This is a genomic window from Actinoplanes sp. NBRC 103695, assembly GCF_030269485.1.
Classification (GTDB): Bacteria; Actinomycetota; Actinomycetes; order Mycobacteriales; family Micromonosporaceae; genus Actinoplanes.
In genome coordinates, this window is record NZ_BSTL01000008.1 from 1 (window position 1) to 114,325 (window position 114,325).

At 71.2% G+C, this 114,325-nt stretch carries 103 protein-coding genes and 1 pseudogene (1 of these 104 cut by a window edge); 50 read left to right on the forward strand and 54 right to left on the reverse strand.

The features are described from left to right. Nucleotides 1-124: 124 nt before the first annotated feature. Nucleotides 125-631 carry a beta/alpha barrel domain-containing protein gene (locus QSK31_RS15185; RefSeq protein ID WP_285684492.1) on the reverse strand — a complete coding sequence of 169 codons (507 nt, stop codon included), beginning with the start codon at nt 629-631 and terminating at the stop codon, nt 125-127. 145 nt (nt 632-776) lie between these two features. Here QSK31_RS15185 and QSK31_RS15190 point away from each other — a divergent pair, with 145 nt between their 5' ends. Continuing rightward, nucleotides 777-959: a hypothetical protein gene (locus QSK31_RS15190; RefSeq protein ID WP_285684494.1), complete on the forward strand. Its 183-nt coding sequence runs from the start codon at nt 777-779 to the stop codon at nt 957-959. 6 nt (nt 960-965) lie between these two features. On the opposite strand, the gene QSK31_RS15195 is transcribed toward QSK31_RS15190, so the two are convergent. The 3 genes from QSK31_RS15195 to QSK31_RS15205 all read right to left on the reverse strand — a co-directional run bounded on the left by QSK31_RS15195 (nt 966) and on the right by QSK31_RS15205 (nt 3,562). Next, the gene (locus QSK31_RS15195; RefSeq protein ID WP_285684496.1) at nt 966-1,478 is read right to left on the reverse strand and encodes a pyridoxamine 5'-phosphate oxidase family protein; all 513 of its coding nucleotides are present in this window, start codon (nt 1,476-1,478) and stop codon (nt 966-968) included. A gap of 57 nt (nt 1,479-1,535) precedes the next feature. After that, nucleotides 1,536-2,420, reverse strand: coding sequence for a DUF4231 domain-containing protein (locus QSK31_RS15200; protein WP_285684498.1), 885 nt, complete (start codon nt 2,418-2,420; stop codon nt 1,536-1,538). A gap of 83 nt (nt 2,421-2,503) precedes the next feature. After that, nucleotides 2,504-3,562, reverse strand: a complete 1,059-nt coding sequence (locus QSK31_RS15205) for a LacI family DNA-binding transcriptional regulator (RefSeq protein ID WP_285684500.1) — start codon at nt 3,560-3,562, stop codon at nt 2,504-2,506. Nucleotides 3,563-3,715: 153 nt separating this feature from the next. Here QSK31_RS15205 and QSK31_RS15210 point away from each other — a divergent pair, with 153 nt between their 5' ends. Continuing rightward, nucleotides 3,716-5,104 (forward strand): DUF1996 domain-containing protein, encoded by a 1,389-nt coding sequence (locus QSK31_RS15210; RefSeq protein ID WP_285684502.1) that lies wholly within the window; start codon nt 3,716-3,718, stop codon nt 5,102-5,104. Between the two features lie 35 nt (nt 5,105-5,139). Here the strand turns inward: QSK31_RS15210 and QSK31_RS15215 are convergent, their stop codons facing one another. Beyond that, nucleotides 5,140-5,709: a DUF305 domain-containing protein gene (locus tag QSK31_RS15215; RefSeq protein WP_285684504.1), complete on the reverse strand. Its 570-nt coding sequence runs from the start codon at nt 5,707-5,709 to the stop codon at nt 5,140-5,142. A 211-nt stretch (nt 5,710-5,920) separates the two neighbouring features. Between QSK31_RS15215 and QSK31_RS15220 the strand changes: the two genes are divergently transcribed. Further along, entirely contained in the window at nt 5,921-8,119 is a 2,199-nt protein-coding gene (locus tag QSK31_RS15220) for a discoidin domain-containing protein (RefSeq protein ID WP_285684505.1), read from the forward strand. A gap of 116 nt (nt 8,120-8,235) precedes the next feature. On the opposite strand, the gene QSK31_RS15225 is transcribed toward QSK31_RS15220, so the two are convergent. The 4 genes from QSK31_RS15225 to QSK31_RS15240 form a co-directional block, all read right to left on the reverse strand. Continuing rightward, a complete protein-coding gene (locus tag QSK31_RS15225; protein WP_285684507.1) occupies nt 8,236-8,478 on the reverse strand; it encodes a hypothetical protein in 243 nt (80 codons plus the stop codon). 91 nt (nt 8,479-8,569) lie between these two features. Next, entirely contained in the window at nt 8,570-9,025 is a 456-nt protein-coding gene (locus QSK31_RS15230) for a GNAT family N-acetyltransferase (protein ID WP_285684509.1), read from the reverse strand. 111 nt (nt 9,026-9,136) lie between these two features. After that, nucleotides 9,137-9,910: a DUF3800 domain-containing protein gene (locus QSK31_RS15235; RefSeq protein WP_285684511.1), complete on the reverse strand. Its 774-nt coding sequence runs from the start codon at nt 9,908-9,910 to the stop codon at nt 9,137-9,139. A gap of 20 nt (nt 9,911-9,930) precedes the next feature. Next, nucleotides 9,931-12,930 carry a discoidin domain-containing protein gene (locus QSK31_RS15240; protein ID WP_285684512.1) on the reverse strand — a complete coding sequence of 1,000 codons (3,000 nt, stop codon included), beginning with the start codon at nt 12,928-12,930 and terminating at the stop codon, nt 9,931-9,933. Between the two features lie 313 nt (nt 12,931-13,243). On the opposite strand from QSK31_RS15240, the gene QSK31_RS15245 reads away from it, so the two are divergent. The 5 genes from QSK31_RS15245 to QSK31_RS15265 all read left to right on the forward strand — a co-directional run bounded on the left by QSK31_RS15245 (nt 13,244) and on the right by QSK31_RS15265 (nt 17,504). Then, complete coding sequence (locus tag QSK31_RS15245; protein WP_285684513.1) at nt 13,244-13,609, forward strand: YciI family protein; 366 nt, start codon at nt 13,244-13,246, stop codon at nt 13,607-13,609. After that, on the forward strand, nt 13,606-14,823 hold the full coding sequence (locus QSK31_RS15250; protein WP_285684948.1) for an RNA polymerase sigma factor: 1,218 nt from the start codon (nt 13,606-13,608) through the stop codon (nt 14,821-14,823). Before QSK31_RS15245 ends, QSK31_RS15250 begins: the two co-directional genes overlap by 4 nt. Nucleotides 14,824-14,841: 18 nt before the next feature. Then, nucleotides 14,842-15,522, forward strand: coding sequence for a response regulator transcription factor (locus QSK31_RS15255; protein ID WP_285684514.1), 681 nt, complete (start codon nt 14,842-14,844; stop codon nt 15,520-15,522). Beyond that, nucleotides 15,515-16,864 (forward strand): HAMP domain-containing sensor histidine kinase, encoded by a 1,350-nt coding sequence (locus tag QSK31_RS15260; RefSeq protein ID WP_285684515.1) that lies wholly within the window; start codon nt 15,515-15,517, stop codon nt 16,862-16,864. The genes QSK31_RS15255 and QSK31_RS15260 overlap by 8 nt, the downstream gene beginning before the upstream one ends. Nucleotides 16,865-16,955: 91 nt before the next feature. Continuing rightward, the gene (locus tag QSK31_RS15265) at nt 16,956-17,504 is read left to right on the forward strand and encodes a hypothetical protein (protein ID WP_285684517.1); all 549 of its coding nucleotides are present in this window, start codon (nt 16,956-16,958) and stop codon (nt 17,502-17,504) included. A 117-nt stretch (nt 17,505-17,621) separates the two neighbouring features. On the opposite strand, the gene QSK31_RS15270 is transcribed toward QSK31_RS15265, so the two are convergent. Both QSK31_RS15270 and QSK31_RS15275 read right to left on the reverse strand, forming a co-directional pair. Beyond that, nucleotides 17,622-18,392 carry a DUF5995 family protein gene (locus tag QSK31_RS15270; protein ID WP_285684518.1) on the reverse strand — a complete coding sequence of 257 codons (771 nt, stop codon included), beginning with the start codon at nt 18,390-18,392 and terminating at the stop codon, nt 17,622-17,624. A 154-nt stretch (nt 18,393-18,546) separates the two neighbouring features. Beyond that, complete coding sequence (locus QSK31_RS15275) at nt 18,547-21,351, reverse strand: helix-turn-helix transcriptional regulator (protein ID WP_285684519.1); 2,805 nt, start codon at nt 21,349-21,351, stop codon at nt 18,547-18,549. A gap of 178 nt (nt 21,352-21,529) precedes the next feature. On the opposite strand from QSK31_RS15275, the gene QSK31_RS15280 reads away from it, so the two are divergent. From QSK31_RS15280 to QSK31_RS15300, 5 genes are all read left to right on the forward strand, one after another. After that, complete coding sequence (locus QSK31_RS15280; protein WP_285684520.1) at nt 21,530-21,877, forward strand: adenylate/guanylate cyclase domain-containing protein; 348 nt, start codon at nt 21,530-21,532, stop codon at nt 21,875-21,877. Continuing rightward, nucleotides 21,823-22,134, forward strand: a complete 312-nt coding sequence (locus QSK31_RS15285; RefSeq protein ID WP_285684950.1) for an adenylate/guanylate cyclase domain-containing protein — start codon at nt 21,823-21,825, stop codon at nt 22,132-22,134. Before QSK31_RS15280 ends, QSK31_RS15285 begins: the two co-directional genes overlap by 55 nt. A gap of 124 nt (nt 22,135-22,258) precedes the next feature. Next, complete coding sequence (locus tag QSK31_RS15290) at nt 22,259-24,316, forward strand: DNA gyrase/topoisomerase IV subunit B (protein ID WP_285684521.1); 2,058 nt, start codon at nt 22,259-22,261, stop codon at nt 24,314-24,316. Between the two features lie 13 nt (nt 24,317-24,329). After that, nucleotides 24,330-26,852 (forward strand): DNA gyrase/topoisomerase IV subunit A, encoded by a 2,523-nt coding sequence (locus QSK31_RS15295; protein WP_285684522.1) that lies wholly within the window; start codon nt 24,330-24,332, stop codon nt 26,850-26,852. A 50-nt stretch (nt 26,853-26,902) separates the two neighbouring features. Next, nucleotides 26,903-27,781: a phosphatidylinositol-specific phospholipase C/glycerophosphodiester phosphodiesterase family protein gene (locus QSK31_RS15300; protein WP_285684524.1), complete on the forward strand. Its 879-nt coding sequence runs from the start codon at nt 26,903-26,905 to the stop codon at nt 27,779-27,781. On the opposite strand, the gene QSK31_RS15305 is transcribed toward QSK31_RS15300, so the two are convergent. Both QSK31_RS15305 and QSK31_RS15310 read right to left on the reverse strand, forming a co-directional pair. Next, nucleotides 27,743-28,393, reverse strand: a complete 651-nt coding sequence (locus QSK31_RS15305) for a TetR/AcrR family transcriptional regulator (RefSeq protein WP_285684526.1) — start codon at nt 28,391-28,393, stop codon at nt 27,743-27,745. The two genes, QSK31_RS15300 and QSK31_RS15305, sit on opposite strands and share 39 nt — an antisense overlap. Before the next feature lie 47 nt (nt 28,394-28,440). After that, complete coding sequence (locus QSK31_RS15310; protein ID WP_285684527.1) at nt 28,441-28,878, reverse strand: MarR family winged helix-turn-helix transcriptional regulator; 438 nt, start codon at nt 28,876-28,878, stop codon at nt 28,441-28,443. Nucleotides 28,879-28,949: 71 nt separating this feature from the next. On the opposite strand from QSK31_RS15310, the gene QSK31_RS15315 reads away from it, so the two are divergent. Further along, a complete protein-coding gene (locus QSK31_RS15315; protein ID WP_285684528.1) occupies nt 28,950-29,324 on the forward strand; it encodes a cupin domain-containing protein in 375 nt (124 codons plus the stop codon). 541 nt (nt 29,325-29,865) lie between these two features. Here the strand turns inward: QSK31_RS15315 and QSK31_RS15320 are convergent. Both QSK31_RS15320 and QSK31_RS15325 read right to left on the reverse strand, forming a co-directional pair. After that, nucleotides 29,866-30,075 (reverse strand): hypothetical protein, encoded by a 210-nt coding sequence (locus tag QSK31_RS15320; RefSeq protein ID WP_285684529.1) that lies wholly within the window; start codon nt 30,073-30,075, stop codon nt 29,866-29,868. Between the two features lie 56 nt (nt 30,076-30,131). After that, nucleotides 30,132-30,965 (reverse strand): class I SAM-dependent methyltransferase, encoded by an 834-nt coding sequence (locus QSK31_RS15325; RefSeq protein ID WP_285684530.1) that lies wholly within the window; start codon nt 30,963-30,965, stop codon nt 30,132-30,134. A gap of 101 nt (nt 30,966-31,066) precedes the next feature. Between QSK31_RS15325 and QSK31_RS15330 the strand changes: the two genes are divergently transcribed. Then, nucleotides 31,067-32,284 (forward strand): ROK family transcriptional regulator, encoded by a 1,218-nt coding sequence (locus tag QSK31_RS15330; protein WP_285684531.1) that lies wholly within the window; start codon nt 31,067-31,069, stop codon nt 32,282-32,284. A 39-nt stretch (nt 32,285-32,323) separates the two neighbouring features. Next, nucleotides 32,324-32,551 (forward strand): hypothetical protein, encoded by a 228-nt coding sequence (locus QSK31_RS15335; RefSeq protein ID WP_285684533.1) that lies wholly within the window; start codon nt 32,324-32,326, stop codon nt 32,549-32,551. Between the two features lie 233 nt (nt 32,552-32,784). On the opposite strand, the gene QSK31_RS15340 is transcribed toward QSK31_RS15335, so the two are convergent. The 10 genes from QSK31_RS15340 to QSK31_RS49220 all read right to left on the reverse strand — a co-directional run bounded on the left by QSK31_RS15340 (nt 32,785) and on the right by QSK31_RS49220 (nt 44,008). Continuing rightward, nucleotides 32,785-34,185 carry a GH1 family beta-glucosidase gene (locus tag QSK31_RS15340; RefSeq protein ID WP_285684534.1) on the reverse strand — a complete coding sequence of 467 codons (1,401 nt, stop codon included), beginning with the start codon at nt 34,183-34,185 and terminating at the stop codon, nt 32,785-32,787. After that, a complete protein-coding gene (locus QSK31_RS15345; protein ID WP_285684537.1) occupies nt 34,182-35,210 on the reverse strand; it encodes an ABC transporter ATP-binding protein in 1,029 nt (342 codons plus the stop codon). Before QSK31_RS15345 ends, QSK31_RS15340 begins: the two co-directional genes overlap by 4 nt. After that, nucleotides 35,207-36,298 (reverse strand): ABC transporter permease, encoded by a 1,092-nt coding sequence (locus tag QSK31_RS15350; protein ID WP_285684539.1) that lies wholly within the window; start codon nt 36,296-36,298, stop codon nt 35,207-35,209. Before QSK31_RS15350 ends, QSK31_RS15345 begins: the two co-directional genes overlap by 4 nt. A gap of 3 nt (nt 36,299-36,301) precedes the next feature. Next, entirely contained in the window at nt 36,302-37,282 is a 981-nt protein-coding gene (locus QSK31_RS15355; RefSeq protein WP_285684541.1) for an ABC transporter permease, read from the reverse strand. Further along, entirely contained in the window at nt 37,279-38,337 is a 1,059-nt protein-coding gene (locus tag QSK31_RS15360) for an ABC transporter ATP-binding protein (RefSeq protein ID WP_285684543.1), read from the reverse strand. Before QSK31_RS15360 ends, QSK31_RS15355 begins: the two co-directional genes overlap by 4 nt. Before the next feature lie 67 nt (nt 38,338-38,404). After that, nucleotides 38,405-40,096, reverse strand: coding sequence for an ABC transporter substrate-binding protein (locus QSK31_RS15365; RefSeq protein ID WP_285684545.1), 1,692 nt, complete (start codon nt 40,094-40,096; stop codon nt 38,405-38,407). Between the two features lie 63 nt (nt 40,097-40,159). Further along, entirely contained in the window at nt 40,160-41,176 is a 1,017-nt protein-coding gene (locus QSK31_RS15370; RefSeq protein ID WP_285684547.1) for a LacI family DNA-binding transcriptional regulator, read from the reverse strand. Nucleotides 41,177-41,375: 199 nt separating this feature from the next. Then, on the reverse strand, nt 41,376-41,774 hold the full coding sequence (locus QSK31_RS15375) for a hypothetical protein (protein ID WP_285684549.1): 399 nt from the start codon (nt 41,772-41,774) through the stop codon (nt 41,376-41,378). A 10-nt stretch (nt 41,775-41,784) separates the two neighbouring features. Further along, on the reverse strand, nt 41,785-42,627 hold the full coding sequence (locus QSK31_RS15380; RefSeq protein WP_502872970.1) for an NAD-dependent protein deacetylase: 843 nt from the start codon (nt 42,625-42,627) through the stop codon (nt 41,785-41,787). A 373-nt stretch (nt 42,628-43,000) separates the two neighbouring features. Beyond that, on the reverse strand, nt 43,001-44,008 hold the full coding sequence (locus QSK31_RS49220; protein ID WP_502872964.1) for an alpha/beta hydrolase family protein: 1,008 nt from the start codon (nt 44,006-44,008) through the stop codon (nt 43,001-43,003). Nucleotides 44,009-44,174: 166 nt separating this feature from the next. Here QSK31_RS49220 and QSK31_RS15390 point away from each other — a divergent pair, with 166 nt between their 5' ends. From QSK31_RS15390 to QSK31_RS15405, 4 genes are all read left to right on the forward strand, one after another. Then, nucleotides 44,175-44,534, forward strand: a complete 360-nt coding sequence (locus QSK31_RS15390; RefSeq protein WP_285684554.1) for a winged helix-turn-helix transcriptional regulator — start codon at nt 44,175-44,177, stop codon at nt 44,532-44,534. Nucleotides 44,535-44,591: 57 nt separating this feature from the next. After that, a complete protein-coding gene (locus tag QSK31_RS15395) occupies nt 44,592-45,206 on the forward strand; it encodes a hypothetical protein (protein ID WP_285684556.1) in 615 nt (204 codons plus the stop codon). Nucleotides 45,207-45,376: 170 nt separating this feature from the next. Further along, nucleotides 45,377-46,096 (forward strand): hypothetical protein, encoded by a 720-nt coding sequence (locus tag QSK31_RS15400; RefSeq protein WP_285684558.1) that lies wholly within the window; start codon nt 45,377-45,379, stop codon nt 46,094-46,096. A 214-nt stretch (nt 46,097-46,310) separates the two neighbouring features. Beyond that, the gene (locus QSK31_RS15405) at nt 46,311-47,354 is read left to right on the forward strand and encodes an App1 family protein phosphatidate phosphatase (RefSeq protein WP_285684560.1); all 1,044 of its coding nucleotides are present in this window, start codon (nt 46,311-46,313) and stop codon (nt 47,352-47,354) included. On the opposite strand, the gene QSK31_RS15410 is transcribed toward QSK31_RS15405, so the two are convergent. Next, a complete protein-coding gene (locus QSK31_RS15410; RefSeq protein WP_285684562.1) occupies nt 47,355-47,522 on the reverse strand; it encodes a hypothetical protein in 168 nt (55 codons plus the stop codon). A gap of 17 nt (nt 47,523-47,539) precedes the next feature. On the opposite strand from QSK31_RS15410, the gene QSK31_RS15415 reads away from it, so the two are divergent. Beyond that, complete coding sequence (locus QSK31_RS15415) at nt 47,540-48,217, forward strand: hypothetical protein (protein WP_285684564.1); 678 nt, start codon at nt 47,540-47,542, stop codon at nt 48,215-48,217. On the opposite strand, the gene QSK31_RS15420 is transcribed toward QSK31_RS15415, so the two are convergent. Further along, nucleotides 48,192-48,875 (reverse strand): SprT-like domain-containing protein, encoded by a 684-nt coding sequence (locus QSK31_RS15420; protein ID WP_285684567.1) that lies wholly within the window; start codon nt 48,873-48,875, stop codon nt 48,192-48,194. The genes QSK31_RS15415 and QSK31_RS15420 overlap by 26 nt on opposite strands. A 96-nt stretch (nt 48,876-48,971) precedes the next feature. Here QSK31_RS15420 and QSK31_RS15425 point away from each other — a divergent pair, with 96 nt between their 5' ends. Continuing rightward, complete coding sequence (locus tag QSK31_RS15425) at nt 48,972-49,886, forward strand: DMT family transporter (RefSeq protein WP_285684569.1); 915 nt, start codon at nt 48,972-48,974, stop codon at nt 49,884-49,886. 727 nt (nt 49,887-50,613) lie between these two features. Here the strand turns inward: QSK31_RS15425 and QSK31_RS15430 are convergent. Continuing rightward, on the reverse strand, nt 50,614-52,119 hold the full coding sequence (locus QSK31_RS15430; protein WP_285684570.1) for a DEAD/DEAH box helicase: 1,506 nt from the start codon (nt 52,117-52,119) through the stop codon (nt 50,614-50,616). Nucleotides 52,120-52,369: 250 nt separating this feature from the next. On the opposite strand from QSK31_RS15430, the gene QSK31_RS15435 reads away from it, so the two are divergent. Continuing rightward, nucleotides 52,370-53,200 (forward strand): sigma-70 family RNA polymerase sigma factor, encoded by an 831-nt coding sequence (locus QSK31_RS15435; protein ID WP_285684572.1) that lies wholly within the window; start codon nt 52,370-52,372, stop codon nt 53,198-53,200. A 53-nt stretch (nt 53,201-53,253) separates the two neighbouring features. Here QSK31_RS15435 and QSK31_RS15440 read toward each other — a convergent pair whose 3' ends face one another. After that, a complete protein-coding gene (locus QSK31_RS15440; RefSeq protein ID WP_285684573.1) occupies nt 53,254-53,766 on the reverse strand; it encodes a hypothetical protein in 513 nt (170 codons plus the stop codon). Between the two features lie 159 nt (nt 53,767-53,925). On the opposite strand from QSK31_RS15440, the gene QSK31_RS15445 reads away from it, so the two are divergent. Continuing rightward, a complete protein-coding gene (locus QSK31_RS15445; RefSeq protein WP_502872965.1) occupies nt 53,926-56,238 on the forward strand; it encodes a HelD family protein in 2,313 nt (770 codons plus the stop codon). Between the two features lie 23 nt (nt 56,239-56,261). Here the strand turns inward: QSK31_RS15445 and QSK31_RS15450 are convergent, their stop codons facing one another. After that, complete coding sequence (locus QSK31_RS15450) at nt 56,262-57,173, reverse strand: sigma-70 family RNA polymerase sigma factor (protein ID WP_285684575.1); 912 nt, start codon at nt 57,171-57,173, stop codon at nt 56,262-56,264. A gap of 116 nt (nt 57,174-57,289) precedes the next feature. Next, nucleotides 57,290-57,847, reverse strand: a complete 558-nt coding sequence (locus tag QSK31_RS15455) for a PIG-L deacetylase family protein (protein WP_285684577.1) — start codon at nt 57,845-57,847, stop codon at nt 57,290-57,292. A gap of 110 nt (nt 57,848-57,957) precedes the next feature. Here QSK31_RS15455 and QSK31_RS15460 point away from each other — a divergent pair, with 110 nt between their 5' ends. Further along, a complete protein-coding gene (locus QSK31_RS15460) occupies nt 57,958-58,455 on the forward strand; it encodes a DUF456 domain-containing protein (protein ID WP_285684578.1) in 498 nt (165 codons plus the stop codon). Between the two features lie 625 nt (nt 58,456-59,080). Here the strand turns inward: QSK31_RS15460 and QSK31_RS15465 are convergent. After that, entirely contained in the window at nt 59,081-60,454 is a 1,374-nt protein-coding gene (locus tag QSK31_RS15465; protein ID WP_352244429.1) for a D-alanyl-D-alanine carboxypeptidase family protein, read from the reverse strand. A 50-nt stretch (nt 60,455-60,504) separates the two neighbouring features. After that, complete coding sequence (locus QSK31_RS15470) at nt 60,505-60,963, reverse strand: hypothetical protein (RefSeq protein WP_285684579.1); 459 nt, start codon at nt 60,961-60,963, stop codon at nt 60,505-60,507. 226 nt (nt 60,964-61,189) lie between these two features. Here QSK31_RS15470 and QSK31_RS15475 point away from each other — a divergent pair, with 226 nt between their 5' ends. Continuing rightward, the gene (locus QSK31_RS15475; protein WP_285684580.1) at nt 61,190-61,534 is read left to right on the forward strand and encodes a histone-like nucleoid-structuring protein Lsr2; all 345 of its coding nucleotides are present in this window, start codon (nt 61,190-61,192) and stop codon (nt 61,532-61,534) included. Between the two features lie 171 nt (nt 61,535-61,705). Here the strand turns inward: QSK31_RS15475 and QSK31_RS15480 are convergent, their stop codons facing one another. From QSK31_RS15480 to QSK31_RS15495, 4 genes are all read right to left on the reverse strand, one after another. Beyond that, on the reverse strand, nt 61,706-62,587 hold the full coding sequence (locus tag QSK31_RS15480; RefSeq protein WP_285684582.1) for an LLM class flavin-dependent oxidoreductase: 882 nt from the start codon (nt 62,585-62,587) through the stop codon (nt 61,706-61,708). A gap of 48 nt (nt 62,588-62,635) precedes the next feature. Then, nucleotides 62,636-63,103 (reverse strand): MarR family winged helix-turn-helix transcriptional regulator, encoded by a 468-nt coding sequence (locus QSK31_RS15485; protein WP_285684583.1) that lies wholly within the window; start codon nt 63,101-63,103, stop codon nt 62,636-62,638. Nucleotides 63,104-63,182: 79 nt separating this feature from the next. Continuing rightward, a complete protein-coding gene (locus QSK31_RS15490) occupies nt 63,183-64,325 on the reverse strand; it encodes a PP2C family protein-serine/threonine phosphatase (protein ID WP_285684585.1) in 1,143 nt (380 codons plus the stop codon). A gap of 120 nt (nt 64,326-64,445) precedes the next feature. Then, nucleotides 64,446-64,844 (reverse strand): ATP-binding protein, encoded by a 399-nt coding sequence (locus QSK31_RS15495; RefSeq protein WP_285684586.1) that lies wholly within the window; start codon nt 64,842-64,844, stop codon nt 64,446-64,448. Between the two features lie 140 nt (nt 64,845-64,984). On the opposite strand from QSK31_RS15495, the gene QSK31_RS15500 reads away from it, so the two are divergent. Beyond that, nucleotides 64,985-66,781, forward strand: a complete 1,797-nt coding sequence (locus tag QSK31_RS15500) for a sigma-70 family RNA polymerase sigma factor (RefSeq protein ID WP_285684587.1) — start codon at nt 64,985-64,987, stop codon at nt 66,779-66,781. Nucleotides 66,782-66,849: 68 nt separating this feature from the next. Beyond that, nucleotides 66,850-67,848 (forward strand): glucose-6-phosphate dehydrogenase (coenzyme-F420), encoded by a 999-nt coding sequence (gene fgd, locus QSK31_RS15505; RefSeq protein ID WP_285684588.1) that lies wholly within the window; start codon nt 66,850-66,852, stop codon nt 67,846-67,848. On the opposite strand, the gene QSK31_RS15510 is transcribed toward fgd, so the two are convergent. Further along, nucleotides 67,806-68,471, reverse strand: coding sequence for a hypothetical protein (locus QSK31_RS15510; protein WP_285684589.1), 666 nt, complete (start codon nt 68,469-68,471; stop codon nt 67,806-67,808). The genes fgd and QSK31_RS15510 overlap by 43 nt on opposite strands. A gap of 8 nt (nt 68,472-68,479) precedes the next feature. After that, nucleotides 68,480-69,988 carry a glycosyltransferase family 2 protein gene (locus tag QSK31_RS15515; RefSeq protein ID WP_285684590.1) on the reverse strand — a complete coding sequence of 503 codons (1,509 nt, stop codon included), beginning with the start codon at nt 69,986-69,988 and terminating at the stop codon, nt 68,480-68,482. Between the two features lie 267 nt (nt 69,989-70,255). Here QSK31_RS15515 and QSK31_RS15520 point away from each other — a divergent pair, with 267 nt between their 5' ends. The 5 genes from QSK31_RS15520 (at nt 70,256) to QSK31_RS15540 (ending at nt 74,299) form a co-directional block, all read left to right on the forward strand. After that, entirely contained in the window at nt 70,256-71,128 is an 873-nt protein-coding gene (locus QSK31_RS15520) for an LLM class F420-dependent oxidoreductase (protein ID WP_285684591.1), read from the forward strand. Continuing rightward, nucleotides 71,125-71,778 (forward strand): HAD family hydrolase, encoded by a 654-nt coding sequence (locus QSK31_RS15525; protein ID WP_285684592.1) that lies wholly within the window; start codon nt 71,125-71,127, stop codon nt 71,776-71,778. Before QSK31_RS15520 ends, QSK31_RS15525 begins: the two co-directional genes overlap by 4 nt. A 220-nt stretch (nt 71,779-71,998) precedes the next feature. Then, nucleotides 71,999-73,669 (forward strand): sodium:solute symporter family protein, encoded by a 1,671-nt coding sequence (locus QSK31_RS15530; protein ID WP_285684593.1) that lies wholly within the window; start codon nt 71,999-72,001, stop codon nt 73,667-73,669. Between the two features lie 10 nt (nt 73,670-73,679). After that, entirely contained in the window at nt 73,680-73,952 is a 273-nt protein-coding gene (locus tag QSK31_RS15535) for a hypothetical protein (RefSeq protein WP_285684594.1), read from the forward strand. Between the two features lie 98 nt (nt 73,953-74,050). Beyond that, nucleotides 74,051-74,299: a hypothetical protein gene (locus QSK31_RS15540; protein ID WP_285684595.1), complete on the forward strand. Its 249-nt coding sequence runs from the start codon at nt 74,051-74,053 to the stop codon at nt 74,297-74,299. A 39-nt stretch (nt 74,300-74,338) separates the two neighbouring features. Here the strand turns inward: QSK31_RS15540 and QSK31_RS15545 are convergent, their stop codons facing one another. Then, a complete protein-coding gene (locus QSK31_RS15545) occupies nt 74,339-75,442 on the reverse strand; it encodes a PQQ-dependent sugar dehydrogenase (protein WP_285684596.1) in 1,104 nt (367 codons plus the stop codon). 154 nt (nt 75,443-75,596) lie between these two features. Here QSK31_RS15545 and QSK31_RS15550 point away from each other — a divergent pair, with 154 nt between their 5' ends. From QSK31_RS15550 to ggt, 3 genes are all read left to right on the forward strand, one after another. Then, entirely contained in the window at nt 75,597-78,677 is a 3,081-nt protein-coding gene (locus QSK31_RS15550) for a M14 family metallopeptidase (RefSeq protein WP_285684597.1), read from the forward strand. 49 nt (nt 78,678-78,726) lie between these two features. Next, entirely contained in the window at nt 78,727-80,187 is a 1,461-nt protein-coding gene (locus QSK31_RS15555) for an alpha/beta fold hydrolase (RefSeq protein ID WP_285684598.1), read from the forward strand. Nucleotides 80,188-80,262: 75 nt separating this feature from the next. After that, nucleotides 80,263-82,053, forward strand: coding sequence for a gamma-glutamyltransferase (ggt, locus tag QSK31_RS15560; protein WP_285684599.1), 1,791 nt, complete (start codon nt 80,263-80,265; stop codon nt 82,051-82,053). A 102-nt stretch (nt 82,054-82,155) separates the two neighbouring features. Here the strand turns inward: ggt and QSK31_RS15565 are convergent, their stop codons facing one another. The 5 genes from QSK31_RS15565 to QSK31_RS15585 form a co-directional block, all read right to left on the reverse strand. Beyond that, entirely contained in the window at nt 82,156-82,542 is a 387-nt protein-coding gene (locus QSK31_RS15565) for a YunG family protein (RefSeq protein WP_285684600.1), read from the reverse strand. A gap of 49 nt (nt 82,543-82,591) precedes the next feature. Next, the gene (locus QSK31_RS15570) at nt 82,592-84,886 is read right to left on the reverse strand and encodes an ATP-binding protein (protein WP_285684601.1); all 2,295 of its coding nucleotides are present in this window, start codon (nt 84,884-84,886) and stop codon (nt 82,592-82,594) included. A 64-nt stretch (nt 84,887-84,950) separates the two neighbouring features. Next, nucleotides 84,951-85,691, reverse strand: coding sequence for a tRNA (guanosine(46)-N7)-methyltransferase TrmB (gene trmB / locus QSK31_RS15575; protein ID WP_285684602.1), 741 nt, complete (start codon nt 85,689-85,691; stop codon nt 84,951-84,953). A gap of 529 nt (nt 85,692-86,220) precedes the next feature. Continuing rightward, nucleotides 86,221-87,201, reverse strand: a complete 981-nt coding sequence (locus QSK31_RS15580) for a TolB family protein (RefSeq protein ID WP_285684603.1) — start codon at nt 87,199-87,201, stop codon at nt 86,221-86,223. Between the two features lie 115 nt (nt 87,202-87,316). Beyond that, nucleotides 87,317-87,964, reverse strand: coding sequence for a hypothetical protein (locus tag QSK31_RS15585; RefSeq protein ID WP_285684605.1), 648 nt, complete (start codon nt 87,962-87,964; stop codon nt 87,317-87,319). Nucleotides 87,965-88,080: 116 nt separating this feature from the next. Here QSK31_RS15585 and QSK31_RS15590 point away from each other — a divergent pair, with 116 nt between their 5' ends. Continuing rightward, nucleotides 88,081-88,815 (forward strand): alpha/beta hydrolase, encoded by a 735-nt coding sequence (locus QSK31_RS15590; RefSeq protein ID WP_285684606.1) that lies wholly within the window; start codon nt 88,081-88,083, stop codon nt 88,813-88,815. On the opposite strand, the gene QSK31_RS15595 is transcribed toward QSK31_RS15590, so the two are convergent. From QSK31_RS15595 to QSK31_RS15605, 3 genes are all read right to left on the reverse strand, one after another. After that, complete coding sequence (locus QSK31_RS15595; protein ID WP_285684608.1) at nt 88,798-90,345, reverse strand: GAF domain-containing protein; 1,548 nt, start codon at nt 90,343-90,345, stop codon at nt 88,798-88,800. The genes QSK31_RS15590 and QSK31_RS15595 overlap by 18 nt on opposite strands. Before the next feature lie 87 nt (nt 90,346-90,432). Continuing rightward, the gene (locus tag QSK31_RS15600; protein WP_285684609.1) at nt 90,433-91,341 is read right to left on the reverse strand and encodes a proteasome assembly chaperone family protein; all 909 of its coding nucleotides are present in this window, start codon (nt 91,339-91,341) and stop codon (nt 90,433-90,435) included. A gap of 121 nt (nt 91,342-91,462) precedes the next feature. Beyond that, a complete protein-coding gene (locus QSK31_RS15605; protein WP_285684610.1) occupies nt 91,463-93,775 on the reverse strand; it encodes a putative bifunctional diguanylate cyclase/phosphodiesterase in 2,313 nt (770 codons plus the stop codon). A gap of 130 nt (nt 93,776-93,905) precedes the next feature. Between QSK31_RS15605 and QSK31_RS15610 the strand changes: the two genes are divergently transcribed. Together QSK31_RS15610 and QSK31_RS15615 are read left to right on the forward strand one after the other, a co-directional pair. Then, nucleotides 93,906-94,640, forward strand: a complete 735-nt coding sequence (locus QSK31_RS15610; RefSeq protein WP_285684611.1) for an EcsC family protein — start codon at nt 93,906-93,908, stop codon at nt 94,638-94,640. A 96-nt stretch (nt 94,641-94,736) separates the two neighbouring features. Next, nucleotides 94,737-95,342, forward strand: coding sequence for a hypothetical protein (locus QSK31_RS15615; RefSeq protein ID WP_285684612.1), 606 nt, complete (start codon nt 94,737-94,739; stop codon nt 95,340-95,342). Nucleotides 95,343-95,696: 354 nt separating this feature from the next. Here the strand turns inward: QSK31_RS15615 and QSK31_RS15620 are convergent, their stop codons facing one another. The 6 genes and pseudogenes from QSK31_RS15620 to QSK31_RS15645 all read right to left on the reverse strand — a co-directional run bounded on the left by QSK31_RS15620 (nt 95,697) and on the right by QSK31_RS15645 (nt 101,479). Continuing rightward, nucleotides 95,697-96,572 carry an NAD-dependent epimerase/dehydratase family protein gene (locus QSK31_RS15620; RefSeq protein ID WP_285684613.1) on the reverse strand — a complete coding sequence of 292 codons (876 nt, stop codon included), beginning with the start codon at nt 96,570-96,572 and terminating at the stop codon, nt 95,697-95,699. A 148-nt stretch (nt 96,573-96,720) separates the two neighbouring features. After that, nucleotides 96,721-97,845, reverse strand: a complete 1,125-nt coding sequence (locus QSK31_RS15625) for a cytochrome P450 family protein (protein WP_285684614.1) — start codon at nt 97,843-97,845, stop codon at nt 96,721-96,723. Continuing rightward, entirely contained in the window at nt 97,842-99,533 is a 1,692-nt protein-coding gene (locus QSK31_RS15630; protein WP_285684953.1) for a class I adenylate-forming enzyme family protein, read from the reverse strand. Before QSK31_RS15630 ends, QSK31_RS15625 begins: the two co-directional genes overlap by 4 nt. A 235-nt stretch (nt 99,534-99,768) precedes the next feature. Continuing rightward, the gene (locus QSK31_RS15635; RefSeq protein ID WP_285684968.1) at nt 99,769-99,999 is read right to left on the reverse strand and encodes a hypothetical protein; all 231 of its coding nucleotides are present in this window, start codon (nt 99,997-99,999) and stop codon (nt 99,769-99,771) included. Between the two features lie 161 nt (nt 100,000-100,160). Then, nucleotides 100,161-100,478: pseudogene (locus QSK31_RS15640) on the reverse strand (glycosyltransferase family 2 protein); the annotation flags it as partial. Continuing rightward, on the reverse strand, nt 100,478-101,479 hold the full coding sequence (locus tag QSK31_RS15645; protein WP_285684615.1) for a 3-oxoacyl-ACP synthase III family protein: 1,002 nt from the start codon (nt 101,477-101,479) through the stop codon (nt 100,478-100,480). The gene QSK31_RS15645 and the pseudogene QSK31_RS15640, both read right to left, overlap by 1 nt. Nucleotides 101,480-101,567: 88 nt before the next feature. Between QSK31_RS15645 and QSK31_RS15650 the strand changes: the two genes are divergently transcribed. The 11 genes from QSK31_RS15650 to QSK31_RS15700 all read left to right on the forward strand — a co-directional run. Beyond that, nucleotides 101,568-103,139 carry a Na+/H+ antiporter gene (locus QSK31_RS15650; protein WP_285684616.1) on the forward strand — a complete coding sequence of 524 codons (1,572 nt, stop codon included), beginning with the start codon at nt 101,568-101,570 and terminating at the stop codon, nt 103,137-103,139. Further along, on the forward strand, nt 103,136-103,399 hold the full coding sequence (locus tag QSK31_RS15655; protein ID WP_285684617.1) for a UBP-type zinc finger domain-containing protein: 264 nt from the start codon (nt 103,136-103,138) through the stop codon (nt 103,397-103,399). The genes QSK31_RS15650 and QSK31_RS15655 overlap by 4 nt, the downstream gene beginning before the upstream one ends. A gap of 103 nt (nt 103,400-103,502) precedes the next feature. Next, entirely contained in the window at nt 103,503-105,614 is a 2,112-nt protein-coding gene (gene glgX, locus QSK31_RS15660; protein WP_285684618.1) for a glycogen debranching protein GlgX, read from the forward strand. Further along, a complete protein-coding gene (gene treY / locus QSK31_RS15665) occupies nt 105,614-107,884 on the forward strand; it encodes a malto-oligosyltrehalose synthase (protein ID WP_285684619.1) in 2,271 nt (756 codons plus the stop codon). Before glgX ends, treY begins: the two co-directional genes overlap by 1 nt. Further along, complete coding sequence (gene treZ, locus QSK31_RS15670; RefSeq protein WP_285684620.1) at nt 107,881-109,617, forward strand: malto-oligosyltrehalose trehalohydrolase; 1,737 nt, start codon at nt 107,881-107,883, stop codon at nt 109,615-109,617. Before treY ends, treZ begins: the two co-directional genes overlap by 4 nt. Nucleotides 109,618-109,722: 105 nt before the next feature. Beyond that, on the forward strand, nt 109,723-109,983 hold the full coding sequence (locus tag QSK31_RS15675; RefSeq protein WP_285684621.1) for a hypothetical protein: 261 nt from the start codon (nt 109,723-109,725) through the stop codon (nt 109,981-109,983). A 225-nt stretch (nt 109,984-110,208) separates the two neighbouring features. After that, nucleotides 110,209-110,433, forward strand: a complete 225-nt coding sequence (gene yidD / locus QSK31_RS48805; protein WP_352244440.1) for a membrane protein insertion efficiency factor YidD — start codon at nt 110,209-110,211, stop codon at nt 110,431-110,433. Between the two features lie 11 nt (nt 110,434-110,444). Further along, entirely contained in the window at nt 110,445-111,551 is a 1,107-nt protein-coding gene (locus QSK31_RS15685) for a transporter substrate-binding domain-containing protein (RefSeq protein ID WP_285684623.1), read from the forward strand. Next, nucleotides 111,548-112,573, forward strand: coding sequence for a hypothetical protein (locus QSK31_RS15690; protein WP_285684626.1), 1,026 nt, complete (start codon nt 111,548-111,550; stop codon nt 112,571-112,573). Before QSK31_RS15685 ends, QSK31_RS15690 begins: the two co-directional genes overlap by 4 nt. A gap of 80 nt (nt 112,574-112,653) precedes the next feature. Next, nucleotides 112,654-113,373: a PP2C family protein-serine/threonine phosphatase gene (locus QSK31_RS15695; RefSeq protein ID WP_285684627.1), complete on the forward strand. Its 720-nt coding sequence runs from the start codon at nt 112,654-112,656 to the stop codon at nt 113,371-113,373. A gap of 47 nt (nt 113,374-113,420) precedes the next feature. Beyond that, nucleotides 113,421-114,325, forward strand: the 5' portion of a protein-coding gene (locus QSK31_RS15700) for a putative bifunctional diguanylate cyclase/phosphodiesterase (protein WP_285684630.1). It continues 1,447 nt past the right edge of the window; only the first 905 of its 2,352 coding nucleotides appear in the window; the start codon lies at nt 113,421-113,423; its stop codon lies off the right edge, out of view.

The window sequence follows — 114,325 nt, forward strand, 5'->3', positions numbered from 1 at the left end:
ACGGCACCGACCACCGCACCCACGAAGAACAAGACGCCGCGATCGGCGACTACATACGCTGGCATAACCAGCGCGCCCGACCGAAAACCGGATACGCCACCCACTCCAAAATCCGCCGCCCGGATTATCCCTCCAAGGCCGCATGACGAGGCACTAGTTCGACTCCGATGCGTACGCAGTGCTGGATCAATTCGGTGTAGGCCCCGTTATCGCGTTCTTTCAGGTCCATATAGTTGTCGTCGCGGCCATTGTCTTCCCGCCGGGGATACATGATGGCTAAAAGGGGCATGCCTGCCTGATCGCATTCCTCTCCGACCGCGCCGAGGGCGGCCAGCATGGACGATTCGAATTTCGAAGAGACGTTCACATGTACCGCCACGGCGTCACAACCCGCGCGAAGACCGGATCCGACGGATCCGGCCAGCACCTTATTTGTGTGATCTCGGTGGACGGTGCTGGCACTCAGGTTCAGTACGAACGGAGTCGCGATATCCGCGCGGGCGCAGTCGTCAAAGAGCCTGCGGTAGCCCAGTATCGCGTCGACATGGCCCGACGCCTCGTGGATTCGCCCGATGGGGTCCTTCAGGCCGTCGGAGGGACCGTTGATCAAGTCGTCGTCGAACGGGAGCATGACCACACGACCGCGTCCAAGGATGCGCCGTAGTCTCACTCTCTTGCCTGTTAAGCTCATCCGGCCTCCGGTGGACACAGTGGACCCTCGGCGAAGTCTCAGACTAGAGTAGCGTTTCGCGATAGTACATGATCGAGGTGTGTAGATGGCCGATCCTTCCGACTCACTCCCGGTGGACTGGGTGGCCGAGCTTCGATCGGGGTCACTTCCCATCGATGTCGATCCGCTACGCGAGCTTCAGCGCCTCGCCAAAGATCTTGATCCGGCCGACAGCCTTGCCCTGTTCGCGAATGTCGATGTGCCGGAGATCGACATCGAGAACGATTAGGTTGCGTCAACGGGCTACGGCCGCGCGCACGTAGACGCGGCGCCCGAAGCGAGGCTCATCCAGAACCGTCAGTTCGCTTACCTCGAGTCGGTAGAACGTCGATGGCAGGCTCGCATTCAGGAAGCCTTCCAGGACCTTCGTGTCGGCGGCGAAAGACGGGAATCGCAGGCGAAGTACAGCGACTGCGTGGGCACGTTCGTCCTGCCGAGCCTCCCGAGCCGTGCCCCAGACCTGGATACCGCAGAGTCCTTCTCCGTACGTCGGTGGATCGAGGAAGACGGACGCTGAAACCCGGGGCTCAGCAGCGATATTGAGACTGTGCCTGGTGGTACGTTCACTGACGAACCACATGATGAGATCGTCATCGGCGGCGAAGAACGCTGAGTTCACGTGTGGACCGAGATCCGTCGAGTAGGTCGCCATCGACATGAGGTCACGCCCGGCGAGGATCTGACGTACAGAGATCATGACCGTTTCATCCGACGGTCCGCCGTCTACGACTCGGAGCTGCGCCGTCATGGTTGGATCGCCTTTCCCTAGCCAGTCGTCGACGTTCAACTTACCGGGGACGCAGAATTAGACCGCCTCACGGCGTGCCAGCCACATGGTGTGTTCTCGGGAGATCGCATCCTCCGCACTGGCAGCCCGCTGCGCCCAATCCGGTTCGTCCGTCACATGTTCCAGTTGATGGTCAACCGCCGAGAGTTCCCTGCCGGTCAGCCGGTATGCAGCGGCGAGAGGGCGAAATTGCTTCATCTGCAGCCAAGCTGTCGCTGCGGCGGCGATCGATGAAGCGGCGCCGAGGCCGTCATAGGCCAAGACTCCGGTTGCCTTGAGAACGCCACCGGTCAAACCGGCCACTGTTGCGATGACAGCCAAGGCGCTCCAACGTCGGCTCATCCGGATATAGTTATCGGTCTTCTCGGCATACCAGCGGCGCTCCGCGTCGATGCGGCCCATACGATAGACCGATCTGCGTGTTGGCAGGCTCGCTGCTCGCAAGGCGCTCATCGCTGGAGTCGCTATGGTTTCGTGCTGCGGCCAGGCGATGGTACTCAGATCTAGACGGATCGCCGTCAGATCGTTCTTCAACCGAATTATTGCCGCCTGGTCGCCGCAGTCGAATGGTTCGGCTCGTATGGCGTATTTCCATGCCAGTGTCTTGATCGACTCTGCGGCGGCCCTGCCCTCGTACCATGCCCGCTGAGGATTTCGGGCCGCGAGCCATGCTGCCGGCACCAGGGAGACCAGCAGAGCCGCCGCGGCCGAGGCCGCACCGAGGTCGATGCCACCGGCGTTCACACCGTCGACTGCTCCGAGGACGGCGCCGCCGCTCAGCAGGATCAACTGTGCGGCGAGCCAGCGGATTGCTACTCGTTGCCCACGAGTCGAATGTTCTGATGCTGCCCAGTAGCTAGCAGGTAGGTCATCTCTGGAAAGCGCGACAGCCGATTCCGACACATCCTGAACCGTAATACACGACGGCACGTCCCTCAGTGTCCAACGTGGACCCCGTCATTCGTCAGATATTGGCTCGCCAAGTCTCAGGCGGAGTCACGGACGACCAGGGTGGGCTCGTAGATCACCGAGGACACCCGCATCGTGCGGTCCTCGACGCGGGCCAGCAGCAGGCGCGCACCCTCCGCCGCCATGTCCTCCAGCGGGTGCCGGATCGTGGTCAGCGCCGGGCTCGCGGCGGTGGCGGCGCTGCTGTCGTCGAAGCCGACCACCCGGACGTCGTCCGGTACGCGGCGGCCGGCGTTGCGCAGGGCGGTCTGGGCGCCCAGCGCCATCAGGTCGTTGGCGACGAAGACACCGTCCAGGCCGGGCTGGGCGGCCAGCAGCGTCCGCATGGCGGCCTCGCCGGACTCGCGGGTGAAGTTGCCGTGCTCGATCGGAACCCAGCCGTGGCCGTGGCGGGCCATCGCGCGCCGGAAGCCGGACACCCGGTCGCTGCTGGCGGGCACGTCGGCGGGACCGGAGATCATCGCGATCTGGCGGGCGCCCCGGCCGACGAGGTGGTCGGCGGCCAGCGCGGCGCCGGTGTCGTTGGCCAGGTCGACGTAGTCGATGGGCACCGGCTCGGGCGGGCGGCCGATCAGCACCGCGGGGACGCCGGCGTCGGTGAGCATGCGGGGCAGCGGGTCGTGTGCGGGCAGCGACAGCACCACCGCGCCGTCGGCCTGGCCGTGCCGGAGGTCGCCGACGAGGCGGGTGCGCTGGTCGGGCGTACCCACGATCTGGAGGGCGAGTTGCACCCCGGCCTGCCGGAGCACGCTCATCAAGCCGCCGACGACCCGGCCGAAGTAGGGGTCGGCGAAGAACCGGCCCAGGAACGGGTCGTCGTCGTGCGCCTCCGAGTCGGACACCACCAGCGCGACCGTGCCCGTGCGCCGGGTGACCAGTGACCGGGCGAGCCGGTTGGGCACGTAGCCGGTGGCGCCCACCGCGTTCCACACCTGCTCGTTGAGCTGCGGGTCGACGTTGCGGATGCCGTTGATGACCCGGGACGCGGTGGCCCGGGAGACACCGGCGACGCGGGCAACGTCTTCCAGCGTCGGCAGGCGCTCGCCGACCGGAGTGTGTCCCCTCGTGGCGGTCATGGACGCAGTTATAACACAGCGAATTGGAGAGCGCTCTCCCCCGAGGAGCAGTGAAACGGACAAAGACCCCCATCCCTTGACCTCCAGGCAACCGGGGCGTAACACTTCGGAAAGCGCTCTCCAACCATCCCCCGCAATCCCCTTGGAGAAGTCATGCGAACGAGAAGAAGACGGCTGCTCGCCACCTGCGCGGCGGCCACCATTGCCGGGACGCTGTTCGTGGCGATCCCGCAGGCGCAGGCCGCCGACTCGCTGCTGTCACAGGGCCGGCCCACGCTCGCCTCGTCGACCGAGAACGGTGGCGCCCCGGCCGCCGCGGCGGTGGACGGACGCAACGACACCCGGTGGGGCAGCGTCTGGAGTGACCCGCAGTGGCTGCGCGTCGACCTGGGCGGGACCTCCACGATCTCCCGCGTGGACCTGCGCTGGGAGGCCGCGTACGCCAAGGCCTTCCAGCTCCAGACGAGCCCGGACGGCAACAACTGGACGACGATCTACTCGACGACCACCGCGAGTGGCGGCAACCAGTCGCTGACCGTCAGCGGCAGCGGCCGCTACGTCCGGGTCCACGGCACCCAGCGCGGGACCGGCTACGGCTACTCGCTCTACGAGTTCCAGGTCTACGGCACCGGGCCGACCGCGCCCGGCGGCGACGGCTACGTCCTGGCCAACCCGCCGGTCACCGGTGTCGTCCCGTCGACGCAGGTCCCGCCCGCCACCAACCCGCCGACCACGCACCACGAGTTCCAGATGAACTGCTCGGTCAGCCGGTCCAACCTGCCGGACGACCCGATCGTCTTCCCGGGCCTGCCCGGCGCGTCGCACTCGCACACGTTCATGGGCAACAACAGCACGAACGCGATGTCGACGCTGAACAGCCTGCAGGCCGGTGGGACGTCGTGCATCACGCCCGGCGACAAGACCGGCTACTGGATGCCGACCCTGCTCAACGGCGACACCGCGGTGCAGCCGTCGGGCCGGCAGGTCATCTACTACAAGTCCGGCGTGATCGACTACCGCAGCGTGCGGCCGTCCCCGCCGGGGCTGCGGTACCTGGTCGGCAGCCCGAGCGCCACGCAGGACGAGTTCCGCAACGCGCCCGGCGCGGTCGAGGGCTGGGAGTGCGGTGACAGCACGTTCAACTGGGACTTCCCGGCGAACTGCCCGGCCGGCAGCCAGCTGAACATCCGGATGCAGGCGCCGAGCTGCTGGAACGGCATCCACCTGGACACGCCGGACCACAAGAGCCACATGGCGTACCCGGTGCTCGGGGTCTGCCCGGCGAGCCACCCGGTCGCCGTGCCGATGATCGAGTTCAAGATGGCCTGGCCGGTCAGCGGCAACATGGCAGGCGTGCGGCTGTCCAGCGGACGCGGCTATTCGTTCCACTACGACTTCTACAACGTGTGGGACTCGCCGACGCTGGCCGCGCTGACCACCCATTGCATCAACGGCGGCCTGCAGTGCGACCCGCGTGGGTTCGACCTCTACAAGCCGGACCGCGGGGCGGCGCTGAACGAGAACTACGAACTGCCCCGATGACGTAAAAGTGCTCGGATAACAGAAATTCCGGCTACTTATTTCACGGCCGGGGTGAACTTCGGCAAAAAGGTTTCGCGGTCGGTGATCATACGTTCCGCGAGGGCTTTGGTACGAGGTTCGACCCCGGCCGTGGACTCGCTTCTCGCCAGCTTCACGCCCTGGTCCAGATGCGCCTTCACCTGCCGCCGGAAGATCAGATCGAACGCCGGGCCCTCGGCGGCGGCCGCCTCGCGCACGATGTCCGGCGTCACCATGCCGGGCATCGGCATGCCCTTGTGCGGGTTCTCGGCGGGCAGCCCGGCCGCGTCGTGCAGCCCGCGCAGGTCCTCCAGCTCGCGCAGGCGGACGGTGTCCACCTGCGCCGCGAGCTCCTTGATCGCCTGGTCACGGCTCTGTGCGGGGGCCAGCGCGAGCAGCGGGGCGAGCTCCTCGTTCATCGCGACGTTGATCTCGATCCAGGCTCGGTCGGTACCGCCGAAGGCGGGCGCGGCGGTGGCCGCGGCGGGCGCCGGCGGTGACGGAGCGGGTGGCGCGTCGCGGGCGCACGCGCACAGACCGGCGGCCATCAGCAGGGCCAGGGCGGGGGCGAGGGTGCGGGGGGACACACCCGGAGTCTCGGCCCTTTCGGGCGAAGGTGTCAATGTGCCGGGCAATTTCCGGAACCGGGAACGTATTGACGTCCTGCAACGTGGCGGAAACAATCCAATCAACTAGGAGAGCGCTTTCCAATCCCCACTTTCCCGGGACCGTCCCCACGGCGACCCGGCCCGTTTCCCCGCGGGCCGGGCGCCTCACATCCCCACGACAGGCAGGACCATGACACCGGATACCAGGCGGCGTACCCGCCGTACCCTCATCGCAGCCGCCGCGGCCCTCACCACCGCGCTCGGCCTGACCATCGCCGGGGTTTCGCAGGCCCAAGCCGCCGCCTGCGGCACCACCAACGTCGCCCTCAACAAACCCGCCACGGCGAGCTCGGCCGAAGGCGCCGGCTACGCGGCCGGCCTGGCCGTCGACGGCAACACCGGCACCCGCTGGTCGAGCGCGTTCAGCGACCCGCAGTGGATCCAGGTGGACCTCGGCAGCACCGTCTCGCTCTGCCAGGTCGACCTGCAGTGGGAGGGCGCGTACGGCAAGAACTTCCAGATCCAGACCAGTACGAACGGCACGAGCTGGACGGACGTCTACTCGACGACGACCGGGACCGGCGGCACGCAGAGCCTGACCGTCGCGGGCAGCGGCCGCTACCTGCGTGTCTACGGCACCGCCCGGGGCACCGGCTACGGCTACTCCCTGTGGGAGCTGCGGGCCTTCACCGGTGACGGAGGAACGACCGACCCGGTCGAGCCCACCGACCCGCGCAACCCCAACTTCGGGCCGAACGTCAACGTCTACGACCCGACGACGCCCACGGCCACCATCCAGAACCGGCTCAACCAGCTGTTCACCGCGCAGGAACGCAACCAGTTCGGCCCCGAGCGGTACGCCGTGCTGTTCAAGCCGGGCAACTACACCGCCGACGTCAACCTGGGCTTCTTCGAGCAGGTGGCGGGGCTCGGGATGTCCCCGGACGACGTGAACATCAACGGCCACGTGCGGGTCGAGGCGTTCTGGATGAACGGCAACGCGACGCAGAACTTCTGGCGTACCGCGGAGAACCTGTCCGTCACGCTCCCGGCCGGCACCACCGTGGAGCGCTACGCGGTCTCCCAGGCCGCGCCCTACCGCCGCATGCACCTGCGCGGCGCGCAGAACCAGATCCAGCTCTGGAACGGTGGCGACGGCTGGTCGTCCGGCGGCCTGATGGCCGACACCAAAGTGGACGGCGCGGTCGTCTCCGGCTCGCAGCAGCAGTGGTACTCGCGCAACAGCGAGTTCGGCAGCTGGTCCGGCTCGGTCTGGAACATGGTGTTCCAGGGCGTGCAGGGCGCCCCGCCGCCGCACTTCCCCAACCCGTCCCACACGGTGATCAACACCTCCCCGGTCGTACGCGAGAAGCCGTTCCTGTACTTCGCCAACGGTGAGTACCGGGTGTTCGTCCCCGCGGTACGGCAGAACAGCACGGGCACGAGCTGGTACAACAAGACGCCCGCCGGCTCCTCGATCTCGCTGGCCGACTTCTTCATCGTCCGGCCCGGCACGACCGCGGCGACCATCAACAACGCGCTGGCCGCGGGCAAGCACCTGCTCGTCACCCCGGGCACGCACCACGTCAACCAGACCATCAACGTGACCCGCCCCAACACCGTGATCCTGGGTCTGGGCCTGGCCACGTTCTTCGCCGACAACGGCGTCACGCCGCTGAAGATCGCCGACGTGGACGGTGTGAAGGTGGCCGGCATCATGTTCGACGCCGGCGCCACCAACTCGCCGTCGCTCATGGAGGTCGGCGCGCCCGGCTCCGGTGCCGACCACAGCGCCAACCCGACCTCGCTGCACGACGTGTTCTTCCGGATCGGCGGGCCGGGCGTCGGCAAGGCCACCAACACGCTGATCATCAACAGCGACGACGTGATCGGCGACCACATGTGGCTGTGGCGTGCCGACCACGGCGACGGCGTCGGCTGGAACGTCAACACCGCCGACCAGGGCCTGGTGGTCAACGGCGACGACGTGAGCATGTACGGCCTGTTCGTCGAGCACTTCCAGAAGTACCAGACGGTCTGGAACGGCGAACGCGGCCGGACCTACTTCTACCAGAACGAGATGCCGTACGAGATGCCCAACCAGGCCGCCTGGATGAACGGCTCGACGCGCGGCTACGCGGCCTACAAGGTGGCCGACTCGGTCAACGACCATCAGGCGTTCGGACTCGGCAGCTACTGCGTCTTCACCCTGGATCAGTCGGTCGTCGGCGAACGTGCCTTCGAGGCGCCGGTCAAGCCGGGCATCCGTTTCACCAACATGGTGACGGTCAGCCTGGGCGGCCAAGGCACGATCAACCGCATCATCAACGACAAGGGCGCTCCCGCCGTACGCGGCGCCGAAACGCAATACCTGACAACGGGTCCGTGATCCGCTCCCGGTAAGGCGGAGGCCCTCGCATCGTCCTTGCGAGGGCCTCCGCGCCGTGCCGATCAGGCGGCGGGCTGCTGCACCACGTCCCTGCGGGGGCCTCCGCGCCGTGCCGATCAGGCGGCGGGCTGCTGCACCACGCTCGTCGTCACGGCCGAGTACTCCGCGACCGTCCCGGCCGGCAGACCCGCCCACATCCCGGTGCCCGGCTCGGTCAGCACGAGGCGTTGGCCGATCAGCCGGCCGCCGGCCGGGTCGATCACCAGCTCCAGCCGGGTCCCGCCCCTCGTCATGCCCAGGCCCACGCCGCGGCGGCCGTCCAGGTTCACCACGTCCGACGTGACGTCCAGGCCCGGCACCCGGGTCAGCGCAGTCCTTGGTCGCAGCCCTCGAAGCGTTCACGCCGTGCAGCGCTCGCGTCTGCCGTCCTCCGGCGCCGCGGGCTACGGGCTATGACGGACGCCGGCGCCACATCCAGCGGCGCGGCGGGACGTCCTCGAAGCCCGCCTTGGCGTAGATGTCGTGCGCGTCCGTCGTGGCCAGGGCCACCGTGCGGATCTCGCGGGTGTCCAGGTGGGCGCAGATCTGCCGGGTCATCCAGGTGCCGATGCCCAGACCGCGGGCCGCCCGGTCGACGTAGACGTCGGCGACGTAGGCGAACGCGACGCCGTCGGTGAGCACCCGGGTGAACGCCACCTGCTCGTCACCGCGGTACACGCCGTAGGGCTGGGAGGCGGCGACGATCGTGCGGGTCTGCTCCGGTGTGCGGCCGAGCGCCCACCACGCGTCGGTGGAGAGCCAGTGGTGCACCCGGTCCAGGTCGATGGCGTTGCGGTCGTCGGTCAGCAGGAAGCCGCCTTCGCGGCGTACGGAAAGCACCCCGCCATTCAAGACGATCACCCGCACCGGCGCGGCGAGCGTCTCGAGCCTGCTGCGGGGGATCGAGCGCCGCGGCCCGGCCGAGGGCAGCCCGGAGCGCCGGGGAAGTACTCGAGGAGACCGCCGCCTGAATCGGGCCTACGAGCGGAACGAGCCGGGTGCCACGAACCGGGCGGCGAGCGGGAACAACTCGTCGTCCGGGCGTTCGGTGAGGGCGCGGACCGTGCCGGCCAGCATGTCGGCCACCTGGATCTGCGGGCAGGACTCGACGGCCCCGAAACGCAGGCCGGTCAGCAACCCGTCGACCTGCTCGCGGATCAGCTCGATGCGCCGCTCCGGCAGCATGATCTGCCGGTCGTGCACCACCGTGGCCGGGCCCCAGTGCCTGACCGCCGAGACCAGCGCCGGGACCAGCGGGTCGAGCACCGAGTTCGCCACCCGGTCGGTGGCCAGCCACTCGCGGAAGAGCTCGGCCCGCTCGCGGCCCTCGGTGAGCCCGCTCACCCGGAAGAACTCGTCAACCACCCCGGGCTGGTCCTTGCCGCGGAGCATGTCGTTGGCGGCGGCCAGCACGTACGGCGAGCGGTCCAGCGTCTCCACCGGAATGTCGAGCAGCGAAGCCGTGCGGGTCGCCACCCAGTGCGCCTTGTCCAGCAGGAAGACGCTGCCACGGCCGGCGACCGGGCCCTCGGGGGACAGGAACCAGGCCAGCGTCGCCCGGTGTTTCTCGCGCAGCAGGTGGCCGGCGCGGTAGGACGACGCGGGGGATCGCACCCGTGCGCGGAGCTCGGCGATCAGCGCCGCGGCGCCGGCGTCGGACATGAGGACGGAGGCGTGCGCGAACAGCGGTTTCGTGGAGTCGATGAGCTTCTCGCCCTCGTACCCCGACTCATCGCAATAAACGAGGCGCACGCCTCCGTTCTACCGTTCACCTAGCTGCGATAGACACCCATTTCCCACAGCGAGTAGCCCCAGCCGGTCGCCTTGGCGGTGCCGTTGACCCGCACGTAGCGCCCGGACCCGCTGACGTTCAGCGAGTCGAAGCCGCCGTCGCCGCTGGTCGTGGCGTAGACGGTGGTCCAGGAGCCGCCGTCGTTCGAGGTCTGCACCTGGTACCCGGTCGCGTACGCCGCCTCCCACGCCAGCTGCACGTGGTTGAACGACTGCACCGAACCCAGATCGACCTGGAACCACGCGGTGTCCAGCCACTCCGACGCCCACCGGGTGCCGTAGTCGCCGTCGACCGCGAGCGCCGGCAACTGCGGCCCGTTGGTGCCGGTCGGCTGGTACGACGACGCGGTGGCCGGCCTGCCGCGGGACAGGTTGGTGCCGGGTACGGCCGGCGGGACGACCCGGAACGAGCGCTGCTCGATGCCGACGTTGCCGTGCCCGTCGAAGGCGTACACGTACACCTTCCACACGCCGAGCTGATCGGGCGCCCGCACCGTGAAGCCGCTGCCGTTCTGGGTGAACGAGAGGTTCTTCAGGCCGGTGTTCCCGGTGATGTGCTTGTCACTGGCCATCAGGTTGTAGCGGATCAGGTCACCCTGCGGATCGGACGCGGTGGCACTCACCGTGAACGTGCCGCCGGCGGGGACCGCGGCGGGTGAGCTGACGGTCATCGCGGTGATCTCCGGCGGTGTGTTCGGCGCGGCCTGCCCGGTGTACGCCTGCCGCAGCGCGTGGTAGCCGAGCCGCCGCCACCCGCCGGTGGTGGTGTTCAGCCAGACGCCGCCGAAGTCGTTCTCCAGCCCGTAGTGGAACTCGGTCGCGCCCAGCGCCACGCCCGGGTGCCCCTTGATCGCGTTCCAGCTGTCCGTGTAGCCCTGCCGCTTCTGCAGGTCGGTCGGCTCGGTCGGCACCCCGTTCGCGTCGTCGGGCACTTCCCACTCGCCGTCCGGCCCGCCCTCGGTCAGGATGTACGGCTTGGTGTAGCCGCCGGCGATCCAGTCCCGCTTGATCGTGTCGACCGCGCCGTACGAGTTCACCGCGAGCAGGTCCAGCGCGGGGGAGTACTGCTTGTAATAGGTCCAGGCCTGGGTGTACGCGTCGGTCGACGTGACCGGGTGGTTCGGGTCGGCGGCGTGGATGGCCACCGCCACCTCGTTGACGAACCGGGCGTACGCCACCCGGCGCGCCTCCACCACGTCGGCGGCCAGCCCGTGGTCCTGCATGGTCAGGATGACCTCGTTGCCGACGTCCCACATCAGCACGCCCTGGCGGTTCTTCAGCGCGTTGACCCGGTTGACGATCTCGGTCTTGGCGGCGTTCTTGTACGCCGTGTCGCCGACGTAGTCGGCGCCCTGGTTGAGCCAGTGCCCGACGACCACCTTGATGCCCTGCTGGGCCGCCCGGTCGAGCAGCGCCGGGGTGTTCGCGTCGTCCACGCCCCAGGTGCGGATCGTGTTGACGCCCATGTTCTTCAGGTCCCGCGTGTAGCCGTCGGCGGCCGCCTGCGGAGGCCCGTACGTGATGCCCTTGACCTCGTAGGGCGCGCCGTTGACCTGCAGCTGCCAGTCGCCCTGCGATCCGGTGACCCGCACCGTGCTCGGCCCGGCGGGGGTGGCCGGGTCGGTCATCGCGGTCGGCGTCGTGCCGGTGGCCTTGGAGACGGTCACCGAGTCGACGCTGAGCACGCCGCCGCTGGTCGTCTCGGCCGTCGGCGTCGTGCGGCCCGCGATCGCGTTCGGCAGCGAGCCGCCGACGGCCAGGTCCAGCCGCAGGTAGAAGCCGTGCTGCACGGCCGCCGCCCACGCGGTCACGCCGACCTGCGACTCGCGGACGATCCAGGTCTGCCGGCCGTCCAGGTAGAACCGGATCTCCTCGTCGGTCTTCGTCCGGTCGATGACCTGGGAGAACTCGTGGTACCCGGTCGCGCAGCCGGTGCATGACGCCAGCCCGCTGGACCGTCCGTTGTACTCGGCGCACGGCCCGTCCGGAGCGGTGCCGCAGTGCAGCGTCTGTGCCAGCTGGCCACGCCCGTTGACGTCGGTCATGATGTCGGTCTCGCCGACGCCCGGCCAGTTGTTGAAGTTGCCGCGGTACGCCGCGCCGGTCGCCCGGAAGCCCGGCCAGTAACCCAGTCCGTTGGCGACGCCGGGCTGCTTGAGCACTGCCGCGAACTTGATCTGCTCGCCGCGCTGCGGGGTGAAGTCGGTCCGCTGGGTCTCGATGCGACCGGACGTCCACCGCCCGGCGCCGTCCCGCAGCGCCGTGATGGTGAGTTTGCCCGCGCCGTCCAGCGACACGTTGGCCGTCGCGTTGGTGGCGGTCTCGACCGAGCCGGTGCCCCAGTTAGCGGCGCCGCCCGGGTACTGGGTGCCGGTGCGCAGCAGCCAGTTGGCGGCGGCGGGGGAGCCGGCCGGGCCGTCGAACGTGTCCTGCCAGACGTTGGTCCAGCCCGGCTCGGGGTCCGGGTCCGGGTCGGGTGTGCTGCCGGTCGAGCCGTACACCTGGAACTCCCACAGCGAGTAGCCGTAGCCGGTGCCCCGGGCGGTGCCGTACATCCGGACGTAGCGGCCGCTGCCGGTGACGTTCAGGGTCTCGGTGCCGCCGGTGCCGGCGGCCTGCGTGTGGATGGTGGTCCAGGCGGTGCCGTCGGCGGAGGTCTGGATCTGGTACGCGCTGCCGTAGGCGTTCTCCCAGCGCAGCACGACCTGGGAGACGGTCGCGGTGGCGCCGAGGTCGACCTGCAGCCACTGCGGGTCGCTGAACACGCTCGACCAGCGTGTCCCGGTGTTGCCGTCGACGGCGTTGCCCGCGACGACGTCGTTGCCCTCGATGGACGAGGCGGTGGCGGGTCTGCCCTGCGAGAGCAGCGTGTCGGCGGCGACGGCGGCGCCGCTGGGGACGGCGAGCCAGGCGGCCAGCACGGTGAGGACGAGGAGGAGCGTCCTGCGACGCTCGATGAATTTCTGGCGGCGGGGATGCATGGGGACTCCTTCGTAGCGCTCGGGGAAAGCGCTCTCCATGAGAGCCGCAGTGTTACGCGCGGGTTTCGCCTCTGTCAATGCCTAACGGCGAGTATGTGTACGAATCGGACGCTGTTCTGAGCGCTTGGAAAGCGCTCTCCAAGCGATGCGGCGAAAGCCGCCTCGACCACGCACGAACCGAGAGCCCGCGGGAGCAAGCGGTCTGGACCACGACGGACGTGGGAAAATAAAGATCTTGAAGTTCTTTCTCGCAAGGATGTCGAGAACAGGCCGACCGCTCCGACCACCGGTCACAGACGCAATGAAGCGAGGGATGACTGTGAAGTACATGCTGATGATGTTCGGTGACGGCTCGACCATGATGGAGGCGCATGACGACCAGTGGGTGCGCGACATGATCCAGTTCATGGGTAGTTTCAACGAGGAGATCACCGCCAGCGGCGAGTGGGTCTCCGCGGAGGGGCTCGCCGACCCCACCACCGCCAAGACGCTCACCCTCACCGACGGGCAGGTCGTGGTGACCGACGGGCCGTTCGCCGAGGCCAAGGAGTCGCTGGCCGGCTTCTGGATCTGGGACGTCAAGGACGAGGCCCGCGCGATCGAGCTCGCCACCAAGATCCTGCCGTGGGCGCGGCGGGTCGAGCTGCGCGAGGTCCCGGCCGGACCGCCCGAGGTCTGACCTTGGACATCGAGTTCACGCTGCGCGAGCTGGCGCCCCAGGTCCTGGGTGCGCTGGCCCGGCGGTACGGCCAGTTCGACGCCGCCGAAGACGCGGTGCAGGAGGCGCTGCTCGCCGCCGCGACCCAGTGGCCGGTCGACGGCGTGCCGGACAACCCGCGGTCGTGGCTGCTCACGGTGGCCGGCCGGCGACTGGCCGACGAGTTCCGCAGCGAGTCCGCGCGGCGCCGCCGGGAGGAGAACGTCTTCCGGCTCGAACCCGGCCCGGCCCACGTGAGCGCCGAGGACGACACGCTCACGCTGCTGTTCCTCTGCTGTCACCCGTCGCTGTCGCCGCCCTCGCAGCTGGCGCTGACCCTGCGCGCGGTCGGCGGCCTGAGCACCGCGGAGATCGCCAAGGCGTTCCTGGTGCCCGAGTCGACGATGGCGCAGCGGATCAGCCGGGCCAAGGCGACGATCTCCTCCAGCGGGCTGCCGTTCGCGATGCCGCCGGCCGGCGAACGCGCCGAGCGGCTGCGGGTCGTGCGGCAGACGCTCTACCTGGTGTTCAACGAGGGCTACACGACCAGCGGCGGGCCGGATCTGAAACGGGACGACCTGACCGTGGAGGCGATCCGGATCACCCGGATGCTGCGCGCGCTCGCCCCGGACGACGTGGAGACCGGCGGGCTGCTGGCGTTGATGCTGCTCACCGACGCGCGGCGGGACGCGCGCACCGACGCGCAGGGTGCGCTGGTGCCGCTGCACGAGCAGGAACGGTCGCTCTGGGACACGGCCCGGATCGCCGAGGGTGTGGCGCTGGTGTCGGCGTGCCTGGGCAAGGGGCCGGTCGGCCCGTACCAGCTGCAGGCCGCGATCGCCGCGCTGCACGACGAGGCGGCCGAGGCCGCGGACACCGACTGGCCGCAGATCCTGGCGCTCTACGAGGTGATCGAGCGACTGGTGCCGGGACCGATCGTCACCCTCAACAAGGCGGTCGCGATGGGCTGGGCGCGCGGGCCGCTCGCCGGGCTGGCGGTGCTCGGCGGACTGGACGGCGACGAGCGGATGACCGGCAACCACCGGGTCGAGGCCGTCCGCGCCCACCTGCTGGAACGCGCCGGCGACCGGCCCGGGGCGCACGAGGCCTATGTACGGGCCGCCGCGCTCACCACCAGCGTCCCGGAGCAGCGTTACCTGACCCTGCGCGCATCTCTTACAACGCCCGAACACTAGGCCGGGCAAGATGGGGTCGTGGACTCCAAGGGCCTGGTGCTGGTCGTCGAGGACGAGCGGCCGATCGCCGACCTGGTCCGGCTCTACCTGACCCGGGACGGCTTCGGCGTGCAGGTCGAGCACGACGGCGCCGCCGGGCTGGCCGCCGCCCGCCGGATGCGCCCGGTCGCCTGCATCCTGGACATCGCCCTGCCCGGACTGGAGGGCACCGAGATCTGCCGCCGGATGCGCGCCGACGGCGACTGGACGCCGGTCATCTTCCTCACCGCCCGCGACGACGAGGTGGACCGGATCCTCGGGCTGGAGCTGGGCGCCGACGACTACGTCACCAAGCCGTTCAGCCCGCGCGAGCTGGTCGCCCGGGTCAAGGCGCTGCTGCGGCGCGCGGCCGGTCCGGACCAGGGGGAGCGCGTACGGGTGCTCGGCCCGCTCACCCTCGACCCGGGGCGTCGCCAGGTCACCGTGTCCGGCAGCGCGCTGTCCCTGACGCCGACCGAGTTCGACCTGCTCGGCCACCTGCTCGGGCGGCCGGGCCGGGTGTTCACCCGGGAGGAGCTGCTGGCCTCGGTCTGGGGGTACGCCTCGCACGCCGGCACCCGGACCGTCGACGTGCACGTCGCCCAGGTGCGCGCCAAGCTCGGTGACGCGGCCGGGCTGATCCGCACCGTCCGCGGGGTCGGCTACACCGCCGATGCCTGACCTCGTGATGCCCGGCCTGTTCCGTACGCTGACGGCCCGCGTCGTGCTGGTCACGGCCGCGACCGCGATGATCGCCGTGGTCCTCACCGCCCTGGTCGCGGTGCCCCTGGCCGTGCGCGCGGCGAACCGCCAGGCCCGCGCCGAGCTCAACGAACGCGTCGCCCTCGCCGTGGAGCTGCTCCCCGAACGCCCGGCCGCCCGCGAACGCATCGTCCGCGAGCTGCGCCGCGACGAGACCTCCGTCTACCTGATCCGGCGCGGCGTCGTCGACACGCCCGGCCTGCCGCAACGCCTCGTCCAGCAGGTGTCCGAGGGCGCCTCGGTGGACACCCGCGGCCTGGTCGGCGGCCGGGTCATGTTCATCGTCGGCCGCCCGCTCACCGGCAACAGCAGCGGCGTGATCCTGACCAAGCCGGCCGCGACGGGCATCGCGGGCGGCCTGCTCGGCGGCGTCTGGTTCGCGCTCGCCGCCGGCCTGGTCGGCGGCCTGTTGATGGGCGCGCTGCTGGCCCGCCTCACCGTCCGCCCGATCCGCCGGGCCGCCGTCGCCGCCGGTCACCTCTCCGCCGGCGACCGCTCGATCCGGCTGGTCACCGAGGGCCCCGCCGAGGCCGCCGAGCTGGCGACGGCCTTCAACCAGCTGGCCAGCGCCCTTCAGGTCAGCGAGGGCCGCGAGCGTGACTTCCTGCTCAGCGTCTCGCACGAGCTCCGCACACCCCTTTCCACCATCCGGGGGTACGCCGAAGCACTCGCCGACGGTGTCGTCGGCGCGGACGGCGCCCCGAAGGCCGGAGCCACCATGCTCGCCGAGGCGGACCGGCTCGACCGCCTGATCTCCGACCTGCTCGTGCTGTCCCGGCTGGAGGCCGCCGACCTGCCCCTGGACATCGTCGAGGTGGATCTCACCGAGCTGATCCGCACGGCGGGAGAGGCGTGGGCGCCGCGCTGCCGGCCTTCCCTGTCCTTTCGTGTCGAGCTGCCCTCGCGACCGGTCGTCGTGAGTACCGACCCGGGCCGGATCCGGCAGGTGATCGACGGCCTGTGCGAGAACGCCCTGCGCGTGGTGCCGGAGGGCGCGCCTCTGATCCTCGCCGTCCGGTCCTCCGCCGAGGGCGGCGTCGTCGAGGTGCGGGACGGCGGTCCCGGCTTCACCGACGAGGATCTCGCGGTCGCCTTCCAGCGCGGGGCGTTGCACCAGCGCTATCGGGGGATCCGCAAGGTGGGCAGCGGCCTGGGCCTGGCCCTGGCGGAGCGGCTGGTCGGCCGGCTGGGTGGAACGATCACCGCAGGTCACGCCCCCGAGGGCGGCGCGCAGTTCACGGTGACGCTTCCGCGCGTGTGACCTCGTTTGCGCGTTCCCTCCTCGCCCGCCCTTACCTGACCCGAACGTTGTCCTGACCGGGCTCTGCGCTCGGCCGCCCACTCTTACCGGCATGACTCGCACTCGTCTGGCGTTGACCGCCACCTCGCTCGGACTCGCCGCCGTGCTCGGCCTGTCCGCCTGCGGCGCTTCGCCGCAGCCGTCCGCAGCGTCCGCCGCCGCCTCCCTCGACGCGTCTCTGGGTGATGAGGCCGCCGCCCTGCAGGCAGTCGGTTACGAGACCGTGCTCGCTCCCGACCCGTCGGCGTCCGGCGAGCCCTCGGCCGCGCCCGGCCGTAAGGAGCGGCGGCAGGAGCGCCGGGTCGCGGCCCGCAAGTTCCTGCGCAAGAACACGTTGCACGGCGAGATGACCGTGCAGGGCAAGGACGGCGCCCGGACCGTCGTGGTGCAGCGCGGCACGGTCACCGCCACGGACGGCAGGACGCTGACGGTCAAGTCCACGGACGGCTTCACGCTCACCTGGACCGCCGCCTCCGACCTGCGCGTCGTCCAGGACAAGAAGAAGGCCGACGCCGCGGCGATCAAGACCGGCACCGCGATCGGCGTGGCCGGAGCGAAGGACGGCCCGGCCACCACCGCGCGCCTCGTGGTCATCGGCTGAGCCGCTCTGATGTGCGGCCGGGCCTCCGCTCCCCGGGAGGCCCGGCCGTTGCCGCGGTCCGGGCCTCCCGGGACGACCCGCCCATCCCCCCGGTGGACGGGCCGTTGCCGGCGGGTCTTACTGCAGGAACGTCCCCAGGGGCGAGAGCAGCAGCCGGCCCAGCGCCGCCGCGGTGCCGTCCAGCCGCTCCCGCTCCTTCGCCGTCGACGCCAGGTCGTGGCGGCAGGCCCAGAGCTTCTGCGCGTTGCGCCAGGCGACGTTGCGGGTGTACTCCACCACCTCGCCCTGCCACCAGTCGTCCAGGTCGCCGTTCATGGTGTCCAGCAGCAGCTGCCACTTCTCCAGGTAGCCGCGGCGCAGATCCGGGATCGCCTCCGCGAAGATGTCGTTGATCTGCAGGTAGTCGAGGTGCTGGTCGTTGTCGTCGACCGGGTCGGATCCGATGTGGTCGAAGGTCGTGACCAGCGCGAACGGCAGGTCGAAGTTGATGTGCGCGTTCACACCGGCGGCGGCGGACGGCAGCGGGCGCGGATCCGGCCCGGCCATCCTGGTGAAGAGCACGCTCCACACGCGCGGGCACCCGCTGCTGCCGTCGCCGAAGCTGCGCAGGGCGTCGAAGTACCGCGCCGCGAACTCGACATCCAGCCGGGACAGGAACTGCGGGTCGGCGAACCGGCCCTCGTAGAGCCGTTCCAGCACGCTGGTGGTGATGCGCAGATAGAGCCGGTTGAAGTCGGCCAGCGGGTTGCCGTCCATCAGCGGTGGAATCCGCTCCAGGACGTCCTGCAACTTGGCGAGCTGGTCGACCACCGCCGGCACGTCCTCGGGATGACGCGTCAGCAGGGCGCACATGTCCTGATGCACAGGTCCCCAGACCGACTCGGTCATCGGATCCTCCATGTCTGACCGGGAGGGGGCCGGCCCCCAAGCACCGCCCGGACGTCCGGACGACGCCCGGGCGGTGCTCCCCCGTGATGCGAAGCCTTGCACCGTGGGCGTACGTAGGAATCGGTAGAACGACGTATATCCGCTTGCGTGGGTATCAGGCCGCGCGGTTCTCCAGGAAGACCCGGCTGGCCTGGACCCGGGTGCGTACCTGCAACTTGTCGAAGATGTGGCCGACGTGGACGCCGACGGTCCGTTCGCTGATGAACAGCCGCTGGCCGATCTCCCGGTTGGTCAGGCCCTCGGCGACCGCGCCGAGCACCTCGCGTTCGCGGCCGGTGAGGGCCGCGAGCTCGCCGCTCTCCGCCACCGGCGCCGCCGGGGCCGGGGTCTCCTCGTCCTCGGCGAGGGCGATCCGGGCGCGGGCGGCCACCGTGCCGATCTCCGCCGCGAGCGGCCTGGCGCCCATCGACTGCGCGGTCGTCCACGCCGCCCGCAGAGCGGCGGTCGCGGCGGCCCTGCGCCGGTGGTGCAGCAGCGTCTCGGCCTGGCGCAGCCGTGAGTACGCAGCGGGGTAAGGGTGGTTGCGCTTGTCCCAGGCGGTGGCCGCGCGCGCCCAGACGGCCGGGTCGTGCTGGTCGTGGATCCGGCTCAGCTCGGCCGCGCAGAGGTCGAGGTAGCCGTCGATCACCGCGCGGACCGGCGGCGCCGCGCTGTCGACGCCCTTGGCCATGCGTTCCACGACCACGGTCAACCGGCGGATCGCGGACCGGTCGACGGGCACCTCGCCGCCGCTGTGCGCCTCCGCCTCGGCGCGCAGGCCGTGCCAGGCGAGCACGCCGAGCAGCACCAGGTCGTCGGAGCGGGTCTCGGTGAGGCCGCGCTGCACCGCCGCGCGGGCCTCGTCGTGCCGGCCCAGCCACATGGCCAGGCCGGCGCGCAACGTGAGCATCGGCAGCACGTGCCGGGCGCCGCCACCGGCCAGGACGGTCGCCACCGCGTCCAGGTCGCGTTCGGCCGCCTCGACGTCGCCGAAGCCGACCCACAGCCGGCAGCGGGCCAGCAGGATTTCGACCGCGTCCGCGCCGGACGGCCGCTGCCGCATCGCCGCGTCGAGCATCCGATCGGCCTCGGCCCACTGCCCGACCCGGAACAGCCCGTTCGCCGCGATGGCCAGCAGCCGCAGCTGGTACGAGCGGCCCACGCCGTCCTCGGCCAGCCGCGCCGCGCCCCGCCGGGCGACCAGGACGCCCTCCTCCAGCGAGTTGAGCGGTCCGGTGAGCAGCTCAGCCAGGTGCAGATAGGCACAGCCCAGGTCGTCCGGGTGGCCGGACTCCTCGGCGATCGCCACCGCCTGCCGGATCACGGCCAGGCCCGCGTCCGGGTCGGCCCGGAACGCCTGACTGAAGCCGAGCGCCGCCGACGCGCGTACCCGATCGGCGGTTGATCCCTCGAGCTGCTCGGCCAGCTCGAGCGCCTCGCGCGCCCGCTCACCGGCGTCGGCGTAACGGCCCAGGTGCAGCAGGAGCTCGGCGAGGTAGGCGGCGGCCGTGACCTTCTCGGCGGGGGTGCAACCGGGCACGGCCAGGGCGTTGCGGTACTCCGTCTCGGCGGTGGCCGAGCGCCCGGCGGCGGCCAGGTAACGCGCCCGGCGCAGGTGGATCTGGCAGGCGCCGGGGCCGTCGGGGCGGGCGGCCAGCTCCTCCAGCCGGGCCAGCGCGCGCTGGTGCTCGCCGTTGTGGTGGGCCGACTCGGCGGCGTGCCCGAGCAGCTCGGTACGGCCCGGGTCGTCCTCGGCCGTGAGATCGAGAGCCAGGGTCCAGTGGCGGTGCGCCTCGGCGAAGCCGTAGAGCGACTCGGCCGCCCGGGCCGCCGCGACGACCGAGGGCAGCGCGCGCTCCCGCTCGCCGGCCCGCTGCCAGTGCAGGGCCAGCCGGGCGTGATCGTCGCCGCCGGTCAGCGCCTCCGCGTACCGCCGGTGCAGGCCGGCGTTCTCGACCGGCAGCACCTCGTGCTCGAGGATCTCGGCGACCAGGCGGTGGCGCAGCCGGTAGCCGTCGCCCGCGCTGGTCACGATGCGGTGTGCGACCGCCGCGCGGACCGCCGCGATCAGCTCGTCGCCGGGCAGCGGCACGACCGCGGCGAGCAGGTCGTGCGGCACCGGCTCGACCCCGGCCGCCACCGCGCGGACCACCTCGTGCGCCGGCCGGGGCAGCTCATCCACCCGGGACAGGAAGATCTCACGCAGCGTGTCGGACAGCTCCACGCGGCCGTCGCGCAGGTCGCGGGACAGCTCCTCGGCCACGAACGGGTTGCCGCCGCTGCGCTTGAACACCCGGTCGGCGTCCTCGGCGAGGGTGTCACCGGCGATCGTGGTGACCAGTTCCCGGGTGGCGGCCTGGTCCAGTGGGCTGAGGTCGACCACCCGCACCGACCGCAACCGGCGCAGCTCGGCCAGCACCCGGCGCAGCGGGTGGGTGCCCTGCAGCGACTCGGCGCGCACCGCGGCCAGCACCGACAGCCGCACCTCGCCGAGACCGGCCAGCAGGTAGAGCAGCAGCTGGCGGGTGCTGCGGTCGGCCCACTGCAGGTCGTCGAGGACGAGCAGCAGCCGCCGGTCGCCGGCCACCTCGCGCAGGGCACGGGAGACCCGGTCGAGCAGGGCGCCGGCATCGGGGCCGTCGGTGTCGAAGCCCCGGTCCTCCCGGCGCAGCGCGGCCAGCACCGGGTGCAGCGGGGAGGCGTCGCCGATGTCCAGGCAGGCGCCGGTCAGCACGGCCGTGCGCCCCGGGGTGGCGCGGGCGGCCACCTCGCGCAGCAGCCGGCTCTTGCCGACGCCGCTCTCGCCGGTCACGAAGACCGCGGCGGTCCCGCCCGGCCCGGTGTCGGCCAGGTCGTGGCAGATCTTGTCCAGCGTGTCGGCGCGCCCGACAAGGGGCGTGTCGTCCGCTTCGCTGGCCATGCAGGGGAGCCTAAACCGGATCCACGTATCACCTGCTCGTCGGTTCAGGCTGATCTGCGTCACAAAACTGACCGCCCGATCGTGTATCACGGCCTTCTAAGTAGTTCTGCCGATCCGGCGCCCGGCGCCCGGCTGCCAAGGTTTGTCCTCACCAACGCCGATCTGGGGAGCGTGGGAGATGGCCATCATCGCGACAGACGTACGCAGGCAGACCGTGTCCGTCCTGTTCGTCGACATCGTCGGATTCACGACGCTGGTCGACGAGCTGGACTGCGCGGAGGTGCGTGCGGTGCAGATGGACTATTTCACCGCGGTGTCGGCTGTGGTCCGCGAGCACGGCGGAGTCGTCGAGAAGTACGTCGGCGACGCCGTGATGGCGGTGTTCGGCCTGTCGTCGCGGCGTCCGGAGGGGGCGCCGCGGCGGCGGTCGGGTGCGGCCTGGCGATCCAGCAGGCCCTTTCCGGGGTACGCCTGGCCGGCCGGCACGAGATCAGCACGCGGGTGGGTGTGGCCACCGGCGAGGTGATGGTCGACGTGGCGGCGGCGCGGGACGGCGGCTTCGGCATGATCAGCGGCAGCGTGGTGACCACGGCGGCCCGGTTGCAGGCGTACGCGCCGCACGACACGGTCGTGGTCGACGACGCGACCCGCGCCTGTTCCGACCGGAGGACCGCCTACCAGGAGTTGCCGCCTGTCCTGCTGGCCGGCCGTTCGCGCCCGGTCGACCTCTTCCGGGCGCTCTCGCAGGACGTTCGAACTTGTGTTCTAGCTCACCAGGCGTGACTTTAGTCCCGTTTGTACCACGACGTGCGCTTCCCGCATCGGCTCGTCGGCGCGAACTCGTCAGGGCGCCCCGGTAGGCTCGCCGCGACCTCACAGCCCACAGCCGAGCGGGGAGTAACGCACCGTGACCGCGCAACCCGAGATCTTGTACGGCGCCGACGACCTCACGCATCTCGAGGGCCTCGACGCCGTCCGCAAGCGACCGGGCATGTACATCGGCTCGACCGACAGCCGTGGCGTCAACCACCTGGCCAACGAGATCATCGACAACTGCACCGACGAGGGCGCCGGCGGTCACGCGACGAACGTCGCGGTGTGGCTGCACGCCGACGGCTCGGTGCAGATCGACGACGACGGCCGGGGCATCCCGACGGCGATCAACACCAAGAGCGGGATGAACGGCGTCGAGCTCGTGCTGACCCGGCTGCACGCCGGCGGCAAGTTCGGCGGGTCGGGCTACAAGACGTCCGGCGGCCTGCACGGCGTCGGCGCCTCGGCGGTCAACGCCCTGTCGCTGCGCTTCGACGTCACGGTGAAACGTGAGGGCAAGGTCCACGCGCTCTCCTTCCAGCGTGGCGTGCCCGGCGTCTTCGACGGCGACGGTCCCCGGGCGCGCTTCCACCCCGAGTCCGGCCTACGGACCGTGCGGAAGATGAAACGCGGCGAGGCGAGCGGCACCTCGATCAGGTACTGGTACGACGCCCGGTACTTCGAGACCGGCGCGCGGCTCGACGTCGACGTGGTCCGGGCGAAACTGCGCAACACCGCGTTCCTGGTGCCCGGGGTGGCGTACACGCTGCGCGACGACACGGCCGAGGAGCCGGTCACCGAGGCGTTCCACTTCCCGAACGGGCTCACCGACATGGTCGAGTTCCTCACGCCCGCGGCGGACAAGCCGGTGTCGCAGATCCTGATGGTGACCGGCGAGGGCACCTACAAGGAGAACGCCGCCGACGAGAACGGCGTGATGCAGTCCAACGTCGTGCGCCGCGCCGAGGTGGAGATCGCGTTCCGCTGGGGGACGGGCTACGACCGTACGGTCGAGTGCTTCACCAACACGATCCGCAACGTGCACGGCGGCACCCACCGCAAGGGCTTCGAGCGCGCCCTCGTGCGCGGCCTCTCCGACGCGGTCCGCAACACCCGTGGCCTGCTCAAGCCCAAGGAGGAGGCGCCGGTTCTCGACGACTACCTCGAGGGCATGACCGCGGTCATCCACGTCCGGCTGCCCGAGCCGCAGTTCACCTCGCAGACCAAGGACGAGCTGTCCACCGCCGGGATCACCCGCGTGCTGCAGGGCCTGGTGGAGCAACACCTCAAGGAGTACGTGGACGGCCGGCGCACCAAGTCCGAGGCGCGGACCGTCCTGCAGAAGGTCGTGGACGCCGCCCGGGTCCGGCTGACCCAGAAACAGCAGAAGGACGCGGCCCGCCGCAAGACCGCGCTCGAGGGCGCGTCGATGCCGCCCAAGCTGGTCGACTGCCGCAGCACGGGCATCGCCCGCAGCGAGATCTACATCGTCGAGGGTGACAGCGCGCTCGGCACCGCCCGGATGGCCCGCAGCTCGGAGTACCAGGCGCTGCTGCCGATCCGCGGCAAGATCCTGAACGTGCAGAAGGCGAGCCTGCAGCAGGTCCTCGACAACCAGGAGTGCTCGGCCATCGTGCAGGTGCTCGGCGCCGGGTCCGGCCGCACCTTCGACCTGAGCACCATGCGCTACGGCCGCGTGATGATCATGGCCGACGCCGATGTCGACGGCTCGCACATCCGGACCCTGCTGATCACGCTCTTCGCCAAGTACATGCGGCCGGTCATCGAGCAGGGCCGGCTCTTCGCCGCCATGCCGCCGCTGCACAAGGTGGTCACCAAGGGGCGCAACAGCGAGACGCTCTACACGTACACACAGCAGGAGATGGAGACGACCATCGCCCGGCTGGAGAAATCCGGCAAGCAGGTCCAGAAACCGGTGCCCCGGTTCAAGGGCCTCGGCGAGATGGACGCCGACGAGCTGTGGGACACCACGATGAACCCGTCCACCCGGACCGTCCGGCGGATCACGCTCAACGACGTCGAGCAGGCCGAGGCCACCCTCGAACTGCTGATGGGTGAGCGCGTGGAACCGCGGAAGAACTGGTTGATCGAGGCCGCCGGCCGGATCGACCAGGAGACGATCGACGCCTGAGAGGGACACGTTCATGGCACGCCGCAAGAACGAATCGCAGCGGGTGGACCTGTCCGCGTTCGACCAGGCAGGCGCCCACGTCATCGACAACTCGCTGACCACCGAGGTCGAGGACTCCTACCTGGAGTACGCGTACTCGGTGATCCACGCGCGCGCCCTGCCGGACGCACGCGACGGCCTCAAACCGGTGCACCGGCGGATCCTCTGGTCGATGACCGAGCAGGGCCACCGCCCCGACCGCCCGTACGTGAAGTCCGCCCGCGTGGTCGGCGACGTGATGGGCCGCTACCACCCGCACGGCAACCTGGCCATCTACGACGCCCTGGTCCGGCTGGCCCAGCCCTTCTCGCTGAACGCCCCCCTGATCGACGGGCACGGCAACTTCGGTAGCCCGGATGACGGACCGGCAGCAGAGCGTTATACCGAGTCACGGATGTCGCGTGAGGCGATGCTGCTGGTCGGGGAGCTGGGCGAGGGCACGGTCGACTTCAAGCCCAACTACGACGGCTCCGAGCTGGAGCCCAAGGTGCTGCCGGCGGCCTTCCCCAACCTGCTGGTCAACGGCACGTCGGGCATCGCGGTCGGCATGGCCACCAACATGATCCCGCACAACCTCGGCGAGGTGGTCGCCGCCGCGCGTCACCTGATCACCAAGCCCGAGGCGGACCTCGACGAGATCATGCGCATCGTCCCCGGCCCGGACCTGCCGACCGGTGGGCAGCTGCTCGGACTGGACGAGGTGCGCCGGGCGTACGAGACCGGGCGCGGTGTGGTGCGGATGCGCGCGCGGGCCGTCACCGGGCTGCTCGAGGGCGGCCGCGGGCGGCAGGCGATCACGGTCACCGAGCTGCCGTACGGCGTAGGCACCGAGAAGATCATCGAGGCGATCACCGACGAGGTGAAGGGCAAGCTGATCGTCTCCGGGCCGCGCAAGGGGCAGCGTCAGGCCGCCCGGCTCCAGGGCATCGCCGACGTCAAGGACCTCACCGACCGCGAGCACGGCACCCGGCTGGTGATCGAGTGCAAGGTCGGCGTCAACCCGCAGGCCCTGCTCGCCGACCTGTACCGGCTGACCCCGCTGGAAAGCTCGTTCGGCATCAACAATCTGGTGCTGGTCGACGGCCAGCCGCGGACGCTCGGGCTCAAGGAGCTGCTGGAGGTCTTCCTCAAGCACCGGTACGAGGTGGTCACCCGGCGGACCCTGCACCGGCGCACCAAGCGGGAGGACCGCCTGCACCTGGTCGACGGCCTGCTGATCGCGCTGATCGACATCGACCGGGTGGTGGCGATCATCCGGGCCAGCGACGACGCGGCCGCGGCCAAGGCGTCGCTGATGAGCGAGTTCGGGCTGAGCGACATCCAGGCGACGTACATCCTGGACACCCCGCTGCGGCGGCTGACCCGCTTCGACCGGATCGAGCTGGAGACCGAGCAGGAGCGCCTGCGTACGGAGATCGCCGAGCTGAGCCGCATCCTGGACGACGACGCCGTGCTCAAGGGCGTGGTCTCGGACGAACTGGCCGTGGTGGCGTCGGAGTTCGGCGGCCCCCGGCGCACCACGCTCATCGACGGCGACCTCAAGGAGGTGCTGGCCGCCTCGGTGCCGGCCGGTCCGCTCGAGGTGGCCGACGACCCGTGCCAGGTGATCCTGTCGGCGACCGGGCTGATCGCGCGGACCGCGGCGGAGAGCGAGGAGTCCGCCGAGGGCCGCCGCCGCTCCGGCCGGGTCAAGCACGACGCCGTCCGGGCGGTGGTGCACTCCACGGCCCGCGGGCGCGTGCTGCTGGTGACGAACCGGGGGCGGGCGTTCAAGGTGGACGTGCTGCCGCTGCCGGTGCTGCCCGAGCAGTCCGGCACCGTCTCGGTGCGTGGCGGCATGTCGGTGTCCGAGCTGATCCCGCTGGACAAGGGGGAGAAGGTCGTCGGCCTGTCCCCGCTGTCCGGCGACGGCTCGCCCGGCCTGGCGCTGGGCACCAGGCAGGGCGTGGTGAAGGTGTGCACGCCGGAGTGGCCGGTGCGGTCCGACGAGTTCGAGGTGATCTCGCTCAAGGACGGCGACGAGGTGCTGCAGGCGACGTGGCTCACCGACGGCGCCGAGACGCTGGTCTTCGTCACCTCCGACGCGTCGCTGCTGCGCTTCCCGGCCAAGCTGGTACGCCCGCAGGGCCTCAAGGGCGGCGGCATGGCGGGCATCAACGTCACCGCGGACAACGAGGTGCTCTCGTTCAACGTGGTCGACACGAGGGACACCGAGCACGGCGAGCCCATGGTGGTCACGTCGACCGGCACGCAGACCAAGGTGTCGCCGTTCGCGTCCTACCCGGCGAAGGGCCGGGCCACCGGCGGCGTCCGGGCGCAGCGCTTCCTCAAGGGAGAGACGCGCCTGACCGTGGCCTGGGTGGGCCCGCGCCCGGCGGCGGCTTCGAGCACCGGCGAGCCTGTCGCCCTGCCCGAGCCGGACGCCCGCCGCGACGGGTCGGGCGAGGCCGTGCTGATGGGCCCGCAGATCGTCGGTCACCACATCGAAAGGGATTGATCACCGGGTATTCATGGCGATCATCATCTGCCCTGCCTAGCGTGGGGCGCATGACTCGTCGTGCTCTTGCCGTCCTGCTCAGCGTCTGCGCGGTCCTGTTCCTCGCTCCGTCGGCCGCGCTGGCGGTTCCGTCGGCCGGGCTGGCGGTTCCCCCCTCGGCCGGGCTGGCGGTTCCCTCGGCCGCGCAGGCACATGGTGTCCGGCCGCTCGCCCGCGCGCATGCGCACAACGACTACGAGCACGAGCGGCCGTTGTTCGACGCGCTGGCGCACGGGTTCACCAGTGTGGAGGCGGACGTCTACCTGGTGGACGGCGAACTGCTCGTCGCACACGACCCCGGGGACGTCGTGCCCGGGCGTACCCTCCAGAGCCTTTATCTGGACCCGCTCGCCCACCGTGCCCACCCTCGGCCGTTGCAGTTGCTGGTGGACATCAAGAACACCGGCGCGGCGACCTACACCGAGCTGGACCGGGTGTTGCGGTCGTACCGGAGGATGCTGACCTCCTACCGCAACGGCCGGGTCCTGCCGGGCGCGGTGACCGTCGTGGTCAGCGGTGACCGGCCGCGCGAGCTGATGGCGGCGCAGCGGGTGCGGTACGCCTTCTACGACGGTCGCAGTACCGACCTGAACTCCGGCGCGCGGGCCTCGTTCGTGCCGCTGATCAGCGACAACTGGACCACCCTCTTCACCTGGCAAGGTGTCGGGCCGATCCCGGCGGCCGAGCGGGCGAAGCTGCGGCAGTTCGTCGGGGACGCGCACGCGGACCGGCAGCGGGTGCGTTTCTGGGCGACCCCGGACGTGGCCGGCCCGGCCCGGAACGCGGTCTGGTGCGAGCTGGTGGCCGCCGACGTGGACCACATCAACACCGACGACCTGGCCGGCCTGGAGTCATTCCTGCGCCGGGTGCCCGCCGCCTGCGCCGCCTGAGGGCTGCGACGGAGGCGCGACGGAGGCGCGGCCTGAGGGCCGCGACGGGTGAGCGGCGGGTGCGCTGCCCGCGTGGCCCGGCGATCGCAGCCCGGTCACCAGGGCGTCGATCAGGATGCGGTAGCTGCGGTCGATGTCGCGGGGCAGCCCGAACCCCCCGGCGCCCTCGAGGCTGACGAAACCGTGGAGGACGGATCGCACCGTGCGGGCCGCCTCGACGGCGCCGGTCTCCCGCAGGCCGAAACCGGCCAGGATGCGCAGCAAGGCCCGCGGGCACTCGTCGCCGGTCGGCGGCACGTGGATGGTGGCGGCGTAGCGGCCCGGGTGGTCGAGGACCCAGCGGCGGTAGGCGTCGGCGAACGCGTGCACCGCCTCCGGGCCGGACCGGCCGGCGGCGGCCCGGGCCAGGGCGTCCCCGAGTTCACGCTCGGCCTGGATCGCGATGCCGTGGCGCAGGGCGGCCAGGGAGCCGACGTGCTTGTAGAGCGAGGGCGGCCGCACCCCGACCCGCTCGGCCAGCAGGCCCATGGTCAGTCCCGCGAGACCGACCTCGTCGGCGATCGCCGCGCCGGCCGCGACCACCGCGGCCGGGCCTAGGCCTGACCTGGACATGAATCAAAGCTAATGCCATTAGCTATCGCCGTCAAGCATGGCCCCTCCTACCAGGTGGGGCGCAGCCGGCCGGGCACGGCGAGCTTGGCCAGGTCGGCGCGCAGCGCGGTGAGGCGGCGGTCGCCGATGAGGGTGGACCAGGAGGCCAGGATCTCGGCGGCTGCCTCGTCGGCGGCCCGGGTGCAGGCCCAGCCGCGCTCGGTGAGGACGATCAGGCGGGCGCGCGCGTCGGCGGGGTGCGGCCGCCGGTCCACGTAGCCCTTCGAGATCAGCTCCTCGACCATCTGGCTGGCCGCCTGCTTGGTGACGTCGAGGTGCCGGGCCAGCTCGACCACCGTGGCGCCGCCCCCGGAGATGAGGGTGAAGGCGAAGCCGTGCGCCGGCCGCACATCGGTGAAGCCCCGCGCGCGCACGCCGGCGTCGATGCTGTCGACCAGGCCGCGCGCGGCGCTCAGCAGGAGGGCGGGGAGATCGTCGGCAGCCACCCGGACAGTTTGACATATAAGTCAAGCTGCTTGACTATATAGTCAATGAGCTTGACTACAGGGGAGGCGTCATGCCGGTGGTGAAAGAACACGATGCGGTTGCGCATCGGTTGCACGGTGCGGTTTTCCACTCGTACGCGGCGCCGGCGCGAGGCAGCGCCGAACTGTGCGCGTGGCGGCTCGAGGTCCAGCCGGGCGTGGCGGGCGTCCCGCATCGGGTCAGCCGGGAAGAGGTGTTCCTGGTGCTGTCCGGCGCGCTGACCGTGACCCTCGACGGGGTCGCCGCACAGGTCGCGCCCGGCGATGTGGTGCTGGTGCCGGCCGGGTCCTCGGTGGCCGTCGGCAACGGCGGCGACGGGCCGGCTCTGATGTGGGTCACCACGAGCGTCGGCCTGGAGGCGACCACCGCCGACGGCGACGTCATCCGTCCACCGTGGACACGATGAGGGTCAGTCTGGAACCACTCCGGACTGGGCGGGGTCATCCGCAGTGGACGCCTAAGTTGAGCTTAGGTCTGGCTTAATCGATGCACGCGACCTGAACGGATGGTTAGCGTGAGGCGCGCCGCGTGACTCGCGGACACTCACGCCTGGAAGGTTCTCCGTTGTCGCCCTGCCGTACGGATGCTGCTCGTCCCGGCCCGGCCCGGCCCCGATCGCAACGGCCCGCGGCCCGGCCGCGACGCCGGCCACGGCGGCCCGGTCGTCCCCACGGCGGTCGCACGACCTGAGATTCGGTGGGGTGGCGAGCACGCGTTGCTGGCACCGGCGCGTGGATCGCCGCTCTTCCTGGGTGGTCTTCGCGGGTGGCAGGGGCGCCGCCCGCGAAGACAGCTCACGGTGGTTCGGCCGCCCGGTCGGTGGGACCGGGCGGCCGGCGCGCTCTTTTCAAGATTGTGAACCGGGCGCCGCCACCTCCCCCACCCCGTCACTGGGTGGGCCTGACTCTAGCGTCGGGAAGTGACGGAAAATGCCGTTGTCCACAGGGTCACTTGCTGGGCTCGGGCACGTTGCAGCTGATCTTCGGGTTGACGCCGAGCCAGTTGAGCGGGCCGGCCACGATCGTCACCACGACCGTGCCCGCCTTCGCGCAGCTCGCGTCGCTGTCGCTGGTGAAGTAGCCGCGGGCGTAGGCGGCCACGCCGCCCAGGATCAGCCAGATCAGGACGATCACGCCGCCTATGCTTCCGGTGCGCATCAAAGGTCTCCTCGGTCGTGGGGATGGACCGCGAGGTACCCCGTACGCATCGATCTCTAAACTGCCGGCCGCTCAGCCCGCAGCGTGTAGGTGTGCGGCAGCCGCTCGGGACGGGTCGCGACCTGGAACTCTCCGCCGGGCAGCCGGCGCATCCGGCCGCCGCCGAGGCCGTCCCACGGGACCGTGGTGTGCTCGGTCAGGCCGGTGACGACCAGGCCGGCGTCGAGCAGCGCCGTCACGATCTCGCCGAGGCCGTGGTTCCACTCGTGGGTGATGTTGTGCTCGAACGCGGTCTCGGTGCTCACGTACGTGCCGGGCTCGTCGAACACCAGCGGCGCCTCGCGCTCGAAATACGGGTGGTCCAGCACGAGCAGGTCGTCGTCGCGTTCCCACTCCAGCGACCACAGCACCGGGTGGCCCTCGCGCATGAAGAACCGGCCGCCGGGCTTGAGCAGCCTGGCCACCGTCTCGCCCCAGCGCTTGATGTCGGGCAGCCAGCACAGCGCCCCGATCCCGGTGTAGACCAGGTCGAAACCTTCGACGCCGAGTACGTCCGGGGCGGCGTACACCTCGGCCTCGACGAAGTCGACCTCAGCGCCGGCCGTCAAAGCCAGGGCGCGCGCCTGCTCCAGCGATCGGGGCGAGAAGTCCAGGCCGGTCATGGACGCGCCGAGCCGGGCCAGCGACACGGTGTCGGTGCCGATGTGGCATTGCAGGTGCACGCCGCGCAGGCCGGAGATGTCGCCGAGCAGCGGCCGGTCGAAGCTGACCACGTCGCTCAGGTAGGCGGGGTCGGCGGCGAAGTCCGCCACGTTGTAGTCGCTGGAGGCGGCGTGTGCGGCGGCCCGGTCGTCCCAGTTCGCCCGGTTCACGTCGCGGTAGTCGCTCATGGGGAGACCGTACCGAAGAGACAGCCCTGCCAGGCATAGCGTTAGATGGCGCGGTAAGGCCGATGAACAGGGGAGACGCAGTGGAGAGCAGGCGGACTACGGTGCGTGACGTCAGGCGCGCGAATCGTGCCAGCCTGCTCACCGACCTGTTCCACGGCGGCCGGCAGAGCCGCCAGCAACTCGGTGACACCACCGCGCTCAGCCAGGCCAGCGTCAGCAACCTGATCGGCGAGATGATCGAGGAGGGCCTGGTCGAGGAGGCCGGGCTGGTCGGCTCGGACGGCGGCCGGCCGCGGGCGCTGCTGCGGGTCGCGCCCGGCTACGGGTACGTGGTGGGCGCCGACCTGGGCGAGACCCGGGTCGCGGTCGAGCTGTACGACCTGGCGATGTCCCGGCTCGGCTCGGCCGTCTACCCGCTGAGCGACCCGGGCGACCACCAGCAGGCCGCCGCGCTGCTGATCAAGGGGCTGACCGACACGACCGCGCAGGCCGGGGTCGACCCGGGCGAGCTGATCGGCTTCGGCATCGGGGTGATCGGCGTGGTGGACCGCGCGGGCCTGGTGCACTCGCAGACGACCGGCTGGGACGCGGTGCCGCTGGGCGATCTGATCGGCGCGGCGACCGGCCTGCCGGTGTTCGTGGAGAACGGTTCGAAGACGGTCGGGCAGGCGGAGATGTGGTTCGGCGCGGGCCGCGGGGCGCGGCACGCGGTGATCGTGATGATCGGCCGCGGGGTCGGCGCGGCGGTGGTGCGCGACGGACGCGGTGGGCACGGTCCCGATTCGGTCGCGGGGGAGTGGGGACACACCACCCTGGTGTACAACGGACAGCCCTGCCGTTGCGGCGCCCGGGGATGCCTGGAGGCGTACATCGGGTCGGACGCGGTCGGCGCCCGCCTCGCCGAGGCCCTGGACGTGGAGTTCGACCCGCGGCTGCTGGCCCGGACGCTGGTCGGTGAGATGCCGGCGGCGGCGGCCGGGATCGTCGCGGAGACGGTCGGCTTTCTGGGCGCCGGGGTGGCGAACCTGGTCAACCTGTTCAGCCCGGAACGCATCGTGCTGGGCGGCCCGATCGGCGCGGCTCTCGGTGAGCGGTTCCTGCCGGAGATCCGGGCGGCCGCCGCGGAACACGCGCTGCGGTACCCGTACTCGACGACCCGCATCGACGTCTGCCAGCTCGGCCCGGACGCGGTCGCGATGGGCGCCGCCACCCTGCCGGTGGCCCGGCTGCTCGCTGACGGCGGCATGGCGGTGACCGACTCGCACACGGTGGTGTCACGAGCCGCGCACCGCCGCCAGATCAGCCGCGTCAGATCGTGACGATGTAACGGCAGGGGTGCCGGCGGCCGTCTTCACGGCATGCCATGGAGATCCTCTGCCGCGAGACCGGACCTGCTGCTGACGCTGTTGCCGGCCGCGGCGGCCGTGATCCGGTTCACCCTGCTCGCGCTGGAACGGCCGGCGTGGCACCTGATCGCAGAGCTGCGCCGCACCGGCGTCAGCCACATCTCCAGCGGGCACTTCGACTGCGACCGGCTGGTCTTCCTCCGCCGTGAGGACCTGATCTGTGCGGTCCTCTTGGAGTGACCTGGCGACAGCCTCCGCCCGGGGCAGGACCGCTACCTGCCGTACCGGGTCGCCGTGCAGGCCGGCCCCGGGGCGGCCTTCGTGTTCCGCTCGGGCGATGCCCGCAACGGGGTCCTGTCCCGCTCGACCTGCCGGTGGCAGAGCCACCGGCAGGTCGGACGGTACGAGGTGTGGCAGCCCGCCGAGCGGTGCGGAGCTCCCCTGGTGCCGGAGCTCCGCCTGCCGGCCGCACGTCAGTCCCGGTACTGGGCGATCGTGTCCCGGTACCAGACGGCGCTCTGCTTGGGCGTGCGCTTCTGCGTGTCGTAGTCGACGTGCACGATGCCGAACCGCTTGTCGTAGCCGTACGCCCACTCGAAGTTGTCCATCAGCGACCAGGCGAAGTAGCCGCGGATGTCCGCGCCCTGGTTGCGGGCCTCGGCCACGGCGGCCAGGTGCTCGGCGAAGTAGGTGGTGCGGTCGTCGTCCGCCACGTACCCCTGCTCGTCGGCCGTGTCGTCGAAGGCCGCGCCGTTCTCGGTGATGACCAGCGGCAGGCCGGGGTAGTCCCGGTGCAGCCGGACCAGCAGCTGGGTCAGCCGCTCGGGCGTGATCGGCCAGTCCATCGCGGTCCGCGCGGTGCCCGGGAACACCTGCCGCACCACCGGCTGCCCGTCGTCGCCGTGCGTCCGGCCCTGCTCGTCGACCCCGCTGAAGTCCTGGCCGAAGTAGAAGTTCACGCCGAGCACCTCGAACGGCTCGGCGATGATCTCCATGTCGCCGTCCTGGATGGGCAGAGCGATACCCTGCTGGGACAGCTCGTCCACCATGTCCGGGGGGTAGTAGCCCTTGCGCAGCGGGTCGAGGTAGAGCCGCAGGCCCATCCCGTCGGCGCGGCGCGCGGCGTCCCGGTCCGCGTCGGTGTCCTCGGCCGGGTCGGCGGTGCCCATGTTGAGCGTGATGCCGTACCGGTGCGGGGTGGTCTCCGCCGCCCGCATCCGCTGCGTCGCCAGGCCGTGCCCGAGCAGCAGGTGGTGCACCGCGTCGATGGACGCCCGGAAGTCCTTGCGGCCCGGCGCGTGCACCCCCACGTGGTAGCCCAGCCACGCCGAGCACCACGGCTCGTTCAGCGTGGTGATGGTCTCCACCCGGTCCTGCAGTTTGTCGAACACCATCATCGCGTAGTCGGCGAAGCGGTAGGCGGTGTCCCGGTTCGGCCAGCCGCCGGCGTCCTCCAGTTCCTGCGGCAGATCCCAGTGGTAGAGCGTCACCCACGGCTTGATGCCGTTGGTGAGCAGCTCGTCCACCAGCCGGTCGTAGAACGCCAGGCCCTCCGGGTTGACCGGGCCGCGGCCGTGCGGCTGCACCCGCGGCCAGGCCACCGAGAACCGGTACGAGTCCACGCCCAGACTCTTGATCAGCGCCACGTCCTGCGGCATCCGGTGGTAGTGGTCGCAGGCGACGTCACCGTGGTCGCCGTTGTGCACGGCGCCCGGAACGCGGCAGAAGGTGTCCCAGATGGACGGTGTGCGGCCGCCCTCCTTCGCGGCGCCCTCGATCTGGTACGAGCTGGTGGCGACGCCCCACTCGAAGGTGGGCGGGAACGCGTCGCCGGGCAGGAGCAGGGTGGGGGATGGTGCGGTGGGGAGGTTCATCGTTCTCCTGGAGAAGAGACGCCGGCGGGCACCTGAGCGGGGTGCAGGTGGCATGCGACGGTGCGCGTGCTGCCGTCCGTGGTGTCGGGCCGGCCGAGCACCGGGATGTGCTCCGAGCAGGGGTCGAACGCCTTGGGGCAACGGGGGTGGAACGAGCAGCCGCTCGGCATCCCCTTCAGGTCCGGTGGGGAACCGGGGATGCCGGACAGCTCGCGGCGCGGGCCGCGCAGAGCCGGGAAGGAACCGAGCAGCCCGGCGCTGTACGGGTGCAGCGAGTCCCGGTACAGAGCCGCGGCCGGCGCCTCCTCGACGATCCGGCCGCCGTACATGATGGCGATCCGGTTGGAGAACTCGACCAGCAGCGACAGGTCGTGGGTGATGAAGATGACCGAGAAGCCCAGCCGCTCGCGCAGCTCGATCAGCTGGCCCAGGATCTGCCGCTGCATCACCACGTCCAGCGCGGTCGTCGGCTCGTCCATGATGACCACCTGCGGCTGCAGGATCAGCGCCATGCCGATCATCACGCGCTGCCGCATGCCGCCGGAGAGCTGGTGCGGGTACGCGTCCATCCGGTCCGCCGAGATGCCGACCAGCTTGAGCATCTCCCGGCAGCGGGCGTTGCGGCTGTGCGCGGACATCTTCGGCTCATGCGCCTGGAGCACGTCGTTCAGCTGGGTGGAGATCTTGTGCACCGGGTTCAGGGAGTTCATCGCACCCTGGAACACGATCGCGGTCTCCGCCCAGCGGAACTTGCGCAGGTTGTTGTCGGACAGCGCCAGGACGTCGTACGGGTCGGCCTTCTCCGGGTGGTAGATGACCTCGCCGCCGGTGATCACCCCCGGGGGAGCGAGCAGCCGGGTCAGGCCGTACGCCAGCGTCGACTTGCCGGAGCCGCTCTCGCCGGCCAGGCCGAGCACCTCGCCCCGGTGCAGCGTCAGGTTGACGTCGCGGACGGCGTGCACCGCCTGATCGCCCAGGCCGTAGTCGACGTTGAGGTTGCGGATCTCGAGCACGGGCTCATTCACTGTGCGCCCTCCTTCCCGGACGAACGCAGGACCGGAGTCGCCCCGTTCAGGTTGATCGGCAGCGGGACCGCGTGCGTGCGCGGGGCGGCCGTGTTCGCCAGGACCGGCGTGAAGCCGACGCGCATGCGTACCGTGTGGCCGGAGGCGGTCTTGATCTTGGTCTTGCCCGCGCTGCGCAGCCGGGGGCTGACGAACTCGTCGATGCCGAAGTTGATCAGGGACAGCGCGGTGCCGAGGAACGCGATGGCAAGACCGGCCGGCACGAACCACCACCACGCGCCCTGGGACAGCGCCTGCTGGCTCTGCGCCCAGAACAGGATCTCGCCCCAGTTCCAGTTGGAGATGCCGCCGATGCCGATGAAGGCCAGCGTGATCTCCGTGCTCACCGCGAAGATCACGGTGCCGACGAAACCGGACGCGATGATCGCCGAGAGGTTAGGCAGGATCTCGAAGAAGATCACCCGCCAGGTGCTCTCGCCGGACGCCCGGGCGGCCTCCACGTAGTCGCGTTTGCGCAGCGACAACGTCTGGGCCCGGAGTACTCGCGCGCCCCACGCCCACGCCGTCAGGCCGATCGTGACCGCCACGATCGACGAACCGGCGTTCTCGAAGGTGGACGCCACGATGATGATCAGCGGCAGTGCCGGGATCACCAGGAAGACGTTGGACAGCGCGGACAGCGTGTCGTCCCAGCCGCCGCCGAGATAGCCGGCGCTGACGCCGACCACCACCGACACGATCGTCGCGGCGATGCCGGCGGCCAGGCCGACCACCATGACGCCGCGGGTGCCGACCAGCAACTGGCTCAGCACGTCCTGGCCCAGGTGGGTGGTGCCCAGCCAGTGCGCGCCGGAGGGCGGCGCGACCAGGTCGTTGCTGCGCGCGTTCGGGTCGTACGGGGCGACCCACGGCCCGATGACCGCGAAGAGCAGGTAGATGCCCATGATGACCAGGCCGGTGGTGGCCTTGGCGTTGGCCAGGAACCGGAACCGCTGGCGCTTGGCCTTGGTCGGGGTGGCGGCCTCCGGCTGCGCCATCGCGCCCTCGCCCGGGATCACCTGGTCGATGCTCGAGGTGGGAATGGTCATCGCTCAGCCCTCCTTCCGCGTACGCGGGTCGAGCAACAGGTAGACGATGTCGGCCAGCAGGTTCGCCACCAGCACCGTGATCGTGATGATCAGGAAGATGCCCTGCATCAGCGGGTAGTCCTTGGCGCCCACCGCGCGGAACAGCAGGAAGCCGAGTCCGGGGTAGGAGAAGACGATCTCCAGGACGAACGTGCCGCTGACGATGAAGCCCAGCGCCAGCGCGAAGCCGGACACGTTGGGCAGCAACGCGTTGCGGGCCGCGTAGGCGACCGCCACCCGGCGCTCGGGCAGGCCCTTCGCGTGCGCCACGGTGATGTAGTCCTCGGCGGCGACGGTGACCATCATGTTGCGCATGCCCAGGATCCAGCCGCTCACCGAGGAGATCAGAATGGTGAGGGCGGGCAGGATGCCGTGCTGCAGCGCGCTGGAGATGAAGGCCCAGTCGGGGTAGGGGACCAGGCCCGCGTCGTACCCGCCGGACGACGGGAAGAAGCTGTCCGGACCGGCCAGCACGTAGATCGCCAGCAGGCCGAGCCAGAAGTACGGGACCGAGGAGAGGAACGTGGTGACCGGCAGCACGCCGTCGACCCAGGTGCCGCGGCGCCACCCGGCGACCACGCCGAGCCCGGTGCCGAGCAGGAAGCTGATCACCGTGGTGATGCCGACCAGCGCCACCGTCCACGGCAGCGCCTCGCTGATCACCTCGGAGACCGGCGTCGGGAACGCGCTGAACGACAGACCCAGGTCGCCGTTGAACAGCTGCTTCCAGTAGTCGACGTACTCGCTCCAGAGGCTGGCGTCCTTGTCGATGCCGAACAGGACGTAGAGAGACTCGATCGCATCGGTGTTCATCTGGCCCTGGAACCGGGCCAGCAGGGCGCTGATCGGGTCGCCGGGGATCATCCGGGGGATGAAGAAGTTGAGCGTCATCGCGGCCCACGCGGTGAACACGTAGAAGGCGATGCGCTGGAGGATGTACTTCACTTGCCGACCCCCTGCGCGTCGTAGAGCCAGCAGGCCGCCCAGTGTCCCGGCTTGTCGCCGATCTCCAGACGGACCGGCAGTTCGGTCTCGCACCGCGGTCCGGCCATCGGGCAGCGCGGGTGGAAACGGCAACCGCTCGGCGGGTTGATCAGGCTCGGCGGTTCGCCGTTGCCACGATCGCGGGTGTCCGGTTCGAGCTCTCCGTGCAGGCGGTCCGGGTCGGGTGCGGAGTCGATCAGAAGCCTGGTGTACGGGTGAGCCGGCGACTGGGTCACCGTCTCGCTGTCGCCGCCCTCGACCATCCGGCCCGCGTACATGACCATCGTCTCGTCGGCGAAGTACCGGGCCGACGCGATGTCGTGGGTGATGTAGAGGATCGCCAGGTTGAGGCGCTCCTTGAGGTCCCGCAGCAGGTTGAGCACGCCGAGCCGGATGGAGACGTCCAGCATGGACACCGGCTCGTCGGCGAGCAGGGCCTCCGGGTCGGCGCCCAGCGCGCGGGCGATCGCGACGCGCTGGCGCTGGCCGCCGGACAGCTCGTGCGGGAACTTGTCCAGGTACCGCTCCGGCGGGGTCATGCTGACCCGGCTCATCAGGTTGTGCAGCGCGTCCTCGAGCTCGGCGGCGTTGGAGCCCCCGTTGTGGTGGATCTTCAGCGCGCGCGTGAGGTGATACCGGATGGTGTGCACCGGGTTCAGCGACGCGAACGGGTCCTGGAAGATCATCTGGACCCGGGCGGCGTACCGGCGGAAGTTGCGGCCGCCCTTGACCCGGGTCGACTCGCCGTGCAGCCGGATGTCGCCGTCGGTGCGCGGGTAGAGCTGGGCGAGCAGCCTCGCCACCGTGGATTTGCCGGAGCCGGACTCGCCCACCAGGGCGGTCACCTTGCCGCGGCGCAGAATCAGATGCACGTCGTCGACGGCGTGCACAGCGGCGCGGGAACGCCGGTCGAACAGGTCACGCAGGCCCCGGCGAACGGGGAAGTGCTTGGTCAGGCCCTCGGCCTCAAGCACCACCTCGCCGGCCGGCGCCTCGGCGTCTTGCAGAGACGTCATTGCCGAATCCTTCTGGAGGGGGTGCCGCTCCCGCGCGCCGGGCAGGCGCGCGGGAGCGGCCGCGGGATCAGCTGTTGGCGGGCTTGAGGTGCAGGATCACGTCCAGCGCGTTGGCCTGGGTGGGCTGTCCGGCGCCGTACGGGTTGGAGTCGTCGGGCCAGCCGACCCAGTTCTTCGTGCTGTAGGCCATGCCGATGTTGTCGGCGCCGACCGGGACCATCGGGACCTGCTCGACGAAGACCTTCTGGAGGGTGTCCAGCGCGGTCTTGCGGGCGGCGTCGTCGGCCGCCTCCTTGTAGGCCTTCAGGGCGGCGGTCGCCTCGGCGTTGTCGAAGCGGCCGAAGTTACCGGCCGGAGAGGCCTGGCCGATCGGCTTGAGCAGCGTGCCGTCCATGATGGTCTGGTAGATGTCGAACGGCGTGGAGCCACCGTTGGTCCAGCGGAACGTCGCGTCGAACTTGCCCTCTTCGACGTTCTTGAACCACGCGTCCTGGTTGGCCTTCTCGACGGTCGCGGCGATGCCGATCTGCGCCAGGTTGTCCTTCACGATCTCCAGCGAGGTCTGGTAGTCGGACCAGCCGGCCGGGTCGGTCAGGGTCAGCTTCACCGGCTTGCCGCTCGGGTCGTTCAGCGTGGTGCCGTTCAGCTTGAAGCCGGCGCCGGTCAGCAGCGTCTTCGCGCCCTCGACGTCGACCTTGTGGTTCTGACCCTTGTAGGCGTCGGCGACGAACGGGTCGCCGGCCGGCGACGGCAGACCGGTCACGCTGGTCACCAGCGGGTGGAAGTAGCCGGCCTCGGCCTGGTTGAAGATGTCCTCGCGGTTGATGACCATGCTCATGGCCTTGCGCAGCGCGACGTTGTCGAACGGGGCCTTGGTGGTGTTGATGTAGAGGCCGTGGATGCCCAGCACCGGCGGCGCCCAGACCTTGTAGTGGTCGGGGTCCTTGCCGATGTAGACCGTCTTGTAGTTCGGGATGAACACGAACGACCACTCGATCGAACCGTCGGCCAGCGCCGTGGTCTGCGCGTCGTTACCGGTCGGCGAGCTGTAGCGCAGCTCCTTGACGGCCGGCGCGGTGCCCCAGTAACCGTTGTCCCGGGCGACCAGCGTGGTGGTCTGCGGGGTGAAGGACTTCAGGGTGTACGGGCCGGAGCCGACCGGGTTCTTGACCGTGTCGGTGGACGGGTCCTTGATGTCCTTCCAGAGGTGCTCCGGAACGATCGGGGTCTGGCCGAGGAACTTCTCCTTGTACACGAACATCGACGCCGTGAAGGTGATCGTCACGACGTTGCCCTGCGCGGAGATGTCGCCGTACGGGGTGTTGTTGGTGTTGAGAGCCTTCGTCTTCTTGATCAGGTTGTGCGTGAAGACGACGTCGTTGGCGGTGACCTTCTGCCCGTCCGACCAGGTCGCGTTGTCCCGCACGGTGATCTTGACGCTCTTGCTGTCCGGCGCCCACTCGGCGGCCGTGGCCAGCCACGGCTTCGACGGGTCGGCCGGCTTCACCGGGTTCCACATCATCAGGGGCTCGTAGATGACCCACTTGTAGCCCAGCGACGACGCGGCGGACGTGGACAGGAACGGGTTGTGGTTCTCGGTCTGCGGGCCGTTCGGCATGCCGACGGTCAGCACCGTGGTGGCGGCGCCCTTGTTGCTGTCGCTGTTCGGGCTCTCGTTGGGCGAGTCGCCACAGGCTGCCAGGGCGCCCGTGGCGAGCACGCCCGCCAGGGCCGCCGAGAACAACTTCCTTCGCTGCATTCGAAAAACTCCTCAACGGTGGAACGGGTGGGATTATCAGGGGTGGCCCGAAGAGGGCAGGTTTTATTCGGTGGTCGACGAGGGGGCCGTGGAACCACGGGCCATGAACGTCGCCGGGATGATGGTCGGTCGATTGGGCAGGGGTGTGCCCTCGAAGTGGGCGAGCAGCGTGCGAGCCGCGGCCTCACCCATCTCGCGCAACGGTTGGTGCACGGTGGTGAGCGGCGGCTGGGTGTGCGCCGCCAGGGGGATGTCGTCGAAGCCCACCACCGCCACGTCCTGCGGGATGCGGCGACCGGAGTCGAGCACCGCCTGCATCGCGCCGGTGGCCGAGAGGTCGTTGTGGGCGAACACCGCGTCGAAGTCGATGCCGGAGTCGAAGGCGTGCTGCACGCCCTCGAACCCGCACGCGATGGTGAAGTCGCCGGGGAGCAGGCGCTCCTCCGGGATCGGGTGGCCGGCTTCCGCGTACGCCGCGGCGAAGCCGTCCAGGCGCTGCTGGGTGCAGCCGAAGTGGGACGGGCCGGCTATCACCAGCGGCCTGTTGCGGCCGATGGACAGCAGGTGGCGGGCGGCGGCCCCGGCGCCCGTGTGGTTGGTGGTGCCGACGCTGGGAATCAGTGCCGTCTGCACGTCACGGTCGTCGATCAGCACCACGGGCAGGCCGCGCGAGTGCAGCTGCGCGATGTAGTCCAGAGTGCCCTCGGGCTCGATCACCAGCAGCCCGTCGAACGACTTGGCGGAGACCTGCGCGCCGAACTGCCGCATCGACTCCTCACCCCGGTTGCAGGTGAACAGCAGCAGCCCGTACCGCTCGGTCTCCAGCACGTCGACCGCGCCCTGCAGCACCTCGCCGATCCACGGCCAGGTGAGCGAGGGAACCAGCATGCCGACGACCCGGGTGCGTCCGCGGGCCAGTCCGACCGCCCGCGAACTGGGCACGTAACCCAGCTCGTCGATCACCGCGCGGACCCGGGCGGCGGTCGACTCGTCCAGCTCACCCTTGCCGTTGAGGACCCGCGACACGGTCGTCTTGCTGACCTTCGCCCGGGCCGCCACATCGGCGATGGTGATCGGCACTGGTCCTCCGCATGTTCCGGCGTGATGTATCCCGCTCGTTGCGTACCGGTTTCGGAACCGGTTTCGGGAGCGGTTCCGGGCAGTTAACAGCAGTGAGCCGGGTCACGTCAATGTGAGGATCCCTTTATTTAAGTTGCGAGACTGTAACGCGCGTGCATCGATCGTGGTCTTCGAACGAGATCGAACGTGATCGACCTTTTCAGCGCGTGAAAGCCCGTTCGCCACGGGCCAGATCGGCGAGGAAAGCGACCAGCGACGAGCCCACCGCGCAGCCGAGCAGCACCAGCACCCCGCCGATGACGAACAGCCCCGAGCCGTCCTGAGCGGCGGCGTCGACCGTCCAGGCCGCGGTGAAGGAGAGGGACATCGTGCCGGCGGCGAGCAGCGGATGCACCTCCAGAAAACGGACCGCCACCGCCACCAGCACCACCAGCGTGATCACGCAGAACGCGACCTGCGCCGTGGTGTACGGCCCGCTCTGCACACCCTTGGCGTCGGTCTGGTAGGTCCGGTCGTGACCGAGCCAGGCCCACCACGCCACCACGGTCGCGACGGCCAGCCCGGCGGCCCCGGCGAGGCCCTTCTTGGAGAACGTCATGGGGCAGAACCTAACCCGCGTGCGCGTAGCCACTTCCCGCGAGGCGCGCCACCTCGGGCAGCACCCGCCCCAGCGGCGCGTCCACACTGAGTCCCGCGTACGGCTCCCCGCGCGTCACACCCTGGTTGACGATCGCCACCCGGATGCCGAGCTTGGCCGCCCGCAACACGAACCGCCGCCCCGACATCACGGTCAGCGAGGACCCCAGCACCAGCAGCGTCCGCCCACCGCACACCAGCTCGAAGCTCCGCGACACCCGCTCCGGCGGCACCGTCTCCCCGAAGTACACGACGTCCGGCTTCAGCATCCCGCCGCACCCCGCACAGTCCACCACCACGAAGCCGTCCAGCTCCGCGTCGTCCAGCTCGACATCCCCGTCCGGATTGATCACGGTCGGTGTCTTGTCGAACGTCGGATTGGCCGCCCGCAGCCGTTCCTCCAGAGCACCGCGGGTGCTCGCCTCCCGGCAGTCCAAGCAGGTCACCATGGCAAGGTTCCCGTGCAGCTCGACCACGTCACCGGCGCCGGCCGCCTGATGCAGCCCGTCCACGTTCTGCGTGATGATCCCGCGCAGCAGCCCCAGCTCCTGCAGCCGCGCCACGGCCCGATGCCCGTCGTTGGGCCGCGCGTCCCCGATGGTCCGCCACCCGAGATGGCTGCGCGCCCAGTACCGCCGCCGCGCCACCGGATCCCGCGTGAACACCTGATAGGTCATCGGCGTGGCCCGCCGGGCGACCCCACTCGGCCCGCGATAGTCCGGAATCCCCGACTCGGTCGACAGCCCCGCCCCGCTGAGCACGACAACGTCACCCTCGGCAACCCATCGCGCCAGCTCAGCCACCCGCTCCGCCACATCACTCACCCGCCAATGGTGCCTCGCCGCCCGTCCCTGCGGCGACCGGCTCGCCCCGCGGTCGCCGAGTGCCGCTCCAGCAGCGCTGCGTGCCCGGTCCGGCTTCGTTGCCGGCTTGCGCTTCGTGGGGGTCCGCCACTTTTCGGTATACGCGCACACCGAAGTCCCGTGGCCCACGCCCGGCCGCCGTCGTGGTCAGGCTCCCTGAGCAGCGCCGGGTTGTCCTGCAACACCGGCGCTTTGCTCTGCTTACACATACGCATCGCCCGGGTTTGTGGCCGGTCGGCTCGGTCCTGCTTTGCTCTGCTTACACGTACGCATCGCCCGGGGTCGTCGCCGTCCGTTGCGGCCGCTTTGCTCTGCTTACCGATACTCACCACCCCTCTGAGCTGCGGTGCTTGGACTCGAGGTGGCCCAGGGGAGTCGCGTCGTCCGCCAATCGCTTGCGGGCCGCCGGCCAGGCGGCGTCGTCCACGCCGAGTGCGGTGTGCAGGTAGGCGGTCGTGAGCCGCTGGATGAACGCGACCCGGTCCGGATTCTCGTCGGTGGTCTCCGCTACGTCGTAGCCGGAGATGCCGCCGAGGGAGTGCTCGCCGTCGAAGACCGTGAGCAGGCTCTTGTCGCCCGGGCTCAGGTGGTAGCCGTCGGTGAGCCAGTCGGGGCCGCGGACCGTCAACGGTGACTGATCGCGGTCGCCCGTAATGAGGAGCGCCGGGGTGCTCATGGCCGCGAAACTCGCGTTCAGGTGAGTGAAGTGCTCCTTCGCGAACGGGGTCAGATTCGCGCCGCCCTCGCCGGCCATCGCGATCAGTACGCCGGCCCGGATCCGCGGGTCGGACAAGTCCTCACCGTGGCCGCCCCGCGCATGCGTGCCCGGGTCATCGGGATGGACGGTGTCTGCGCCCCGGCGGCCATCGAGGTCGACGGGATCCGCGTCGGTGTCGTGCTTGGAGTAGACGGCGTCCGCGCCTGGGCCGTCCTTGGGGTGGACGGTCTCCGCGTCCGGGCCGTTGCCGGGGTCGACGGCTCGGGCGTCGGCTCGCGGGCTGTCGGGGTGGGGCAGGACCCGGGCGCCCAGCAGGGTGCTTGCGGTCTGGGCGCCCCAGGAGTGGCCGGCCACGGCGATGCGGGTGCGGTCGACACGCCCGGGCAGGCCGGGCAGTGAGGACTCGAGGGTGGTCAGGTTGTCGAGGACGCGTCTCAGGTCGTCCACGCGGTGGCGCCAGATGAGGGGCGTGCGGGGATCGCCGGGTGGCAGGCCCAGGCGGCGCGAGTCGAGGTGGGTGGGCTGGAGGACCACGAAACCGTTGGCCGCCCAGTGATCGGCGAGCGGGGCGTAGCCGTCCATCGACCAGCCGAAGCCGTGCGAGAACAGGATCACCGGGAGGTTCCGGCCGGTCGCGGGGGGCGGAGACGCGCACCTCCAGGTCCGTGCCGCGGCCGGGTGCGGGGAGGACGACGGGCTTGATCGAGACGATTGGCGTGGTCATGGCGGGCGACGCTACTATCGTTCGGACAGTAGGTACCTAGAGGAAAGTAACGGTGCGGTGGCGGAGGACACAGTGCGACGGTGCCCGATCGGTGACGTGGCCGACGTGCTGCTCAGCCGGTGGACCGCGCCGATTCTGTGGACGCTGCACGAGTACGGGCGGCAGCGTTTCGGCGAGCTCGACCGGCGCATCCCGGCCGTCACGCCGAAAGTGCTGACCCAGCGGCTCCGGCAGCTGGAGCGGGACGGTCTGGTGGTGCGTACTTACTACGCCGAGATGCCGCCGCGGGTGGAGTACGAGATCAGCACGCTCGGCGCGAGCCTGGAACCGGTCCTCGCGTCGCTGTCCGCCTGGGGCGGCGAGCATCTGCCGGCGGTGGAGGAGGCGCGCAAACGGCACGACACGGCGGCCGGGTGAAGCGGACAGACCTATCGTGTAGTGCCATTTACCGGCCAGAACGGTAAGTTGGTCATCGTGGCCGATGTCGTTCGCCTGCTTCCCCGTCTGTGGGACGGGCAGCGCGCCCTGCGCTTTCTCGCCGGGCTGGCCATGCTCGCGCTCGCCTTCGCGGCCAACGCCGGGCTGATCGGCCCCTCGGCCCTGCCCGCCGGCCCCGCGCAGCTCGCGGCTCCCGCGCAGGTCACCGCTCCCGCGCAGCTCACAGGCTCCGCACCCGCCCGAACCGCTGCCACGTCGGCGTCGACGGAAAGCGTGACGCTGGCGGAGAAGGTCGGCGTCGAGAGCGCAGCGAGCAGTGAGGCCACGCCGGCCGCGGGCAGTAAGAGCACGTCGGCCGCGGGCAGTAAGAGCACGCCGGCCGCGGGCAGTGAGGGCCAGGCCGCCGCGGGCGGTGAGGCCACGGAAGCCGCGAGCGGTGCGGGCACGGCGGCCGTGAGCAGTGCGGGCACGGCGGCCGCGGGCGTGTCGGCTGTGCCTGGTGGTCGCCACGGGACTGTGGGGCTGGGCGTCAACCCGCTGGTTCTGGCGGGGCTGCTGGGGCTGCTGGTCGTCGTGGTGTGGGCGGCCGGCCCGGGGGCGGGACTCTTCGCCGGAGGGGTGCCCGCTCGGCGCGGGCCGCCGGGACGCTGATCGGAATCGGCCTGTTGGGCCGCTGATCGGAGCGGCCTCCGGCCGCTGAGCGTTTCGGTGACACGGTTCGGGCCGGTTGCTCGGACATCCGTCACATCGCGCCTGCTTCTGTGAAGTGCTGCGGGCGTACCGGTAAATCGTGAACCGCAGAGCCACCGCGAGGGAATCGCATGGAGATCGTCGCTGTCGCCTGGATGATTTTGATCTTGTTGGTCGGGGTCGTGGCCGCCATGGCCGCGCTGCCCGGGCGGCTCGCCACCGCCAATGTCGCCGTCGGCTTCACGCTGGAGGCGCAGCCGGATGAGCCCACCGAGGAGGAGGTCCGCTACGCGCGGGAGGTCGCCGTGGCCGCGGATCGGGCCGCCGTGACCGCCCGGCGCGCCCGGGAGGCGTGGTCCGAGGCCTCCGAGGCGGTCGATGCCGCCTGGACCGATTATGAGCATGCCGATCGGGAGGCGCGCCGGTTCGCGGCCGCGGCCGTCTACCCGGTGCAGCGCCGCCGCCGCGTCAAGGGTGAGAACGTCGAGCGGGAACGCTTCCTGCACCGCACCGCGTTGGCCGCGTGCCGGCACCGGGAGATCTCGATCGCCCAGCTCAACGACGTGCTGGCGCACCGGGGCTGGAACGAGCGGCTGCACCCGGCGGCACAGGAGTCGGCGCTGCGCGCGGCCGTTCGTGATCACCGGTACGACCTCTATCTGAAGGCCGCCGAGGGGGAGCGCCTGGCCTGGCAGGATGCCGAGAAGGCGGCGGACGCGCTACGCAGCCTGCGGGCCGAGGCCTGCCAGGCGACCGTGCGCACCGACGAGGAGGACACGCTGTCGATGGACGTCTCGTGGTGGTCGCGGCAGTGGTCGACCGCGGAGCCCGTGCGCGCCGCGGCCGCATGACAGAGCAGCCGGATGACAGAGCAGCCGGATGGCAGAGCACCCGCATGGCAGAGCATCCGCATGGCAGACGAGCGTGCGCTCGCATGACGGACAAGCGCGGCGAAACAGGGTCGACTTTGGACCGGAATGGTTGTCACGGCTGTTCGCCGGGAAACTGTCAGACGCGCCGGGTACCGTCACGGGGCAGAACCCTCTGGTGCTGGGAGGCAGGAGCGTGACGTCGAGTCCGACGGGCAAGCCGCCGGCCGTGCGGCTGCACCGTGCCGCGCGCGTCGAGGATGCCATCCATGACGTGATCGAGCGCCGGCTGCGGCTGCGCGGCTGGGTGCCGGTGATCACGGCCTACACGGGCTATGGCGCCCCCGGCTGGGCGCGGGTGATGGCGCGCGTCGTGCTGACGCGCAACCCGCAGGCGCAGCGGAAGAAACTGGAGAAGGCGCGCGGGTGGCGCAGCTTCACCAGCTCGCCGGTCAACCATGAGCGGGTGCTCATCCAGATCGGCGATCAGGTGCACGAGACGCACACCGACCGCAGCGGCTACGTCGACTGCACGGTCAAAGGCGACCTCGCGCCGGGCTGGGGCAAGGTCAAGCTGAGCGCCGAGAACGCCGAGACCGTGGAGGCGCCGATCCGGGTGGTCGATCCGGCCGCTAAATTCGGCGTCATCTCCGACATCGACGACACGGTCATGGTGACCGCGCTGCCGCGTCCGCTGCTCGCGGCGTGGAACACGTTCGTGCTGGACGAACACGCCCGCATGGCGGTGCCCGGCATGGCGGTGCTCTACGAGCGGATGGTGACGGCCAACCCGGGCAGCCCGGTGTTCTACCTGTCCACCGGCGCGTGGAACGTGGCCCCGACGCTGAGCCGCTTCCTGTCCCGGCACCTCTACCCGGCCGGGCCGCTGCTGCTCACCGACTGGGGCCCGACGCCGGACCGCTGGTTCCGCAGCGGCCAGGAACACAAGCGCACCACGCTGCAGCGGCTGTCCAAGGAGTTCCCGGACATCAAGTGGCTGCTGATCGGCGACGACGGGCAGCACGACCAGGAGATCTACTCCGAGTTCGCGCACGCCCACCCGGAGAACGTCGCCGCGGTCGCGATCCGGCGTCTGTCACCCACGCAGGCGGTGCTGGCCGGTGCGATCCCCGGTCCGTCGGGCAGCGCCGAGGCGGTCGGCTCGCACGGCAAGACCTGGTTCAGCGCGCCCGACGGGGCGGGCCTGTGGTCCCTGCTGCGTGACTCGGACGCGGTGTGATCACTTGTCGGTGCTGCTCGCGTCCGACTCGCTGACCCGCTCGTGCAACCGATCGCGGATCTCGTCCGGGGTGTACGCCCGCCGCTGCCGCTCCGCACGGGCGAGCACGATGCCTGTCGCCGCAACACCGGCCAGTCCGGCCAAACCCGCTACTTTCCACCAACGCATCTGCTGAGGATAGACACGTGGACGCCGATCTGACGCTGGACGAGGCCATCGAGCTGACTCGTACGGGTGACATCTGGATCTTTCGGGGTCGATCCGGCCCCGACCGTGCGATCCAGGCGCTGACCAACAGCCCCGTCAACCACGTGGGCATGTCGCTGGTCATCGAGGACATGCCCCCGCTCATGTGGCACGCCGAGCTGGGCCGATCCCTTCCGGACATGTGGTCCGGCACCTTCCAGCGCGGGGTCCAGCTGCACGACCTCCGGGACGCGGTCACCGTGTGGGCGAACCGCTACGGCCAGCGTGGCTGGTTGCGCCAGCTCGATCCCACCGCTTCCAAGGAACTCGAGGACCGGGCGCTGCGGACGGTGGCCCGGCTGGACGGCACCCCGTTCCCGTCGTCGGCCCAGCTGGCCTGGCGCTGGGTGCGCGGCCGGGTGCCACAGATCCGGCTGCCCTGGCAGGAGACGTCGGGGGACGCGGCGGCGCTGGAGACGGCGTACTGCGCCGAGGTGGTCGCGGTGACCTACGAGGACATGGGGTTGCTGGCGCGCGGCAAGAAGCCCAACTGGTACGACCCGGGGCGCTTCTGGAGCGGCGACGACCTGGACCTGTGCGACGGCCATCGGCTGGGCGAGGAGATCGCCGTCGACGTCCCCGCCGAGCCTTTCAGGGGACGTGCTGCGCGGCGGTGAACGCCACGCTCAGCAGGCCGGCCCTGGTCTGGACCTGGTAGCGGGTCCGTCCACGCTTGACGACGGTGCCGGCCAGGCCCGCGTACTTGCCGGTGCCGGTCACCTGGATCCGCTCGCCGACCTGAAGCGGCACGTGGGCGGGGGCCGCCGTGGATCGGCCGGTCCGGATGCGTGCCAGCTCGGCCTCGTACCGGGAGTCCATCTCCGCGGGCCGGCCCTGATGCGACCACGTGTAGATCGCCGACGTGTTGAAGCCGGAGAAGCAGGCGCGGCACGACTTGACCCGGATCGGCCGGCGGTGCGCCGTCGTGCGGTGACCGGCCGGGCAGACACCCACCCAGGCGCCGTCGACGCTGGGCGCGTCCGCCGGCATGCATCGCCGGCCCGAGCAGCCGATGCGCCGTGCGTTGGCGCGCCAGAGCCGGTCGTGGCCGTGTCCCGGCCCGGTCACGGCGTGGGCGATCTCGTGCAGCACCGTCTCGGTGACCTGCTCGACCTCGTAGAGCGAGATCAGGGGACGAGACAGTCCGATCTCCTGTACGTCGAAGCGGCACACGCCGGCCCGCGTCTTGGCGTTGTCGAATGTCAAGCGCCACCCGGTCAGCCCATGCCGGGCCATCAGGTCGGAGGCGAGCCGCCTCGCTGTCGTCAGATCCAACCCACCGCTCCCACCGACTCGCCTTCGACGGACAATCGTGCCACGGCAGGCGCGGGATCAGCGATAAGTCCACTGTGGATTCGTTAGCCTGACCGGGTGAACGATCGAAGTTCCAGGGCCCGGCTGCTGGCGGAGTCGGCCGCGCTGATCGTCCTGCTGGCCTCGACGTGGCTGATCGTGGGGGCGTCGTTGCAGGGTGCGAGTGTGGCCGTGGTGTCGGCGGGTCGCACCGGATTCGCCGTCCTCGGCCTGGCGGCGCTCACCTGGTGGCCGGCATCACGCGCCTCCACCACCTCCGAGGACGTGACCGTCGCGCCGGCGTACCGATGGTGGCAGCTCTTGCTCCTCGCACTGACCGGCGTGACCGCCTACACCGTGTTGTCGACGATGGCGATCCACCTTGCCGGCCCCGCCTTGCCGACCCTGGTCCTGGCCCTCACCCCGGCGGTGGTCCTGGCCGCGGAAAGTGTGCCGGCCCGCGCCCGGCCGCCGGCAATCGCCATCGCCGGGACCGGACTCGCGGTCGCGGGCGCCATTCTGTACGTGATACCCCGGCTCGCCGGATCCCTCGGACGGGACGTCGCGCTCGGGGCACTGTCCGCGGCCGGGGCGATGTTGTCGATGGCGTTCTACACCATCTACTTCGCCACCGTGAACCGGCACCATCGAGGGGCGATGGCGCCGCGGATCATGCCGGTCTTCGCGGTCGGGGCGATCCCGCTCGTGGTCTGGGCCGGTACGGACGTCGCCGGCGGCGCCACGGTCGGCTGGCCGGTGATCGGGATGCTCGCCTTCCTCGGCATCGTGATCTACGTGCCCGCCTACCTGCTGCAGCACCGGATCCTGCTGAGCGGCGGACCGTCATACGCGGCGCTGCTCGGACTGGCCGTCCCGCCCCTGGTCGGGGTCAGCTCGGCGTTGCTGCATCTGAGCCTGTTCCCCACGCCCCTGCAGATCGCGGGCACCGCGGTCACCTTGCTGGGCATGGTCCTCGTCATCCGGCGACGGTAGGACCGCGACCGACGTCCGGCGAACCCTGCCCCAGACGTCGGCGTGCTCGGCTTCGCGTCGGCGTGCTCGGTTTCGTGGTGGTAGCTCGGTTAGGTGGCGGTAGCTCGGTTGGGCGGTGGTAGCTCGGTTGGGCGGTGGTAGCTCGGTTGGGCGGTGGTAGCTCGGTTGGGCGGTGGTAGCTCGGTTGGGCGGTGGTAGCTCGGTTGGGCGGTGGTAGCTCGGTTGGGCGGTGGTAGCTCAGCGCGCCTTCGGATTCGCGGATGCCGCGCTCAGCTACCACGACGCCAGAAAGTGGTAGCCCATCGCGGCATCGAGGGCCGGAATACCGCCCGGTTCTACCACTTCGGTCTCGACAGCCGGCCGCGACCGGCCGCAGTGAGGGCGAGCGGGCACCCGGGGGCCTGGCATCCGACATCGCCCACCCCCTCACCGCAAGCGGCCGCAGGGCGAGTGGGCACGCATCGCCCGCTCAGCACCAACTGGCCGCATGGTGGGTGAGTGCTCGGCGCAGGCGCCCGCATGATGGGTGAGCGCTCGACGCAGGCGCCCGCATGATGGGTGAGCGCTCGACGCAGGCGCCCGTAGGACGGGTGAGCACTCAGCGCAAGAGCCAGCAGGACGGGTGAGCACGCATCGAAAAGGGGCAGCGATAAAGACGGCCCGCCCGGCACGAATGCCGAGCGGGCCATCGAAGCAATCCCGTCACCCCGCGAAGGGGCGACGTCGATCAGACGCGCGCGCCGCGCCGGCTGCCTGCCCGGGTGCCGGCGGAGAACGCCGCCGCGCCGCCGCGACCGGTCTGCCGGGCGGCCCCGCCGGCGCTCTGAGCCACCGAGGTCCGCGTCGTCGCCGTCCGGGCCGGCTGCCCCGCGCGGGCCGAGGATTGACCGCCGCGCGAGCTCTGGGTCGTGCGCTGCTCGCCGCCACCACCACCGGCACCGGTGCCCCGGCCGCTGCGGCGAGGACGTCCGCGTCCGCCGGCAGCGGAGCCGCCGCCCGAGGATGCCTGCGCGCTGTGGCGCGGACGGCTGGCAGCCGGTCGCTCCGGAGCCGCCGGCGGCGCGCTCTGGAACACGCGGTCGCCCGGCGCGAGCTCGGCGAGAACCTTGTCGCCGGGCCGGGTGCGGGTCGTCGTCGGCCGGATGCCCGCCTTGCGGGTCAGGTCGCGGACGTCGCTCTGCTGGTCGTCGGTCATCAGCGTGATGACCGTGCCGGCCGCGCCCGCCCGTGCGGTCCGGCCGGACCGGTGCAGGTAGGCCTTGTGCTCGACCGGCGGGTCGGCGTGGATGACCAGCGCGATGTCGTCGACGTGGATGCCGCGGGCCGCGATGTCGGTGGCCACCAGCGTCGGCGCGGAGCCGTCGGAGAAGGCCGACAGGTTGCGGTCGCGGGCGTTCTGCGCCAGGTTGCCGTGCAGCTCGACGGCGGGAACCCCGGCGGCGATGAGCTGGCGGGTCAGCACCTTGGCGCGACGCTTGGTGCGGGTGAAGACGACCGAGCGGCCGGGCGCGGCGAGCAGGTCCACCAGGACCGGGAACCGGTCGTCGTGCCGGACGTGCAGCACGTGGTGGGCCATCTCGATCGGCGCCTCGGTGGCCGGGTCGACGTGGTGCGTGACCGGGCGGCGCATGAAGCGCTTGACCAGCACGTCCACGCCGCCGTCGAGGGTGGCCGAGAAGAGCAGCCGCTGACCGTCACGCGGGGTGGCGTCCATCAGCCGGCGTACGACGGGCAGGAAGCCGAGGTCGGCCATGTGGTCGGCCTCGTCGAGCACGGTGACCTCGACCCCGCCGAGGTCGACGTGGCCGTGTTCCATGTGGTCGAGGAGCCGGCCGGGGCACGCCACCAGCACGTCGATGCCGTCGCGCAGGGCCTTGATCTGCGGGTTCGCCCCGACGCCGCCGAAGACGGTGAGGGTGCGAAGGCCGAACGCGGCGGCCATGGGCGCCAGCGCTGCGTCGATCTGGGTGGCCAGCTCGCGGGTCGGCGCCAGGATCAGCGCGCGCGGGCGGCGGGGTCGGCGGGCGGTGCCGGAGGCGGCCAGCCGGGCGATCAGCGGAAGGGCGAACGCGTACGTCTTGCCCGAGCCGGTGCGGCCGCGGCCGAGCACGTCCCGCCCGGCGAGGGAATCCGGCAGCGTCGCGGCCTGGATCGGGAAGGGCTCGGTGATGCCGCGGGCGGCGAGAGTCGCGGCGAGCTTTGCGGGCACGCCGAGATCGGTGAATGAAGGCATTAAGTGCTGAACTCTCCAACGTCTGGATGGTCGTCCTGCCCGGCGCAGACCCGGTCGCGAGTCGCGGCGCGTGGTGGTCGATCCGAAGGCGGCCCGAGGCAAGACTGTGCGGGCCGCGTGATCAAGTGTACGCCCTCTTCCGATGCAACCGGTCTGCACCCGAAAGTGACCGGCGCCGCACTCAACGCGGCGGACCTTTTGACTCAGTGCCGGACCCCCCGCCCCGGCCCTTGGTCGCAAGGAGTCCCCCATGAGTGGTGAACGCCGTCGTGAAGACACCGTCCGGGCGCACATGCCGCTCGTGGGCCATCTGGTCCGCGAGATGCTCGCCCGGGTGCCGTCCCACGTGAGCCGTGACGATCTTCTCTCCGCCGGGTATGCGGCACTGGTCGCGGCCGCCCGTGGCTTCGACGAGGAGCGTGGCGTCCCGTTCGCCCGTTTCGCCGCTGCCCGGGTGCGCGGCGCGCTGCTGGACGAGTTGCGTGGCCTGGACTGGGCCAGCCGCTCGGTGCGGCAGCGGGCCCGGCGTACCGACTCGGCCCGGCAGGAGCTGACCGCCGAGCTGGGCCGCACGCCCACCATCGCCGAGGTGGCCGAGCGGATGGGCTGTTCGGCCGAGGACATCGAGTCGGCAGACGACGACGTGCAGCGTGCCGTGGTGTTCAGCCTGCAGGGCTTCGCCACGGCCGGCGCCGAGGACATGGTCACCGAGCCGGGTGTCGGCCCCGAGGACATGCTGATCCGCCGGGAGCGGGTGGGCTACCTGCGGCACGCGATCGACGCCCTGCCGGACCGCTTGCAGGCGGTGATCCGCGGCTACTTCTTCGAGGAGCGGCCGATGGCGCAGATCGCGGTGGAGCTGGGCGTCACCGAGTCGCGGGTGTCGCAGCTGCGCTCCGAGGCGCTGGGTCTGCTCAAGGACGGTCTGAACACGCATCTGGACCCGGGGCTGGCCGCTGCGGCGAAGGAGGGCTGCGTGGCGCGTCGCCGGTCGGCGTACTTCGAGTCGATCGCCGACCGCGGCACCCTGAGGTCCCGTCTCGCGGTGACCAGCGTCGACGGGCTGCCCGTCGCGGCCTGAGGGACCACACGGAAAGGGGGACGCGGCTCCAGCCGCGTCCCCCTTTGCCGTCGTTACGCGTTCGCGCAGGTACCGGCCTTCTTCTGGGCCGCGATCGCCTTCGCCGCGCCCTGCGAGTAGAGGGACAGGCCCTCCTTGGCGGGCTCCAGCTTCCAGGCGTCCTTCTCGTACACCATGGTGTACGACTGCGCCGCCACGAGCTGTTTGGCGATCACGACGGCCCGGTCGGCGCCCTCCATCCGGGCGCTGGTGAGGTTGATGGCCAGGCCCTTGCGAGAGCAGGCCTCGTTCAGCTTGACGTAGTCGTCCTTGGTGATCGCCGCCTTGCCCTGGGCGGTGTACATCTCCCAGGCGCCGGCGAAGTCCCCGCCGCTGAACCGGTCGAACATGGTCTGGGCGGCGGCCTTCGCGCCCTCGAGGGACTTCGGCTCGGGACCGCCCGCCGCGGCGGCCGAGTTACCGGCCGGGGCCTCGTCGTCGCCGGAACAACCGGCGCTGAAACTGAGGGCGGCGGCCGCGATCAGGGCCAGCGCGCCGAGACGTCGGAACGGGTGGTGGTTGGTCATGACCGGGTTAATCGAGAGCGGCCGTTCGACGTAACGGGGACGGCCGATACTGACGGATTGCGGACACTTGCCGCCCCGGCCGTAACCTGTGGGGAAGGCGGTATTGTGTTTCGTTTACGGACACGAAAAAAGCGACCAATAATGGTCGCCGACCCGCGAATGCTACCACATCAAGGAGCGGTTTTGTCAAGCACTAGGCCTTCGGAATTGGCAAGCGCTGACATCCGAGACGAACAACTCTATCTCGACCGCCTCTACGCCCGTCTCGACGTGCTGCGCGAGCAGTCTGACCAGCGGCTTCGCGCCATCCTGCTGGAGGCCGGCGGCACCCCGCAGGGCCGCTCCCAGCGCGAGGCGACCCGCGCGCATTACGCCGAGCAACTCGCTCAGATGAATGCCGTGGAGAACGGCCTGTGCTTCGGCCGGCTGGATTTCACCGGCGATGAGCCGCGCTATATCGGCCGCCTGGGGCTCTTCGACGAGGATCGCTCCGCCGAGCCGCTGCTGGTCGATTGGCGCGCACCCGCCGCACGCCCGTTCTACCTGGCCACGGCTGTGTCGCCGGAGGGCGTGACCCGCCGCCGGCACCTGCGCACCAAGGGCCGGCAGCTGACCGGGATCGACGACGAGGTGCTCGACCTGGCGGCCGGTGGCGGCGGGCGGGAGGACGTGACCGGCGAGGCGGCGCTGCTGTCCGCGCTGACCGCGGGCCGGACCGGCCGGATGCGGGACATCGTCGAGACCATCCAGGCCGAGCAGGACGAGGTCATCCGGTCCGGGCTGCCCGGCGTACTCGTCGTCCAGGGCGGACCCGGCACCGGCAAGACCGCGGTCGCGCTGCACCGCGCCGCCTATCTGCTCTTCACCCACCGTGCCCAGCTCACCAAGCAGGGCGTCCTGATCCTCGGGCCGAACGCCACGTTCCTCCGCTACATCTCCCAGGTCCTGCCGTCCCTCGCGGAGACCGGCGTGATGCTCGCCACCCTGGGTGACATGTTCCCCGGCGTGCGCGCCCGCGCCGAGGAGCCGCCGGCGGTCGCCGCGGTCAAGGGCCAGGTGGCGATGACGGACGTGCTGGCCAGGGCGGTCGCCGACTGGCAGACCGTGCCGCACGACTTCGTCGAGGTCGACCACGACGGCTACCCGCTGCGCATCGAGCGGGCGATCTGCGAGGACGCCCGCGCCACCGCACGCCGGGCCGGCCGGCCGCACAACATCGCCCGGTCGATGTTCGTCACCGAGGTGATCCACGCGCTGTCCCTGCAGATCGCCGAGCGGATCGGCGCCGACCCGCTCGGCGGTGACAACCTGCTGTCCGAGGCCGACCTGGCGGAGACCCGGCGGGAACTGCGCGAGGACATCGACGTGCAGGCCGCGCTCTTCGAGATGTGGCCGGTGCTCACCCCGAGGCGGGTGCTGCGCGAGTTGCTGTGCTCGCCCGAGCGGCTGGCGACGGCCGAGGCCCCCGCGGAACTGTTGCGCGACCGGGACGCCCGCTGGTCCCCGGCGGACGTGCCGCTGCTGGACGAGCTCGCGGAGTTGCTCGGCGAGGACGACACGTTGCGCAAGCGGGCGGTTGCGCGCGAGAGAGCAGAGGCCATCGAGTACGCCGAGGGCGTGCTCGAGATCGTCGCGGGCTCCCGGTCGCTGGACTTCGAGGACCAGGAGGAGGAGATCCTCTCCGCGATGGACGTGGTGGACGCGAGCGCCTTCGTCGAACGGCACGAGGTCCTCGACACCCGCACCGCGGCGGAGCGCGCGGCGGCCGACCGCACCTGGGTCTTCGGGCACGTCATCGTGGACGAGGCGCAGGAACTGTCGCCGATGGCGTGGCGGCTGCTCATGCGCCGGGTGCCGAGCCGGTCGCTGACCGTCGTCGGCGACGTGGCCCAGACCTCGGAACTGGCCGGCACCACCACCTGGGAGCAGGTCTTCGAGCCGTACGTGGCGCAGCGCTGGCGCCTCGCCGAGCTGACCGTCAACTACCGCACGCCCGCGGAGGTGATGGCGGTGGCGGCCGACGTGCTGGCCGCGGTCGACCCGTCGCTGCAGCCGCCGCGGTCCGTCCGCGAGTCCGGTGTCGCGCCGTGGGCCCGCCGGGTCACCGAGGACGAGCTGCCCGCCGCCCTGATCGCGGCCGTCCGTGCCGAGGTGGCCGAGGCCGGCGACGGCCGGGTCGGCGTGATCGTGCCGCAGGGCCGTGAGGGCGAGCTGGGCCACGAGCTGATGAAGGCGCTGCCCGAGGCGGCCGTCGGCGAGCAACCCGACCTGCTCAACCAGGTGGTCATGCTGACCGTGCGGCAGGCCAAGGGGCTGGAGTTCGACGCCGTCCTGGTGGCCCAGCCCGACGAGATCATCGCCGAATCGCCGCGCGGCCTGAGTGACCTCTACGTAGCAGTCACCCGGGCAACGCGGCGTCTCGGCGTACTCCACACTGTTGATCTGCCGAAAGAGCTCAACGCACTGGCGTGAGTAAGGCCGTGTTTCAACACCACCTAAACGGAGGCGCCGACCGCCGACCTGGTGTGGCCGTTGACGTTGGTCAGGGCGAGCCGGCTGTGCAGGCTGGTGTTGCCGGCGATGTTCGAGAAGTAGCCGGCCCGGCGCCGGGCGACGATCGACTCCGGGTTGTCCGGCACCGGCGCCAGGTCCGGGTCCAGGTGCGTGTTCATGCCGTCCTTGAGCAGGCTCAGCGCCTCGGCCCGGAGCTGGCTGATCCGGCTCTCGGTGACGCCCAGGTCCTCGGCGATGTCGGCCATCGGGCGCTCGTTCAGGAAGTACTCGGTGATCACGACGCGCAGCCGCTCGGGCAGCGACTCGATCGCGTGGTGCAGGTAACCGATCTGCTCGCGGCGCAGCAGCATGTCCTCCGGGCCGGGAGTGCGCTCGGTGACCAGGTCGTCCGCGCTCGTCGTGGTGAAGCCCTGCAGCGACAGGACCGTCGCGCGCTGCACGTCGGTGTCGGTCTGGTTCAGGTCGGTCGTGGTGGTGCCGAGCGCCTGGGCCAGCTCCTCCGGGGTGGGCGTACGGCCCAGCGTGCAGGTCAGGTGCTGCCGCGTCGAGTCGGTGGCCCGCGCCTTGGTGCGCACCGAGCGGGTGGCCCAGTCCAGCGCCCGCAGCTCGTCCAGGATGGCGCCGCGGATCCGCGTGGTGGCGAAGCGGTGGAACGGGATGCCCCGGTCCGGATCCCAGCCACGGGCGGCGGTGACCAGCGCGTGCAGGCCGGCGCTGGTGAGGTCGTCGCGGTGGATGTGGTTCGGGATGCGGGTGAGCATGTCGCGGACGAGGTGCCCGACCAGCGGCATGTGCTGACGGATCAGCTCCTCCTGCTCGCGGGCGGAGAGCACCGTCGCCTCGGCGATGTCGGCGTCGAGGTCGGCAACGGCGGTGGTGACGGTGCTGGTCATATGAGATCCCCCTGTGCGGCGCTCGCTGTTCGGCGTCAGGGAGAAGATTCGGTGACTCTGGGTTCGTCCTTCGGTCGCTCTGGGTTGCTGCCGAGTTGTTTAGAGATCCCTTGTTGTCAGGTCTCTTTTGTCAGGTCCCAGACGAACCGGGTCGGCGCGAACGCTTCCGCGTAGCGGACCCGGGCCCGAGCGCCCAGGTGCCGGGCCGAGGCCGCGGCGATCTCCCGCTCTTCGGCCCCTTCGGCCAGGGAGAGCTTCAATTCCAGGTACGCCGTCACGTCGACGAAGACCGAGGGCTCGAAGCGGAGCGTGGAAGCGCCCGCGTAATGCAGCACCCGGCAGCCGTGCCGGGCGGCGGACAACGTGGCGGCCGCGGTGGCCCGCAGATCGGGGAGCGCGTCATCCGGCGCCGGCGCGTAGATCACGTCCGCCTCGACGCCTGTCAGCACGTTCTCGATCGCGGCGATCGTCACCGGGTCGGTGCCGATCGCGCCCGGCGCCGAGCCACCGTGCACCAGCAGGCAGTCCAGGGCGCGGGCGGCGTCCTCACCACCGTCACCGGCCAGCACCAGCAGGGTCACCGAATCACCCGCGGCGCGGTGGGCGGCGAGCGTGCCCGCGCACCCCGCCTCGACCGACCCGGCCAGCGCACCGACCGCGAGCACGCTGCGCATGGAACCTCCCGGAAATACGGCCGGCTCGAGGGGGGAGGCGGCGCTGCCTGTCCATCGGTCACGCGCCGGCCCGGTTGAGACTTCGGTGGGTGCTGCGGCAGGGTGGGCGCATGGATCTCACCGACACCGGGACGACGGCCACCCTGATCGCCGGGATCGTGATCGTTGTCGGCATCCTCGGCGTGGTGATCCCCGTCATCCCCGGGCTGATCCTGTGCTGGCTGGGCGTGCTCGTCTGGGCCCTGCTCGGCGACGCCGGCGGCGCGAAGTGGCTGATCCTGGGCCTGAGCACCGGCATCGCCCTGGCCGGCACGCTGATCAAGTACCTCTGGCCCGGCAAGCGCCTGAAGGACAGCGGGGTTCCGACATGGTCCCTGGTCCTCGGCGGCATCCTCGGCGTGATCGGCTTCTTCGTGGTGCCGGTGGTCGGGCTGGTCCTCGGTTTCGTGCTCGGCATCTGGCTGGCCGAACGGGCGCGCCTGGGCCCGGGCCGCGCCTGGCCGTCGACGCGCCACGCCCTGGGCGCGATCGGCCTCTCCCTGGCGATCGAGCTGGCCGCGGCGCTGGCGATCGCCGTGATCTGGCTCGTCGGCGTGCTCAACGCCTAGAGACCGCTGCATCGCCCTTGCTGCCGGCCCTTTCACTTGGCTGGGGGTCTTACCGGGTTGCCAGGCGGCCGGGGTGGCCGCTCGCGGTGCTGGCCGGAGCTCGCGGTGCTGGCCAGAGCTCGCGGTGCTGGCCAGAGCTCGCGGTGCTGGCCGGAGCTCGCGGTGCTGGCCAGAGCTCGCGGTGCTGGCCGGAGCTCGCGGTGGTAGCCGGAGCTCGCGGTGGTAGCCGCCGCTCGCGGTGGTAGCCGGACCTACGAGTGGTAGCTCAGAGCGGCACATGGGCCCGGATACCGCCCGGACCCACCACTCGCATCCCGGTCTCACCACTCGCGCCGGGTTCTACCACCGCGCGCCCGGCCCGAGCCGTGCGTGGCGGCAGCAAGGGCGAGTGGGCACCTGGGAGCCTGGCATCCCGGCCTGATTCCACGCCGGGCGATAGTGGCGGCAGCAACAGCGAGCGGGCACCCGGGCGCCTGGCAACCAAGCACGACCCGCGCGCAACGAAAGTGGCGGCAGGCGGGTGTGAGCACCCCGGGCGCCTGTCGACGCGGCCGGTCGGCCACACGCACGGCGACAGCGCCGGCACGAAAAGGCGGCCACCCCTGAGTGGGATGGCCGCCTGGGTTCAGCTCGGGCCGGGGTAGGTCTGGGCGCTCGGTCTGCGTCGTCTGGCCCGTTGTCGGCGGCGGCTGGTCAGCAGCAGCAGGAGCGGGGTCGCCGCCAGCACCACGGCCACCGCGGCGGCAGCGGCGACCATCAACGTTCGGGACGGGCCGCGATCGGGTGCCGCCGCCGGTCGAGGCTGGTCGGCCGGGGCGGGCACGGCGGCGGGTGCGTTCTCCGTACTCTCGGTGGTCACCGTCTCCGGGTCGACCAGCTTGCCCACCGAGGCGTCCTTGGGCAGCTTGAAACCCCAGTCCAGCAGGGCCGCGCCCTGCTGCCAGCCGCGGATCGGGGACGCCTCCGCGCCGAGCAGGGTGACGACCAGGCGGCGGCCGTTGCGCTGGGCGGCGCCGACGTAGCTGTGCCGGGCCAGCTTGGTGAAGCCGGTCTTGCCGCCCAGGGCGCCCTTGTAGTTGAAGATCAGGCGGTTCTCGTTCTGGAACTGGAACCCGCCCTTCTTCAGCTTCTTCTGCGCCGGCATCTTCGCGCTGCGGACCAGCGCGTAGTTGCGGAAGTCGGGCAGGCCGAAACAGACCCGGGCGATCAAGGCCAGGTCGTACGCGCTGGTGAACTGGCCCTCGCCGTCGAGGCCGGACGGGGTGACCGCGTGGGTCTGGAATGCGCCCAGCCGCTTGGCCTCGGCGTTCATCGACGCCACGGTCGCCGGGACGCCGCCGCTGCCACCGCCCAGGCGGGCCAGGGCGTTCGCCGCGTCGTTGCCGGAGTTGAGGATCAGGCCGAGCCAGAGCGTCGCGATCGAGTACCGGCCGCCGGTGACCAGGCCGACCGCCGAGCTGCCGGGCTCGATGTCCAGGTCGGAGGCGGCGACCGTCATCGGCTGCTTCGGGTTGAGTTTCGGCATCACGGTGGCGGCGAGCAGGAGTTTCTGCACGCTGGCCGGGGTCTGGTAGACGTGCGGGCCGCAGCCGCCGAGCACCTCGCCGGTGTCCAGGTCGGCGACCAGCCAGGTGGTGGCCGTGATGGCGGGCGGCGCGGGGCTGCCCGGTGGCACGGTCAGGCCGCTGGTGGCCAGCGCGTCCCCGCCGACCGCGCGTAGTGCCGGGTCGTCCGGCGGCGGGACGGGGCGTGGTGGGCGGCCGGTCGGCGGCTTCACCTTGGGCTTCGGGCAGGGGACGTCGGCCTTGGCCGTCTCCCTCGAAGCGGTGCCGCGAGCAGCGACTCCCGCGGGTTTGCGGGCCGCCGGGTTGAGAGCAGCGGGGTCGAGGGCGGCGGCGGACGCCGGGTCGAGGGCTGAGTGAGGGGTCACGGCGGACGCCGGGGTGGCGGTGAGGGGGACCATCACGGCGGCCGCGGAGAAGGCCGCAGCCACGGCCATCCGTCGTCGTGCCACGAGGCGTCGGGTCGGGTGAGGGGTGGGGCCAGGGATCACGGCCAGGAAGCTCCCAGGTCGAGACGGCGACGCAGCAGCTGCGCCAGGGGGATGGTCTCGCCGTCGCCGCCGCCCGCGCCGACCACGAGCCGGGGAACGCTCGGGTGCAGGTCGGCGCCGGTGAACCGGGCGCGCAGGGAAGGCGGCACGGTCAGCACGTAGTAGCCGCCGTCCGCGCCCACGGCGACGGACTTGTTGCTCTTCAGATACCACCCACGGATCCGCGTGCGGTACGTCGACCGGCCGTCGAACGTGCGCGCGCTCAGCACCGCGGGTGCGAGGCCACGCTCGGTGGCCTCGCGGACGAACTCGGTGATCAGCCCGGCCGCCTCGGTCGCCTCGGCGGCCCGGCCGGCCTCGAGGGCGGCCGCGTGCCCGGCGATCGCCTGCCGCCGCTGCTCGTGCCAGCCGGCGGCGGCGTCCGGGTCGGCCCCGGCCGCACGCTCGTCGTCCATGGCGACGACCCTAACCTCATCCGTACGATCCCATCCACCCGCCCTTTCGGCCGACGGTGACCACCGTGGCCGTGACCGGCGATTACCCGGTGAATACGTGGGCGCATTTAATGACCAAGCGACCCACGCCGAAAAAGAATGGTTGAATCCTAAGGAAGAGTTGCGCGCAGCGCCGCCGAAGAGCGACACTGGGCGCGGCTATTCCGGATAACCAACGGGAGTCGGCATGGCGCGGCAGGTAATCACCACTCTGATCGACGATCTGGATGGAAAGAAGGCGGATCGCACCGTCGAGTTCAGTCTGGACGGAGCGAGCTACACGATCGACCTTTCCGACGCCAATGCCGGAAAGCTGCGCAAGGCGCTGGATCCCTTCATCACGGCGGGCACCCGGGTCGGCCGCGGCGGCGCGGTGCGAGTGCGGGCGTCGTCCGGCGGGCGCACCGCCACCAGCCGGGACGAGAACAAGGCGATTCGGGAGTGGGCGCTGGCCAACGGTCACCAGATCTCCGAGCGGGGCCGCATTCCGCAGGGTGTCAGCGACGCCTACCGCGCCGCGCACCGCCGCTGACAGTCCGCATTGCCCAATTTCCACGAGTCGGCCGATCGGTGCGGCGGTCGTCACGGGCCTGCCCGCCACGACTCGGCCGCGCCACGTGAAATCGTTGCGGCGGCCCTGACGAGCCGACGGCAGGGGATCAGCCCGTCATGTGAATGCGCCGCCGGCGGCCGTCTTCGACCGCTAAATCTTGCGCAGCTTCGGCAGCAGTCCGGCGACCGTTTCCAGCGTCTTCTCGGAACCGGCGTACCAGCCGCTCGCCCGCGGCCAGTGTGCGACGACATCGGTGAAACCGAGCTCCGCCGCACGCCCGGTCGCGTCGGTGAATGCGTCGGCGCTGCTCATCGATGACACCGGCGCCGAATCCAGGTTGAGATACCGGTTCACGGCGCCCGGGTCGCGGCCGGCCTCGGTCAGCGCCTCGTCGAAACGCCTCCGCAGCCGGGCCACGGACGCCCACCACGCCTCGGCGTCGGTCGCCTCGGCGTCACCGATGGTCACCCAGCCGTCGCCGTGCTTCGCCGCCAGCCGCAGGGAACGCGGGCCGTTGGCGGCCACGATCATCGGCGTACGCGGCTGCTGCACCGGGCCGGGCAGGTTCCGGGCGTCCACCGCGGTGTAGTAGTCACCCTGGAACGAGATGTGGTCCTCGCCCAGCAGCCGCCCGGTCAGCTCGAGGAACTCGGCGAACCGGTCGACCCGCTCGCGCGCGCTGAGCTCGGTGCCGCCGAGCACGCTGGTGTCGTGGCCGGTGCCGCCCGCGCCGACGCCGAGCAGCAGCCGGCCCTGCGAGATGTCGTCCAGGGCCAGCACCGAGCGGACGAACGGGACCGGGTGCCGGAAGTTCGGTGAGGCGACGTACGTGCCCAGCCTGATCCGCCGGGTGGCCATCGCCGCGGCGGTGAGGGTCGGCACGGCGTCGAACCACGGCCCGTCGACCAGGTCGCGCCAGCCGATGTGGTCGTAGGTCCAGGCGTGGTCGAAGCCGTACTCCTCGGCGCGCCGCCAGCGCCGGCCGGCGATCGACCAGCGTTCGTCGGGAAGGATCACGATGCCGATGCGCATCGGATCAACTTAGAGGGGCGGCTGGGCCGGGCTCGGAGCGGGAGCGGATCAGGCCGTGCGTAACCCCGCGTCCTTACTGCTCCGGGTGCGGACCGCGGCGGCGTCGAACGCGTCGAGAGCCCGCACCAGGTCGTTGCGTGACGAGGCCGTCATCCGTTCCAGCACCTCGGCCAGCGCCGCCTGCCGGGCCGCGCGCAGCTCGTCGAGCAGCCGCTTGGCGGCGGGTGTCAGCAACAGTCGCACCTCGCGCCGGTCCCGTGGGTCGGGCACCCGGCGGAGCAGCCCGGTGGCCTCCAGACGGTCGCACAGCCGGCTGGCCGAGGACGGCACCACGTCCAAGGCCTCGGCCAGGCGGCTCATGTTGGTCTCGGCGGACCGCGCGATGATCGTCAGCACGCGGAGCTGGGTGGGCGGTATCGCGGGAGTCTGTGCCATCCGCGCCGTGTCGAGCACGGACAGCAGCGACTCGACCGCCGACTCGACTGCCGCCGCGGCGGCGTCGGGCGCGTGATTCATGCCGATCCTTCGTGCTGCGTCGACGGGGGTTGCGCTGTCACTACCCTCTCGCGGGCCGGTCCAAGCCTCGCCCCGCCGATCAGCGCCGCCAGTCGAGGCACACGATGACTGCGTCGTCGGCCGGGTCCGTGCCCGCATGGTATTCACGCAGACTACGCATCACCGTACCGATCGCCTCGGTTGCGGGCTGCAGCCGAGTGCGGCGCAAGGCGCTCAGCAGCCCGGAGCCGCCGAACTCCGCGCGCCCGGACGGGGCCGCCGCGTGCACACCGTCGCTGACCACGAGCAGGCGGTCACCGGGCTCGAGGCTGAAATGCTGGGGCTCGTACCGGGAGTCGCCGAACATGCCGAGCGGCAGCTGCTGCTCGAGCTCGATCGGCCGGATCTCGCCGTCGCGGGCGACCATCGCCTTGGGCGACCCGGCGTCGACCGCCTCGACCCGGCCGCCGACCAGGTCGATCTCCAGCAGCAGGGTGGCCGCGTGCCCGTGGCCGCCGGCCCTGGACCAGATCGCGTCGGAAGCGAGCTCGGCCTGCTCGACCAGGTTGGCGCCGGAGCGGCGGGCGTTGCGCATGGCGTTGACCGCGGTGGTGGTGAGCAGCGCGGCGGCCAGCCCGTCGCCGAATCCGTTGAGCACGGTGACGGTGAGCCGGTCGCCGTCCAGCGACCAGTCGAAGTGGTCGCCGTGCACGTCGTACGCCGGCTCGAGCTGACCGGCGAGCAGGAAGCGGTCGTCGCCGAGGGAGGAACCGGGCAGCAGGTTCCACTGCAACTCGGCGGCCATGGTGAGGCGCTGGCGGCGCTGCACGCGGGCGTACCGGTCGGTGTCGCCGTTGGCGGCGCGCAGGGCGACGGCCAGCTCGTCGGCGATGCCCGCGAACGTCTCGGTCAGCCCGTTGCCGGCCGGCAGCGCGGTGTCGACCACCAGCACGCCGAGCCGCTCACCCCAGACCGTGATCGGCAGGTGCACCCGGTTGCTCCGGCCGACGCCGATGTCGGTGACCGGCCGCTGGCTGCCGAAGCAGCGCAGGGCGAGGGTGCCGGCCGCGGGTCCGTCCGGGTCGAGGACGGGCCACAGTCCGGTACGCGTGAGGTCGGACAGCAGCACCTCCACCCGGCCGGCGGCATGGTGCTGACGCAGTTGGTCCGCCACCAGCTCGGGCAGCCGGTCGGGAGGCGTGGCACGCAGCAGGACGCCGATCGGCGTGGGGCCTTCGGACACTGTGCGGACGCTCCTTCCGTGACTGAGCGGGACTGAAGTTGCTCTGCGGCACCATTTGCTATGGGGCAAGAATGATGGCACGCCAATGGGGCAGCCCACCGAGCGGGGGCTGGAGATCGCTCAGGCGAACGACTTCTCGAAGTGGATCAGACTGCCGTGCCGGGGCACCGAATGCAGACGCACGTTTTCGCTGAGCGCCCTGATCAGGTACAGCCCGCGGCCGTTCTCGTTCCGGTCGCCCGGCCTGCCGTCCTCGGCGGCGTCCGGATCGAAACCGGCGCCGTCGTCGAGCACCTCGATCGCGCAACGCCGATCGGTGACGTCCAGGTGGACCTCGAACTTCGCGGCGCCCTCGGCGTGCTTGACCACGTTGGCGCAGGCCTCGGTGAGGGCGATCTCCAGATCATCGCCGGACTCCCGGTCCACCCGGATGATCGACAGGGCGGCGCGCAGCAACCTTCGCACGGCGGGAACACTTCCCGCTTCGCGCGGCAGATCGAGCCGGACCGACATGCGCATGGTCAAGGAATGCCCTCTCGTGCCCGGGACTAATCACGGCCGTGCCCCAGGTCGCCCTCCCCGATTTCTGTTATCGGCCCTGAGCTGGACCGTCTCCCCCTCCTGAGTCATGATCTGATGCGCCACGGAGAGGTCAGCACATGCCGGAGCAACCCGACACCGCCACCGTCGTCGCCGCCCGCGCGGGCGATCCGGACGCGGTGGACCGGCTCGTCGCCGGATACCTGCCGCTCGTCTACACGATCGTCGGCCGGGCCCTGGACGGGCACGCCGACGTGGACGACGTCGTGCAGGACGTCATGCTGCGGGTGCTGCGCAACCTCGGCGACCTGCGCGACCCGGCCGCGTTCCGGTCCTGGCTGGTGGCGATCACGGTCCGGCAGGTACGCGAGCGATACCGGGCCCGCCGCGGCGCGCCGGACGTCCTGCTGCCGGACGACGTCCGCGACCCCGGCGCCGACTTCACCGACCTGGCGATCACCCAGCTGGAGCTGTCCGGGCAGCGCCGGGAGACCGCCGAGGCGACCCGCTGGCTGGACGAGGACAACCGCGAGCTGCTGTCGCTGTGGTGGCTGGAGGCCTCCGGCGAGCTCACCCGGGACGAGATCGTCGAGGCGACCGGGGTGACCCGGCAGCACGCCGCGGTCCGCGTCCAGCGGATGAAGGGCCAGCTGGAGACCGCCCGCGTGGTGGTGCGCGCCCTCGCCGCCGACCCGCTCTGCCCCGAGCTGCGCGTCGTGCTGACCGGCTGGGACGGCCACCCCACTCCGCTGTGGCGCAAGCGCATCGCCCGGCACACCCGGGACTGCCGGGAGTGCGCGCCAGCCTGGAACGGCCTGGTCGCGGCCGAGCGCCTGCTGGCCGGCATGGCCCTGATCCCGGCGCCCTTCGCGGTCAAGGGCGCCGCCCTGATCACCGGCGGCGCCCACGCGGGCGGGCACGCGGCGCTGGCGGGGAAGATCGCCTTCGGGATGAGCCGCCGGGTGCTCACCGCCGTGCTGTCCACCACGGCGGTCGCCGGTGGCGGCGCCGCGGTCGTGGTGCACAACCAGCACGATGAGCCACCGGCCGCTCGCGCCGCTGTGGTCGTACCCTCGAAGGCGCCTGCGCCCAAGATCAGCCTGCCGCCGCCGACCAAGGCCGTGCCGACGCCGAAGAAGACCAGCGCCAAGGCGAAGCCGGCGCCGGTCACGAAGGGGACCACGCCGAAGAAGGGCGCGGCGGTCTGGAAGTTCGACGGCTCCAAGGGCGCGCTCGCCGACGTCGGCGCGAGCTGGTACTACACCTGGGGCTCCAACAACAACGAGATCCCCGGGCCGGCCGGCGTCGAGTTCGTGCCGATAATCTGGGACGAGCGCAACGTCACCACGGGCACCCTGGCCGAGGCGAAGCGCGAGGGCGACGGCACGCTGCTCGGCTTCAACGAGCCGGACATGCAGGGCCAGGCCGACATGACCGTCGAGCAGGCACTGGCGAAGTGGCCCGAGCTGGAGAAGACCGGCATGCGGCTGGGCAGCCCGGCGGTCGCCTTCGGCGGCGACCAAGAGAACGGCTGGCTGGACCGCTTCATGGACGGCGCGAAGGCGAAGGGCCTGGACGTCGACTTCATCACGGTGCACTGGTACGGCTCGGACTTCAGCGACGCCGCGGTCGGGCAGTTCCTCGGGTACGTCGACGCGGTGCACAAGAAGTACGGCAAGCCGGTCTGGGTCACCGAGTACGGCCTGATCAACTTCGGCGGCAGCCCGAAATATCCGAACACCGGGCAGATCGTCGCGTTCATCAAGGGCAGCACGGCCGGCCTGGAGAAGCGTTCGTACGTCGAGCGGTACGCGTGGTTCGGCCTCCCGGCGGTCGGTGACAGCGTGGACTTCGGGTTGTACTCCGACAGCGATACACCCACCGAGGCGGGCAAGGCGTACCGCGCGGCGGGGTGATCTCCGCCTCAGAATCGCGCCTGTGGATGGACGGGCCGGGCGGTAACGGGCGGGGATAGGGTCGATTCATGATTCGGTTCGGCTACAAGGCCTCCGCGGAACAGTTCCCGCCCACCGAGCTGCTCGGCTACGGCGTCCGCGCCGAGGAGCTCGGCTTCGACTCGGTTTTCGTCAGCGACCACCTGCAGCCGTGGCGGCACGACGGCGGGCACGCTCCGGCGGCGCTGCCGTGGCTGGGTGCGCTCGCCGCGCGTACCGAGCGCGTCGCGATCGGCACCAGCGTGCTCACGCCGACGTTCCGCTACCACCCCGCCGTGGTCGCGCAGGCCTTCGCCACGCTCGGCTGCCTGGCGCCGGGCCGGGTGATCCTCGGGGTCGGCTCCGGCGAGTCGCTCAACGAGGTGCCGCTCGGCGCCGAGTGGCCGGACGGCAAGGAGCGCTTCGCCCGGCTCAAGGAAGCGGTCACGCTGATCAAGCAGCTCTGGGCCGAGGACCGGGTCGACTTCGAAGGTCAGTACTACCGCACCGACAAGGCGACGATCTACGACAAGCCGGAGACGCCGGTGCCGGTCTACATCGGTGCGTCCGGCCCGGCCGCCACCCGGCTCGCCGGCCGCATCTCCGACGGCTTCATCACCACCAGCGGCAAGGGCCACGAGCTCTACACCGACACGCTGCTGCCGGCGGTGCGCGAGGGCGCCGAAAAGGGTGGCAAGACGCTCGACGATCTCGACCTGATGATCGAGGTCAAGGTCTCCTTCGACCACGACCTGGAGGCGGCGCGGCAGGCCACGCACTACTGGGGCGCGCTGGCGCTGACCCCGGAGGAGAAGCACAGCGTCGAGGACCCGATCGAGATGCAGCGCCGCGCCGACGCCCTCTCGGTCGACCGCACGGTGACCCGCTGGATCGTCTCGACCGACCCCGAGGAGCACGCGGCCAAGGTCGCGGAATACCTGGACATGGGCTTCAAGCACCTGGTCTTCCACGCGCCGGGTCCCGACCAGGAGAAATTCCTCAAGCTCTACAGCGCCGAGGTGCTGCCCCGCCTGCGCGAGCGCGGCTGACCGTCGGAGGCCCGGCGCGCGGTCCGTCGCCGCCGGGCGCCGATCCGCGCGGCGATCGCGGCGCCGGCCTGGGCCGAGGACAAACCTTCCGGGGGTACGCGGAGCAGCAACTCACCGACCGGCACGGGTCCGATCCGGAGCAGCAGCCATGCCCGCGTGACCGAGCCGCCGGCGATGTCCGGCAGCGGGTCGCGCAGGTCCACGCCGAGCACCACGGTCGGCTCGGGGCGCTCGGTCGGCTCTGACCATTCGGGCGCGCGCTGCTCGGACGCTCCGGGGTCGTCGGGCGCGCGCTGCTCGATCGGCTCGGGGGTGGGCCGCTCGGGCGCCTTGGGGTGAACGGGCGTGCCCTGCTCGGGTGCGCGTTGGCCGGGCTGTTCTGGCGCGCGCTCGGTGGGCTGTTCGGGCGGGCGCTGACCGGGCTGCTCGGGTGCGCGCTGGGTGGGCTGTTCGGGTGCGCGCTGACCGGGCTGCTCGGGTGCGCGCTGGGTGGGCTGCTCGGGTGCGCGCCGGCGGGGGACGTGCGGGCGCCAGCCCGGCTCGCCGGGGAACGGCCGGTCGCCGCTGCGGCCCTGCTGCAGGGCGCGCGGCGCCGGAGGGGCGGCGTTCATCAGGCGGCTCATGAGCTCGCTCATCGGGTCCGGCGTTCGCCGGGGATCGCGCGCGGGCTCGCGGGACGTCCCGCGAAGGGCATGTTGTCGTCCGAGCCGGCGCGGGGAAGTCCCGGCGGCTGGTGATGGCCGCGGCGGTCGTAGGCGTGCGGGTCGGGCCGGCGCTGGTCGTGAGCGCGCGGCGGGTCGGGCTGGCGCTGGTCCTGGGGTTGCTGGTCCAGGCGCGGCAGCTGGTGGGGGCGCTGTTCGATGGCGCGGGGCGGCTCGTGGCTGCGCCGGTCGTCGGCGTCCAGGCGGCGGCGGCCACCGCCCACCTCGCGGGGCACCCCGTCCACGGGCAGGGCGCCGGTGTCGTAGATCTCGGTGCGGTGCACGCCGGTGTCGTACACGCCGGTGCGGTGCACGCCCGTGTCGTAGACGGCGCTGCTGCGCAAGGCGCCGTCCTGCACGCGGTGCACGCCGCTCTCGTAGACGCCGCTGCGGCGGTGAGCGCTGTTGGCGATCAGGTCCTCGGTGCGGTGCTGACCGACCGAGTCGGCCCAGTCGGGGCGCGGGCCGGGATACGGCCGCCGGGGCCGCGCCTCGGGCAGCGACGTCCCGTGCGGTGCGTCGGGCAGGGACGGCCGGTGCGGTGCGTCGGGCAGGGACCGCTGGGGCGGGGCCTCGGGCAGGGACCGCTGGGGCGGGGCCTCGGGCAGGGCGTGCCGGCCCGTGGTCCGTTCGGCCGCGGTTCGCGTGCTCCGGGCGTACCCCTGCTCGGTCTTGCTCCCGGTCCGGGAGACCCGCCGCTGCTCCGCCCGCAGGACCCGGCGCCCCCGCATGATCCGGGCGAAGGCCCGGCGCCGCCGCGCGCCGTGGATCCGCGGGTAGCGCACCACCGCGATCTCCACCACCCGCAGCCCGAGCGCCGCCATCCGCACCGCGATCATCGGGTTGATCTCCGGGCCGTCGCCCCACACGGTCTGGCCGCGGCGCAGGCCGGGCTGCTCCGGGGCGGGCAGGTCGAAGTCGTCCAGGGTGGCGCGCCAGAACGCGTGGTAGCCGGAGCCCACGTCGGTATAACGGGTGCCGAACGCCTTGTTCACCTGGCGGCGGAGGTGGTGGTCCCCGGCGATCTCCAGGCGGCCGGCCTCCAGATCGCCGCCGCGGCCCCGGAACCGGGAACCGTGCGCCGCGTCCGCGCCGCCGGACAGTGCCTGCACGAACCGGGGGATGTCGCTCGGATCGCAGGATCCGTCCGCGCTCATCAGGACCACGATGTCCCCCCGGCTCGCCGCGATGCCACAGGCCAGAGCGTTGCCCTTGCCGGAACGGGTCTGCCGGACCACATGTGTGCCCGCCCGGGTCTGCCGGGCCACGGCGACCGTGTCGTCGGACGAGCCGCCGTCGACCACGATCACCTCGTCCACCAGCGCGGGGAGGCCTTGCAGGACGTGCGAGATGTTGGCTGCTTCGTCCAGCGCCGGGAGGACCACGCTCACGGTGGGGCCGTCGCGCTGCGCACCGGGTGCGGGCGGCGAAGGAGGCATGGGCGGTGGCTCCTCGGCATGCGAACGGGATGCTTCTGCGTACGGATCAAGGTCAACCTAACAAGCCGCTACCCTCGGTCAACTCACCGAAACGGATGACCGTCTCCGTCAACCGGACCAGGTCTCCTAGCTGGGCATATTCACTTCCCGCACCGATAGGTCACCGACACGAAGAGTCACTTTCTACCGGACTTGGACGGGCAAGCCCGGGTAAACCGGACGCTCGTTCGTCCGGGATGTCCGTCGATCCGGGGATACTGTTCCGATATGAGACTTGGCCTCCACATCTCCAACTTCACCTGGCCCGAGGGCGCCCCGCGCCTGGGCCCCGTCCTCGCCGAGATCGCGACGGCCGCCGATGAGGCCGGCTTCGAGCGCATCAGCGTGATGGACCACCTGTGGCAGATCGCCGTCATCGGCCCGCCCGAGCACGAGATGCTCGAGGCGTACACCACGCTCGGTTTCCTCGCCGGACACACCAAGCGTGCCAAGCTGCTGACGCTGGTGACCGGCGTCGTCTACCGCGACCCGGGCCTGCTCGCCAAGGCGGTCACCACGCTCGACGTGCTCTCCGGCGGCCGGGCCATCCTCGGCATCGGCGCCGCCTGGAACGAGGACGAGTCCCGCGGCCTCGGACTGCTCTTCCCGCCGACCGCCGAGCGGTTCGAGCGCCTCGAGGAGGCGCTGCGGATCTGCCGGCAGATGTTCGCCGGTGACGAGACCCCGTTCGAGGGCAAGCACTACCGCCTCGGCCGGCTCCTCAACTCGCCGCTGCCGCTGAGCAGCCCGCGCCCGCCGATCCTGATCGGTGGCGGCGGGGAGAAGAAGACGCTGCGGCTGGTCGCCCAGTACGCCGACGCCTGCAACCTCTTCCCGGTGCCGGACATCGACCGCAAGCTCGACGTGCTGCGCCAGCACTGCGCCGACGTCGGCCGCGACTACGACGAGATCGAGAAGACCGTCATCTACAACTTCGACCTGGGGGAGAAGGGCGAGCGCGCCGGCGAGATCCTCGGCGAGATCCGCCGCTTCCACGATCTCGGCTTCGCGGTCGTGCACGGTGGCCTGCGCAACCCCTGGGACACCAAGCAGTTCGAGATCTTCCAGAAGGAGATCGTGCCCGCCGCCGAGGCGCTGTGAGCGTCGAGGCGGTCGTCTTCGACCTCGACGGGGTCATCATCGACTCCGAGGAGACCTGGGAGGAGGTGCGCCGCGGCTACGTCGCGGCGCACGGCGGCTCCTTCCTGCCGGACACGCAGACCCGGTTGATGGGGATGAGCACGCCCGAGTGGTCCCGCCACCTGGCCGAGGACTGCGGCGTCGGCCTGCCGCCGGAGCAGGTCGCCGACGAGGTGCTGGCGGCCATGGCGGAGCACTACCGGGAGCATCTGCCGCTGATCCCCGGTGCGGTGGACGCCGTCCGGCGGATCGCCGCGACCTATCCGGTCGGGCTGGCGAGTTCGTCGGCCCGGATCCTGATCGACAGCGTGCTGGCCTCCTCGGGGCTGGCGCCGGTGTTCCAGGTCGTGCTCTCCACCGAGGAGGTGCCGCGCGGCAAGCCGGCGCCGGACGTCTACCTGCTCGCCGCGTCGAAACTCGGCATTCCCGCCGAGAAGTGCGCGGCCGTCGAGGATTCCAGCAACGGGCTGCGCTCCGCGGCGGCGGCCGGGATGCGGGTCGTGTGCGTGCCGCACGGCGTCTACCCACCCGCCGAGGACGCGCTGGCTCAGGCGGCCCTGGTGGTGCCGTCGCTGGCCGAGCTGTCGGCGGACGCCCTGGCGGCGCTGTAGCCCGGCGGTGTCAGCTCGGGTGCCGCGGCCCTGCCCGCCGATCGTGGCGCCGGAGGCCGCGTCGCCCACCTGGGCGACGCGGCCCCGGGACTCTTCGGGCCGGACCGGATCCTGGACGGCCTGGATGTGTTTGTTACCAGCCGGAAATCCGCGGGTGTGAAGGATCTTCACGACGGGTAGACGCCCAGGCGACCCCCTGGAGGTGCTTGTGCCTGGTGATGTGCTTCTCGCAGCCGAAGGGCTTCGGCTGGACCTCGACATCTTCGACTATCTGATTCTGACGATCTACTTCGTCTTCGTGCTCGGGATCGGGTTCGCCGCCCGGCGGGCGATCAAGACCAGCGCGGACTTCTTCCTCTCCGGCAGATCGATGCCGGCCTGGGTCACCGGTCTCGCCTTCGTCTCCGCCAACCTGGGCGCCCTCGAGATCCTCGGCATGGCGGCCAACGGCGCGCAGTACGGGTTGCTGACACTGCACTACTACTGGATCGGCGCGGTCCCGGCGATGGTGTTCCTGGGGATCGTGATGATGCCGTTCTACTACGGCTCCAAGGTGCGCAGCGTCCCCGAGTTCCTGCGGCTGCGGTTCAACCGGCCGACCCACCTGTTCAACGCGATCAGCTTCGCGGTCGCCCAGGTGCTCATCGCGGGCGTCAACCTGTACGCGCTGGCGCTGATCCTGGACGCGTTGCTGGGGTGGCCGTTGTGGCTGTCGATCGTGCTCGGCGCGGCGATCGTGCTCACGTACATCAGCATCGGGGGTCTGAGCTCCGCGATCTACAACGAGGTGCTGCAGTTCTTCGTGATCCTGGCCGGCCTGATCCCGATCACCGTCATCGGTCTGAAGAAGGTGGGCGGCATCGGCGGGCTGTTCGACGCGGTGCGCAACGGCCCGCTCGGCGAGGCGGCGCTGCACACCTGGTCGAACACCGGATCGTCGGCGGACAACCCGCTGGGCGCCAACTGGATCGGCATCGTGTTCGGGCTCGGCTTCGTGCTGTCGTTCGGGTACTGGACGACGAACTTCGCCGAGGTGCAGCGTGCGCTGAGCGCCAAGGACATGAGCGCGGCCCGGCGTACGCCGATCATCGGCGCCTTCCCCAAGCTGCTCATCCCGGTCGTCACGGTGATCCCCGGCCTGATCGCGATCGTGACGGTCAAGGGGCTCGGCGCCGACTCGGGCGACCTGGTCTACAACAACGCCATCCCGCTGCTGATGAACGACCTGCTGCCCAACGGTGTGCTGGGCGTGGCGGTGACCGGTCTGGTGGCCTCGTTCATGGCCGGCATGGCCGCCAACGTGTCCGGGTTCAACACCGTCTTCACGTACGACATCTGGCAGTCGTACGTGCGCAAGGGGCGGTCGGACGAGTACTACCTGCGGATCGGGCGCTGGGCCACGGTCGGCGGCGTGATCGTCGGGATCGGCACCGCGTTCATCGCGGCCGGTTTCAGCAACATCATGAACTACATCCAGGCGCTGTTCTCGCTGTTCAACGCGCCGCTGTTCGCCACCTTCATCGTGGGCATGTTCTGGAAGCGGATGTCGGCGTGGGCGGGCTTCTGGTCGCTGCTGCTCGGCACGCTCTCGTCGCTCACGCTGTACCTGCTCTACCTGGCCGACGTGGTGCCGTTCAACTCCGACCTGGAGGAGAGCTTCTACGGGGCGGGCCTGGCCTTCGGCACGGCGGTGGTGGTGGCCGTCGTGGTCACCCTGTTCACCCAGCCCAGGCCGGAGAACGAGCTGCGCGGCCTGGTGTACGGCCTGGGCGGCTCGGACACCTCCGGCGCCGCGGTGCTGGCCGCCGACAAGGTCTGGTGGCGCAACCCGGTGCTGCTCGGCGTGATCGCCGTCGGGCTGGCCGTCGTCCTCTACATCCCGGTCTGGTAAGGAGCATCTGATGGCCGACGAGAACAAGGTCGCCAAGCTGTTCGACGTACGGCGGGTGATCGGTCTGTTGTTCGTGGTGTACGGCGTGATCGTCACCTTGCTGGGCGTCTTCGACAACGAGGAGGAGATCGCCAAGGCGCAGGACATCCGCATCAACGTATGGATGGGTCTGGCGATGCTCGCCCTCGGCCTGTTCTTCCTGGCCTGGCAGTGGCTCCGCCCACCGGTGGCCCCGACGCCCGAGGACCTGCCCGATCCGGGCGATCGGCCCCCCGCCGATTGATCCGTTTGAGGGAGGGATCGGTGCGACCCGGGTGCAGTCGGGTTGCACCGATCCCTCGAATGTTCCGGTCCGGCTCCGGGCTTCCGATACTCGTGAGCATGGAACCCCTCGCCTCCGTCAGCTTCGTCACGACCGGCGGCCCTCGTACGGCCGGCTGGCAGCAGCAGCTTCGCGTCGACTATGTCGTCAACAAGGTCATGCAGACCCATCGCGGCCAGTCCGAGGATGTGGTCAAGCAGGCAATCCAGGATCAGCTCCGATCGTTCGGCGTGGTGCCGAACGGCCGGCAGGTCTCCCAGTACGCGACGGTGATCTCGCAGCTGCCGCTGCTTCCGCCGGCCGACTAGGACACGCCCTCGCCTGCGGTTCCCGGCCTGGTCGGCTGGTCAGCTCGTCCCGGCCGGGAATCGCAGGATTCGATCGTCACCGTCCCGGACGTTCTCGTCCCGGTCGGTGTTCGACGTGGTCAGCCACAGGGCACCGTCGGGTGCCACGGCGACCGTGCGGAGCCGGCCCCACTTCCCGGTGAAGTACGCCCGTGGCTCGCCGCCGCCCAGCGGCACGGTCCACAGCCGTTGCCCGCGCAGCGCCGCCACGTACAGGGTGTCGCCGGCGATCGCCGCGCCGGACGGTGACGCGTCCGACGTGGCCCAGGTGACCAGCGGCTCGGTGAAGCGGCTGTCGCCGTCCTCGTCGCCCTCGACCTCGGGCCAGCCGTAGTTCTCGCCCTTCTCGATCTTGTTGACCTCGTCGAGGCGGTTCTGGCCGAACTCGGTGGCGTACATCGTCCCGTCGGCGGTCCAGGCCAGGCCCTGCACGTTGCGGTGGCCGGAGGTCCAGATCGGCGAGCCCGCCTCGGGGTTGCCCGGCGCCGGCTTCCCCTCGGGCGTGAGCCGGAGGATCTTCCCGTTGTTGCTCCCGGCGTCCTGCGAGCGCGGGGGCTCGGCGGCGTCGCCGGTGCCGACGTAGAGCATCCCGTCCGGGCCGAACGCGATCCGGCCGCCGTTGTGGTTCCCGGCCTTGGCGAGCCCGGAGAAGATCACCTCGGGCTTGGCGTCGCTGCCCAGTTTGAACCGGATGATCCGGTTGTCGTCGTCGGCCGTGATGTACGCGTAGACCCAGTCCCCGGCCAGGGCGAGGCCGAGCAGGCCGCCCTCACCGGCCGCGTCGACACCCGGCACCCGGTAGGCCTCGCGGGCCGGGGAACCGGGCTTGACCTGCATGATCGTCGCCTTCTCCCGCTGGGCGATCAGCGCGCTGCCGTCCGGCAGGAAGGCGAGTCCCCACGGCACGTCGATGTCGGTCGCGACGGTCTCCGGGGTGGCGCTCAGGTCGGGCGCGCCGGCCGGGGCGGGGGGCGCTGACGACGGCGCCGGGGCGGGGGAGAAGCTCGGCGCAAGTGGCTGCGCGGCGGGGCTCGAATCGTCCGAACATGCCGTGAGCAGCACCGCGCCGGCCAGCGCACATGCCAGATTCCGGGAACGGGTCATGCCTACAACCGTGCCACGCTATCTTCGGAATCAACCGGGGACCACGCTCCGTTATGTGATCTTGACCGATCCAACCGGATGAATGATTGACACCGCCTCCCACCTGCCGGAAGGGTCCACTCACGACCTTCCCACCCATCGGAGGCCATCCATCATGAGATCCAGACGCTGGCTCACCGCCGGCGCGGCCGTGCTCCTGGGCGCCGTCACGGCGATCACCCAGGCACCGGCCGCGATCGCGGCGCCGGCTCCCACTGCCGACCCCCTCGGGGTCTACGTCGGCACTTTGGACGCCACCCAGCTGGAGAAGCTGCGGGCTGCCGGCATCGACAGCCACGAGAGCGCGCTCGCACCCCCGGCCGGCGGTAAGGTCGCCGTGCAGACGATCCTCGGCGCCTCCCAGGCAGCACAGTTGATCGCTGACGGCGTACCCCTGAAGGCCAAGGCCTCGACCACCGCCATGCGCAAGCAGGCCGCGGCCGCGCCCACCGTCTTCCGCCCCTACAACACGCCCGGCGGCCTGCGCGACGAGCTCGCCGCGACCGCGGCGCGGTTCCCGAAGATCGCCAAGCTGGTCACCATCGGCACCAGCCTGCGCGGCACCCCGATCCAGGCGATCAAGCTGACCAAGGGTGCCCGGAACGTGCCGGACGGCGCCCGGCCGTCGGTGCTCTACGCCGGCGCCCAGCACGCTCGGGAGTGGATCACGCCGGAGATGAACCGCCGGCTGATGCACCACCTCGTCAACGGCTACGGCACCGACCAGACGATCACGCGGGTGCTGGACACCACCGAGGTGTGGATCCTGCCGGTGGCGAACGTGGACGGCTACGACTTCACCTTCACCGAGGGCAACCGCCTGTGGCGCAAGAACCTCCGGGACAACAACGGCGACGGCCAGATCACCTCGGGTGACGGCGTCGACCTGAACCGGAACTTCGCGGAGAAGTGGGGCTACGACAACGAGGGTTCCGCGGAGGACCCGGCCGACGAGACGTACCGCGGCACCGGCCCGAACTCCGAGCCGGAGACCAAGGCGCTCAACAGCCTGTTCCAGAAGGTCGGCTTCGAGTTCTTCGTGAACTACCACTCGGCCGCCGAGCTGCTGCTCTACGGCATCGGGTGGCAGGTCGACACGATCAGCCCGGACGACCAGATCAGCATCGCGATGGCCGGTGACGACGCGCACCCGGCGATCGCCGGCTACGACCCGGACATCTCCGCCGAGCTCTACACCACCAACGGCGACACCGACACGCACGCGCAGGTCCGGTTCGGCACGATCGGCTTCACCCCGGAGATGACCACCTGTGAGACCGCGTCGGCGATCGACCCGGACGACCAGTGGAACCCGGACGACTGCCAGAGCGGCTTCAACTTCCCGGACGACGAGGGCCTGATCCAGGCCGAGTTCGAGAAGAACATCCCGTTCGCGCTGTCGATCGCGCAGTCGGCCAAGGACCCGGCGAACCCGGTCTCCGTGGTCGGGCGTACCGCGCCGGACCTGGAGGCCGACACGTTCGACTACTCCTACGGCACCACCCAGACCGTGTCCGTGACCGCCGAGCGCGCGCTCAAGGACAAGGTCCTGCACTACCGGATCAACAACGGCGCCGAGCGTACGGCGGCCGTGCGCCGCTGGGACGGTGGCGAGCGGTACGGCGAGACCCACAACAAGTACTTCGCCGAGTTCCGCGGCACCGTCCGCGGGCAGAAGCCGGGCGACAAGGTGACCGTCTGGTTCACCGCGACCGGCGGGCAGCCGAGCACGCCGTTCACCTACACGGTCTCCACCGACGTCGGCGGTGACGTGCTGGTGCTCGCCGCCGAGGACGTCACCGGCATCTCGCCGGCGAACGCCGACGGCGCCACCTCGTCCCGGTACGCCGACGAGCACGTCGCCGCGATCGAGGCGGCCGGGCTCAAGGCGGACGTCTACGACATGGACACCCACGGCCGGAAGGCGCCGCACCCGCTCGGTGTGCTGTCCCACTACAAGGCCGTCGTCTGGGAGACCGGCGACGACACCATCCCGCGGGCGCCGGGGCAGGGCTCCGGCACCGCCTCGCGCAACGCCTGGCAGACCGAGCTCGCCGTCCGGGACTACCTGAACGAGGGCGGCAAGCTGGTCTACGGCGGCAAGTACGCCGGCTACGCCAACGCCGCCAACGGGCAGTACGTCTACCAGCCCAACCCCGGCGCGGAGTGCCCGGCCAGCACGGACGCCACCTGTCTGCCGCTGTTCAACGACTTCCAGCAGTACTGGCTGGGCGCGTACTCGTACGTCGACAACGGCGGCAGCACCGCCGCCGGGCCGCGCCCGCTGGCGGGCAACGCCGGCAAGTTCGACGGGTTCTCCGCGGCCCTGAACGCACCCGGGTCGGCGGGCAACCAGAACCACACCGGCTCGTTCCTGACCACGTCCACCGTTCTGCCGGTCGCCGAGTTCCCGCAGTTCGCCAGCCAGGGGCCGGTGGACTGGAACCTCGGCCGGGCGCCGTACGAGCCCTACGACGGTGGCTGGTACCTCTGGAGCGGGCAGGCCGACGAGAGTTACAAGCGGCTCACCCGCACCGTGGACCTGGGCTCGGCGACCTCCGGGGCGCTGAAGTTCAACGTGTCGCACGACACCGAGGCGGACTGGGACTACCTGTTCGTGGAGGCGCACACGGTCGGCCAGGACGACTGGACCACGCTGCCGGAGACCGGCGGCCACACCCAGACCGGCACCGGCGACAGCTGCGAGTCGGGCATCCAGGAACTGCACCCGTTCCTCACCCACTACCAGGGTGCGGACTGCTCGGCGACCGGCACCACGGGCACGTGGAACGCGGCGACGGGCAACAGCGGCGGATGGCAGGAGTACGGCTTCGACCTGTCCGCGTACGCGGGCAAGCAGGTCGAGGTGTCGATCAGCTACGTGTCCGACTGGGGCAGCCAGGGTCTGGGCGTCTTCCTGGACAACGTGCGGGTCGAGACGAACGGCGCCGTCACCGCGCAGACGTCGTTCGAGACCGACCTGGGCGGCTGGGCGGTCCCCGCACCGCCCGCGGGCTCCGGCCCGAACGCCAACACCTGGAGCCGTAGCCAGAACGCCTTCGGCGACTCGTTCGACCAGGGCGCGGTGACCACCACGAAGGACTCGGTCTTCACCGGGTTCGGCCTGGAGGGTCTGGCGCCGGCGGCACGCGCCGACTTCGTGAAGCGCGCGTTCCGCCACCTCGGGGTGAAGTAGCCCCGTTTTCTACCGATCCCGCACGGGATCATGACGCAGGATGGGCCGGGTGCGAAACACCCGGCCCATTCTCGTGGTCCTGCTCCTCGTGCTCGGCCTCCCCTTGATCGGCCTGCCCGTCGCACCGGCGCTCGCGTCCTCCGAGAAGCTCGATTGGCAACCGTGCGCGGACGACGGCACCGCCCAGTGCGCGACCCTGCGGGTGCCGATCAGGACCGGAGATGACGGGTACGGGGAGAAGCTGCCGATCGCCGTGGCCCGGAGGACGGCCGCCCGCCCCGCCCTGCGGATCGGGACGCTGATCGTCAACCCGGGTGGCCCCGGCAGCAGCGGCGTGGACATGGTGCTCGGCGCGGCCGGCTTCTTCAGCCCCGCGCTGCGGGCCCGGTTCGACATCGTCAGCTTCGACCCGCGCGGCGTCGGGCGCAGCACCCCGGTGGTGTGTGCCCGGTCCCTGCTCGACGCCGGCCCGTCGCCGATCGTGCGGAGCAAGGCCGCGTACACGGAGCTCGTCGCCCATCACCGCGAGCTGACCAGGGACTGTGCCAAGCGCAGCGGCCCGGTCTACCGGCACGCCGACTCGCTCAGCGTGGCCGGCGACATGGAACTGCTGCGCCGGGCGCTGGGGGAGAAGCAGATCAGTTTCTACGGCGCCTCGTACGGCACCCTGCTCGGCGCGCAGTACGCCGAGCGCTACCCGGGCCGGGTGCGTGCCCTGGTGCTGGACAGCGTCATCGACCACAGCGTCGGCACCAAGGAGTTCCTGGCCGACGGGACGGCCGCCGTGCAGGACTCCTTCGAGCAGTTCGTCAGCTGGTGCGCGCGGTACAAAGCCTGCGTCCTGCACGGCCGGAACGTCCGTGCGATGTGGTCGGCGCTGCTGGTCCGTGCTGCCGCCGGCACGGTCGTCGACCCGTACCGCCCCGCCTTCCGGCCGACCGTCTTCGACCTGCTGGACATCGCGCTGGGCTCGTTCTACGGCCCGCAGTGGGACGCGCTGGCCTACTACATCGACGAGGCCTCGGCGCCCACGCCGGCCGCTCGCCGGGCCGCCGAAGACGAGGAGAGATACAGCTTCCCGGCCATCTTCTGCTCCGACTTCTCCTTCCCGCGGGTCGGGTACGCCTCCTACGCCCGCCGCCTGGCCGACCTGCGAGCCACCGCCCCGGCCATGCCGGTCTCCCCGCTCGCCCTGTCGGCGGTGGCCGCCTGCCTCGGGGCGACCGGCCCGGCGGCCAACCCGCAGCGGGAATTCCGGCCGGCCACGGTGCCCACCCTGCTGGTCGGCTCCTACCACGACCCGGCCACCCCGTACGTCTGGTCGCAGCGCGCCGCCGCCCAGCTCGGCTCCTCCGCCTCGCTGCTCACCTATGTCGGGTGGGGACACGTCTCGTACGGCCGGACCGCCTGCGTCACCGGTCATGTCGACCGCTACCTGGTCAACCTCATCAAACCCGCCGCCGGGGCACGCTGCCCGGGCGTTCTCCCGGCGGCCGCCGGCGTGGGCTGACTCCCCTCCGGTTGTGCGACCGGCCGAACACGGGTAGGCAGAGACCCTGACCCTCATCGATTCGTGGAGGCAATGATGCCGTTGCGACGTGCCACGGCGGTAACCGCCGTCGCCGCCCTCGGGCTTGTCACGCTAGTTCCCGGTGCGCCCGCCCAGGCCGCCGACACCTACGGCCCGACCGCCCGCGGCTACGGCGGCGCGGTCGCCACTGTCGACCCGACCGCCACCGCGGTCGGCATCGAGGTGCTCCGCCGCGGCGGCAACGCGGTCGACGCCGCGATCGCCGCGGCCGCCACCCTCGGCGTGACCGAGCCGTTCTCGGCCGGCATCGGCGGCGGCGGGTTCTTCGTCTACTACGACGCGCGTACGCGCAAGGTGCAGACCATCGACGGCCGCGAGTCCGGGCCCGCGTCGATGACGAAGGACTGGTTCATCGACCCGGCCGACTCTCAGCCGTACGACTTCCCGGAGGCCCGGGTCAGCGGCCTGTCCGTCGGCACGCCCGGCACGCTCGCCACCTGGGAGTCGGCCGCCCGCAAGTGGGGCACGAAGTCGCTCGGCAGCCTGCTGCAGCCGGCCGCCCGGGTCGCCGAGAACGGCTTCCCGGTGGACCCCACGTTCCGTCAGCAGGTGACCGACAACGCCGCCGTGTTCGGCCAGTTCGAGTCCTCCAGCGACATCTACCTGCCCGGCGGCGTGCCGCCCGCGGTCGGCTCGACGCAGCGCAACCCCGACCTGGCGGCCACCTACCGGCTGATCGCCCGGCAGGGCACCGGCGTCTTCTACCGGGGCGCCGTCGCCCGGGACATCGTGCGCACCGTGCAGGACCCGCCGGTCGCCGACGACCCGATCGGCGAGTGGGCGTACCCGATCCGCGGCGCGAACATGCGCCTGTCCGACCTGGCGAACTACCGGCTGCGCACCCCGGCGCCGACCAGATCCGGCTACCGCGGGCTCACCGTCTACGGCATGTCGACGCCGTCCAGCGGCGGCACCGCGGTCGGCGAGGCGCTGAACATCATCGAGCGCACCGACCTGTCGTCGGCGTCCCGCGTCCAGGCCCTGCACCAGTACCTCGAGGCGAGCGCACTGTCCTTCGCGGACCGTAACCGCTACGTCGGGGCGTACACGCCGCAGTGGAAGTTGGATCGGCTCATCTCGGACGGCTGGGCGCGGCAGCGGGCCTGCCAGATCGACCCGGCGCACGCGCTGACCAAGCCGGTCCCGCCCGGCGACATCACCGCCTCGGGATGCACGCCCGCGCCCGTCGGCGGCCCGGTCGAGGAAGGTCAGAGCACGACCAACCTGACCGTGTCCGACAAGTGGGGCAACGTCGTCGAGTACACGCTCACCATCGAGCAGACCGGTGGCAGCGGCATCGTCGTGCCCGGCCGCGGGTTCCTGCTCAACAACGAGCTGACGGACTTCAACTTCACGGGTACGCAGGGAGACGCGCCGGACCCCAACCTGCCCGGCCCCGGCAAGCGCCCGCGTAGCTCGATGTCCCCCACGATCGTGCTGAAGGACGGGAAGCCGTTCCTGGCCCTCGGCTCGCCCGGCGGCGCGACCATCATCACGACGGTCCTTCAGGTCCTGGTCAACCGCATCGACCTCGGCATGACCCTGCCGCAGGCGATGGCCGCCCCGCGCGCCTCCCAGCGCAACAGCGCCGGCATCCAGGCCGAACCGGCGTTCCACACCCAGTACGGTCCCGAACTGGAGGCGCTCGGCCACACCTTCGGCCCGGACGTGCCGGAGCTCGGCGCGGCGACCGCGATCGAGTTCGGCCGCAACGGCCGGGTGATCGCCTCGTCCGAACCGGCCCGCCGGGGCAGCGGCGCCGCGGCCGTGGAGTTCCCGAACTGATCCGGCCGGGTGGGGCCGGGCCCGCTGGGTCCGGCCCCACCGGCTCGTCTCCCGACATCGTGGCCGCCGGCACCGCGGCACCGCCCACGACGACGACCGCTTTCAACCCTGTGGCGGTGCTACGGCCTCGAGGACGCGGTGGCGGAGGAGGTCGTACTGGGCGCGGCAGCGGCGGATCGGGGCGTCCGGCGGCCGGTGCCGCACCTCGCCGCCGGTGACCGTCTCGCCGGGGTGGAACTGGTCGGCGGTCAGGTCGACCTCGGCGCCGCCGGGGAGACGGTTCCAGTAGTGGTAGCCGACCCTGGCGCCGCCGGCGTGCACCTCGCCCAGGATGAGGTCGCCGCCCAGCAGGTCCTGCACCACCAGGGAGGTCACCCCACACTGGCCGCGCGACGGGTTGCCGGGATGCCAGTCGGGGAGGTCGTGCGGGTCGCAGGTGTCGGCGCCCCAGGCGGCGCGCAGGATCGGCCGCAACGTCTCGATGTCCATGCCGGCGACAGTGGTGCCTCGAGCAGGTCGAGGGTCAAACCCCCGGAGGTCACCGCGCGTCGAGAGGCAGTCTCACCCGTACGGTGGTTCCCGGCCCCTCGTGGTCGGCCAGCTCGATCGTCCCGTGGTGCCGCTTGACCACCGCCCGGCTCAGCGCGAGCCCCAGACCCGTACCCGGAATGGCCTTGTCCCGCACCATGCTGGCCCGATGCAGCCGGGTGAACAGCCGCTCGCGTTCCTCCGGCGCGATGCCGATCCCGGTGTCCGACACCGTCAGTTCCGCCGCCCGGCTCACCGGCTTCAGCCGCACCGTGATCCGGCCACCGTCCGGGCTGTACTTCACCGCGTTGCCCAGCAGGTTGTCCACGATCTGCTTCAGCCGCCGCCGGTCACCGGGCAGCACCAGCTTCTCCGGCAGCTCCGCGGTCAGCGACAGCGGCGACCCGTCGATCACCTCCTGGGTCCGGTCCACCGACTCGCGCACCACATCGGCCAGGTCGACCGGCGCCATCGTCATCGCCGCGTGGCCGGTGTCCAGCGCGGACAGCTCGAGCAGTTCGTCGATGATGTGCCGCAGCCGGGTGGTGTTCCGGTCGACGACGTCGAGCAGGGCGGGGCCGTCCGCCGCCAGGGAGGCGGGCTCGATCTCACGCAGGATCTCGGTGTACGCGCTGATCGACGTGAGCGGGGTGCGCAGCTCGTGGCCGATCAGCGCCAGGTACTCGTTCTTGCTCCGGGTCAGCTGACGCTGCAGGTCCTCGACGAGGTGGCGGTCGACGAACTGGGCGACCATCGAGGTGATGCCCGACAGCAGGGCCACCACCTCGTCCTCCGGATCCTCCACGCTCTCGGCGAAGACGGTCAGGACCCCCAACGGCTCCAGGCCGTGGCGTACGGGCAGAGCGAGCGCCGTGTGCAGGTCGGAGGTGGCGGCCGTCTCCTCCGAGATCAGGCTCTGCGGCAGCCCGACATCGCGGATCCAGAGCGGCTTGCGGACCTGCCACACCCGGCCCGCCAGCCCCTTCCCGAAGGTCAGCTCCTCGGGCACCACGATGTCCGAGGTCCAGCCCGGCCGGCTCCAGCACGCCACCGGCTTGACCACGCCCGTGGCGTCGTCGACCAGCCACAGCTCGGCATGCGCCCAGTCGAGCGTGCCGACCACCGCCTCCAGCACCCGAGGCCCGGCCTCCTCGATGGTCCGCGCCCCCGCCAGCGCCGTGGTCACGGCCAGCTCGCAGGTGCGGAACCGCTCGGCGCGCCGCCGCCGGGTGACGTCCCGCACGGCCTGCACGGCCCCCGACGTACGCCCGTCCGGCCCGATGATCGGCCGGGCGTCCACCAGGTAGCGGCGGGTCCGCCGGCCCTTGCGGCGCAGCACCAGCTCGTGGTCGCGCAGCCGTTCCCCGCGCAACGCCCGGAACAGGCTGATGCCCTCGCAGGTGATCGGCTTCCCGTCGGCGTCGGTCAGCCCTTCCGGGGCGTCCTCCGGCACCGCCTCGTCCCACAGTTCCCGCATCCGTGCGTTGACCAGCACGATCCGCCCGTCCGCGTCGCAGGCGGTGACGCCGTCGTGCAGCGAGTCGAGCACCCCGTCCAGGAAGCGGCGCTGCCGGTCCACCTCCCACCGGGCCCGCTGCTCCGCGATCAGCAACGTGCTGACCTGCGCGGCGGCGGCCACGGCGGCAACCTGCTCGGGCGTCCACCGGCGCGGCGCCGTGTCGTACGCGCAGCAGATCCCCGTGATGGCGCCGGCCTCGTCGCGTACGGGATGACCCAGGAACGCGCCGTGCCAACCGCGGGCCCGCAGCTGCGACTCGGGCGCGATCCGAGCGTCGCCGGCGATGTCCTCGATGATGAACGGCTGCCCGTCGGAGACGATCGGCTCCCCGAGACTCCCCGCGATCGGGGCGGCGGCGTCCTCCCGCGCGGACGGAAGCCCGTGCGCGCCCGCGAGCAGCAGCCGTTCCCGGCCCTCGTCGAGGAAATAGATGAGCCCCGTCGGGGCCCGCGCGGCCCGGGCGACGAGCTCGGCGATCTGGTCGGCGGCGCCCTCGCTCAGCGCGCCCGGCGACCCCTGCCCCGGCGGCCCGGCCCCTCCGCGCTGTTCTCGCGCCTTTTCCCCCGCGGCTTGTTCTCGCGCCCTTCCCCCCGCGGCCTGTTCTCGCGCCCTTCCCCCCGCGGCTTGTTCTCGCGGCTCGGCTCCCGCGGGCGGCGGGCGGTCACCGCGCATCGGTGGCTGGACGCCTGACAGGTCCAGCACCAGATCATCGGCCCGGGCGGGCGTGGTAGCCGGCCCTGCCGTACCCAGGTCCTCGCCCAGCCGGGCGGGGTCATCTCGCCGCATGGACCGACCTCCGCTCTCAGATTAGAGCGGCGAAATCAGCGAATCCTGTCATCAGGTAAATGCATCAGACCCGGCGGTACAGAAGATCGGCGATCGGGCGCCCCGCCAGCACTCCGCGCCGCTCGAACTTCGTCTCCGGCCGCCCGTTCGCGGTCTTCTGCTCGTCGCGCCCGGCGTTCCGTTCCGGCCCGGCGTCGCTGTCTCGCCCGGTGCCGGTGTCTCGGCCGGTGTCACGGGCCAGGCCGGCGTCCCCATCCAGAGCGGCGATCATGGCGTCGGCGTATTCCGGCCAGTCCGTAGCGCAGTGCAACACGCCACCCACCCGCAACAACCGCCGCAGCAGCCCCACGTTGCGCGGCTGAATCAGCCGCCGCTTGTGATGCCGAGCCTTGGGCCACGGATCCGGGAAGAACACGTGGATCGCATCGAGGCTCGCCTCCGGAATCCGGTGCGCCAGCTCCATCGCATCCCCATGGGCGACCCGCACGTTGGTGAGCCCGAGTTCCCGGACGAGCGCGAGCAGATTGCCGATCCCCGGCGTATGCACCTCAACGGCCAGATAGTCCCGCCCGCGGTCGGCCGCGGCCATGGCGGCCGTGGCATCGCCCATCCCGAACCCGATCTCGAGCACCCGTGGCGCCACCCGCCCGAAGAGCTCCCCGAGATCGAGCGGAGTCCGGTCGCCGTCGGCAACGGTCACCCCGAAGTCCGGCCACAACTCGGCAAGCGCATCCGCGTGCCGCCCGCTCATCCGCCCCCGCCGCGGATGAAACGTCCGCACGGCCCTCTCCACAGCACCATCCATCGCACCGCCAACGATACGGCCACGGGTTTTCGATCTTGAGGTCGCGGCCCCCCGCCGCCACCCCCACCCCGTCCACTGGGTGGGCGCAAACGTAGCGGTCGCCTCCGACGATTTCCGCGGTTGTCCACAGGCGTCGGCCTGCGACGTCGGCCACATGCGCGAGGCCGGCGGCGCTTGGTCACCGGAGCCGGCCGTGGCCTGTCGCGGCGGTGGCTCGGCGCGGCAGTGGTAGCTGGACGTGGCATTCAGCGCTCAAATGCCGCTCTGCCCTGCCTCTGCCGCAGGGGCCTACCACTGCTGCGCTGACCTGCCACCTTGGCGCGGTCCTGTCGGTGCGGTCTCGCCCCTCGTGGGGGCGGAGAGGCTCGTGGGGCGGCGAGGCTCGTGGGGCGGCGAGGCTCGTGGGGCGGCGAGGCTCGTGGGGCGGAGAGAAAGCGGCGGGGAAAGCGGCGGGGAAAGCGGAGTGGGAAAACGCCGGCGCGCCTTCCTAGTCGGGGTGAGGAAGGCGCGCCGGAAGAGCAGGAAAACCTCAGCGGACAGGCTGCACGCTCGGCTGGGAGCCGGCGTGGAAAGCGGCCCGCGAAGAACCGGACAGCCCGACCACCATCACGTACGAGCCGCCGTTGTGCTGCCCGGTGGCCACGGCGCGGGTGGCGTCCAGGTAGGCCAGCTCGCGGTCCAGGGTCGCGCCGACGGTGCGCTTGGCGCCGGAGATCGCGTCCCACTCGACGAGGTGGACGGGGCGGCTCTCGGCGGCGGTCTCGCCCTCCTGGTAGGCGGTCCAGGCCAGCTTGGCGCCGTCGGACCGCCAGCTGGGGACGACCGCGAAGCCGGAGTTCTGGAGGCCGCCGCCGCCGTACGCGGCGACGGTGCGCTCGGCGCCGTTGGCGACGGTGCCGACGGTCAGGCAGGCGTCGTAGGTGGACTCGCAGTTGCCGCCGCGGAAGGCGATCTTCGTGCCGTCGGGCGACCAGGCGACGGCGTCGTCGGTGCGGAGCCGGGTGTTGAGGTCGCCGGACGCGGCGGCGGCGGGGGACGGCGACGCGGGCAGGGCCTCGCCGCGGCAGTCGCTGGGGAACAGCACCTCGGGCTTGGCGTTCGCCAGGACGGTGGAGATGCGGTAGACGCCGGGGCCGCCGGTGCAGGACAGCGACGCGAAGGCGATCGACTTGCCGTCGGGCGACCAGGAGGCGCCGGACGCGGCGCGGGTGGTGAGCCGGCGCTTGGCGGTGCCGTCGGCCTTCATGGTCCAGAGCTGACCGCCCTTCAGGTACGCCAGTTGCTTGCCGTCGGTGGACCAGCGCGGGCGGTTGTAGCCGCCGTCCTTGGTGAGCCGGGTCTCGGCGGCGCCCTTGCTCACGTACACGTCGCCGGCGCGAACGTAGGCGACCAGGCTGGGCAGCGTGGGCGTCGCCGCGGCCGAGGCGGCGGCCGGCGCGTGGAGCGCACCGGCCGCCATTCCCAGAACCGCCAGAGCCGTCGTGCCCGCGACCTTGATGACTGCCTTCATTACCGAACGCCCCCCGACGTTGTCCCCCGCTTACACCGGAAGACATCGTCGCAACCTGGCTGCACCTAAGGGGTTCCCGCGCCGATACCAAAAATTTTCTGACTAAAGGGACAAGTCAGGCTGCCCACATGGCCGTGAAGGCTGCCGCCTCTCCGGCGAGCCAGCGCTCCACGTCGCCGGGTTTGGTCGCCGGATCGAGGACGTGGCTGACGCCGCGGCGCAGGTCGACGAGCACCGGCGCCGCGTTCGGGAGGATCTGGTCCATGTGCCGGGACATCAGGTGCAGTGTCGCGGTGATCGCCTCGGCGCTCGGCGGGTCCTCGTCGAAGTGCAGGCGGACCGCCTCGCGCCGGCAGTCGGCGTAACGCAACCCGAAATGCGGGTTGATCTTCACGGCCAGCGGGCCGACCGAGGCCAGGGCCTCGCGGGTCTGTGCCAGGCTCACCTGCTCGGGGTCGCCGAGCGAGGCCAGGTAGTGCGCGGCGCCCGCGCTGACCGCGTCGTACAGCGGCTTCCACCGCGGCTTGACCAGGTTGGGCACCTCGGTCAGATAGCTCCCGCGCGTACGGAAAGCGATGTCCGCCTTGAGCGCCTTCACCAGCTGGCCGTGCGGGTTGAAGCCGGACCGGCGCTCGCGCTGACGCCGCAGGCCGCCGACGAACGTGGCCTTGGACGGGCCGGTGCGGGCGACATATCGGGTGAAGCCGAGCATGGTGGCGTAGGGCGGGATCGAGGCGGCCGGTAGGGTGGCAGGCGTCGTCATAGGTGATCTTCCCCCGCAGGTCAGAAGCGGTTTTAGTACACACATACTAATCGACGGGTACGACAATTCCTAACCCTGGGGTGGCCGTCCGCGTACGCATCGTCGATCATGACCGGATGGCACGGATGCGCGTCGACCTCTCGTCCGAGACCCTCGGGCTCAGCACCACGATGACCGTCCTCATGCCGGAGTCGCCGGGGGAGAAGAGGGTCCTCTACCTGCTCCACGGCCTGAGCGACGATGACTCAGCGTGGTCGCGCTTCACCTCGATCGAGCGCTATGCGGCGGAGGCCGGGCTGGCCGTGGTCATGCCCCAGGTGCACCGCAGCTTCTACAGCGACACCGCGTACGGACTGCCGTTCTGGACGTTCCTGAGCGAGGAGCTCCCGCGTACGGTCGAACAGCTCTTCCACGTCTCCACCCGCCGGGCCGACACGTTCGTGGCCGGCCTGAGCATGGGCGGCTACGGCGCCCTGAAGTGGGCGCTGCGACAGCCGGGGCGTTTCGCCGCCGCCGCGTCGCTCTCCGGCGCGCTCGACCTGGCCCGCATCCTGGAACAGGACGACCGCGCGTTCATGCAGGAGCTGAGGAGGCGGTCCTTCCCGGACCGGAGTGTCCGCGGCACCGACGACGACCTGCTGCATCTGATCGAGCGGGCCGACCCGGCGAGCCTGCCGCGGCTGATCATCCGGTGCGGCACCGAGGACCACACCCTGCCCTACAACCACACGGTCGTCGCGGCGCTGGAGGGACGGGGCATCGCGGTGGACAGCGGGTTCGCCCCGGGCGCCCACGAGTGGGGCTACTGGGACCGGACGATCGCGGAGGTGCTGCTACAGCTGCAGCGCTGACGCCATCTTGGCCTGCTCCTCGAGCACCTCGTTCATCCGGGCCTGTACCGCGTCCATCTGCCCGATCGTCTCGCTGGTCGTCAGGATGCCGGAGCTCACCGTACGCGCGCTGTTCTGAATGCCGTTGATCTGCTCGGAGACGCGCTGCGTGGCCTCGGCGGTCTCCCGGGCCAGATCCTTCACCTCGCCGGCGACGACCGCGAAGCCGCGGCCCACCTCGCCCGCCCGGGCCGCCTCGATGGTGGCGTTGAGGGCGAGCAGGTTGGTCTGGTCCGCGATCGACGAGATGATCTTGATGACGTCGCCGATCGCCACCGAGGCCTGGCCCAGCGCCTCCACCTCGTGGGTCATCGCGGACGCCTTGCTGACCGCCTCCTCGGCGACCCGGGTGGCGTCGTCCGACGCGGCGCGCAGCCGGGACACCGTGTCGAGCAGCGCCCGCGCGTTGTCCGCCGACTGCTCCGCGGTCCGCACGATGTCCAGCCGCTGCGACACCAGTTGCTGCACGTTGCGCAGCGCGGACGCCCGCGACTCGGACAACTCGATGTACTCGGTGGTGAAGAAGTCCATCGTGCCGATGATCCGGCCGTGGCTGAGGATCGGGAAGCAGACGCCCGACCGTACGCCCGCCCGCATCGCCGCCGGGCCGCGCACGCAGTCGGTCAACTCCGCCAGGTCCCGCACGAAGACCAGGTCACGGGCCCGCCACGCCCGGCCGGAGAGTCCGACGCCCTCGGCGAAGGTGGCCGCCAGCGTCACCTTGCGGAACTCCTCACCCGCCGACCCCGACTCCTGCTGGAACTTGAGCACCCCGGCGGAGTCGTCGATCTGCCAGTACGACCCGTACGCCCAGCCGAACGCCGTCCGCACCGAGTCGAGCGCCATGCGCAGGGCGGACTGGCTGTCCGTGGACTGGCCCAGCGCGGTCACCACGCTGGTCACCGCGAGCCGGTCGTCGGCCACCTGGCGCAGCTCGGCGGAGGCCAGCACCGTCCACCGGGCCTGCTCGGCGATCCGGGCGATGGAGGCCCATTTCTCCGTACGCGGGCCGTCGATGTAGAGCGGGTCCGGCGAGTAGTACTCCAGCACCGCGATCGACCGGCCGTCCCGGACGACGGGCGTGACGATCGCCGCCGCCATCCCGGCCCGCCCCGCCGCCTGGCATCGCCTGCAGTCGCCGCACTGCTCCATCGCGCCCACGTAGACCGGGCGGCCGCTGCGGAACGCCCGCCCGACCAGGCCGGCGTCCGGCGGGAGCGAGCCGTCGCCACCGCCGCCCGCGCGCACCTCGGTGGCGATCCTGCCGCTCTCGTACTCCAGGTGCAGTTGATTGTCCGGACCCGGCAGCCAGCACGCGCCGTACGCGAATCCGTGTGCCTCGGCGGTGCTGTCGACGGTGATCTTCCACGCCGACTTCTCGTCGGTGGCCGCCGCCAGGTCGACGATCAACTTCTCCAGGCTCTCCACGTCGCGGGGGATCGCGACCGGAGCTTTCTGGCTGTCGCCGGATTGCGAACGGAAGAGAGGCATGCCCTCATAGTCGGACAACCGGTGCCCTACCCGCCCGCGAATGGTCGGATCCCGTCCCGCCTCCACGGCGGCGCGCTACACCTACAGCTAGTTCTCGTTGTCCTTGGACTGCTCGGCCAGGAAGCGCTCGAGCTCCGCCCCCAGCTCATCGGCCGTCGGCAGGTTCGCGCCACCGCCCGCGAGCAGGTTGCTCTCGCGGCCGCGGACGAACGCGTCGTACTGCTGCTCCAGCGACTGCACCAGGCGGGTGGCCTGCTCGTCGTCGGCGACCTGGGTGTCGATCTCCGCACGGACCGCGGTCGCCGCCTCGCGCAGGGCGCCGGTCGGCAGGGCCAGGCCGGTGGTCGAGGACACCGAGTCCAGCAGCAGCTCGGCGGCGGCGGGATAGGTGGTCTGCGCCAGATAGTGCGGCACGTGGGCGGCGTACCCCATCGCGTCGTGCCCGGTCTGTCCCAGCCGGAACTCGATCAGGTTGCCGACACTCGCCGGCACCTGCACCCGCTGCAGCCAGGACTCACGGTCGCCCAGCAGTTCCTTGTCGGTGGCGTGGGCGGTGACGCTGACCGGCCGGGTGTGCGGCACGGCCATGGGGATCGAGTTCAAACCCACCGTCAGGCGTACGCCGAACCGATCGATCAGCCCGGTCACCGCGGCGATGAAGCGCTCCCACTGGACGTCCGGCTCGGGGCCGGCGAGCATCAGGAACTGGGTGCCCATCTCGTCGCGCAGCAGGTGCAGCGCCAGCGACGGCTCCTCGTAGCTCTCCCAGTGGTCCTCCACGAAGATCATGGACGGGCGGCGGGAACGGTAGTCGAGCAGCTGGTCCACGTCGAAGGTGGCGATCACCTGGGAGTCCAGCTTCTCCAGCAGGTGCTCGCGAGAGAGCTGGATCGCGGTGCCCGCGTCCACGAAACCGGTCAGCGCCTGGAGCAGCACAGGCGCCTCCAGCGTCGGCACGTCGCCGGTCAGCTCGTAAAGACCGCTAGGGTCGAGCACGTCGGCCATCCTCCTCGATCGGCTGCACCTCACGCTCGCGCGCGAGACCCCCACGGCAACACCGCGGGGTTACGGAACATTCCAGCACCGAAACTCACGCGTGAGCACACCGGGTCAGGTATTAAGCAGCAACCGTAGCGCCGTCGAGGTGGGATGCGACCTGTTGCGGGGACAGCGGCCGGCTGAAGTGGTATCCCTGGGCGAACCGATACCCCAGCCGGTACAGCGTTTCGGCCTGCTCGGCGGTCTCCACGCCCTCGGCTACGGCCTGCAGATGCAGCCCGTTAGTGATCTGGATCATGGCCGTGGCGATGACCGCCTCCTCCGAGCGGCCGCCGATGCCGTCCACGAACGACTTGTCCACCTTCAGGGTGTCCGCGGGACAGGTACGCAGCAGGCCCAGCGACGAATGCCCGGTGCCGAAGTCGTCCAGCGCCACCTTCACACCCAGCCCCACCAGATTCTGCAACGTGTCCAGCGCCACACCACCGTCGAAGACCGCCGTCTCGGTGACCTCCACGACCACCCGCTCCGGGTCGAAGCCGGTCTCGGCCAGCGCCTCCTTCACGTCCCCGGCGAAGCCCGGTTCCCGCAGCTGACGGGCCGACACGTTGATGCCGATCTCCCGCGGGGCCGCGGCGCCGTACGTCCGGTCCCACTCGGCCGCCTGACGCAGCGCGGTCCGCAGGATCCAGTCGCCCAGCGGCACGATCAGGCCGGTCCGTTCGGCGATCGGGATGAACGTGTCCGGGCCGACGAAACCACGGTCCGGCCGGTGCCAGCGGACCAGCGTCTCCATGCCCGTCCAGTGACCGTCGGGCAGCCGCACGATCGGCTGGTAGACCAGCGTGAACTCGTCGTTGTCCAGGGCCGTGCGCAGGGCGGCGCCCAGCTCGGCGTCGGCCGCCTGGTGCTTCTCCAGCTCGGCGTCGTACACCGCGTGCCGGCCCTTGCCGCGCTCCTTCGCCGCGTACATCGCCAGGTCGGCGCGGCGCAGCAGCTCCTGCGGCTCGGCGTCGGCCCAGCCCTCGGCCAGGCCCACACTGGCGCTGACCAGCAGGTCGTAGCCGAGCGCGTGCACCGGGCGGCGGAGCGCCTCGGTGATCCGGTCCAGCACCTCGGTCGCCTCGGTGCCCCGCAGGCCGTCCAGCAGCAGGCCGAACTCGTCGCCGCCGAGACGGGCCACCAGGTCGTCGCCGCGTACGCACTCCCGCAGCCGCGCCGCGACCACCACCAGCAGAGCGTCACCCACCGCGTGCCCCAGGCGGTCGTTGATCGCCTTGAAGTCGTCCAGGTCGATCAGCGCCAGGCTCATCGCCCGCCGGTCCGACCCGGCCAGCGCCTCGCGGGTGCGCTGCTCGAACAGGGTCCGGTTGGCCAGATCGGTGAGGTGATCGTGGTTGGCCCGGTGCGCGAGCTGCGCCTGGCCGGCGTCCACCCGGCGGAGCAGCCGGTCGTTCTCCAGCAGAGCGTGCACCTGACGCAGCGCCACCAGCGCGGTCAGCAGCACGGCGGCGATCGCCACCACCAGGAATATGCCGCCGGCCGCGGTGCCGACGAAGAGCAGCAGGCCGTCGGTGGCGGCCACCGCGACGTACGGGACGAGGCTGCTGCGCCGGCGCGGGCGGACCTCCGGCGGCACCCCCGCGATCCGGCGCTGCCGGTCCGCGGCGAACGCGGCCACCAGCATCGTCGCCGAGATTGTGACGTGCGAGCTGCTCAGGCCCGGGCGCAGGTCGAAGATCAGCGGGGTCAGGCCACCGCCGGCGGCGCCGACCGCCGCGGCCAGGGCGAGCAGCCGGGTGATCACCCGGTCCAGACCGCCCATCCCGATCATGGAGACCTTGACGAAGGCGAGCGAGCCGCACAGACCCAGAGCGGCAAGGACCACCATGGGTACGACGTTCGGGCCGGCCGCCTCGACACTGCCGAAGGCGTGCGTGATCGCGTACCAGGCGAAGATGCCCGTGGTGATGCCGACCGTGGCCGCGTCCAGCGCGAACCGGGCCGTGTGGTTGATCTCCCGCCGCTGGGCGGTCGGGAGGCGCACCAGCATCCAGATCAGCGACAGGATCGACAGCCCGTACAGCACCGCCGTGGGTATGTCATGCGTCACGCCGTCGAAGGTCGGGTCGACCACCGCGCGGCGAAGATCCCCGACGACCCCGAGCATCACCAGCAGGGGTACGACCGTCAGGTCACGCCACAGCCGCCGGGCGACGCGGTCCCGCCCGCAGACCTTCGCGGTGCGCCACGAGGCACGAGCCAGCATCAGGCAGCTCGCCATGCTCGGGAGCCAGTTGACCCACGGCGGCACAGCCGGCACGTAAACAGTCAGCAGAAACAGCCCGACCGAGATCGCCAGCACTCCGGCCATGGCCATGAGCACGGGAGTAGGGCGGCACCGCTCGACGCGCCGTTCATCTCCCGCCATGTCCGAACTATCGGTCTTCTCGGGCGCGGCATGAGCGTTCACCGCTGTTCGCCATGACCGAGGTTCGCGTGCACGTGCATCCGCACTGCACAATGGTGTGAAGATCCCCTCTCCCCCTCGGAGTGATCTGGTGAGTGAACCGGCAGACACCCAGTCCGCCCTCGACCCCGACGCTGCTGACGACGCGGCCGCCGCGCCGCCCGGCACGCTCTGGGCACGGATGAAGGCAGACCCGCAGTACGCGCCCGAGCACCTGGCCCTGGAGGCGGTGCGCCGGCTCGGCCCGGAAGCGGAACGCTGGGCCGACCGCCAGCGCGGCCTCCAGCCCGGAATCACCGGTGCGGCACTCGCCCAGCAGGCGGCCAGACGTTTCACCACCCACGCCCGCATCTCCGGCGCGGTGTCCGGCGCCACCGGCCTGCCCGGCGCGGTCGTCGACGTCGGCGTGCTCGCCTGGACCCAGGCCCGGATGGTGCTGCACATGGCGGCGGCGTTCGGCCTCGACCCGAACCACGCCGACCGGGCCACCGACCTGCTCGTGTTGCAGAAGGTGCACAAGGTGGCGGAGACGGCACGCCTGGCCCTCGGCGTCGCAGCCGGCCGCGAACGGGCGGCCCGCCTCTTCGCCGGCGCCGCCGACCGCCCGCTCAGCGGCGTCATGCTCCGGCTCGGCATCAAACTCGCCCAGATGGCCGGCATCCGAGCCGCGAAACGCATGTTCGCCAAGGTCATCCCCGGCGCGGCGGTCATCCTCGGCACGTGGGCCAACTCGGCCGCGACCAAAGACCTGGCCCGGCGTACGCGCGAGTACTACGGCCGCCCCGCCATCACTCCCGCGCCCGTCCCGCCCCCGGAAGAGAGCTGACCGCTCCGCGCCTTGTCTCGGCCTTGGTCGTTTCCGCACCCGGGTGGGAACTGAACCGCACTCAGGGGGCGGCCCCCGGTTCCGATCTGAAGCCTCGTGAAGAGGAATCGGGCACTGCTGCTGGCACTGATCGTGCCGGCCTTGCTGTTGTCCGGCTGCGGCCTGATCTCGGGCTCGTCGTCCTCGCCCCCGTCGGGTTCCGCATCCGGCGCCGACGGGCCGAGCTGGATCGTGACGGCCCAGGGCAGCGCGACACCGTCCCCGAAGCCCACCTCCGGCGGTGGCACACCGTCCCCGTCGGTGTCGTTCGGCTTCCTCCCGCGCACCGGCACCACGGCCGCCACCCGCACCCCGACGCCCATCTGCTCCCCGAACGTCTTCAACTTCTCCCGCATCGCCGGCCTGGACGTGACACCGTCAGCCACAGGCGCGACGCTGAGCTGGTACAACATCGGCGGGTACAACCTGGTCGAGTTCCGGTTGTACGCGATCAGCCAGGACCTGAAGGTGGGCGGCCAGCGGGACATCGGCTACACCGTGGTCAAGCCGCGCACGCCTTGCGGCCAGATGAGCGCCTCGCTGGGGAACCTGAGCCCCAAGACCCACTACGTCTTCTCCGTGGACGCCGTGGTGACCCGCCGCAGCGGTGACGGCACGCATTCGGCGACGGTCTTCCGGTCTCCCGCCATCCCTACCCTTTGACGCTTGACTCTTTGACGTTTGGTGCCTTCCGCCCGGGTTTGCGGGTGGTCACCGTGGGGGTCTGGGGCGGGTGCTGGCCCACTGAAACCGTCAGGCTTGATATTTCAGTGGGCCAGCACCCGCCCCAGACCCGACGTGGTCTTTCCGTGTGCGTACCCGCGGCACCTGAGCGGCATCGCCGCCTGTCCGGGTTCAGCGCGCGACGCGGTCAGGCTCTCGCGTGGTGCGCGCCGCCGAATGCGGGCGCGCCGCCGAATGCGGGCGCGCGGGCGGATCGGGAGGGCGTTGTCCGTCTTGCGGGCCGTGACCTTCCTTTCTCAGTCGGCTTTGGCTTCCCAGTCGGCTTTCGGCTTGTCAGTCGGGTTTCGGCTTGTGCCGCGTCGGGAGGCTTGGGTGGGGCGTTGCGAAGAGGCCCACGGCGGTGGACTTCGTTGTGTTGAGGACCATGCCGTCGGTCAGCTGGTCCACGGCGTAGCGGGTGAGGACCGGGGTGGGCGTTGCGCGGGCGGCGAAGGCCAGCGCCCTGGCCGCGGCGGCCGGCACGTGGCGGATCGGGGCGCCCAGCGCGTCGGCTATGACCTGGTCGCGGCGGTAGGTGATCGGGTCGGCGATGTTGTAGGCGCCCGGCGGCCAGGCGTTGGCGATCGCGTCCAGGCAGGCCCGGGCCAGCAGGTTGACCGAGGTCAGGCTCAGAGGGACGTCGGGGCCCGGTAGCCAGACGTGGCCGGCGCGTTGCGCCCGACGCAGGCGGGGCAGCAGGTGTGGGTCGCCTGGGCCGTAGACCGCCCGTGGTCTGAGGATGACGGCGCCGGGCGCCCGGTGTTCCGCGGCTGCCTTGCTCCGGCCGTAGGCCGACCGCTGACCGCCGGTCGGATGGTCCTCGCGCACCGGGACGGGATAGGGGCCTGGCGCGTAGACGCTCGCGCTGCTCACGTGCACGAACGGACGTGAGCCCGCGGCGCCGGCGACCCGCGCGGTGCCGTCCACGTTGACCGCCTGGAACACCCTCTCGGAAGGGCCGGGATCACCCACGGCGGCGGCCAGGTGCACCACGGCATCCACATCGGACAGGTCCGGAGTCTCCGATGCCGCGTCCCATCGGCGGTGTGTACCGACCGGGCCCGGCCGTCTTCCCAGGCAGACGACCTCCCAGCCGCGCCCGGCGGCCATCTGTGCGACGGCTCCGCCGCAGAAGCCGCTCGCTCCGGTGACCGCCACCCGGAAGGTCATCGGGCGCCCGCCGGTCTTTCGGGCCGAGTGGCGTGGCCGTCAGGTAGGTCATCGATCACCGGCCGGACCATCGGGGCAGGCGGCGGCCTGCGGGCAATTGCTGGGCACCCGACGGTCACTCCGGGGGAGGAGGCGGTCGTCGGGCAGGTCATGGGGTGCCTGCCTGGATGACCAGGGTGGCCCAGCTGGGGAGGGCGGAGCGGCAGTCGGGGCGGGCGCGTGTCACGACCGGGCGGTAGGGGGCCAGCGCGGTCAGCCAGTCGGCCATCTGGGTGCGGGCCAGGCGGGCTCCGGGGCAGGCGTGCGGGCCTATGCCGAAGACCAGCTGGCCTGTCTGCGGTGCGGAGGGCGACGCCGGGTCCGGGCCGCTGCGGTGGGCGCCGGCCGCGTGCCGGGCGATGAGCATCAGCCGGTCGCCCGCGTGGACGGGGCAGCCGGGAGGCAGGTCGCCGTCGGCCGCGGCGGCCCTGGGTAGCAGCGGGGTCGGGGCGAGGACGCGCAGCAACTCGTCGGCGAGAGTGGCCGGCTCCGCCGCGGCGGCGTCCCACAGGTTGTCGTCGGCGGCCCACGCGGCCGCCCGGGGGAGAGCCGCGACGGTGGTGTTGATCGCCGCCACCGCGAGCATCGCGTGAAGGCCTGCGTGGTCGCCTCCGTCCGGGGCCACCAGTGCTGTCAGGTGCGAGGCCGTCGTTCTTGCGGCGGCGCGCGCCTGGCCACGGAACAGGCCGGGCAGATGCTCGCGAGCCGTTGCGGCGGCCGCTGCTCGTGCGGCCTGCGCCAGAGCCCACGCAGCACTCTCCTCATGTGCGGTTGTTGCTGGCGCGCGGGGTTGGGTCTTGTCGTCGGCGGACAGCAGGGCCAGGGCCGTTGCGCCGGCTATCTGGGCGGCCAGCGGGACCAGGTCGACCTGCGCACCTGTGGCCAGTGGGCGGAGGCCCTCTTTCATCACATCCGTCCAGAGTGGACGCAAGGTCGCCACGCCGGTGGCGCTCAAGAGGTCGGCGGATGCGCGGCGGGTCTGGCGGTGGGCCTCGCCCTGCTGGTCGAAGAGGGCGCCGGCGGTGGTCAGGGCGCTTACCGCGCCGCCGGTGGTGCCCGCTGCCGTGCGGTCCAGGGGAAGTCTGGTCAGCGCGGCGGTGAAAGCCTCGTCGTCGTGGACCAGGACGGTTCGGCCGAGGCGTAGCACGGGACGGTGGCGGGTTGCCGCCAGCAATGCGAAGAGGAAGGGGTGGGCGGCCAGGTAGACCGCGCGGTCGCGGGTGCGGGCTCTCATCGGGGGCGCCTGCCGTAGAGGCGGTCCAGGTCGGTCGGCGGGCCGGGGGCGGTGAGGGTCGCGGCCAGGGTTGCGGCGGACGCGCGGTCGGGTTTGCGGGAACGGCCGGACAGCGGAATCTCGGTCAGCACCACCGCGTCGGGGCGGGCCGTGCCCATCCGGGACAGCGGGTCGCGGAGGGCGGCGCGGACCTGGGCGGGATCGGCGCCGGGGGCCGGTTGTATCAGGGCGACCACCTTCTCGTCGCCGTCCTCCGCCGGGGTGCCGACGACGACCGCGAGCCAGACGCCGGGGACGTGCAGCGAAGGCTCGTAGAGGCCGGGATAGATGTTCTCGGCGCCGCGCAGGATCATGTCCTTGGCGCGTCCGCCCAGCACGAGCCGGTCACCGATGATGCGGCCGACGTCGCCGGTGGCCACCCGGTCGAACGGCTCCTCGCCCAGATAGCGGTCGGCCGCATTGGCGCCGCGCAGGAGGATTTCGCCCGCGACCGGTGCGTCCGGCGGCGGGACCGGGCGCGACGGTCGGGCGCCTGAGCCGGAAGACGGCGCGTCGCCGGAGGCCGTGGGCGGTGCAGCGCCCAGCCCAGAGAGTGGTGCAGCGCCGGGACCAGGGAGCGGTGCAGCGCCGGGACCAGGGAGCGGTGCGGCGCCGGGACCAGGGAGCGGATCTGTGCCGGGGGTGGGGAACGGTGCGGGGTTGTTGGGGCGGACGGTGGCGGAGACGCCGGGGAGGAGAGCGCCGACGAGGTCGCCCTCGTGGGTGAAGGCGGACTTGTCCGAGGACTCGACGGCGGCTGCGGGGAAGACCTCGGTCAGGGCGTAGACACCCCAGGCCTCGGAGGCGCCTGCGGCTCGGACCGCTCTGAGCAGGGAGGCGCTCACCGGCGCGGATCCACTGTAGACGCGCCCGGCGAAGCGTACGCCGGCGGTCAACGCGGATCTCAGCCGCGGCGGCGTCAGGTAGGTCGCCTGGGGGTCGAGGCGCCGGATCTGTCGCGCCAGCGCGTGGGGCCGCCGGGCCGGCAGCGCTACGGGTGCGCCGGCGGCCAGGGAAGGCAGCAGCACGAAGAACGTTCCGCCCAGCACCGGGCGGCCGGGCCGGGGGCGGACGAGGTCGTGCACGGCGCGCATTCCGGCGGTCAGGCTCGCCCGGGTGTGCACCACGGCGCGGGGGCGGCTGGTCGTCCCCGACGTGAAGACGATCACCGCGTCACCGTCGCCGTCGAAGGCGGGCGGGACCGGGCCGCTCAGAGGCGCCAGGACGGGGGCCGTGCCGGGCAGCCGCCGGCCGATCGTCCGGACGGGAGCGACGGCCGTCAGGTCGGGCAGCGCCAGGTGGGCGCGCCGGGCCAGTGGGGCGGCCCAACCGGCCACGGCCTGCGCGGCGGCGTCGGCCAGCACCAGCCTCGGCTGCGCCGTCGTCAGCCGGGCGAGCAGCACGTCCGGCCCGGCGGTCGGGTCCAGGACCGCGATGCGCAGACCCATCCGGTACGCCGCCAGCATCACCCCGAGCGCACCGGCGCCGGGGCGCACCGCCAGGCCGACGGTGTCACCGGGGACGAGGCCGTGCGCGTGCAGCGCGGTGGCGTACCCGGAGACGAGCCTGCCCAGGTCGGCCCGCGACACGCCCCGCAGAGCGGGCCGGTCGTCTCCCTCGCGTAATCCGCCGAGCAGCTCACTCAACATCCGCGGACCTCCGAAAGGGCGGATCGGCCGGTAAGAGGGCCCGCGCCGCAAAGAGGGCCCGCGCCGGAAGGAAGGAGCGCCGGAAGGAAGGAGTGCGCCCGAGAGAGGGAGCGTGCCGCGAAGAGAGTGCGCGCGGTGGAATGAGGGACGCGCGGCGGAGAAGCGCGCCGGGAATGAGGGAGCGCGGGCGGTGGAAGAGCGGCGGAAGGAGAGCGGCGGTGGATGAGGGCGGGCATCAGCGGGGGTCTGCCGTTCGGAGGCCGCTGCCCTGGTCGAGGTACCAGCGGGCGGTGGCCACGAGGCCGTAGGCGCGGAGGCGGCGGGTGGAGTTCTCGACGACCATGGTGCGGTTGTGGACGATCGACGGGGTGGTGCGGCGTACGCGATTGAGGAACAGGCGGTCGGTGGGTGAGGGGCGGCGGGGCATGCCGCCGCAGGACTCGTAGAGGGTCGCGGTGAGGGCCATGTTGTTGCCGGCGTGATGCGATAGGGGGCCTGGAAGCCCGCCGATCGGTGGGCGGGACGCAGGCGGCCGAACAGGGCGGCCGCCGCGACCAGGGAGGCGAAGAGCGCCCGCCCGAGGACGCCGTGCTCGTCGCGGCGGGCGGTGATGCGGCCGCAGACCATCTGGGCGCCGGCGTCGAGCGACGCACGGGCCGCTGCCAGCCAACCGGGGCGAGGCAGGCAGTCGGCGTCGGTGCGGGCGATGTGCGTTGCGCCGTGCTCTATCGCGTACCGGAAACCGGTGTCGACAGCGCAACCCACCCCTTTCTCGAGCTCGACCAGAACCTCAGCCCCCAGCGACCGGGCGATCTCGCCGGTCGCGTCGGTCGAGCCGTTGTCGACGACCAGCAGGCGGTAGTCCCGGTCGGTCTGTGCCGCCAGGGCCGCCAGGGTGGAGCCGATGCGGGCCGCCTCCTGATAGGCCGGCACCACCACCCACATCACGACGCCTCCCAGATCATCGTCATCAGGCTGACCCCGCCGCCGAGGCCGACCAGCAGTACCTTGTCGCCGGGGCGCAGGTCGTCGCGGATGCGGGCCAGCTGCACGCCCAGCGTGGCCGACGCCATGTTGCCCAGCGACGTGACCGTGATCACCAGTTTGTCCTCCGGCACCCCGGTGACCTCCACGAAACGCTCGAGGTAGGGCATCGTCACCTGGTGGACCAGGACGTGCCGGTAGTCGGCGAAGGTCAGGCCGGCCCGGTGGTTGACCCGCTCGAGCAGGCCGGGCCCGATCTTCTCGAACACGCCGCGCAGGCGGTGGCCGTCGCCGGTGAAGTAGGTGTGCTCGTCGCCGCGGGGGTGCCGGGAGCCGCCGCCGAAGATGCCGCCGACCGGCCAGTGCTCGGAGTGGGTCTCGGTGTCGACGTCGAGGATGCCGCCGGTGGCGACCGGCTCGACCAGGGCGGCCGCGCCGGCGTCGCCGAACGTGTAACCGGCGAACGCCTGCCTGGCCTGGACCAGCCCCTCGATGCGGGGGCGCATGGCCCGGGTCGGTGTCTCGCCGGTGACCACCAGGGCGCGCCGCGCCCGGCCGGACAGGATCATCGACCGGGCCAGGTCGATGCCGTTGAGGAAGCTGTTGCAGGCGTTGGTCACGTCGAGGGCGTGCGCCCGGCCGCCGAGCGCCGCCTGCACCACGTGCGCGGTGGCCGGCTCGACCATGTCGCGGGTGGCCGAGGCGAAGAGCAGCAGGTCGATGTCCAGAATGTCCAGATCGGCCGCGTCGAGCACCTGGCGGGCGGCGCCGACGGCGAGGTCGGAGGCGTACTGCGACGGCGACGCCACGCGCCGGCTGAGGATGCCGGTGGTCTGCTGGAAGAGCCCGGCCGGCAGGGCGACCCCGGCGACCTGGGACTGCAGGTCGGCGGTGGACAGCTCGTGGTCCGGCAGGCAGCCGGCCACGGCCGTGATGCCCACGCGGGCGGGGGTTGATCTCATGCGGGCAAGCCTTCCCGGTAAGGCACCTCTCCGGCATGAGTAAGCAGACCTAAATCTCGGCCCGGAAGTACCGCATAAGCTGTGCGCCATGGAAGGCATCGTCGACACGGTCGTACTGATCGTGATCGCCGTCACGGGGGCCGCGCTGGCCCGGCGGCTGGGGTTCGTCGCGCCCCTGGTTCTGCTGGTCGCGGGGCTCGGGCTGTCCTTCGTGCCCGGTTTGCCGGAGATTCACGTGGAGCCGGAGCTCGTGCTGGTCGGCATCCTTCCCCCGCTGCTCTACGTGGCCGCGCTGCAGACCTCGATCCCCGCCTTCCGCCGGGCGCTGCGGCCGATCATGCTGCTCGCCGTCGGGCTGGTGATCTTCACCGCGCTGATCACCGGTTACCTGCTGCACCTGCTGCTGCCGGACGTGCCGCTGGCCGCCTGTGTCGCGCTCGGCGCCGTGGTGGCACCGCCGGACGCCGTGTCGGCGACCGCGATCGCCCGCCGGATCGGCCTGCCCCGCCGGATCGTCACCCTGCTCGAGGGCGAGAGCCTGCTCAACGACGCGACGGCGCTGGTCATGGTGCGGATCGCCGGTGGCGCGCTGACCGGCACGGCGGTCGGATTCTGGGACATCGGCCGGGACGTCGTCCAGATCGCCGGCGGTGGCCTGGCGCTCGGGTTCGCGGCGGCGGTGCTGGCGGCGTGGTTGCACAAGAAGATCAAGGACCCGCTGCTGGACGACGCCGTGTCCTTGCTCACTCCGTTCGTCGTGGTGGTCATCGCCGAGGAGTTGCACACGTCCAGCGTGGTGGCGGTCGTGGTGACCGGCCTCTACCTCGGCCATCGCATCCCCTACCTGCTGTCGCCGACGTCCCGGCTGCAGATGGAGGCGGTCTGGCGGCTGATCACGTTCCTGCTCGAGGGCGCGGTCTTCCTGATGGTCGGTCTGCAACTCCGTGAGCTGGTCGGCGACCTGGAGACCAGCCTGGTCACCACGGTCCAGGCGACCCTGCTGGTGTTCGGGTCGATCGTGGTGCTGCGGTTCGTCTGGATGTACCCGGCGACGTACCTGGCCAGGCTGATCCCGCGGGTCCGCAGCCGGGAGGAGCGTCCGTCGCCGGCCGGGCCCACCGTGGTGGCCTGGGCCGGGATGCGCGGCGTCGTCACGCTCGCGGCGGTGCTGACGCTGCCGTCGGTGGAGGAGGTGCCCGGGGGCTACCCACGTGACCTGTTCGTCTTCGTGGCCTTCGCGATCATCGTGCTCACCCTGCTGATCCAGGGCACCACGCTGCCGTTCCTGGCAAACCGTCTGGGCGTACGCGAGGACACCAGCACCGCTGACGCGCTGGCGGAGGCGGCCGTGCAGAACCGGGCCAGCCGGGCGGCCCTGGAGGCGTTGGAGGAGAATGTCGACGGCGCGCCCGTCTCCGTGGTCGAGCGGCTGCGGGCGATCGCCGAGAACCGGAACAATGGCGCGTGGGAACGGTTGGGCAGTCAGGAGCAGGAAACGCCGTCCGCGGCGTACAGCAGGCTCCGGCGCGAGATGATCATCGCGGAGCGGCACGTCTTCAAGATCGCCCGGAACGAGGGGCGCATCCCGGAAGAGGTGCTGACCCGCGCTCAGCGCGATCTGGACCTGGAAGAGTCCCAGCTGAACCGGAGTGACGATTGATCTGCCAGCACCTCAAGGACGCCGCGGACCCGGCGCCTCAGACCCCGTTCGAGCAGGGCTGCCCGCAGTGCGTCGAGGGCGGCTTCACCGACTGGGTGCACCTGCGGCTCTGCCTGAACTGCGGTCTGGTGGCGTGCTGTGACTCGTCGCCGCGCCGCCACATGAGCAAGCACTGGGAGCAAGAGGGCCACCCCGTGATGCGCAGTTTCGAGCCCGGCGAGTCCTGGCGCTGGTGTTTCGAGGACGACGTTATCGGATAGCTGTCCCTCGTCCCGGTCGGAGAACGGACCGCAGCGCGGGTTTGTCGTACGCCTGGGTGAGAATGTCTGTGGCAAGGCGAGTCGGCACACAAGGAGCGCGCACATGCAGGTTTGGCCTGGTCACCGGTACCCCTTAGGTGCCACGTACGACGGGACCGGCACGAACTTCGCGATCTTCTCCGAGGTGGCAGAGGCAGTCGAGCTCTGCCTCTTCGACCCCTCGGGCAACGAGCGCAAGGTCCAGCTGCACGAGCAGGACGCTTTCGTCTGGCACGCCTACCTGCCGGGGGTCGAGCCCGGCCAGCGGTACGGCTATCGCGTCTACGGGCCCTACGACCCGCACCGCGGGTTGCGCTGCAATCCGCACAAGCTGCTGCTCGACCCGTACGCGAGGGCGGTCGACTCGGACATCGACTGGCATCCGTCGCTGTACGCGTACGACTTCGACAACCCGGACGAGATGTCGGATCTCGACTCGGCGCCGCACATGGCCAAGGGCGTGGTGGTCAACCCGTACTTCGACTGGGGCAACGACCGCCGGCCGGACATCCCGTACCACCACTCGGTGATCTACGAGACGCACGTCAAGGGCTTGACCGAGCGCCACCCGGACGTCCCCAGGGACTTGCGCGGGACGTACGCGGCCATCGGCCACCCGGCGATCATCGAGCATCTGAAGAGCCTGGGCGTGACCGCGGTCGAGCTCATGCCGGTGCACCAGTTCGTGCACGACAACCGGCTGGTCGATCTGGGCCTGCGCAACTACTGGGGCTACAACACGCTGGGCTTCTTCGCGCCTTACCACGGCTATTCCGCGATGGGCGCGCTCGGCCAGCAGACCCAGGAGTTCCGGGGCATGGTCAAGGCGCTGCACGCGGCCGGGATGGAGGTGATCCTGGACGTCGTCTACAACCACACGGCGGAGGGCAACCACCTCGGCCCGACGATGAGCCTCAAGGGCATCGACAACCGTACCTACTACCGCCTCGTGGACGATCAGCCGCTGTTCTACATGGACTACACGGGTACGGGTAACAGCCTGAACGTCCGCAGCCCGCAGAGCCTCCAGCTGATCATGGACTCGCTGCGGTACTGGGTGACCGAGATGCACGTGGACGGCTTCCGGTTCGACCTGGCCTCCACGCTGGCCCGTGAGTTCTACGACGTCGACCGGCTGTCCACGTTCTTCGAGGTGGTCCAGCAGGACCCGGTGGTCGGCCAGGTCAAGCTGATCGCCGAGCCGTGGGATGTCGGCCCGGGCGGTTACCAGGTGGGCAACTTCCCGCCGAACTGGACGGAGTGGAACGGCAAGTACCGCGACACGGTCCGCGACTTCTGGCGCGGCGAGCCGGCCACGCTGGCCGAGTTCGCGTCGCGCATCACCGGGTCCGCCGACCTCTACCAGGACGACGGCCGCAAGCCCTTCCACTCGATCAACTTCGTCACCGCCCACGACGGCTTCACGCTCAACGACCTGGTCTCGTACAACGACAAGCACAACGAGGCCAACGGCGAGGAGAACCGGGACGGCGAGAGCCACAACCGGTCGTGGAACTCCGGCGTCGAGGGCCCGACCGACGACCCGCAGGTGCTCGCGCTGCGTGCCCGGCAGCGCCGCAACTTCCTGGCGACGCTGCTGCTCAGCCAGGGCGTGCCGATGATCTCGCACGGCGACGAGCTGGGCCGCACCCAGGGCGGCAACAACAACGCGTACTGCCAGGACTCGGAGATCGCCTGGATCGACTGGGAGAACGCGGACGAGCAGCTGCTCGAGTTCTCCCGCCGGTTGACCGCGTTCCGGCACCGCCACCAGGTGTTCCAGCGCCGCCGGTTCTTCACCGGGCTGCCGGTGACCGCGCGCGGCGGCGGCGATCCGCTGCCCGACCTGGCCTGGTTCACCCCGGACGGCCGGCAGATGACCGGCGACGACTGGGGTAACGATTTCGGCCGGGCGGTCGCCCTGTTCGTCAACGGCGAGGGCATCCGCGAGCGCGGGCAGTACGGGCAGCGTCACGTGGACAGCTCGTTCCTGCTGTGCTTCAACGCACATGATGCCCCGATCGAGTTCGCCACGCCCCCGGCTGAATATGGCGAGAAGTGGGAAAGGGTTATCGAGACGGCCGAGCCGTCGCCGGACCGGCCTGCCGTGGTCGAGGCCGGCGGCACCATCCTCGTGCCGGACCGCTCGCTCATCGTTTTGGACAGGACGGTTTGATGACCCCTACCGGCACCTATCGCGTCCAGGTACGTCCCGATTTCCCGTTGAAGAGCACCGCCGAACTCGCCGATTACCTGGCCGACCTGGGTGTCAGTCATCTGTACACCGCGCCGCTGCTGACCGCGGCGCCCGGCTCGGAGCACGGCTACGACGTTGTCGATCACGCAAGGGTCAACCCGGCGATCGGCGGCGAGGAGGGCCGCCTCGCGCTGAACAAGGCGCTGGAGGCGGCCGGGCTGGGCCTGGTCGTCGACATCGTGCCGAACCACGCCGGGGTGGCCGTGCCCGCCGCCAACCCGTCCTGGTGGGACGTCCTCAAGAACGGCACGGATTCCGCGTACGCGAGCTGGTACGACATCGACTTCGATCGCGGGCGCATCCTGATCCCGGTGCTGGCCGACGACCCGGCGGCGCTCGACGAGTTGCGCGTCGAGGACGGGGAGCTGCGCTACTACGACAAGCGCTACCCGATCGCCGACGGGACCGGCGAGGGCACGCCGCGTGAGGTGCACGACCGGCAGCACTACGAGCTGGTCAACTGGACGCGCGGCGACACCGACCTGACCTACCGGCGGTTCTTCGCGATCACCGACCTGGCCGGCCTGCGCGTCGAGGACCCGGCGGTCTTCGAGGCCACCCACGCCGAGGTGCTGCGCTGGGTCACGGAGGGCTCGGTGCAGGGCATCCGGGTCGACCACCCGGACGGGCTGCGCGACCCCGGGCAGTACTTCGAGCGGCTGCGCGACGCGGCGCCGGAGGCCTGGCTGGTGGTGGAGAAGATCCTGGAGCCGGGGGAGAGCCTGCCCGCCTGGCCGATCGCCGGCACCACCGGGTACGACGTGATGGCCGAGGTCTGCGGCGTCTTCGTCGACGGTTCCACGGAGGCGTTCTTCGACACCCTCGACCATCACCTGACCGGCGGCGACCGGACCTGGCAGGACCTGGTCCACGAGACCAAACTGCACGTGGCGACGACGATGCTCGCCGCCGAGCTCGGGCGGATGGCCAGGCTCGTACCCGAGATCGAGAGCGCGCCTCGCGCCCTGGCCGAGCTGGCCGCCTGTTTCCCGGTCTACCGCTCCTACCTCCCGGACGGCTCCCGGCACCTGGCCAGGGCCCGCTCCGAGGCGGGTCGGCGACGGCCCGCCCTCATTCCCGACCTGGACGCGCTGACCGGCCGGCTGCGCAACCCGGACGACGAGCTGGCCATCCGGTTCCAGCAGTTCACCGGCGCGGTCATGGCCAAGGGCGTGGAGGACACCGCGTTCTACCGCTGGACCAGGTTCACCGCGCGCAACGAGGTGGGCAACGACCCGGCCAAGTTCGGTGTCTCCACCGACGAGTTCCACGAGTGCGCCGGCGAGCGCGGCCGCACCTGGCCCGAGGCGATGACCAGCCTGTCCACCCACGACACCAAGCGCAGCGAGGACGTCCGGGCCAGGCTCGCGGTGCTCGCCGAGCTGCCCGGCGACTGGACCGAGCTGGTGCGCCGCTGGGTGCGGATCAACCCTCTGCCCGACCCGTCGCTGGCCCATCTGGTCTGGCAGGCCGCGGTGGGTGCGTGGCCGATCTCACGGGAGAGACTTCACGCGTACGCGGTGAAGGCCGCGCGCGAGGCCGCAGCCTCGACCACGTGGACCCGCCCCGACGAGGGTTTCGAGACGGCGTTGCGCGCGATGGTCGACCGGATCTACGACGACCCCGCGCTGCACGACGAGGTGGCCCGGTTCGCCGCCACGATCACGGCGCCGGGCTGGTCCAACTCGCTGGGCCAGAAACTCGTGCAGCTGACCATGCCCGGGGTGCCCGACGTCTACCAGGGCTCCGAGCTGTGGGACCTGTCGCTGGTCGACCCGGACAACCGCCGCCCGGTGGACTTCGCCGCGCGGCGCGAGCTGCTGGCCCGGCTGGACGACGGGTGGCTGCCGCCGGTGGACGAGACCGGCGCGGCCAAGCTGCTGGTCACCAGCCGTGCACTGCGGCTGCGGCGGCGCCGGCCGGAACTGTTCGACGGCTACCGCCCGGTCTTCGCGGAGGGCCGGCTCGGCGAGCACGTGCTGGCCTTCGACCGGGGCGGCGCGGTGACCGTGGCCACCCGGCTGCCGGTCGGATTGTCACGCCACGGCGGGTGGCAGGACACCACCTTGTCACTGCGGGGCAACACCTGGACGGAAGTATTGACGAACACGGTGTACGGCGGTGACCGCCTGGCCGTGGCCGACCTTCTCGACACGTACCCGGTGGCATTGCTGGTGAAGGAATCATGACCGTCTTCGAAGTGTGGGCGCCCGAGAAGGACGCCGTCCAGGTGCTGGTCGCGGGCAGTCGCCGGCCGATGGAGCGGGACGACGACGGCTGGTGGCGCCTCGACGTGCCCGAGGCCGGGCCGGGCACCGACTACGCGTACGTATTGCCGGATGACGACACGCCGCTACCCGACCCGCGGTCGCTGTGGCAGCCTGAGGGCGTGCACGGACCCAGCCGGGTTTACGACCATTCGTCCTTCGACTGGTCGGACGGCGCCTGGACCGGCCGCCAGCTGCCGGGTTCCGTCCTGTACGAGATGCACGTCGGTACCTTCACCCCCGAGGGCACCTTCGACGCCGCCATCGAGCGTCTGGACCACCTCGTCGACCTCGGCGTCGACCTGGTCGAGCTGCTGCCGGTCAACTCGTTCAACGGCGAGTACAACTGGGGCTACGACGGCGTCTGCTGGTTCGCGCCGCACGAGGCGTACGGCGGCCCGGACGCTCTGAAGCGCTTCGTCGACGCCGCCCACGGCAAAGGCCTCGGCGTGCTGCTCGACGTCGTCTACAACCACTTCGGCCCGAGCGGGGCGTACGCGCCGAGGTTCGCGCCCTACCTGCACACCGCCGCCAGCAACCCGTGGGGCGCCGCGGTCAACCTGGACGGGCCGCTCTCCGACGGCGTCCGGCGGTACATCGTCGACAGTATGATCGGCTGGCTTCGCGACTACCACGTGGACGGTCTGCGCCTCGACGCCGTGCACGCGTTCGTCGACGAGACCGCGATCCACCTGCTCGAGGACATGGCGATCGAGGTGGAGGGCCTCTCCACCCACCTGGGCCGGCCGCTGTCGCTGATCGCCGAGTCCGACCTGAACGACCCGACCCTGATCACCCCGCGCGAGGCGGGCGGCTTCGGCCTGACCGCCCAGTGGGACGACGACGTGCATCACGTGCTGCACGCGCTGCTGACTGGCGAGCGGCAGGGCTACTACGGCGACTTCGGCTCGCTGGAAAGCCTGGAGGCCGTGCTGACCGGGGCGTTCTTCCACGCCGGGACGTGGTCCAGCTTCCGCCGCCGCCGCCACGGCCGCACGGTCGACCGGCAGACGACCGCCGGGCACCGCTTCGTCGCGTACCTGCAGAACCACGACCAGATCGGCAACCGGGCGGTGGGTGACCGGATCTCCGCGACCCTGTCGCCGGGCCTGCTGAAATGCGGGGCGACGCTGCTGTTCACGTCGCCGTTCACGCCGATGCTGTTCATGGGTGAGGAGTGGGCGGCCAGCAACCCGTGGCAGTTCTTCACCAGTCACCCCGAGCCCGAGCTCGCCGCCGCGGTGCGGAACGGGCGGCGCAGCGAGTTCGCCACCCACGGCTGGGACGCGACGGACGTGCCCGACCCGCAGGACCCGGCGACCTTCGCCCGCTCCAAGCTGGACTGGTCCGAGCTCGGCAAGCCCGGCCACGAGGAGATCCTCGATCTCTACAAGCGGCTGATCGCGCTGCGGCGCGCCTACGCCGACCTGTCCGACCCGCGCCTGGACCGGGTCGAGGTCCAGCACGGCGACCAGTACGTGGTGATGCGCCGCGGGCGTTGCGCGGTGGCGGTCAACCTGGCGCCGGTCGCGCAGACCCTGCACCTGCCGGCCGTGCCGTCCAAGGTGCTCGTCGCCACCGAGCCCGGGGTGGTGCTCCAGCGCGACCGGGTCGAGCTGCCTGCCGAGTCCGCCGTGGTGGTCTACGGCCGCTGACGGACTGAGCCGGGGTTCGGGTCGCCCGGCCGGGTGACGCGGCCGCGCGGGTGCGGCGGCCCGGGTGCCGCCGTGGCGTGTCGAGCCGGGGTGGGTCGAGCCGGGGTGGGTCGAGCCGGGACCTGGCCCGGCCAGGCGCACCCGGCGATGCTCGGCGCCGGGGTGACGCCGCGGGTGGGTGGAGCCGGGACCTGGGTCGGCCAGGCGCATGCCGCGATGATCGGCGCCGGGGTGACGCCGCGGGTGGGTGGAGCCGGGACCGGGGTCGGTCAGGCGCACGCGGCGATGATCGGCGCCGGGGTGACGCCGGGACGTGTCGTGCCGGGCGGGGTTGCCGCGGGCGCTGATGGGCTGAGCGGACGGTGACCCGGGGTGGGATGCCGGGATGTCGCACCCATGCGCCACGATGGCTCCATGTCGTCATCGCGCAGGCACTTGCCGTCGTGGCTCGGGGGGCACAGCCACGGCCACAAGCGGACGCGGAAGAAGAAGCGGGACTGGACTCCCGACTGCGGCTTCTGCGACTGCGACCTGCCCTGCTGCGACTTCGGCCTGCTCTCCACCTCGCTGCTGCTGGCCGCCCGGACGCCGATGTCCGAGCGGGCCGCCACCACGGCCATCCGGGGCTACCGGCGCTTCCTCTCGCCGCGGGTGCCGGTGCGGTGCCGCTTCGAGCCGTCCTGTTCCGCGTACGCGCTGGAGGCGGTGAACCGGCACGGAACGCGCGCCGGGCTCCGCCTCGCCGCCGCCCGGCTGCGTCGCTGCCGCCCGGGTGTGCCGTACGGAACGCATGATCCTGTCCCACACGACCGCTGAGGAGGCGTGCTTTGGGTGACCCGAGCCGCCGGATCTGGCCGCCCCGACTCCGGGGCGATCAGCACGTCGAGACCACTGACGATCTGCTCGCCGACCCCTTCCCGACGGAACCGCCGACGTTGGCGGAGCCGGAGTCCGTCGCTGCGCCGCCGCCGCGGCTCACGCTGGCCGCGGTGCGTCTCGCCGCGCTTGGCCTGGCCCTGGTGCTGACCATCGGGATCACCATGGCCCGGCTGTTCGTCGGCGGGCCGCCGTCGATCGAGGAGCTGCGGGCGACGGCGGGGGTGGACGGCTGGTCGACGCTCGTGATCGGGGTCAAGGATGATCAGCCGGGCACGGCGTTCCGGGACCCGGCCACGGGCATCTGGTCCGGGTTCGACATCGACGTCGCCTACATGGTCGCCGAGGATCTGGGGTTCCGCCGCAGCGAGGTGCGCTTCTACGGGCTGGAGAGTGAGGACCGGGCCCGGATGCAGGCGACCGATCTGCGCGGCGAGCGGGTGCCGGTGCAGATGGTCATCGCCAGCTACAGCATCACGCCCGACCGGGAGGCACGGGACGAGGTTACTTTCTCCCAGTCCTACCTCTACACCGAGCAGTCGGTGCTCACCCTGGCAGGTCACTCGAAGGTGTCCGCGCTGGAGGACTTCCGCGGTAAGAAGGTCTGCTCACTGTCCACTGCGACCAGTGTCAGCGCCCCGGAGAAGGCCGGCGCGGCCGTGCACCAGCGCAACCGGATCAGCGAGTGCGTGGAGGAGCTGCGGGAGGGCAAGGTCGAGGCCGTCTCCACCGACGCGGCGATCCTGGCCGGGTACAAGGCGAAGTACCCGAAGGAGTTCGCGCACTGGGACCTCGGCCTGGACACCACCGAACGCTGGGGCGTCAACGTCGGGCAGAACCAGGCGTTGAAGACGCTGGTCGATCTCACCTTCTACCGGTCGCTCAAGGATCCGAGCGACAACCGCTGGGAGGACGCCTTCCAGCGTAACTTCCTGTCCGAGGCCCCGGCCAACAATCGGCCGGTGAACGCGGTGAACACGCCGATCGCGCAGGGCCAGCAGCCCGACGTGGTGAAACCGGACGTGCGTGAGCAGCCGTGGGAGCGGGACATCCCATGACCGACATCTACGTCAAGGACGGCGGGATCGCGCCCCGGCGCCGGCGGGCGCAACTCAACTGGCTGCTCACCGCGCTGCCCGCGTTCCCGCTGGTCCTGCTCGTGCTGCGGGTCTGGTACCTGAGCCGGCAGGACCTGCCGACCATGCTGCTGCTGGTGCAGTACATCAGCCCGCTCGGCATGATCAGCGCGCTCGGCATCACGCTGATCTGGGCGGTGCCCGCGGTCATCCTGGTGCTCCGGGTGCTCGGCGGGATCCTGCTGGTCAGCGCGCCCGCCGAGGCCGGCCGGTCGCTGCTCGCGGTGACCGCGCTGCGGATGCCGGACTGGGTGGTGCTGCTCGCCGCCGGGCTGGCCGGGCTCACCTGGCAGCTTCGGCTGCTGCCGGTGCTGTTCATGCTCGTCGTCGCGATCATGGGGCTGACCGCGGTGCAGCGGTTCCAGGCCGACCGGTGGCTGATCCCCTGGGTGACGCTGGGCGTACCCGTCCTGGTCGGAATCCTGGTCCTGATCTTCATGGCGCCGGGCATCCGGGACGCCGTGGCCGTCGGGGAGTACGACACCGCGTTGCTGCTCGGCGTACCCCCGCTGTTGGGTCCTCTCCTCACCGGGCCCGTGCCCGACCGTGCCGCGCGTTTCGCCACCCATTGGCCCGCCGTGGTCGCGGCCCTGGTCGCACCGCTCGTCGTCGGGCTGCTCTTCCTCCGGGCGCCGGTCCTGCCGAACAGCGCGGTGGAGATCGGGCCTGCCGGCGGGCCGGTCACCGACGTGGTCCGCGGGCAGCTGATCGCGGTCGACGACACCTCGACCACCGTGCTGGACCGGGGCGGGCAGGTCACCTTCCTGCCCAACGACCGGGTCCGGTCCAAGACGTTGTGCCCCGAGCCGGTGCACGGGCCGGACAGCGTCGTGGTGGTCCGCGGCTGGGCCGCCGAGGCCTCCGCACTCACCTGGGTGGCACCCACCAGACGTGTCACCGAGATCGATCAGCGGTGCCTGGGCAGGCCGCTTTCGCCCAGCTGACAACGTTTTCCTGGGCGGCATCTGCGGCGCGCCGCCCACCGGCTAGAGACACGGTGGACATGACCTGGCAAGCTCTCGCCATGACCTTGCACTTGCGGTGGGCCGCCGTAACCGACCAAGGCCGCGTTCGGAGCAACAACCAGGACGCGTTCTACGCCGGTGAACGCCTCCTCGTGGTTGCCGACGGCATGGGTGGGATGGCCGCCGGAGACGTGGCCAGCCGCCTCGCGGTGGACGCCATGGTTTCGCTCGATGTCGCGATCGACAACGAGGATCAGATGGACGCGCTGCACAAGGCGCTCGAGGTGGCCAACGGGCGGATCGCCGAGACGGTCGCCGGTGACGCCACCCTGCAGGGCATGGGCACCACGCTCACCGCGGTCATCTTCTCCGGCGACCGGGCGGCGCTCGCGCACGTCGGCGACTCCCGGGCGTACCTGCTGCGCGACGGACGGCTCAACCAGCTCACCAAGGACGACACGTACGTGCAGATGCTCGTCGACCAGGGCCTGATCCGGCCCGAGGAGGCGGCCGGGCACCCGCGGCGGGCGGTGGTCACCCAGGCGTTGCAGGGCGAGCCGGTCAGCCCCTCGTACGTGATCGTGGAACCGCAGCCGGGCGACCGCTGGCTGCTCTGCAGCGACGGCCTCACCACCGTCGTGTCGCCGGAGCACATCGAGGCCGAGCTGCTCCGGGTGCCCGATCCGCAGGCCTGCTGCGAGCGGCTGCTGGATCTCGCGCTGGAGGGCGGCGGCCCGGACAACATCACCGTCATCGTCGGCGACCTGGTCAGCGAGTAAGGTCTGGCCTGATCCGAGGGCGGTCACCGGACGTCCGGTTGGTGGTGATGACGACGGCACGGCTAGGCACGGCGCGGCTGCTGCCGGCGACGCTGGCGCTGGTCGGCGTGCTCGTCGCGGCCGGTGAATACGTCGTGCCCGCCGGTGACGGCCGCCGGATCTACTACGTCGTCGCGCAGCTTCTCGCCGGCGCCGGCGCCGCGGTGGTCTGCCTGCGCATGGCCGGGCGGCGCGAGCACACCGGGCGGCGCTGGCGACTGCTGGTCGGCGCCGGGCTGGCCGGCTGGAGCGTGATGCGGCTGTGGTGGCTGATCCGCGGCTTCGACGGCCCCGCCTCCCTGGGCCCCGGTGACGCCGGCTTCCTGGTGCTGCCCGCGCTGATCTTCACCTCCCTGCTGATCGGCGCCGCCGCCCTGCCCCGGCCGGTGCCCCTGCCCGGGCGGCGTGACCTGGTCATCCTGGTGATCGACAGTGTGCTGATCGCCGGGTCGCTGATCGCGCTGGTCTGGTCACTGGTGCCCGGCCGGGTGTTCGAGCAGGCCGGGCGCACGCCGCCGGTGCTGGCCGTCGCGTACCCGATCGCCGATCTGGTCCTGGCCGTGATGGCCGTGCTGCTGCTGATGATGCGGCAGGGCGGCGGCGCGGTCCGGCGGCAGCTGCAGCTGACCTGCGCGGCGCTGGTCGCCTTCGGCGTCTCCGACGCGGTGCGCCTGCACGACCCCGGGGCCGACGGGCTCAACCCGGTCGCGGCGGCCGGTTACCTGCTCGGCCCGGCGCTGCTCGCGCTGGCCGCGCTCGCTCCCGGCGCGGTGCCCGGCGACCTGAAGCTGGCGCACCGGGAACGGGACTGGCTGCATCTGCTGCTGCCCTACGTCCCGGTGGTGGCGACCGGCGTGGTGATCGCGGTACGCACCGGCACCGGCGGCCGCCTGACGTCGTTCGAGGCGTACCT

Bases quoted from the DNA above. Each gene is read 5' to 3' on its own strand.
- QSK31_RS15195 (WP_285684496.1), bottom strand. From the start codon at position 1,478: ATGACGGCGCAGCTCCGAGTCGTAGACGGCGGACCGTCGGATGAAACG.
- QSK31_RS15645 (WP_285684615.1), bottom strand. From the start codon at position 101,479: ATGAGATCAACCCCCGCCCGCGTGGGCATCACGGCCGTGGCCGGCTGC.
- treY (WP_285684619.1), top strand. From the start codon at position 105,614: ATGACCCCTACCGGCACCTATCGCGTCCAGGTACGTCCCGATTTCCCG.
- QSK31_RS15245 (WP_285684513.1), top strand. From the start codon at position 13,244: ATGACTGTGAAGTACATGCTGATGATGTTCGGTGACGGCTCGACCATG.
- QSK31_RS15455 (WP_285684577.1), bottom strand. From the start codon at position 57,847: ATGCGCAGCGTGCTCGCGGTCGGTGCGCTGGCCGGGTCGGTCGAGGCG.
- QSK31_RS15190 (WP_285684494.1), top strand. From the start codon at position 777: ATGGCCGATCCTTCCGACTCACTCCCGGTGGACTGGGTGGCCGAGCTT.
- QSK31_RS15260 (WP_285684515.1), top strand. From the start codon at position 15,515: ATGCCTGACCTCGTGATGCCCGGCCTGTTCCGTACGCTGACGGCCCGC.
- ggt (WP_285684599.1), top strand. From the start codon at position 80,263: ATGCCGTTGCGACGTGCCACGGCGGTAACCGCCGTCGCCGCCCTCGGG.
- QSK31_RS15475 (WP_285684580.1), top strand. From the start codon at position 61,190: ATGGCGCGGCAGGTAATCACCACTCTGATCGACGATCTGGATGGAAAG.
- QSK31_RS15280 (WP_285684520.1), top strand. From the start codon at position 21,530: ATGGCCATCATCGCGACAGACGTACGCAGGCAGACCGTGTCCGTCCTG.
- QSK31_RS15185 (WP_285684492.1), bottom strand. From the start codon at position 631: ATGCTCCCGTTCGACGACGACTTGATCAACGGTCCCTCCGACGGCCTG.
- QSK31_RS15565 (WP_285684600.1), bottom strand. From the start codon at position 82,542: ATGGACATCGAGACGTTGCGGCCGATCCTGCGCGCCGCCTGGGGCGCC.
- QSK31_RS15485 (WP_285684583.1), bottom strand. From the start codon at position 63,103: ATGAATCACGCGCCCGACGCCGCCGCGGCGGCAGTCGAGTCGGCGGTC.
- QSK31_RS15430 (WP_285684570.1), bottom strand. From the start codon at position 52,119: ATGCCTTCATTCACCGATCTCGGCGTGCCCGCAAAGCTCGCCGCGACT.
- QSK31_RS15630 (WP_285684953.1), bottom strand. From the start codon at position 99,533: ATGTTGAGTGAGCTGCTCGGCGGATTACGCGAGGGAGACGACCGGCCC.
- QSK31_RS15460 (WP_285684578.1), top strand. From the start codon at position 57,958: ATGGATCTCACCGACACCGGGACGACGGCCACCCTGATCGCCGGGATC.
- QSK31_RS15300 (WP_285684524.1), top strand. From the start codon at position 26,903: ATGACTCGTCGTGCTCTTGCCGTCCTGCTCAGCGTCTGCGCGGTCCTG.
- treZ (WP_285684620.1), top strand. From the start codon at position 107,881: ATGACCGTCTTCGAAGTGTGGGCGCCCGAGAAGGACGCCGTCCAGGTG.
- QSK31_RS15550 (WP_285684597.1), top strand. From the start codon at position 75,597: ATGAGATCCAGACGCTGGCTCACCGCCGGCGCGGCCGTGCTCCTGGGC.
- QSK31_RS15595 (WP_285684608.1), bottom strand. From the start codon at position 90,345: ATGCCTCTCTTCCGTTCGCAATCCGGCGACAGCCAGAAAGCTCCGGTC.
- QSK31_RS15440 (WP_285684573.1), bottom strand. From the start codon at position 53,766: ATGACCAACCACCACCCGTTCCGACGTCTCGGCGCGCTGGCCCTGATC.
- QSK31_RS15465 (WP_352244429.1), bottom strand. From the start codon at position 60,454: ATGGCCGTGGCTGCGGCCTTCTCCGCGGCCGCCGTGATGGTCCCCCTC.
- QSK31_RS15220 (WP_285684505.1), top strand. From the start codon at position 5,921: ATGACACCGGATACCAGGCGGCGTACCCGCCGTACCCTCATCGCAGCC.
- QSK31_RS15520 (WP_285684591.1), top strand. From the start codon at position 70,256: ATGAGACTTGGCCTCCACATCTCCAACTTCACCTGGCCCGAGGGCGCC.
- QSK31_RS15650 (WP_285684616.1), top strand. From the start codon at position 101,568: ATGGAAGGCATCGTCGACACGGTCGTACTGATCGTGATCGCCGTCACG.
- glgX (WP_285684618.1), top strand. From the start codon at position 103,503: ATGCAGGTTTGGCCTGGTCACCGGTACCCCTTAGGTGCCACGTACGAC.
- QSK31_RS15360 (WP_285684543.1), bottom strand. From the start codon at position 38,337: ATGACGTCTCTGCAAGACGCCGAGGCGCCGGCCGGCGAGGTGGTGCTT.
- QSK31_RS15535 (WP_285684594.1), top strand. From the start codon at position 73,680: ATGGCCGACGAGAACAAGGTCGCCAAGCTGTTCGACGTACGGCGGGTG.
- QSK31_RS15690 (WP_285684626.1), top strand. From the start codon at position 111,548: ATGACCGACATCTACGTCAAGGACGGCGGGATCGCGCCCCGGCGCCGG.
- QSK31_RS15240 (WP_285684512.1), bottom strand. From the start codon at position 12,930: ATGCATCCCCGCCGCCAGAAATTCATCGAGCGTCGCAGGACGCTCCTC.
- QSK31_RS15495 (WP_285684586.1), bottom strand. From the start codon at position 64,844: ATGCGCATGTCGGTCCGGCTCGATCTGCCGCGCGAAGCGGGAAGTGTT.
- QSK31_RS15205 (WP_285684500.1), bottom strand. From the start codon at position 3,562: ATGACCGCCACGAGGGGACACACTCCGGTCGGCGAGCGCCTGCCGACG.
- QSK31_RS15605 (WP_285684610.1), bottom strand. From the start codon at position 93,775: ATGGCGGGAGATGAACGGCGCGTCGAGCGGTGCCGCCCTACTCCCGTG.
- QSK31_RS15510 (WP_285684589.1), bottom strand. From the start codon at position 68,471: ATGAGCCGCCTGATGAACGCCGCCCCTCCGGCGCCGCGCGCCCTGCAG.
- QSK31_RS15210 (WP_285684502.1), top strand. From the start codon at position 3,716: ATGCGAACGAGAAGAAGACGGCTGCTCGCCACCTGCGCGGCGGCCACC.
- QSK31_RS15435 (WP_285684572.1), top strand. From the start codon at position 52,370: ATGAGTGGTGAACGCCGTCGTGAAGACACCGTCCGGGCGCACATGCCG.
- QSK31_RS15265 (WP_285684517.1), top strand. From the start codon at position 16,956: ATGACTCGCACTCGTCTGGCGTTGACCGCCACCTCGCTCGGACTCGCC.
- fgd (WP_285684588.1), top strand. From the start codon at position 66,850: ATGATTCGGTTCGGCTACAAGGCCTCCGCGGAACAGTTCCCGCCCACC.
- QSK31_RS15515 (WP_285684590.1), bottom strand. From the start codon at position 69,988: ATGCCTCCTTCGCCGCCCGCACCCGGTGCGCAGCGCGACGGCCCCACC.
- QSK31_RS15350 (WP_285684539.1), bottom strand. From the start codon at position 36,298: ATGACCATTCCCACCTCGAGCATCGACCAGGTGATCCCGGGCGAGGGC.
- QSK31_RS15450 (WP_285684575.1), bottom strand. From the start codon at position 57,173: ATGACCAGCACCGTCACCACCGCCGTTGCCGACCTCGACGCCGACATC.
- QSK31_RS15480 (WP_285684582.1), bottom strand. From the start codon at position 62,587: ATGCGCATCGGCATCGTGATCCTTCCCGACGAACGCTGGTCGATCGCC.
- QSK31_RS15695 (WP_285684627.1), top strand. From the start codon at position 112,654: ATGACCTTGCACTTGCGGTGGGCCGCCGTAACCGACCAAGGCCGCGTT.
- QSK31_RS15445 (WP_502872965.1), top strand. From the start codon at position 53,926: ATGCTACCACATCAAGGAGCGGTTTTGTCAAGCACTAGGCCTTCGGAA.
- QSK31_RS15620 (WP_285684613.1), bottom strand. From the start codon at position 96,572: ATGACCTTCCGGGTGGCGGTCACCGGAGCGAGCGGCTTCTGCGGCGGA.
- QSK31_RS15410 (WP_285684562.1), bottom strand. From the start codon at position 47,522: ATGCGTTGGTGGAAAGTAGCGGGTTTGGCCGGACTGGCCGGTGTTGCG.
- QSK31_RS15635 (WP_285684968.1), bottom strand. From the start codon at position 99,999: ATGGCCCTCACCGCGACCCTCTACGAGTCCTGCGGCGGCATGCCCCGC.
- QSK31_RS15315 (WP_285684528.1), top strand. From the start codon at position 28,950: ATGCCGGTGGTGAAAGAACACGATGCGGTTGCGCATCGGTTGCACGGT.
- QSK31_RS15270 (WP_285684518.1), bottom strand. From the start codon at position 18,392: ATGACCGAGTCGGTCTGGGGACCTGTGCATCAGGACATGTGCGCCCTG.
- QSK31_RS15295 (WP_285684522.1), top strand. From the start codon at position 24,330: ATGGCACGCCGCAAGAACGAATCGCAGCGGGTGGACCTGTCCGCGTTC.
- QSK31_RS15580 (WP_285684603.1), bottom strand. From the start codon at position 87,201: ATGAAGGCAGTCATCAAGGTCGCGGGCACGACGGCTCTGGCGGTTCTG.
- QSK31_RS15585 (WP_285684605.1), bottom strand. From the start codon at position 87,964: ATGACGACGCCTGCCACCCTACCGGCCGCCTCGATCCCGCCCTACGCC.
- QSK31_RS15470 (WP_285684579.1), bottom strand. From the start codon at position 60,963: ATGGACGACGAGCGTGCGGCCGGGGCCGACCCGGACGCCGCCGCCGGC.
- QSK31_RS15545 (WP_285684596.1), bottom strand. From the start codon at position 75,442: ATGACCCGTTCCCGGAATCTGGCATGTGCGCTGGCCGGCGCGGTGCTG.
- QSK31_RS15375 (WP_285684549.1), bottom strand. From the start codon at position 41,774: ATGACGTTCTCCAAGAAGGGCCTCGCCGGGGCCGCCGGGCTGGCCGTC.
- yidD (WP_352244440.1), top strand. From the start codon at position 110,209: ATGTCCGAGCGGGCCGCCACCACGGCCATCCGGGGCTACCGGCGCTTC.
- QSK31_RS15305 (WP_285684526.1), bottom strand. From the start codon at position 28,393: ATGTCCAGGTCAGGCCTAGGCCCGGCCGCGGTGGTCGCGGCCGGCGCG.
- QSK31_RS15500 (WP_285684587.1), top strand. From the start codon at position 64,985: ATGCCGGAGCAACCCGACACCGCCACCGTCGTCGCCGCCCGCGCGGGC.
- QSK31_RS15570 (WP_285684601.1), bottom strand. From the start codon at position 84,886: ATGCGGCGAGATGACCCCGCCCGGCTGGGCGAGGACCTGGGTACGGCA.
- QSK31_RS15590 (WP_285684606.1), top strand. From the start codon at position 88,081: ATGGCACGGATGCGCGTCGACCTCTCGTCCGAGACCCTCGGGCTCAGC.
- QSK31_RS15540 (WP_285684595.1), top strand. From the start codon at position 74,051: ATGGAACCCCTCGCCTCCGTCAGCTTCGTCACGACCGGCGGCCCTCGT.
- QSK31_RS15625 (WP_285684614.1), bottom strand. From the start codon at position 97,845: ATGAGAGCCCGCACCCGCGACCGCGCGGTCTACCTGGCCGCCCACCCC.
- QSK31_RS15335 (WP_285684533.1), top strand. From the start codon at position 32,324: ATGCCATGGAGATCCTCTGCCGCGAGACCGGACCTGCTGCTGACGCTG.
- QSK31_RS15275 (WP_285684519.1), bottom strand. From the start codon at position 21,351: ATGGCCAGCGAAGCGGACGACACGCCCCTTGTCGGGCGCGCCGACACG.
- QSK31_RS15400 (WP_285684558.1), top strand. From the start codon at position 45,377: ATGGAGATCGTCGCTGTCGCCTGGATGATTTTGATCTTGTTGGTCGGG.
- trmB (WP_285684602.1), bottom strand. From the start codon at position 85,691: ATGGATGGTGCTGTGGAGAGGGCCGTGCGGACGTTTCATCCGCGGCGG.
- QSK31_RS15365 (WP_285684545.1), bottom strand. From the start codon at position 40,096: ATGCAGCGAAGGAAGTTGTTCTCGGCGGCCCTGGCGGGCGTGCTCGCC.
- QSK31_RS15340 (WP_285684534.1), bottom strand. From the start codon at position 34,185: ATGAACCTCCCCACCGCACCATCCCCCACCCTGCTCCTGCCCGGCGAC.
- QSK31_RS15325 (WP_285684530.1), bottom strand. From the start codon at position 30,965: ATGAGCGACTACCGCGACGTGAACCGGGCGAACTGGGACGACCGGGCC.
- QSK31_RS15320 (WP_285684529.1), bottom strand. From the start codon at position 30,075: ATGCGCACCGGAAGCATAGGCGGCGTGATCGTCCTGATCTGGCTGATC.